The sequence below is a fragment of the Xanthomonas sp. NCPPB 1128 genome (genome assembly GCF_001043115.1).
GTDB lineage: Bacteria > Pseudomonadota > Gammaproteobacteria > Xanthomonadales > Xanthomonadaceae > Xanthomonas_A.
Map to the genome: position 1 here is coordinate 1 of NZ_LFME01000016.1, position 98802 is coordinate 98802.

Here is a 98802-nt window from a genome sequence, read left to right on the forward strand (position 1 = left end):
CCGGTGGTGGAGGCGGTGGTGGCGGGTAATCGCAGCCCGATCCTGCGGTGAATGGAATTTTCAAGAGGGACACGATGGATACGCCAAGCACGCCCGCGCTACCGGAAAGCGACACGTCCAACGAGGCGCTGCAAGAAACGATCAAGGCCATGGCGGCATTGATCGCAACGATGCAAGTAAGGGAGCAAAGCCTGCAAGACCAGATCTCCCGACAACTGCAGGTGCTCAATGGCGCGGTCGGCAACGCCGACCGGAGCGTCAATCGCGTGGTGGAGAACGCGCTGCCGCGGCTGACGCAATTGACGCAACAGGCACTCTCGGTGGCACTGGACCCGGCCGCCGAGCGATTCGATCGCACGCTGACCGCTGCGAACCAGACGCTGCAGCAAGCCACCCAGCGCTATGCGCAAGCGCAGCAATCCCTCGAAGCCACGGCCATGCGCCGCATGTGGATGGGGTCCATTGCTATGCTGGGGGCGGCCGTCATGGGATTGTGCGGCGTGGGGTACGTGCTCTACAGCGCCAAGTCGACCCTGGCCGAGGCCGAACAGCGCCGGGCCGAAATTTCGTACCTTGATCGCGTCGCACGGGCCGACTTGGTACCCTGCGGTGAAGACAGGCTCTGTGCCGACTTCGAAAAGAAGGGACTGCGCTACGGGGACCATGGCCAATATCGGGTCATCACTCTGCGCCAATCCAGTTCACGCTGACCACTGCACTGGTAATGCTGCTACACACATCGCCCGGGAAGCTTGTCAACCGCTCCCAAGCGCGGACCACGTACCGTGGTCATGCCTGAACCGCAGACGGACATTCCCCAGCAGGGGAAAAGGAACAGTGTGATGGAGATGAAAGCAAAGACCCTGGCATTAGTCGTCGCCGCAGGGGCGGCCCTGTCCCTCCAGGCCCATGCGCAATCGTGCTGCCCCTCGGGCGGGCATGGCGTACCGGCAGCCACGGGGCTGGGTGAAAGCGCTCCCCGCGCGACCAACCTTGCCACCGATTCGGCATGGCGGATCTACGAGTTCCAACGCGATGGCGTGAACTATCTGCAGATCAACGACGCCACCGGCGTGGTCCGGGCCGCGGTCGGGCGCATCAACGAGACGTTGTGGGTCCTTCCCATGGGCAAGGACGTGGCCCGCGTGTCGCTGTCGGCCACGCCTGCCGCACCGGGGCGCGTGGTCTACCAGACCGGGGATTTCGTGGTCTGGTTGCGATCGGATGCGAAGGGCGATGCCTGGGTGGTCACTTCGCGAGATTGATCCCGACGCCCACACGCTCGGAGACGAGAAAGCTCAAGGCCAACGCATGGCGGCGCCGGCAGGTGCCGCCATGCGTTTTGAGCCGGACCGACAGTTCCCGATCGGACTCGGGATGTTCGCGGCGCACCGCGTTGAGCACGGACGCATCGGCGGTGATGCGCACGACGATCCCTTGCATGCCCCGCACCCGCCATACCCGGGCCTGGATCAGGTGGGTTCGCGCAACGGGTAACGTTTCCACGGCGTTGAGCACGCAACGATAGGCCACCAGCTGCAGTCCCAGCGAAAGCTGTCGGGGATCGCCTCGCATCCGCCAGCGGAATTCCGTGTTGCACAGGTTGGCGAAGCTGACCGAACGCAGGGTGTGATACAGGCCATGCGTCTCGATGCCAAGCGGATAGAGCGCCGTGACGTACTCATCGAGCAGTTGAGCCTGGATCACCCCGGTGCGCGTCATCTGCATCGCCGCCGAGTGGTGTCCCTGGGAGCGCAGGTACTCCACAACATCCCTGCGCATCCGATTGATCTGCACCGTGAGATCGGTGTAGTCGACCACCCGCTTGCGCAGGGTGCGCTCAGCGGACAGATAGCCGGCCTGTGCGAACTCCAGCGCCTGCTCCCGCACGCGCCCGAAATCGCGCACTTGCCTGTAGGCAGCAGAGAGGCGCGAGCCGAACGCAAACAGGCCGGTGGCGGTGACCGCGAGCAGAATCTGCACCGCGAAAGCCTGTGGGTCGTGCATGCCGACTTCGACGGCCTTGGGCAGCGACAGGGCCACTGCGACGTTCGCCAGTACCACGCCCAGTGCCGCACCGCGCCATCCATGGCGCAGAGTGAGCGCGATGGCGGGCACAACCAGCAACACCCTAAGCAACTGCCGCAGCACGGTGTCGCCAATGAGGGTGATAGCGACGAACAGAAGCGCCACCACCGCGACGGAAGCCAGGCCTTCATGCAGCAGATGGGACGGCCGGCGCAAGGCTTCGTCGCGGCGCAGCCAAAGGAGCGCCGGCAGGACGAACATCAATGTGCCCAGGTAGTCGCCCAGCCAGTACCGGATCAGCGTGTCGATCGGCGCCGGCCCTGACGGGCCACCCAGCGCGGCATTGAGCGCCATGTTGCACAGCGTGCTCCATAAGGCGGTCACCAGCGCGAGTGGTAGCAGCCAGTGGTCCTTGCGCGTCAAATCGGGAATATGAAAGCGTGCCGTGACGGGAAGCAGCGAGACCGCGGGCATCAAGAGGAACGGGCTCAGGTATGCCCAGGTGGTGCTGGTACCCCAGTCATCAACCCTCGGCACGCGCAGCACCAGCAGGGCCGCGGCGTCACCCGCCAACAACCAGGGCCATCGCCGCGCGGGCAAGAACAGCAGGCTGGCAACGCGCAATCCCGCCGGCAGGTACCACTGATCCACGGAGCATCGCCAAGCCAGCAGGAACGCGGCGCAGTAGCCCACGCTCAGCAAGGCGCCTTTGGCAATGTCTTTTACAGCGGCCATTCGACCATCCGTGGCGTGTCAGAGCCACTGTACAAGCCGCGCGCGCTGCAGCAGTAGACATTTGGCAGTTACCCAAGGCGATCCGGTGGATCCTGGCTTGCAGGAGGTGGCCTCCACGGAACCAGAGCGGTTCACTAGACTCTTGGATATGTTCTTGCGGAAGCTGGCTGAGGCTTACATCGCTCCATTGGTTCTCAGCGTGTCTACAGAATAGGATTGGGGACTGGTCGCCACCTTGAGCCTCCATGGCACAATTGATTCGGAGATGGGGCAGTCAGGGAATTGGCAGGGGGCGAAGCGAGTGACTACCGTAACCAGCGAAGTCGGTTCAGCTGAAAAATTTTCTTTTCCTACAAGTGCGTGGGTGCGCTTGCTGAGGAGTTATGGGCCAACTTCGAGCAATCTTACGATGTTCGATGAGTACGTCATTGGCGCGATCGGGCGAGCGAAAGTCCAACCGATCCGTCTTTCCACTCCGATGCTCGACGACATGATTCGGCATATTGAGTCGAAGGTGGAGGGCTCGCTCTTGATCGCCGGCACAGCGGGCGATGGCAAGACCTACCACTGCCGGGCACTGTGGAACCACATCGGCGGTGACCCCAAAGTCTGGGCGGGCAAAGAGAACGTGAAGGAACATCGCCTCGCCGATGGTCGCCTAGCGGTGTTCATCAAGGATCTTTCCGAATTCAATGGCCAGGAGAGCGACCTGCCGCTGCAGCGCCTCGAAAGGTCGGTTCTGGAAGGCAACGACTCCGAAGTCGTAATCCTGGCGGCCAACCATGGCCAACTGCTCGATCGCCTGCGCGACCTAGGTAAACGGCAGGATCGCATGCATCCGCTCCGCAAGCCCTTGCAGGAGAGCTTCCTGCAAGCAGGGGCCGCGCCCGACCGCTTGGCTGTATTCGATCTCAGCCGCTCCACCAGCCGCAAGACGCTCGACGAAGTCGCCAAGGCAGTTGCCGGACATCCCGAATGGGAAAACTGCTCTCGCTGCTCCTTGAGGGCAGGTGGGAATGTCTGCCCGATCGACGAGAACCGCCGCCGCCTTCTCGGAGAAGCCGATGGCGGGCAGCTCGCGCGCCGGCTCGGCGACTTGGTCGAGATCGCCAGACTCAATGGGCTACATCTTCCGGTGCGCGATCTGCTAGCACTGTGCTCCAACATGGTCCTCGGTTACGCAGATGCAAAGTTGGCAAAAGAGAACCTGATGACTTGCGCGGACGTGCCCAAGATCCAAGAGGGCAACCACATCGGCAAGGCCAGCATCTACGCCAACGCATTCGGGGCCAACCTGCCTAAGCGACGGGCTTCTGATCGCCCCGTATTCAAGGCTATGGCGAGTTTCGGTGTGGGTGAGGAGACGACCAACGCGGCCGATGGTTTGCTGGTCTACGGTAAGGACGATTCGCGGTTGCAGGCCGACTTCGCGCGTCTAGTAGCCGTTGACCCGATCTATGGCGCGACGGCGGACTTCCGCGCGGCTCAGGACGCCTACTTGGAAGGCTATGAAGGCGCGCGCTTGGATGGCGGCTCCGCTGAGTTCATGGAGATGCTTGAGGACCAGCGTCGCCGGCTCTACTTCAGCCTGCCTGAATCCGAGCCCGGCTACCCCCGCTGGTCAATGACGGCCTTTCGCTTCGCTGGCGAGTATCTGGACATCATTGAGTCACTCAAGGCCAAGAAGGCGGTGAACGACAACACTCGCGGGCGTATTGCGCGTGGCCTTAACCGGGTCATGACGGGCCTGCTCTTGGAGAACGTTGACCGCATCTTCATTGCCAGTTCCGGCGGATTCACGCAAAGCCGCGTGAGTGTGCTTTGCGATCATGAAACGCCATCGCGCAGGCAGGGTGGCGTAGGCATGGCCATCAAGTACAACGAGGAGTCTGGCCGCCTTCAGCTCGACGTATCGCTCTCGCCAAGCCCTGGCAACTCAGTCGCCTTCGACCTCACGCCTATCCGGCATGAGTTTCTCGCGCGGGTGGCCGAGGGCGCGCTGCCAGCAAGCTTTTCCAATGAGTGCCTTGAAGACCTTCTGGCCTTCAAGACCAAGCTGCTGCGCAAGGCCGAGATCGTCTGTAGGGCTGGCTTTGCCGGCGACGACGACGAAGTCGGCGGGGAAGCATCCGCATTGACGCTGAATTTCATCGACATCGAGCCGGGAGGCCGTGGGTTCGCCCGCCCCGTGACCGTGAGGACTCCGGCATGAACGAGATCCTCAAACGGCCTGAGATCAAAAGCGTCGATTTTTGCGTCGACGAGAACATCTGGGGGCACCGTCTCTACGACGAGCAACTCCCTCATTTGACGGTGCTCGAATTTCTCGGCGCACTGGGCTCGAACCTCGACAAGCCGCTTCGCCCCCAAGAGGGCCTTGGTGGTGCCGTCAAGTTCCAGCCGCAGCGCCAAATCCGTCTCCGCGGCCTGCTTTTCAACAACCCCTACGTTGAGTCCATCTCCGAAAGCGCACAACCGGATGAGGAGAAATGGCGGCAGTGGTTCGGGCGCTTTGCCCATGGGGCAACGGGCAACGGTGACGGCGTTGACGACATGGCATACCTACGCAATTCGTTCGCGAGCTTCGACGATTTCGCTAAGGCCGTGGAACTGCTGCGCTCCTCTTCCTTCGAGTCGCGCAGCAACAAGCGCTGGAGTTCAAAATTTGTCTTTCCCTTCGGCCCGGACGCCCTCTACGAGGACTTGGAGATCGACTCAAAGGGCAAAATGAGTAACGACCGGCGCTTCTTCGCGCGTACTGGCGAGCTGCTCTACCTGATGCTCACGCGGTCGAAGCGCGGCGCCGAACTGGGTGACTTGCTGGCTAAGCGCCTGTTCGACCGCGAAGCGCCGATGAACCGGCTCGCGCGAGCAATGCAAGGTACGTCACAGCGCGCGGATGAAGCCCGGCAGTCTGGCTATCTGCCTGAAGCCGCTAACCCGCGATTTGATCAAATTTGCAATGACTGGCTGTCGATTCTGGCGAGAGATATGCCGATCTATGACGCCTTGGAGCACCTGATCGTCATCTCGGGGCTCAACATGCTGCTCTACTTCCTTGAGCGGGCGAAGCGCGTAGCTGGCGACGATGATCCGGTCGAGATCATCTGCGAGATTGTTTCCAAAGAACGCACGAAGGTTCGCACACTTTCCGGCGACAGCTACCAGCTCAACCAAGGCCTTCCCGCCAAGGCGGTGCGCGCCCATGTCGAGTCGATCCGCATGGATGCCGGCTGGACCGAGGCCGCCTCCAGTGAGTTCTCGGAAGCTGAGCGGGTGAGGCTCATGCGCGAGCGCTTCCAGTGGCCATCAGCCGATGGGGGCGACGACGAGGACTACTCGGGCGAGAGTCCCGAAACCTTAGTCGAAAAGCTCACCGAGCTTGCCCTTGCGCGGCATCAGCAGCACGTCGGCAAGATTCACGCTTCCTGGTCGCGGGCGATTGGCCTCAGCTCCCGCCGCCTCTCGCGGCGCACCCGCTACGCCCCCAACGATAGGCTTTTAAAGTCGATCGTGGTGGCCATCGTCGACGACCCTATGCAGTTCGACGAGTTCCTGACTGAGGCTAAAAAGCGCTATGGCCTCATCCTCGGCGACGCCGAAGGCGCGCGCTTGGTCGACGCGAAACTCGTAGACCAAGAGGAACTCAGTGAGAACCGGGACAACCTTGAAGCTCGGCTTGTGGGATTGGGCCTGGTCCGCAGGCTCTCCGATTCCTGCTCGTTTGTCGAAAATCCATTCGCGAAGGAAGGGGCCGCATGCTGACCGACCGCATTATTGGCCGCGTCGGCGCGGACATCTTAGCCAAGCGGGTTTCCAATCCCGGCCAGTCCGGCGATTCTGCCGCGTTGTTCCGGCTCGACAAGCTCTCGTCCAGCCAGATTGCGGCTGTGGCGCGAGCGATCCTCGCTAATCCTGACCTGCTGGCTCGCGTGGATCTCATGATCCCCGAGGCCTTGGTTGATGCCCAAAGCCTGCCGCCTGAGATCCTCATTCCGCATAACGCCGGCTACGTCCGCAACAACGCTGCGACCGTCAAGGCTGCAATCCTGACTGCTAACGGCAACGAGCACAACTTGGCCGACACGCTCGGCCACGTCATGGCCATCGGCGCCAAGGAGATGCGTGCCGACCCTGAATCCTGGGTCGAGGCTGCCTTGCACACCGGTGGGCTCGCGCCGGTGCCGGATGACCGCTCGGTGTTCCATGCGGCCTTGGGCGGATTGCTCGCCTCCTCTGAGCTCTCACTCGTCCAGCTTGGCGAGTTCTGCTCCGAAATTGTCGAGGCCATGTCTATCCGCGGGCTTGCCATCCGTGATGCCCTGGGCTTTGCAATGCCGCGTGCCGGTTTGCCCCGCGACACAGGGTTCTTCTCCAATGCAAAGAGCTTCGGACCGCTTCGCAAGCCCTGGCAGAAGGCCTTCGCCAAGCTCTTCACGCAGCGCGCGCCGCTGTTAAAGAAACTTCGCCAGAACGGCCAGCCGCTGGATTCCGACGAGCTAATTGAGCGCATTGAGGCCAATGCGGCTGAGATCACGGATGCCGCGCGCCTAGCGCTTGTTGCTTTCGTCAACGCTCCCGCGGGAGATCAGGAGGTGTCTTCCGCTCTGGCTCAGTTCGAGTGGGAGGCCGACGGCGTCTACCTCGCCTTCGACAAGCCCAAGGAGAAACAATTCGGATTGGCTGACTCGACCATCCGCTTCCTCGACCACGATTGCGACCAAGAGAATTCGCTCGACCTCGAGGGCCGCCAGTTCTTGGAAGATTTGAAGTCGCGCGAGCGGCGCTCCGACTTTACCGAAGACGATGAGGAGTTCTTCATCAAGTACCGCCGGCTACTTGAGCAAGATGCCAAGCTATGCGCGCGCTGGGAGAAGGCTCTCTATGGCAAGCCCATCGAATGCAACGACTTTTTCGATGGTTTCGCGCGCGTAGTGAACAGCCTACATGCGGGGCTGCGCGAGACCGAAGGCGAGCGCATCTTGCGCTTCACCGTGACCAAGGGTCGCAAGGAGTGGCGTGAGCGCTTCAATTACGACGCCGGCAGCTACTTCTCGGCGATGTATCGTGGCTTGAAGGAGCTCATGGGTTCCAAGGCCGATTGGAAGGTTGAGCGTCTCGGAAATGCGAGCCTCCCCGATCCGCTTTTCGATTATGAGGCCTTCTTTGCCAAGGAGAAGGAGCTCCGCAGCGACAAGAAAAACAAGATGCGGCCGAATTCATCGCTCTCGCGCATGGCCTTGCAGATCAAGTTCGATGTGGCGCTAATCCAGTTCTTCAATGGCAAAGAGAATGTGCTCGCCAGGACCCAGCTCTTGTGGAGCTACAAACCCACCTCGATTGGCCTGTCGATGGTCGCAGATATGCGCCGCCTTTTGGAGAAGGGGGCGGCCGGTTGCACAGAAGTCCCGCGCCGCCTAGTAAGCAAGAAGGGTGGGGTGCAAAATGTCTCGCTGCTCGACACCGGCACGTTGGAGGCCACCTATTCCACCGACGCGGGTTCCTTGGTCCCAGCGGCCAGCAGGCTCCGCAGCCTGCGCCACGAGATAAAGGGCCGGATCAAGGACCTCGCGGAAGGCGGCTATCTAACTCCGCCGCAGCGCGACGAGGTCAAGGCATCCTGGGACAAGTTCGAGGAGGACTACATCAAGGCGATGGAGGACTTCGTCTCTATCGGCCTTCATGGCGAGGCCGTCATGCGCCAGGCGGAATCCTTCGGCGCCCTGATGGCGACCCTTATGTCCCAAGCGCGCGGCGACGTGTGCCGCTCGCGTCTGGTCTCCGAGATTCTTTCGGTAGGCACGGCCCGCGTGGCTGGCGACAACCCCGCGCTGATCATCCCGCCATGGCACCCGGAGCGCATGAAGGCGTTGGCAGTGAAGTCCCGACGTGTCGCCGGATTTGCCACCCACTTGCTCTCCAGCAGCAACATCCTCTATGGAGACCGCGAAATCTTCATGCGCGAGTTCTCCGACGAGATCGCCCATCCGTTCTATCCGGAGATCGCTGTCCTCAACCGGGCCGGCGCGCCGACGCTGGTGTCTGAGAGCAGCACGGTCAACGGCTATAGCCTCTTGGAATCGCCCACGCGGGGCAATCAGGATGCAATGACCGATGTGGACCCAGCTGCCGCTGCCAAGCAAGTACGAGAGCTCTTGGAGCGCTACGTTGGCTTGCAGCCTCATGAGGCATCGAACCTGAGCGTCGTACTTTACAACGCCGATGCGGCCGAGCTGCCGCTGGCTACCGTGCGGGAGCTCTCGTCGATTCAGGAGGACGGGAAGCTTCAATGCAGCGTGTCGGTGCGTCACTCGGATCCGGCAAAGCTGCGCAGCGTCTACGGTGAGCTGGTCAACAAGGCCGGAGAGGATCCGGACTTGCCCGTAGTCAGTGAGACCAGCGACAACTTCATCTCCAGGTTACGCATTGCGGTAACGCCTATCTCGGCCACGCCGAGCGAGAGCGCCCAGGGGTTCAAGGCCTTCGATGTAGCTTTCCTGCATGACGTGGTCTCGCGGGCGGCGCAGTCCGAATGGCTTTCTGTCACCTGGACGAACGATCGGCCGAATTTGGAGCACGCTCCCTCGCGCTGGTCCTACCGCAGCGTCTCGGGCGAGAATGAACTGAAATCCACTACCTTCTTGGCCTGCCCTTGGCAGACGGCCTCGGGCTGGGCCTATGTGTCCGCAGTGGCTGCCGTGTGCCGCCAGCTTGATGCATTGCCTGGCGAACGCTTCCTGCCAGCCCGGCGCATCTCGCTGCAAAGCCCCGCGCTGGCCAGCATGATCAAGGACGCCCATGACTTGGCCGAGTGGGTCGCCACTTATGACGAGCTGCTCGACAAACGCCAACTTCAGCACAACGACATCACCGTCGTCCGCTATCGCCGCGGCTCCACTAACGGCCGCAATATGATCGTAAGCTCGACCTCCGAACTGCGTCTGCTAGGCGTGCTAGTGCGCCGCCGCTTGGACGAGCTGAATTTGCAACTCGATGCTTCCGAGGTCCAGGCCGCCGCTGACAAGGCCAAGCGCGATGCGCTATCGGTCTCCGGCGATATCGTTTTGCGCGCAGCCAAGCGTGGCGTATCCGCAGGCGAAATGATCGGCCTGGTGCTTAGCCGCTATTTGCTCGCAGAGGAATTCAGAGCCGCCGCTGGCGGCGGGCAGATACTGACGGCGTACTTCCTGCTCGACGACTACGCAAGCTGGCTTTCGCAGCCAGAGAGCCGTATCGCCGACATCCTTGCGCTCAATGTCGAGGAACGGGAGGAGCGCGTTCGCGTAGTGATCTCAATCGTCGAATCCAAATACGTCGCCGCCGACAGCTTGGCAAAGGCGCGCCGCGACTCCAAGGACCAGCTCCTGACCACTCTCGGCATGTTCCGCGAGGCGCTTTTCGGCGATCCCGGCCGGCTCGACCGGGACGTGTGGTTAGCCCGCCTGGCCGATATGCTCATCGACGCCGACATCCCGCCAGGCATGACGGGCCTGATGGAGCGCGCGCGCTCGAAACTTCGTGAGGGCGATGTAGATATCTCGCTGCGGGGCTACTCCCACGTCTACGTTCACACCTCGGACGCCGGCTCGGTTTCCGCCTCCGACCAGGAGCTTTTGGAAGATTCCGACGGCGTGAAATCCTGGCAAGAGGTCTTCGATCGGTCCGATCTGCGAAAGCTCGCCGAGGCCTACGCTAAGGGCACCGGGGGACTCGGCGCCCGCGCTGCGCTGGGACCCCACCAGCCCTGGGATGGGCATGGCTTCAAAAGGCCTGCCCCGCGCGTGCCATGGCTCGCCGCCATAGGCCAGCTCGCTAGCGGGGTGGGCGTGCTGTTGGAAGAAGCTCCAGGGGAAGATGAAGCCGCCGCCGCGACTCCGGGCACTAGCCTGGCGCAAGAGCCTTCGCAGGCTGCGCAAATCCCCGCCAAAGCTGACACCGTACCGCCGGCTCCGGCCCCAAGCCCTGCGCTGGCCGGCAACCTTGGTGCCGCTTTCTCAAAGCTGGTTGCCTCCAAGTTCGCGGGTGGCGCGCAGTTCGACGCTGAGCGGGAGGAGTGGGCCCAGGAAGTCACCAAGAAGCTCAAAGCCGCGCTTAACAGTTACGGGCTACAAGCGGCCATTTTGGGGACGCGTCTGACCCCCAATGGTTGCTTGGTGCGCCTAGCTGGCTCCGACCGGCTGCGCGTCGAAGACATTGAGAACAAGCGCACCCAGCTTCTGACCACGCACGCGATCAATCTCGTCACTGTCCAGCCCAAGCCCGGCGAGATTGTGGTGACGGTCGCCGGCTCCAAACGCCAGTCCGTGTCGCTCTGGGAGCTGTGGTCTCGCCGCGAGCTCAACCGCAACGTCGCCGGCATCAATACGTCATTCCTCTTGGGCCTCCAAGAGATCAACGGCGCACTGCTGTATCTGAACCTTGGCTCGGAGTTTGGCGGGCTTTCGTCTCACGAGCCGCATTCGCTGGTGGCAGGTGCAACCGGTAGCGGCAAATCGGTGCTGATTCAGGCGCTAATCTTGGACATCGCTGCGACCAACTCAAGGGATCTAGCGCAACTCATTTTGATCGATCCCAAAATGGGGGTCGATTACGCACCTTTGGCTGACTTGCCGCATATGCGCGATGAGATAGTTACAACGAAGGAGAAGGCTAGCGAGGTACTCAAAGCGCTCGTTCAGGAGATGGAAGATCGCTATCGCGCGTTCGCGAAAGTCCGATCTCGGGATCTGCCGGCCTACAACTCTAAGGTTTCGTCCGAGGAGCGCATGCCTATGGTGTTCTTGATCCATGACGAGTTCGCTGACTGGATGCTCGACGATGCCTACAAGGCGGCAGTGGGAGCCGCGGTTCAGCGGCTCGGCGTGAAGGCCCGTGCGGCCGGTATCCACTTGATCTTCGCGGCCCAGCGCCCCGACAAGGACGTGATGCCGATGCAGCTTCGGGAAAACCTGGGCAATCGCCTCATATTGAAGGTATCCAGCGAAGCGACATCCAAGATTGCGCTTGATCGACCGGGCGCCGAGCTGTTGCTCGGTCGAGGACATCTGGCCGCCAAACTCAACGGTGAACAAGGGCTCGTGTTCGCGCAAGCGCCGTTCCTTTCGGATCAGGAGATTGAGGCTGCGGTGGCAGCTATAGCCGCGGACAAAGAGGGCGCCGAATGAAGATCGAGGAAGCGACTGACACGATCGCTAAGTTCTTCAATGACCTGATAGGTGCGTGGGTGCCTGGATCCGTCTTGGCGGTTGGTCTGACGCTCATGCACCTTGGCCCAGCTCAACTCAAGTCAGTGTTCAAGCTCGGCGACTCTACCGCTGCGGCCCTAACGTTCGCTGGAGTCCTTTTCGCTGGCGGGCATGCTTTGCTTGCCCTTCATGAACAGGCTTTTAAGAGGCTGCTGGCCAGGGTCAAGATCGCAAAGGTGTTTGACGAAGCAGGAGCGAAGAAGCGCCAGTCTTACGAATGGTTCGCCGAGCTGGTCAAGACTCAGCAGACTGGCTCCAGTGCGAAAGATTGGGACTACAACGACTTGCGAAGTGTGGCCTTCTCCGTTTCCACTGAGGCCTCGTCTATGGGTCGCAGGTTTATGTTTATTTCACTGTTGTGCAATGGCGTTGGTACTGCGCTGGCGATCGTTGCCATCGACTTTGCAGCGTGTTCATTGCTCTCACCCAAGTTACTTTTCGCCTACGATCAAGCGGCGCCTTGGTGGGCGCAGACGCTCTTGCTTTTGGGCCTGGCGTTGGCGCTCTTCAAGCGCGGCGAGGTTTTCTACAGCCGCGCGATGGCGACTCCCTTTTCGATCGCGGTCGCGGAGCTGAAATTTAAGAAGGATGCCAATGCTGGCAAGACCACTCCCAACCCTTAGAAAGATCTATCTGGCAGGCGGCTTCAGATCGAATTGGCAGGCGGAGGTGACTTCTCGCCTGGCCGGATCATTTGAACTAATCGATCCGAGCTCCCACAACATCCAAGACCCTTCCGAATACACGCGATGGGACTTGGAGGCCGTTCGCAAATCCGATATCGTCTTGGCCAACATGGAGGCGTCTAACCCCGGCGGATATTCGCTCGCGCTGGAGGTCGGATTCGCGAACGCGCTAGGCAAACGAATCTTCATGGTCGACCAGATCGAGGATCCCACGGTGAGGCGCTACTTCGAGATGGTACGTCAGTGTTCGGAGCGTGTTTTTCTAAAACTAGGCGATGCTCTCGATCACCTCTTGTCGCTGGACTAAAAAGATTCACCTAGCTGCATCGCGTATTCCTTGAGGATGTCGCTCGGCAGTCCCCAGCGCCGCCACAAATAAGCGATAAGCCAGTGGTGCCCTCTTTGGGGGTGCCCACCAATGACTCCGAGACTGTTGCATGCGGCTGCAAGACGATAAAATTTAATAGGGGCAGTCTTTGCGTCTCGGGCATCACGCTCGAATTGTGCAATCGCCGCTTCGAGATTGAGCAGCGCCTTCAATGTGTGGACCGCGTCGCTGCCAAGTTCGTCCCACCAAACCTCGTCTATCGCGCATACAGACTCCTCCGCCCATGGAAGCAACTCCGTTCGCAACGATGTAGGAAAGGCCAGATTCTTCTCTTTGTTGCTGAAGCTGATCAGGATGATCATCCCGAACAGATTGCGAAGCGCGCTGGAACAGGCGCTAAGCTCGAAAGGATATCGGGCAAAACAGCCTTTGATCGCACCAGCAACATCGTCGATGCCAGCTTCGATGATCTCGTTGTTCGGCATGCTTGGCCAGTCGCTCTCAGCAGCGAACTCGAGGAGCAAGTGCCCAAATTCGCTGAGCGCATTGCCCAAGTATCCTCGCATGCCTATGGCATGGAACTGCTTCGCTGCTTCTGTGTAGTGAACGGCGGCATCTGACAAGTTTCCGAGATACGCCTCGCAGTTGCCGATTTGATGGTGGAGCTGCCCAGCATTGACTGCGATGCCTTGCCCTCGAACTAGTTCGAGTGATCTGCGATAAGCATTAGCCGCTGTGGCGAATTCGCGTCTCACAAGCAACGCCCCACCCAATAAGCCATAGGAGGACGAAAGGTCATTCTGAATGTCTTCTAGGTCTGCAATCTCGTCAGATGACTTCGAAGCGAATGAGAGTGCCTCATTGAAGTGTTCAATGGCGCTAAGGGCTTGCTCATGCACTACGTCGTTGTCGTCTCGAAGACTGCCCGTTATCGCACGACAAAGAGCCACATTGCCTAACGTCTCTGGGTCATCTGATCTGTGGCCGATTTCTTCCATCAGGGCCATCGCGGCGGTGACGTCGATGCGCTCTTGGCTTCTGTGGGCCAGGCCAACAGTCATCGTAAGCAGATTGCTGGCGCTTCGCGGCCTCTTATCGCGCAATGCAATTCGGGCTCCACGTAGCATCACCTGGCTGCCGACGTGGCCTAGGTGGATGACAAAAAAATATCGCATAAGTTCAGCGCAGATGCCCGAGGCCATTAGGCCGAGGCGCGGATCGTAGGGTTGCTTTTCTGCGAGGTCCAGCACCCTGAGCAAGTTAGGCAGTTCCTCTTCGAAGCGGCCAACCATGTTCGGAAGGCCTCCATTCTGCTCAGAGTGCGTCGAGATGACGGCCGCCATCACCGCAAAGCTTTTTGCTAGCTCCATGGTGATGCTTTTGGCCTCGTCAGGGCGTTCTTTACTCCATCGAGCGACTGCATAGCTCGCAATTGGCGACAACATGCGGACGCGCTCACGTGGTTCGCCGCGGTTCGTCCCCTCGATGAGGCCCCATCGCCAAGCGCCCGCAATTGCCGACCTTCCGTCGCCAACCCACTCTTGGCTATCTTCCAGCATCCGGCTGAATAGTCCGCCTGGTGCATTTGCTATCAGATACAGGAGCTTTCGCTCGTCCTCCGAAAGTGCGTCATATGCGAGAGAAAGGCACGCCCTAAGAGAGGTGCGCCGGTTTTGCGACGACCTCTTTTGAACTTCCAGTAGGTCGGCGCCACGCCGACGAATTTGGTCCAGCGCGATGGCGCTTGATCCAAAGTGGTTGATCAACATCGCTTCAAGGCGCAAGGTCAGAGGGTGGCCGTCTGCGAACGCGACGAGTTCCTGCCAGCTGCTCGCATCGGTTGGTGTGCCGGGGCGTAGGTAGTGGGAGAGAATCTGCTCGCCAGCTTCAACTTCAATTCCTGCTAGCCGCACGTAACTGTCCACTCGGGTTTGCGCCAAGTCCACCTGCGACGTGATGATGATCTGCGTTTCGATCAATTGTGTCTGCAGTTGCGTGATCCAATCGTCAACCGCGTCGATTTCCCGGGCTTGGATTTGTTCCAGTCCATCGATGACTAAGCATGCCTGCAGCTTGTCTAGGGCGGATTCCAGCGATCCACCACCTCCTTGCTGGGCGCTGCGAAGCGAAACCTCCAAAGCCGCCCTCATCGCCTCAATGCCGTCGTATCGTTCTGCCTCGACCCAGAGCACGGGCCGTTCCGTGTCGGTGGCTTGAAGCGCCCTTAGCACAAGTTGAGTCTTGCCTATGCCACCTGGCCCATGCACAAGAAGATATCGGTCGGTGCGCAGCGAGTCACGGATACGTTCCAGTTCCTCCGCGCGACCGACAAATACTGGATCAGGTGAGGGCGACGGAAAGTGATGTCTGAGCTTCAAGCGGCTCCGTAGGTTTCCTCTGAGTCGATCAATTCCTGATGCTTTGAGGCCTCTGAGCTCTTCCGTCGGAAGACTATGGTGCGCGTCATGCTCGTTATGGCATGCCGAGCAAATCCTAAGAAGATTGTGATGATGGTTGCATCGAGAGTCCGCCCAAGGATCGATGTGCGCCGTCTGCACTGCGACACCCGAACCACACCGCATGCAACACCCACCGCTTTCGGCGTGCAGATATGCAAGCACCTTTTGTGGCAAGTCGCGGCGCGCTTCGCCTGCCTCGGCCCACGGTTCCATTAGGTAGCGGTCGAATGCCTCGAGATCCGAAACAAGAAATCGAGTCGAGCCTTCGACTTCATGAGTCGGCAGTTGGCGACTGTCCCCTGGGCGCTTCTGAAAACTACGGCTCGTATAAAAGAACAATAGCTCAGGAGTAATTCCGAGATGCAGAGCCGCTTCCGCAGCAATCAGCCAATCTTTCGACAAAGGAAGCAAAGCTTCGGGGCCTGGCGAGGGAGTACCCATCTCGCTTCCGCTAGGAGGGGATTGGGACGCGGCTTCCTTCACTTGTGGCAGACGGCGCAGGAGCCGTTGCCGTCCTCGACCCCGTAGATGTCGTCGATATCATCCGAGCAGGCCTTTACAGGCCGCAGCGGATTGATGGGGATGGCCTTGCGCATGCGGGCGCGGCGGCTCTCATATTCCGCTTCGATCTCCGCAATGCGTTCAGGCTGCTCCATATCTACCAGCGATTCGCCCTTCGACCAAGTGAAGGGGGAGCCATGCTCCAACGCGTCCTTCTCCAACGCCTTGGCATCTTCATATGCCTGCGGATGGCGCTCTCTCAGGCGCACCCACTCGATCTTCTGCTGGAAGAAGCAGAAGGTGCAGCCGCTGCGCGATCGCCACTCGTAATACTTGGGATAGCCGACGCCGGAGTTCTCCAAGATGTCGATGACGCCTGCCTTGTCGATGCCCGCCTCGCGGAAGGGGAGCTTCACGAACAGGTTGTCGGCCTTGGTCGAGTAGCCATCGCGGTAGTCCTCATCGGCGCGGATGGCCACATAGGACGTGACCTTGTCACCGTTCGCGAGCATCGGCCTGACCCAGTTCTCGAACGGGGCCAGCTTTAGCTTGCGGGTGCACCAGCGGGTGCTGGGATTGGGCAGGAAGTGGTTGTATTGGCGAAGCCAGAAGCTGAAATCGCGGTCAGGGTTCAACCGAAGGATCGTCTTGCCAAGCTTTCCCTCAAGCTTACCCAGGAACTCGTAGACCTCGGGCAGCTCTTCGCCTGTGTCGGTATAGAAGTATTCGATGTTGAGCTCGGGATGGCGCTCGCGCATATAGACGGCCAGAGCCGCGCTGTCCTTTCCTCCAGAGATCCCCAGGACGTGCCGCTCAGCCATTGGCTGCCTCCTTGTCGATAGACGCCAGTTTCATTCCAGCCTTGGCCAGGATCGCCAACACGACGTCCGTTCCCAAACCTTGGCCTTCCAACATGGAGACGACCTCGAGGACCTTGGCCTCCACGGTCTTGCGATGGCGGTCGGAAATAGCGAACGAGTGCGAGATCGTCTTGGTGTCTGCGCCCGCGCCGATGACCACGGCGATGGCTTCGCTGTGAGCCTTGCGCCCTTGCACGGCGGCGAACGCCTCGGATTCGCGGAAGCGGCGCGCTAACTTCGCCAGTTCCAAGATTGCGACGTCGATGTGCCGATCCACCCAATCGCGGGGCGGCTTCTCCGCTGCCAGGCTCAGGATGCCTTCGAGCGATGCTCTCGACCCGTCGTAGTTGACCAAACGCGTAGCGAAGCCATCAATTTGGAAGTCCCCCGAGATGCCGGAGACGGACTTCGCACGCTCGTGCAAGCTTTCCAAATCGTCGCGGCTCGCGTCCAAAGCGGCGAGCATCTTGGCTTCGACCTCAGCAAGCATCTTTCCGTAGGCGCTGGCGAGTTCTTGCAGCGGCGCGCGCAGCGCCTTCACATAAGCCTTGCCGTCGGATGCGCCCAGGAGCGATGCCAGATCGACGAACAGTACCTTGTGTGGGTCGCTGGCCTTCAAAAGCATGTCGCGCATGTCACGGGCTGTTTGTCCAAGCCGCGAGGTGCGCCGGGCCCATTCGGGCAGGTTGAAGACCATAGCCACTAGGCCGCGGGCGGCCTCGAGCGGGTCGGCCGCGCCGGCGTTTTCGCCGATCTCGGCCAACAGCTTGGAAATGCCTTTGAGGATCCGGTTCTTGTCCTCGTCGATAGCCACCCAGCGCAGCGAAAAGCGATCGGGGTCTTGCAGGCACTCGTCGATGTCGAAGTCGGTGAGCCGGGGTACGAACATCCCATCCTTGTAGACGGCGATGTTGGCCTTGTGGGCCAGCAGGAAAGTGGTGAGGAACACAGGCTGGATGCCCAACTTCATGCCGAACGGCGGTGCGCTCCACAGTTTGTAGATCTCGTGCGCGCCCACGCGGGCGTCCGCGTCAGAGAAGAGGGCTCGCGTGGCGCTCCAGAGATTTTGGAAGCCTTCGGCGAACCCATCGTCAGGCGGCATGCAGCGCCAGGCCCCAGAGGCGTCTTGGCGATGCAGCCCCGTACGCTTGAGCAGCGTCTCATAGAGGCCGCGCTCGGCCGGGAAGCCCTCGAATCCCAATGCCTCTTGGCCTTCTGCATTGATCATCGCGTGCAACAGGTCGCGACGCGCCTTCACGCTGTTGCTCGACACGCTGTCGCGGTTAACTAGCTCGCTCCACACCGGAGGCGAATCACCGAACATGTCTTCGGCCAGGCTCGACGCAACCGGTGAGAGCTTGGAGCCTGGCTCGACGATTTGCTCGGTTCCGTCGTGCCACTTTGCCAGCGACACCGCGGCTTGCAGTTGGTCCTCCAAGTCGGCGCGGGTGGCGGCTAGGCGCGCGTAGACTTCGCGGCGTGCGACGGCGTCGCCTGAGAGCTCGTGGCGATCTTTGACTTGCTCCAAGGCGACCAGTTCCGACGAGAGCTCGGCGATGCGGGCGTGGTTTGCAGGAATGCCTACCATCACGGGCCATGGGCTCAACTTGGAGCATCCCTGTGCTCGTATCCGCGCGTCCCTGGGCTTCATGCCTTTACTAGGCAGCGCGAGGATGAAGGTCCCGAACTCGCCCTTCTTGGGTTGGTAGTTCGCGGCGATTTTCTCAGCCTGCTCGATGCTGCATAGCGAGAGCTCCATCCATCGCATGGAGCCGGTCTCGTGGTAGTGCCGCTTGGCCACGACCGGATGCAGACCCATGAGCTGCGCCAGGCGGCCGTAGTCGATGCCCGGAGAGGCGGCCAAGGTTTGGGCGATGGCCGCGTCGATGTCGAAGTCGCTGCCTTCGAAGACAGACCAGGCCCCGGTGTAATTCTTGTAGAGGGCGACTTTGAGATCGGAGAGCTTTTTGAGGGCAGCGTCCAGCTCCTCGCGCGTCTTGTCGTAGAATAGCGCGCCGATCACCGCGGCGTCGGCCGCCAGTCCCGAGCCATTGCGGAACATGTCTATGACCGCGATGTTTTTGATCAGCGAGACGAGCAACGCATCGCCCGTCTTGGCTTCGGCTCGCTCGACCGCCTCGACGGCTTGCGACCAGCGGTGGCCGTCCGGAGAGGCTAGGATCGCCGGCTCCAAGTTCGAGCGCAGGTAGTCCCAGTAGTCGCTTGGACGATACCAACTCGCGTCCTCGCGAAGTGTCGAGTTCAGATAAGAGCGGAAACCATGCGGCTCCACAGACGAGAGGAAACCGAAGGTGCTGCGCTCGTTCTGGCCGAACTGCCGCTTTGAGATCGGGCCCAGGAGCGCAGCCATCGCTGGATGCAGCGGCCAACAGGCTTCCAAGGCCTTGGCGAAGTCTTTCCCCACCGCAGGGCGGCGGGAGCGGATCGCTTCGGCTATGGCCTTGGACGCCTCGGGTATCCAGGGAGGGCTATCCTTTGCTTCGATCGCGCGACCGATGAGCTCGACGACCTCGTCGCTCGCGGCTACAAAGGGCAAGTCGATGTAGCGGCCTTGCACTTTGGCCCAATCGTCGCGGGTATCGATGCCTAAGCGGGCTGAATATTGCGCAAAGGACTGATGCAGCACGCCCACGACCACTAGGCGACCCTCGGAGCGCGCGGCGGCTTCGGCTAGCTCTTGGAAGAAGTAGACGTCGTCCCCGGAGCCCAGTGCGGAAGCCTCGAGGAACTTGCCCATCTCGTCGATAATGACCAGCGCGCCGTCATGGGGGCGACTTTTGGTCTCTTCGAGAAGCTCGGCGATCAGCGATTGCGCGTTGGGCTTGCTGCGACCATCGATATTGCGACCTTGCGCTCGCCGCAGAGACGCATGCAGCTCTGCTACCACGCTTCCGCGCCGGCCCACGGCCGGCACGAGCAGCCACCCCTTACGCACGGGGAAGGCCTTGTCAAAGGCAGGCTTGGAGTCCAGTCGCAATGCCTTGCGCGACTTGGTCCGCAGATTCTTGTCAGGGTGCAGCGCGCTCGCCAAGGCTACGGCAAGCGAACTCTTGCCACCGCCGAAGGGGCCAGTCCAGGTGAAGCAACGTTGGTTGGTGCCCGAGAGTTGCTTGCACATCCCATCGACCACAGCAGACGCGGTCGCGTGGCAGATGTAGCCGGAAAGGGCGTCGGCGCGGCCGATATCGGCATCGACGCGGATGGAGCGCTGGTACTGGCGCGATATTTGGACGATGTCCGACAGAGCCAGTTGCTTCTTGTCAGTCATAAGCGCGCCTGATCATGTTTTTTATGTCTTCCTTGGACAGATCCTTCCGGTGGACCTGCCGTAAACCGGCGGAGTCGGTCCACTCCAGCTTGCGCCTTGTGAAGTCCGAGAGAGCAATCAGTCGTTGGGCGATCGACTCCTCGTCTAGCTTAAAGACACGGCCAGGTGAACCTTCCGCGTAGGCGACGGTTTCGAAGGCCAGCGAGCTTTGGCCATCGGCCTCGCGGTTCCAGAAGTCGACGAGGGCATACGCGAAGATGCCATCATGCAGCGAAGCCTTCGGGCCACGGCGGAAGGCATATTGTCCTTTATGGACCTCTTGCAGTAGTCCCAACTCGCCAAGCAGCGGCTCGGCGAAGTCCTCGGGCGAGCCGCCGACTACACGGGGAGCATAGCTGCGCAGGCACGTCTCCAAGTCTCGGGAGATCGTCGAGACTGAGAGGCGGTGCTTCGGATCGAGTTCGCGAGCGTATCGCTCCAGAGGCTCTTCGAGCTCTTGGCGGGTGAAAGTCGGCGCCGTCACATTGTTGAACAACCAGTACCACGTCGTCGAACGGAAGCAGCGGCCAGCAAGCTGCCAATGGGCAAGCCATGCCGTGGATGGACTCTCTGCATAGGGATCAAGACCGCCATCCTGCAGGATCTCACTAGCAAGCTTCCCAATACGAAAGTTGCCCTGTTCTTCATACAGGACGCCACAGGCTAGAGCCCAATGCCGGATGGAGGCAACCATGTTCTTGCCTACCCCAAAAGTAGCAATGGCATCGTCGCCCGTAAACGTTGCCTTCGGGATACTGCCACCTGCAACAGCTTGATCGTAGGCCTTTTTTAGCCACATCTGACGCAGGGGGAAGGTCTCGTGCCCCGAGAAATGGGCAGGAATCGAGGCTGATGTTGCGCGGTGGCGAGTCATGGACACATTCTATGCCCGACTGGAGGAGTTCACCAGTCCGAAACCGACCTCGCGGGCGGTAGAGACGTGCGCCCTATCCAAGCCTGCTCATACAGGCTGCAGCGTCAGCCAATATTCGTGCCGCTTCGTAGGCCTCAGACGTGGTCGATTGGCGACCAAACCCGATGCGAACGACCTCCCGGGCCTCGTCGTCGGAGAACCCCGAGGCTTGCAGAACGTGTGAGCGATGAATGGAACCCGATGTGCAGGCAGAGCCGCTTGAAATGCTCAACTTGGGACTTGCGCGCATGACGAGGTCATCAGCATCGACCCCTATGAAGCGAATGCTTCTCAAGCCAGGAAGGTTTGGGCCGCCGCAATCGAACTTTTTGAAGTTAGCCCCGAACTCGTTGAGAAAATTACAGAACGAATCCGCAAGGACTTCGGTGTGCAGCGCATCGCGCTCCATGCTGTTTGCGACTATTTCGCACGCTTTTCCGAAGCCAGCTATCAGAAACACAGGTAGAGTTCCTGGGCGAAGGCCAGATTGTTGCCCTCCCCCAAAAAGTAGAGGTTGCATTAGTTTCCTGACTCGTGGCGAGATATAGAGAGCTCCAATTCCGGAGGGGCCATACATTTTGTGGGATGAAAGGCTTAATAAATCGACTCCCATTGCAGCAACGTCAATCCTTAGTCTTCCCGCCGTTTGCGCAGCATCGACATGCAAAATTCCATTTTTTGATGTCAATAAATTTGAAATTTCCTCAATTGGTTGTATGGTCCCTATCTCGTTGTTGGCATGCATCACGGAAGCTAAATTAAGATCAAAGCGACCAAACTCAAGTATCTTCGTTGCAGCCTCCACTTCGACGCGGCCGTGCCTGTCGACAGGAATGGTCTCCACTGAAACGCCGCGTGTGCCTAGATGCGTCCCTACCTCAATAACGGCCTTGTGTTCAATTGAGGAATGCAAAAGTCTTGAGCCATTCGGATTCTGAGAAAGTACGCCTTGCAACGCGAGGTTGTTCGACTCCGTAGCCCCTGACGTGATAACCAGCTCACTCGGGGATGCTCCAATCAGGCTCGCGATAGCCTGCAGAGCAGTGTCGACCGCCTTGGCGGCTCGCTGGCCAGCCAGGTGCCCGGCATGAGGATTGGCATGGGTAGCTCCAAGCCAGGGAAGCATGGCTTCGACAACCACGGGATCGGGTTGCGTTGAGGCATTACAGTCCAAGTAAATCGGAGGCTTCATTAGCGGACCTGGCAACTACGGGGAAGAGACGAACTTCGCACGCGATACCTTGCCACATTTGGCATAGGCCGTTGCAATGAAGGCCGTCACTACGTCGCCCGCCTGCCAGTCGTAGCGCTGCCAGTGGATCATACTGCTCCCCTATGCCGGTCTCGCGCCCCCTCAATGCGCAACCTGTCCAGATAGTCGGCCCACGCCTGCATCATCTTTTTGCGCTCTGACAGATGTGCGGTGCGATTGTAGGCACGTCCCAGCGGGTCGCGCACGGCATGCGCAAGTTGGTGCTCGATATAGTCGGGGCGGAAGCCCAGCACCTCATCCAGGACGGTGCGCGCCATCGCGCGAAAGCCGTGACCGACGATGGTCTCGCCGTCGAATCCCAGGTTGCGCAGGGCGGCGTTGATTGTGTTCTCGCTCATCGGCCTGTCTGAACTGCGAACGCCAGGGAACACGTAGTCGCTGCGCTTGGTGAGCGGCCATAGGTCCTGCAGCACGGTCACAGCCTGGCTGGACAGTGGAACGATATGCGGGGTCTTGGTCTTGCTGGTGACGTAGCGCCACTCGGCGGCATCCATGTCGATGTCGGCCCACTTGGCATGCCGCAGCTCGCCGGGGCGCACGAAGAGCATGGGAGAAAGCTTGAGGGCTGCCTGCGTCACCGCAGCGCCTTGGTAGGCCCACAGTGCGCGCAGCAGGTCGCCAATCTGCTCGGGGTCCGTGAGGCTGGCGAAGTGCCTGGTCTGAGGCTGCTCCAGGGCACCCGCCAGGTTGTCGGCCGGGTTCCTTTCGGCGCGGCCCGTGGCGATGGCGTAGCGGAACACTCGGCCGGCATGGGCACGGGCCCGATGAGCAGTCTCAATGATGCCCCGCTGCTCCAGCTTCCGCAGGGCAGCCAGCAGGATGGGTGCGCTCACATCGGTGATGGGCATGTCGGCAATGGACGCCAGATCTTTCTCGATCAGCCGGCGCTCGCGCTTGACCGAGCCGGGACTCAGGCCCTCCTTCGCGCGCTTGGTCAGCAGCTCCAGTCCAATGGCGCCGAACGTGGTGTTCATGCGCTCGGCCTGGACGGCTCGCTCGACGCGCGCGACATGGGCCGGGTTGGCTCCACCCTTCAGCAGCACGCGCAGCTTGTCGCGCTCCGCGCGTGCCTGCATCAGTGACATGGCCGGGTATTCGTCGATGGTCACGATGCTTGGCTTGCCGGCATAGCGATAGCGGTAGCGCCACACTTTTGAGCCGGTGGGACGCACCTCTATGCACAGGCCATTCGAGTCGGCCACTCGAAAGGCTGTCTCTCTAGGTTTCAGTGCGCGAAGCTTGGCATCCGTGAGCATGTGAGTCAGCTGGTTGTGAGTCGGATTGACCCATTGTCGCTCCACGACTCACAGCGTGACTCACTTTATTGCCGGATGCAACTGGACATCACTGGACTTCAGCGGACTGAAAATAGCCATTTTTAGGTAATTTCCTGCGAACTTTGGACTAATCCGGACACCCCTGGACTGCTTTTTGGTGGGCCCACCAGGATTCGAACCTGGAACCAAAGGATTATGAGTCCTCTGCTCTAACCGTTGAGCTATAGGCCCGGACGCGTCCGGAGCGGGCGGGCGATGCGTCGGCCGCCGGCTTGGCGCCTCTGGCGTGCATACAGAGGAAGGCGCCGAGGCGGGCGTGAGTTTACCGGTCGGGGTGGTGGGCTGTCTGCCTGGGGTGGTAGACGGGGCCGAGAATTGCTCTCGGCCTGGGGGCTCAGCGCGTTGGGCGCCAAGGGCTGCACCTGATCGGCGCGCATCCTTGGCATCTCGGGTGGTTGCGGCGCAGGTACTGACAGCGGGTCGAGAAAGCGTCGGGACTGAAGTCCCTCCCACAACGGCTTGCTTCTCTCCGAACAGCCGGTTCGTTCCGCCCTCTAGCCGCGGCCCCTTCGCTTTCTCGCCCTACTCCTCCACTCCGAGCACCAGCACCGCCAGCGGCGGGATGGTCAACGCCAGCGACGCCGGATGCCCATGCGTGCCGATGTTCTCGGCACGCACGCTGCCACCGTTGCCGGTGTTGCTGCCGCCGTAGATCTCGCTGTCGGAGTTCAGCAGTTCGCGCCATCGGCCGGCGCGGGGCACGCCGATGCGGTAGCCGTGGTGCACCTGCGGGGTGAGGTTGGCGACCACCAGCAGCGGGGTGTCGCCGCTGCGGGCCTTGCGCAGGTAGGCAAACAGGCTGTTGCCGGCGTCGTCGCCGATAACCCAGGCGAAGCCTTCCGGCTCGTCGTCGCGGGCGTGCAGCGCCGGGTGCTCGGCGTAGAGGCGGTTGAGGTCGCGGACCAGGCGCTGGATGCCGCGGTGATTCGGTTGGTCGAGCAGGTGCCAGGGCAGCGCGGCGTCGTGGTTCCACTCGGTGGGCTGGGCGATTTCGCAGCCCATGAACAGCAGTTTGCGCCCGGGGTGGGTGTACATGTAGCCGAGGTAGGCACGCAGGTTGGCGAAGCGCTGCCAGTCGTCGCCGGGCATGCGGCCAAGCAGGGAGCGCTTGCCGTGCACCACTTCGTCGTGGGAGATCGGCAGCATGAAGCGCTCGGAATACGCGTAGACCATGCTGAAGGTCATCTCGCCATGGTGGTAGCGGCGGTAGATCGGGTCCAGTTCGATGTAGTGCAGGCTGTCGTGCATCCAGCCCATGTTCCACTTGTAGTTGAAGCCCAATCCGCCGTGGGCGAGGTCGGCGGTGACGCCGGGCCAGGCGGTGGATTCTTCGGCGATGGTCATGGCGCCGGGCGCCTGGTCGGCCACGACCTGGTTGAGCCGGCGCAGGAAGGCGATGGTCTCGTAGTTCTCGCGGCCGCCGTGGATGTTGGGCACCCACTCGCCGGCGTTGCGGCTGTAGTCGCGGTAGAGCATGGAGGCGACGGCGTCCACGCGCAGGCCGTCGACGTGGTAGCGCTGCAGGAACTCCAGGGCGCTGGCGATCAGGAAGCCGGAGACTTCGCGACGGCCGTGGTTGTAGATGAGGGTGTTCCAGTCGCGATGGAAACCTTCGCGCGGGTCGGCGTGTTCGTACAATGCGGTGCCGTCGAAGTGGGCCAGGCCGTGCGCGTCGGTGGGGAAATGCGCCGGCACCCAGTCGACGATGACGCCGATGTCCTCGCGGTGGCAGCGGTCGACGAAGCGGGCGAAGCCTTCCGGGCTGCCGAAGCGGGCGGTGGGCGCGAACAGGCCCAGCGGCTGGTAGCCCCAGGAGCCGCCGAACGGATGCTCGGTGACCGGCAGCAGTTCGATGTGGGTGAAGCCCATGTCGGCCACGTACGGAATCAGCCGCTCGGCCAGTGCGTCCCAGTCCAGCATGCTGCCATCGGCGGCGTGCATCCACGAGCCGGCATGCACTTCGTACACGCTGATCGGCGCCTGCGGGGCGTGGCGGCGCGCGCGTGTGGCCATCCAGGCGTCGTCGCGCCACTGGAACGGCGCGGGGTCGGCGACGATGGAGGCGGTGCCGGGCGCCAGTTCGGCCTGGCGCGCGACCGGGTCGGCCTTGGCCGGCAGGTCTTCGCCTCGCGGGCCGCGCAGGGCGAACTTGTAGCGGGCGCCGGGGCCGACGCCAGGCACGAACAGTTCCCACACGCCGGCCTGGTGGCGCAGGCGCATCGGGTGGCGGCGCGCGTCCCAGCTGTTGAAGTCGCCGATCACCGCCACCCGCGAGGCATTGGGCGCCCACACCGCGAAGCGGGTACCGCGCTCGCCGTCGACCTCCACCACGTTCGCGCCGAGCGCGTCGGCCAGGTGCAGGTGATGGCCTTCGCCGATCAGGTGCAGGTCGAAGTCGCTGAGCTGCGGGCCGAAGGCGTAGGCGTCGGCGGTGTCCTGCTCGCCGCCGGGCCAGCGGATGCGCAGGCGGTAACGGCCCTCGTGCGGCAATTCGGTATGGAAGAAGCCCTCCGGCCCCTGCTGCAGCGGCACTTCGCTGCCGTCCTCCAGCACCGCCAGCACCGCATCGGCGCCCGGCTGGTAGCTGCGCAGCACCCGCGCGTTGCCGAGGCGATGCACGCCCAGCACCGCGAACGGGTCGCCATGGCGTGCGGTGGCGAAGGCACGTTGCGTCGCGTCGTCCCAGACGTGGACGGCATCACTCATCGAATCGACTCCTGGGGCGCGGGAAAGCGGTCGAGTATGCGCAACAGTCCCTGTATGGGCACCATGATCCATGCCGGGCGGTTGGCGGCCTCGTAGCGAATTTCATAGCAGGCCTTCTCGATCAGGAACAACAAGGTGGTGGCCTCGAACGCGGCCGGCGCCACCCACGGATGCGGGCTGGCATCGAGTACGGCGCGGTAGGCGGCTAGGAACGCGGCGCTGGCGCGGCTGCGGAACGCGGCCAGGAACGCTTCCTGCGCGGTGTCCAGGCCGGCGCCCACGCGTGCCGCGGTGCCTTCCTCGCCGCGTGCGGAGACTTCGCTGGCGTAGTCGAGCGAGCGCAGGAAACCGGCGACGTCGTGCAACGGACTGGCCTTGGCGCGTCGTTCATCCAGCGACTTGGCCGGCTCGCCTTCGAAGTCGATCAGCACCACGTCGTCGAACGCGACCAGGATCTGGCCGAGGTGGAAATCGCCATGCACGCGGGTCAGCAGCGCGCCGGACAACAGCGACGGCGCCTGCTGCAGCCAGGCATCCAGGCGAGCGCGCTCGGCCAGCAGGCTGTCGACTGCGGCGTGTTCGGCAGGATCATCGTTGGCCTCGCGATGCGCCAGCAGCGTGTCCCACATTGCCTGCACCTCATGCGCCACGCCGTCCACCACCTGCTGCGCGGCGGCCGCGTCCACCGGTTGCGGTGCGAACGCCGGCGCGTCGGTGGGTTGCGCCAGCAAGGCATGCAGCTCCGCCAGGCGCCGCCCCACGATCGCCGCAAAGGCGTCGTAGCTGGCTACGATGTCCAGCCGCGTGGCATCGTCCTGCGCGGCGTCGTACTCCTCGGCACTGCGCGACAGGTGATCCAGGGTCCAGCGCCAGGCATCGCCCTGGTTGCGCACGAAGCCCTGCAGCAGGGCCAGCGTGGTCTCGCTGCCATCGGCCTCGACGCGGGCGACATGGCCCAGCAGCGGTGCGGCGTTGGCGTAGCCCAGCGTGGTGAGACGCTCGCCGATCTCGATCTCCGGGTTGATGCCGGCCGACACGCGCCGCAGTAGCTTGAACACCGCCGCATCGCCGACGATCAGCGAACTGTTGCTCTGCTCGGCCGACAGCCAGCGGATCTCCGGATCGGCCGGAATGTCCACGCGCTGCAATGCGGGCGTCGGGCAGAAGCGGATGCGTTCGGTGCCGGCATCATGGCCGGCCTCGCCATCTACCCGCAGTTCCGCCTTTTCGCGCAGCGCGGCGAGCATGCTCAGGGTGAAGGGCTTCAGCGCAAAGGCATCGGTGAGGTAGCCGACCTCGCGGCCATGGCGCACGCGCGCCAGCGCCAACTGCTCGGCCAGTACGCTGGGCTGCTCGCGCTCCCAGACGATGCCCAGCGGCAGGATGTAGCGCTCGTGCGCGCCGTCGTCCAGTTCCGCCTCGATTTCCAGCAGGGTCAGGCCGTCGCCGCCGGAAAGGGGCGTGCGCCGCGCGATGCGCACGCTGCGCAGCGCGCGATCCTTGGCCGCGAACCAGCGCCGCGTGGACAGCCATGCCGGCAGGATGTCGCGCTCCAGCGTCGGCAGGTGCGACTGCAGGCCGGCACTGTCGGTGCCGCCGCGCAGCACTAGGGTCTGGTAATCGGGCAGCGGCACCGGCGCCGGCACGTGCCAGTCCGGCAGCGTGGCATTCCCCACCAGTTGGAAGGCGTAGAAACCGAACGCCGGCACGGTGAGCAGATAGGTCAGCCGCCCGATCGGAGGGAAGCTGCCGCCGCCGAGGATGTCCACCGGCACCCGGCCCTCGAACTCGGACAGGTCCAGTTCCACCGCCTGCAGCGTGTGCGAGAGGTTTGCCACGCACAGCACGGTCTCGTCCTCGTGGCAGCGCAGGTAGGCAAGCAGGCGGCGGTTGCCCGGATACAGGAAGCGCAGCGTGCCGCGGCCGAAGGCGCGGTAGCGCTTGCGCACCGACAGCACGCGGCGGGTCCAGGTCAGCAGCGAATACTGGTCGCGCTGCTGCGCTTCCACGTTGACCGCCTGGAAGCCGTACAGCGGGTCCATGATCGGCGGCAGCACCAGCGCGGCGGGATCGGCGCGCGAGAAGCCACCGTTGCGGTCGATCGACCATTGCATCGGCGTGCGTACGCCGTCGCGGTCGCCAAGATGGATGTTGTCGCCCATGCCGATCTCGTCGCCGTAGTACAGCACCGGCGTGCCGGGCATGGTCAGCAGCAGCGAGGTCATCAGTTCGATGCGGCGGCGGTCGCGCTCCAGCAGCGGCGCCAGGCGCCGGCGGATGCCCAGGTTGATGCGTGCGCGGCGGTCGGCGGCGTAGGTCTGCCACAGGTAGTCGCGCTCGGAGTCGGTGACCATCTCCAGGGTCAACTCGTCGTGGTTGCGCAGGAAGATCGCCCACTGGCAACTCTCCGGGATCTCCGGGGTCTGGCGCATGATGTCGGTGATCGGGAAGCGGTCTTCGCGCGCGATCGCCATGTACATGCGCGGCATCAGCGGGAAGTGGAACGCCATGTGGCATTCGTCGGCGTTCTCGCCGAAGTACTGCTGGGTGTCTTCCGGCCACATGTTGGCCTCGGCCAGCAGCATGCGGTCCGGGTATTCGGCATCGAGCGTGGCGCGGATGCGGCGCAGGATGGCGTGGGTCTCGGGCAGGTTCTCGTTGGAGGTGCCATCGCGCTCGATCAGGTACGGCACCGCGTCCAGGCGCAGTCCGTCCACGCCCAGGTCCAGCCAGAAGCGCATCACTTCCAGCACCGCTTCCAGCACGGCCGGGTTATCGAAGTTCAGGTCGGGCTGGTGCGAGTAGAACCGGTGCCAGAAGTATTGGCCGGCCTCCGGGTCCCAGGTCCAGTTGGACTTCTCGGTGTCGCAGAAGATGATGCGGGTGCCGGCGTAGTCCTGGTCGCTGTCCGACCACACGTAGAACGCGCGCTCCGGCGAGCCGGCCGGGGCCATGCGCGCGCGCTGGAACCAGGGGTGCTGGTCGGAGGTGTGGTTGATCACCAGTTCGGTGACGATGCGGATGCCGCGCGCGTGCGCCTGTTCGACGAAGCGCTGGAAGTCGGCGATGCTGCCGTAGTCCGGATGCACCGCCATGTACTCGGCGATGTCGTAGCCGTCGTCGCGGCGCGGGCTGGGGTAGAACGGCAGCAGCCAGATCGTGTCCACGCCCAGGTCGGCGATGTAGTCGAGCTTGGAGATCAGCCCGGGGAAGTCGCCGATGCCGTCGTCGTTGGAGTCGAAGAACGACTTGACGTGCACCTGGTAGATGATCGCGTCCTTGTACCAGCGCGCATCGCCGGCCGGTGCGCGCGGCTCGAGGTGGGGGGACGACGGCGCGGCGACATTCATGCAGGAACTCCGGCGCGGATGCGCCACAGGGAGAACGGCCGCGACGGATCGAGGCGGATGTGTTGGGTCTTGCCGTGCCAGGCGAAGTCGTGGCCGTCCCACAGGTCGCGCACGGCGACGCTGGCGTGGTCGGGCAGGCCCAGTTCCCACAGCGGCACTTCGATCTGCGCGTTCTGCGCCGCATGCGGGTCCAGGCTCACCGCCACCAGCACCAGGCTGCGGCCGCGCGCCAGGTGCGCGGCATCGAGGAACTTGCCGAAGTACAGCACCTGGTCGTTGTGGGCGGTGTAGAAACGCGTGCCCAGGTGCGACTGCAGCTCCGGATGCTGGCGACGCAACAGGTTGAGGCGAGTGATCTCATCGACGATGTCGCCCGGCGCGCGTTCTGGCCACACGCGCACCTGATACTTCTCCGAGTCGAGGTATTCCTCCTTGCCCGGCAGCGGCGTGGCCTCACACAGTTCGAAACCCTGGTACATACCCCACAGCCCGGACAACGTGGTCGCCAGTGCGGCGCGGATCAGGTGCCCGCTGCGCCCGCTGTGTTGCAGGAACAACGGATTGATGTCCGGGGTGTTGACGAAGAAGTGCGGGCGGAAACATTCGCTGGGCACACCGCTGTTGAGCTCCTCGATGTAGGCCTGCAGCTCGGCCTTGTGCTGGCGCCAGGTGAAATAGGTGTAGGACTGCGAGAAGCCGACCTTGGCTAGCCGGTACATCGGCTTGGGCCGGGTGAAGGCCTCGGACAGGAACACCACGTCCGGATGGCGCCCACGCACCTCGGCGATCAGCCATTCCCAGAACGGGAACGGCTTGGTGTGCGGATTGTCGACGCGGAACAGGGTGACGCCTTCGTTGACCCAGAACAGCACCGCATCGCGCAGCGCGTTCCACAGCGCCGGCACTGCGCCGCTGGCGTAGAAGTCGACATTGACGATGTCCTGGTACTTTTTCGGCGGGTTCTCCGCGTAGGGGATGGAACCGTCTGCGCGCCAGGTGAACCAGTCCGGGTGATCGCGCAGCCAGGGGTGGTCCGGCGCGCATTGGATGGCGAAGTCCAGCGCCAGTTCCAGACCGTGCTCGGCCGCGGCCGCGCGCAGGCGGCGAAAACCCTCCAGCCCGCCCAGCTCCGGATGCACCTCGGTATGGCCGCCTTCGGCCGAGCCGATCGCATACGGGCTGCCGGGTTCGCCCGGCTCGGCGGTCACCGCGTTGTTACGGCCCTTGCGGTTCTTCTCGCCGATCGGATGGATCGGCGGCATGTACAGCACGTCGAAGCCCATCGCCTGGATGTGCGGCAGCCGCGCGATCACGTCGTCGAAGGTGCCGTGGCGCTGCGGATCGCCGCTCTGCGAGCGCGGGAACAGTTCGTACCAGCTGGCGAAGTGCGCGGCGCGGCGCTCGGCCTCGACGCGGAAGGTCATCGGGTATTCGGTTCGGAACGGCTTGGCGTCGGCGCGCGCCATCGCCTCGGCGGTGTCGGGTTCGAGCAGCAGTTGCGCCTTCTCGGCCAGGTCGTCGGTGCGGGCGATACGGGTGGCGATGGCTTTCAAGCGCGTCGCCAATGCGCCACGGCTGCGCCCGCGCGCCGCCTCGACCTGGGCCAGCGCCTCCTGCACGTCCACCGGCAACAAGGTGCCGGCGGCGCGCTTCTTTTCCAGGTCGGCATGGGTCGTGGCGTAGATGTCGCGCCAGGCCTCGATGCGGAATTCGTAACGGCCCAGCCGCTGCAGCGGGAACTCGCCGCGCCAGCGGTCGTTGCCGAGCGCGCGCATCGGCGCGCTGGACCAGGTACGCGCATCGGCAGCGCGCCACAACAGGGCGACGGCGATGCGGTCGTGGCCATCGCAGAACGCATCGGCTTCGACGCAGATCCGGTCGCCGACCGTGCGCTTGACCGGAAAGCGGCCGTCGTCCACCGACGGCGTCACCGCCTCGATGCACACCCGTGCCTCGCCGGCGGCGACCTCGGCCGGTGTGCGGGCGCGCGCCGCGGTCAGCACCGGGCGCGACGGCAGGCTGCGATAGATGCGCACCTCGCCCGCTTCCAGGGTGCCGCCCTGCTCGCCCTGGATCGGCTCGCCATGGTCGCTGAGCAGGCCCTCGCTATCGCCGAGCAGGCGCAGCAGCGCCGGGCCGGGTACCGGCAGCAGGTGGTCGCGGTCGCTGTTGAGCAGCACCAGCCACGGCGCGCCGTGCAGCGGCTCCACCGCCACCGCGGTCAGCGCGCCATCGCGCAGCAGTGGGCGCAAGCGCAGCGAAGCGCTGGCATCGGGCAGCGACGCTGCAGGTGTGGACACGTCGCGCTCGGATGTCACCTGCTGCGCATGCTCGGGCTGCTCGTGTTCCGTCTGGGTATCCTGCGCGGCGATCGCCCAGGCACCGCCGAACGCGGCAGCCAAGCGCTGCCGCTGCGCGCGCGGCAAGGGCAATGCGGAGGTCGGAGACGCGTCCGCATCGACGGTGGCGACCACGCGGCGCGCCAGCGCCCGCAGGGCGCTATCTTCGTCGAAGAACCAGTCGCCGCGACCGTCCCACCAGGCCAGCGAGGAGAACGCGGCATCGAAGCCGGCGCCGGCCAGGCCGCGCAAGGCATCCAGGCCCAATCCGGGCGTCCACGCCAGCAGCCGCGCCTGCGGCGCCTGTGCATGCACCTCGTCGATCAGGGTGCGCCACAGCGACGCCGGTACGCGCTGCGGCTGCAGTATGCGAAAGCCAGCAACTCCGCTGCGCAGCCAATCGACCAAGCGCCCGCTCCACCAATGCGCCAGCCCCGCCCCTTCTTCCGCCGAGGCGAAACGGCCCACCGCAATGTCTGGCGCAGCGCGTTCGGCGCGCGGGTCCGGCAGCGCCGAACTGCGCGCGCGGAACCAGTGCGGATGTTCCTGCAGCAGGCGGCTGCCGCCGCCGATCTCGTCGATGCGCAGATCCAGCACGACCCGCAGGCCGTGCTGCTCGGCACGCTGGATCCACTTGCGCACCTGTGCCTGACCTGCGGCGTCGTCGACAGCCGGGTCGTGCAGGCGCCCGTCCGCGTCCTGCGCGAACGGACTGGGTAAGACGATGTGATCGCAGCCCTGCGCTTGCGCCGCCGCCATGGCCGCCTCCAGCGCGGCCGCATCATGAAGGGGAAAAGGGGACAGCAGGCAGACATGCATTCGGAAGATCCCGTTCGACGAATGAGAAGGACACGTCGCCTCTACGCGCCGTTGCCGGCAGCGCCGATCGCGCCGTCGCATGGCAATGGCATCGGAACGGGATGGGCCTGCACGCCATCGCGCGTCAAGAACGCGCGATGGCGCCGGCGCACCCGGTCCGCGCGATGCGATGCAGCCGCGCCACAAGACCACGAACGCCGCAAATGGAATGTGTGGATGACATTAAATACGCGTGCATGGGATGCGACGCGGGGTGGCAGGGTGTGGCGGCGCACGCCGCGAGACGCCAGGCGCGATGCACGACACAGCAAACATTCACGCGGTGCTGACACTCACGCGTGCGTGCAGGCATCTGATCTGCAGCGAGCGTGGCACCGGTCGTGCGCAGATCCGCAGCGGTTCAGCCTCAAAGCGTCATGGACCTGTTTCCATCACGCACGCCGCGTGCCGCTTTCCCCGTAGGAGCGGCTTCAGCCGCGACCGGGCTTGATCGGGAACGCCTCGTCTCGGCTGAAGCCGCTCCTACAGGAGACGTCCCGCAGTCGTGGAGATGCCCTTCACTCGCTCATCGAATAGGCGCGCTCGGCACCCGCCGCCGCCCAGGCGGTGTTGGGCGTGGCCTGCAGGGTGAAGCGCAGTTCGCCGCCGGCCATGAGCTCCTCGTGGCGCAGGAACGCGCGGTTCAACGGGCGCCCGTTGAGGGTGACGCTGCCGACATAGGGATGCGCATCGTCCAGGCCGTCGGCGATCACCGTGAAGCGCTTGCCGTTGGGCAGCGCCAGGGTGGCGCGCGGCAGGAACGGGCGGCCAAGGATGTACTGATTGCTGGCCGGTGCCACCGGGTAGAAGCCCAGCGCGGTGAACACATACCAGGCCGACATCTGTCCCATGTCATCGTTGCCGGCCAGGCCGTCCGGGCGCGCCGCGTACTGGCTGCGCATGATCTGCTGCAGCCGCGCCTGGGTACGCCACGGCTGCCCGGCGTAGGCATACAGATAGGCGACGTGATGGCTGGGCTCGTTGCCGTGCGCGTACCAGCCGATCAGGCCGGTGATGTCCTCCATGTGCGCGAACACCTTGGGATCGACCTTGGCGTCGAACACCTGGTCCAGCCGCGCCAGCAGTTTGTCGTCGCCGCCATGCGCGCGAGCCAGGCCGGCCACGTCCTGCGGCACGTACCAGGAGTACTGCCAGGCGTTGCCTTCGGTGTAGTCGGTGCCGTAGCCGCTGGCGTCCGGATCGAACGGGGTGCGGAAGCTGCCGTCGCGCTTGCGCGCGCGCATGAAGCCGGTGTCCGGGTCGAAGGCGTTGCGCCAGTTGCCGGCGCGCTTGGCGAAAGCGGTAGCCACCTCGGTGCGACCCATGTCCTGCGCCATCTGCGCGATGGTCCAGTCGTCGAAGGCGTACTCCAGGGTTTTGGAGGCGGCCTCGCCTTCCTCGTCGATCGGCACGTAGCCGAGTTCGCGGTACTGGGCGATGCCGTCGTAGGGGCCGTAGTCGGCGCTGGCCACCATGGCCTTGAGCGCGGCGTCGGTGTCGTAGCCGCGGATGCTCTTCATGTACGCATCGGCGATCACCGGCACCGCGTGGTAGCCGATCATGCACCAGGTCTCCAGGCCGTGGAACGCCCACACCGGCAGCACGCCGTAGGGGCTTTCGCGCTGGTGCGCGAGCAGCGAGTTGACGATGTCGTTGGTGCGTTGCGGCGGCTGCACGATGGTCAGCAGCGGATGCAGCGCGCGGTAGGTGTCCCACAGCGAGAACGTCGAATAGTGGGTGTAGCCCTGCGCTTGGTGCACGGCGTTGTCCGGCCCGCGGTAGCGGCCGTCGCTGTCCATGAACAGGGTTGGGCCGAGCAGGCTGTGGTACAGCGCGGTGTAGAACTGAGTGCGCTGCGTCGGCGGCGCGTCCACCTCCACCGCGCCCAGCGCCTGCGCCCATTGCGCACGCGCGGCACGGCGCACGCCGTCGAAATCCCAGCCCGGCACCTCGGCGTCGAGATTGGCGATGGCGCTGTCCTCGCTGACCGGCGAGATCGCCACCTTGACCAGCAGCGGTCCGTGCAGGGCGTCGCCGAAGTCAAAGCTGCCCACCAGTTGCCGGCCTTCGATCTGCGCGCGCTGGGTGGGGTCGTTGTCGCCCGGCGGCGGGAAGCCCTTGTAGGGGATGTCCTGCTCGGTGTTGTGGAAGGCATGGCCGCGCACTGGCTGCGAAAAGCGCAGGGCGAAATACAACTGCCGCCCCGGCGCCCAGCCGCGCGTCTCACGGAAACCGGTGATGGTGCCGTCGGCGCGCAGGCGCAGCCGCGACCAGCTGATCTTGCCCGGGTAGTCGTACAGGCTGGTGCGCAGATCCAGCAATACGTGCGCCGGCTGCCCGGCCGGATAGGTGTAGCGGTGCACGCCGACGCGGGCGCTGGCGGTGAGTTCGGCGCGCACCTTGTAGTCGTCCAAGGTCACCGCGTAGTAGCCCGGCTCGGCACGCTCGTCGTCGTGGCGGAAGCGCGCGCTGTAGCCGCTGCCGGGTTTGTCCGGATCGCCACGCTCCAGCCGCACCGCGCCGCTGATCGGCATCAACAGCACGTCGCCCAGGTCGGAGTGGCCGGTGCCGGAGAAATGCGTGTGCGAGAAACCGACCAGGCTGCGGTCGTCGTAGCGGTAGCCGGCCGCCCAGCCGTAGGCGTCCTTGCGCGGCTGGATGCGCGTGTCCGGGCTCAGCTGGACCATGCCGAACGGCACCGTGGCGCCGGGATAGGTGTGGCCCTCGCCGCCGGTGCCGATGAAAGGATCCACCGCCGCCACCGCGCGCTCGCCCACCTTGGCGTCAGGTGCAGCGACGGCGGGCGCGATCGGCCACAGCACGGCCAGCAGCAGCGCGGCGGCGCCGCCCAGCTTCCTTGAGCTGCGCATGGCAGGCTCCCCGTATCGAATCGATCCAAACGGATAGCACAAAGCCACTGCAATGCCTTGCTGCACTGCAAAATGCGGATCGGATCACGACGGCGCAGGATGAGCGACCTTTTGAACCGGTCTAAACCACCGTGGCGCCGTCTCCCGCCGACAAACGCGTCACCGTGTCCGACATCGCCGCCGCCTGCAGCGTGTCGCGGGCGACCGTGTCGCTGGTGCTGCGCAACAGCCCGCTGGTGCACGCGGACACGCGCGCGCGGGTGGCGGCGGAAATCGCCCGCCAGGGCTATGTCTACCACCGCGGCGCGGCCAGCCTGCGCGGTCGCGCGTCCAATGCGGTGGCGCTGGTGGTCAACGACCTGGCCAATCCGTTCTTCGCCGAGTTCGCCGGCGGCGTCGACGCGGCGCTGGCCGAGGCCGGCTACGTGATGCTGATGGGCAGCACCGGCGAATCGCCGGAGCGCCAGCAGACCGTGCTGGCCTCGCTGATCGAGCACCACCCGGCGGCGATGATCCTTTCGCCCACCGAGAACACCGACGCGGCGCGGCTGCGCCAGTTGCTGGGGCCGCGCCTGCCGGTGCTGCTGTTCAACCGCGCGCTGGACGGCGACTGGCCGCTGCTGGCGCTGGACAACCGCCGCGGCGCGCGCCTGGCCACCGACCACCTGCTGGCGCAGGGTCACCGCGCCATCGCCTTCTTCGGCGGCCACCGCCAATCCAGCTCCTGCGCCGAGCGCCGCGCCGGCTACCGCGAGGCGCTGGCCGCCGCCGGCATCGCGGTCGACCCGGCGTGGCTGATCGAATGCGCGCCGACCCGGCTGGAAGCCGCACGCCAGGCCGGCGCGCTGTGCGCGCGCGACCCGCTGCCGACCGCGCTGGTCTGCTACAACGACGTGGTCGCCCTCGGCCTGGCCAGCGGCCTGGCCGAACGCGGCCGCATCGCCGGCCGCGACTACGCGCTGATCGGCTTCGACGACATCCCCGAAGCCGCCGTCGCCACCCCGCCGCTGTCCACCGTCGCCGTCGCCCCGCGCGAGCGCGGCATGCAGGCCGCGCGCCTGGTGCTGGACGCGCTGCGCCACCGCCAGGTGCTGCCTGCGCTTACCATCGCCCCCGCCCGGCTGTGCCTGCGCGCCAGCAGCCGGGTCGCCCTCTCGCCCGTTCCCGGAGTCGCTGCATGAGCCGTCGCCCGCTGTCCAACACCGCCGCCATCGCGGTGGTCAGCATGATCTTCTTCACCTGGGGCGGCCTGACCAGCCTCAACGACGTGTTGATCCCGCATCTGAAAGCCGTGTTCCAGATGAACTACGCGCAGTCGATGCTGATCCAGTTCACCTTCTTCGGCGCCTACTTCCTGATGTCGGTGCCGGCCGGCGCGGTGGTGTCGCGGGTCGGCTACAAGGCCAGCATCGTCATCGGCCTGGTGGTGGCGGCGATCGGCGCGGCGATGTTCTACCCGGCCGCGCGCCTGCCCTCCTACCCGCTGTTCCTGACCGCGCTGTTCGTGCTGGCCAGCGGCATCACCCTGCTGCAGGTTGCGGCCAACCCGTACATCAGCCTGATCGGCGCACCGGAGAAGGCGCCGAGCCGGCTCAACTTCGCGCAGGCGCTGAACTCGCTGGGCACCACCGTGTTCCCGTGGCTGATCGGCCCGCTGATCCTGGCCGGCGCGGTGCTCGGCGCCGACCAGCTGGCGGCGATGAATCCCGCGCAGTTGTCCGCGTACCGGATCGAGCAGGCGCGCTCGGTGGAAATCCCCTACCTGATGCTGGCCGGCGGCCTGCTGTTGCTGGCGGTGTTCGTGCTGGTGATGCGGGTGCCGTCGCTGCGCGAGGACAACGACGCCAGCTCCGAATCGCACCACAGCTTCGCCGACGCGCTGCGCCACCCGCACCTGCTGTGGGGCGTGGTGGCGATCTTCATGTACGTGGGCGCGGAAGTGTCGATCGGCAGCTTCCTGATCAACTACATCTCCGGCCCCACCACCGGCGGCCTGACCGAAGCCGATGCCAGCCACTATCTGCCGTTCTACTGGGGCGGCGCGATGGTCGGTCGCTTCGCCGGCGCGGCGCTGCTGCAGTTCGTCCCGGCGCGCAAGCTGCTGGCGACCTTCGCCGGCATCGCCTCGCTGCTGCTGATCGCCACCATGCTCAGTACCGGGCATGTGGCGATGTGGAGCGTGATCGCGATCGGCCTGTTCAACTCGATCATGTTCCCGACCATCTTCACCGTGGCCATCGAGCGCCTGGGCGTGCTCACCAGCAAGGCCTCCAGCCTGCTGATCATGGGCATCGTCGGCGGCGCCCTGGTGCCGCTGGCGCAGGGCGCGCTGGCCGACGCCATCGGCATCCAGCACGCCTTCGTGATCCCGCTGCTGTGCTACGCCTACATCGTCTGGTACGGCCTGCGCGGTTCGCGCCTGTCGCCGGAGCTGGCGGCGGCCGCGCCCACCACCGCGCCGACCGCGCGCGTGATGCATTGATCCGTTGATCCACTCCCGGCGCGGCGGCCCGCACGCCGCCGCGCGCCACGATCGTTCCCTCCCTCACCCAGCTCGCCAGCCAACCGTATGAACCTGCCCGCCACGCCCCTGCCCGACTTCGCCGACGCCGCCGTCCTGCGCGCGCACATCGCCGACACCATGGCCTTCTACCACCCGCGCGCGATCGACCCGGCGGGCGGTTTCTTCCACTACTTCCGCGACGACGGCAGCGTGTACGACGCCGGCCATCGCCACCTGGTCAGCAGCACCCGCTTCGTCTTCAACTACGCGATGGCGGCGATCGAGTTCGCCGACTCGGCGCTGGCCGCCGAGTACCTGGACGCCGCGCGCCACGGCCTGCGCTACCTGCGCGAGGTGCACCGCGATACCGCCAGCGGCGGCTACGTGTGGACCCTGCGCGACGGCGTGGCCGAGGACCGCACCCAGCACGCCTACGGCGCCGCCTTCGTGCTGCTGGCCTACGCCACTGCGAAGAAGGCCGGCCTGGATACCGACGCGTGGATGGACGAGACCTGGCAACTGCTGGAAACCCGCTACTGGGACGCCGCCGCCGGCCTGTACCGAGACGAAGCCACCCCGGAGTGGACGTTCTCCAGCTACCGCGGCCAGAACGCCAACATGCACCTGTGCGAAGCGCTGATCGCCGCCTACGAGGCCAGCGCCGAGCCGCGCTACCTGCAGCGCGCGCTGCTGCTGGCCGACCACATCACCCGCCGCCAGGCGGCGCTGGCCGGCGGCCTGGTGTGGGAGCACTACGACGCCGACTGGCAGGTGGACTGGGACTACAACCGCGACAACCCCAAGCACCTGTTCCGGCCGTGGGGCTTCCAGCCCGGCCACCAGGTCGAGTGGTCCAAGCTGCTGGTGCTGCTGCATGGGCACCTGCAGGCGGGCACCGGCACCGCGCCGGGCTGGCTACTGCCGACCGCGCGGCACCTGTTCGATACCGCGCTGGCGCACGGCTGGGACGCGCAGCATGGCGGCATCGTCTACGGCTTCGCTTCCGGCACCGAAGACGCGCCGGTGGTCGGCGTTCCCGACGTGGCCGCGGCGCCGACCTACTTCTGCGACGACGACAAGTACTTCTGGGTGCAGGCCGAGGCCATCGCCGCCGCCTCGCGGCTGCTGGCCGCCACCGGCGACGCCTCGTATCGCGCCGCCTACGACAAGCTGTGGGCGTACTCCTGGGAGCACCTGGTCGACCACCGCTACGGCGCCTGGTTCCGCATCCTCAGCCGCGACAACCGCAGCTACAGCGACGAGAAGAGCCCGGCCGGCAAGACCGACTACCACACCATGGGCGCCTGCCACGACGTGCTGGCGGTGATGCGCGGCAGCAAGGCGTTCGCGTAAGCGGATGCGGCCCGCACAGAGGCGCAGGCGATCCTGCGCCTCTGTTGCCTTCTTGTAGGAGCGGCTTTAGCCGCGACGAGGCATTCCGGGTAAAGCCCTGTCGCGGCTGAAGCCGCTCCTACAATGGATGCGGCGCACCGTTCGATCCGGCATCTCCGCCCACAAAAAAGCCCCGCACATGGCGGGGCTTTTCCGTTACCGCGAACCGCGCGCGATCAATCGATATCGAGGAAGCTGCGCAGCTGCTCGGAGCGGCTCGGGTGACGCAGCTTGCGCAGCGCCTTGGCCTCTATCTGGCGGATGCGCTCGCGGGTCACGTCGAACTGCTTGCCGACTTCCTCGAGGGTGTGGTCGGTGTTCATGTCGATGCCGAAGCGCATGCGCAGCACCTTGGCTTCCCGCGGGGTCAGCCCGGCGAGCACGTCGCGCACGGTCTCGGACAGGTTGATGTTGGTGGTGTTCTCGATCGGGGACTCCACGTTGGTGTCCTCGATGAAGTCGCCCAGATGCGAATCCTCGTCGTCGCCGATCGGGGTTTCCATCGAGATCGGCTCCTTGGCGATCTTCATCACCTTGCGGATCTTGTCCTCGGGCATGTCCATTTCCTTGGCCAGCTCCTCCGGCGTGGCCTCGCGGCCGTACTGCTGGAGCATCTGCCGGGAAATGCGGTTCAACTTGTTGATCGTCTCGATCATGTGCACCGGGATGCGGATGGTGCGCGCCTGGTCGGCGATCGAGCGGGTGATCGCCTGGCGGATCCACCAGGTGGCATAGGTCGAGAACTTGTAGCCGCGGCGGTACTCGAACTTGTCCACCGCCTTCATCAGGCCGATGTTGCCTTCCTGGATCAGGTCGAGGAACTGCAGGCCACGGTTGGTGTACTTCTTGGCGATCGAGATCACCAGGCGCAGGTTGGCCTCGACCATTTCCTTCTTGGCCTTGCGCGCCTTGGCTTCGCCATAGGCCATGGCGCGGCTGATTTCCTTCAGCTCGGCCAGGCTCAGATAGGTGGCCTGCTCCACCGCCACGGTGGCTTCCTGCTCGGCGATGATCTGGTCCTTGACGTCGCGCAGCGCCGACGACCACTTCTGCTTGCGCTTGAGCGCGTCGTCGACCCAGGCCACGTTGGTCTGGTTGCCTTCCCAGGAACGGATGAAGTCCTTGCGCGGCATGCGCGCGACGTGGGTGGCCAGGTGCAGCACGCGGCGCTCATGGTCCTTGACCTGGGCCATGGTGTCGCGCAGCTTGCGCACCAGCACGTCGGTCAGCGGCAGCGGCAGCTTCAGGGTGACGAACACCTCGGCGATGTCGTTGCGCAGCTTGGTGACCAGCTTGTGCTCGGCGCCGTTCTTGGCGTGGGCCTTCTTGAACTTGGCGTACTCGGTGGCCAGCACTTCCATGCGCCGCGCGACCTCGGCCGGATCCGGACCGGTCGGGCCGGCGTCCTCTTCGGCGGTGTCGACGTCGTCGTCGTCATCCTCGTCGGCATCGGCATCGGTGGCGCTGTCGTCGTCGGACACCGCAACCGGCGGGGCCGGCTCTTCCTCGATCAGGTCGTTGAAGCCGACCACGATCTCGGCCAGGCGCTTCTTGCCTTCCTTGTGCTGTTCGTAGTCCTCGAGCAGGGTCTCCACCGCCAGCGGGAACGCGCCCAGCGCGGCCTGCACCTGGCCGAGGCCTTCCTCGATGCGCTTGGCGATGGCGATCTCGCCTTCACGGGTCAGCAGTTCTACTGTGCCCATCTCGCGCATGTACATGCGCACCGGGTCGGTGGTACGGCCACCTTCGGTGTCGAGCGCGGTCAGCGCCGCCGCGGCTTCTTCGGCCGCGGTGTCGTCGACTTCGCGGTTGCCGGTGTTGCCGTCGTTGAGCAACAGGGTTTCGGCATCGGGTGCAACTTCATGGACATCAATGCCCATGCCGTTGATCATGCCGATGATGTCTTCGATCTGTTCGGGGTCGACCAGATCGTCGGGAAGATGGTCGTTGACTTCCGCGTAGGTCAGATAGCCCTGTTCCAGGCCCTTGCTGATCAGTTGCTTGATGTCGGATTGCTGGGCAGGACGTTCGTTGGCCATGAGTGCTCGCGCCACCGGCAGGTAGGTGAATGAGTGAACCTAGCATTATAACAGCCCGGACCGCCGCTTGCCGGACGAGGAGCCTGAATGGCTCCGCCAGGAGCGCTCCTGGCGTCTAGCGTCGTGCTAGGGCCGGAGCAGGAAAGTGACCGGGCCGTCGTTGACCAGGCTGACGACCATATGGGCACCGAAGCGGCCGGTTTCCACCCCTGGCGGGTGCTGCGCGCGGCAGAGCTCCAGCAATCGGTTGAAGCCGCGTTCAGCCTCGGCCGGCGGTGCCGCGGTGGTGAAACTGGGCCGCATCCCCGAGCCGGTATCGGCGGCAAGGGTGAACTGGCTGACCAGCAGCAGGCCGCCGCCGGTGTCGCGCAACGAGCGATTCATGCGGCCACTGGCGTCGGAAAACACCCGGTAGCCGAGCAGGCGCTCGGCCATACGCCGCAGCTTGGCCTCGTCGTCGCCCGGCTCCACCGCCACCAGCGCCAGCAGGCCAGGCCCGATCTGGCCCACGACCTCGCCATCGACGCTGACCGAGGCCTGGGTGACGCGTTGGATCAGCGAGAGCATAGGGCGGGGATTGGGGATTGGGGATTGGTTGCGCGCGACGAACGGTTGCGATCGTGCGGCATCATCGCCGAATGGGCGAGATTGAGAAAGGGACAGCGCACGCAGCCGGCGCGATCCGCGATACCGGTCGGGCAGGCCAGATGCGCCGAGCGGATAAACTGGGCCAATGAAACCCGCCACGCTCGCTTCCCTGCTGTACCGCTGCGCCGCCGCCGTGGCGCGCCTGCCGTGGCCGTGGCTGCGCCACCTGGCCGACGGCCTGGCCGGGCTGTGGCTGCGCCTGGACGCGCGCGAGAGCCGGGTGGTCCGGCGCAACCTGGAGCTGGCCTATCCGGAGCTGCTGCCCAGCGAGCGCGTGGCCCTGCAGCGCGACGTGCTGCGCTCGACCGCGCGGCAGGCGTTCGAAACCTTGGCGCTGTGGACACGGCCGCCGGAACAGAACCTGGCGCGGCTGCGCCTGCGCCATGGCCAGGCGCTGTACGACGCGGCGCTGGCCGCTGGCCGTGGGGTGATCGTGGCCGCGCCGCATTTCGGCAACTGGGAACTGCTCAACCAGTGGCTGGCCTCGCGCGGCGACATCGCCATCGTCTACCGCGCGCCGGAGTCGGCGGTCGGCGACGCCTTCCTGCAGTTGGTGCGCAGCGGCGAGCGGGTGCGCCAGGTGCGCGCCGAGGGCCCGGCGGTGCGGCAGCTGTTCAAGACGCTCAAGGACGGCGGTGCGGTCGGCATCCTGCCCGACCAGCAGCCCAAGGCCGGCGACGGCGTGTTCGCGCCGTTCTTCGGCGTGCCGGCGCTGACCATGACCCTGGTCAACCGCCTGGCCGAGCGCACCGGCGCCACCGTGCTGTTCGCCTGGTGCGAGCGGGTCGGCAACGACCTGGAGTTCGCCCTGCACGTGCAGCCCGCGCCGCCGGACATCGCCGACGCCGACCCCGTGCGTGCGGCCACCGCGCTCAACGAAGGCGTGGAACGGGTGGCGCGGCGCGATCCGGCGCAGTACCAGTGGACCTACAAGCGCTACACGCTGCGTCCGGACCCGGCCGAGCCCAATCCCTACGCCACCGAGCGCCATCCGCACTAGGGCGTAAGCCCCCCGAACATCCGCGGCGTGGGCGCGTTCCGGGAGCCAGGACGCACGAGCACGTGGCTGCCCCGTGACACGGCCGGACCGCGGTCGCGCTAGTCGTCGTGCGGCTGCGCCGGGCCGGCGAGGATGCGCTGGTAGAACGCCAGGTCCAGCCAGCGCCCGAACTTGAAGCCGGCCTCGCGCACGGTGCCGGCATGCACGAAGCCCAGTTGCTCGTGCAGGGCGATGCTGCCGGCATTGCTGGCGTCGATGCCGCCGACCAGCACATGCACGCCGCGCGCCTGCGCGGTGTCGATCAGCGCCTGCAGCAGGCGCCGGCCCGCGCCGCGGCCGCGATGGTCGCGGTGCACGTAGACCGAGTGCTCGACGCTGTACTTGAACGCCGGCCAGGCGCGGAAGGTGCCGTAGCTGGCGAAGCCGAGCAGGGTGCCGTCGGCGTCCTCCAGGCCCAGCACCGGGAAGTTGCCGGCGCGCTTGGTGGCGAACCAGGCCGCCATGCTTTCCGGCGGGCGCGGCCGATAGTCGTACAGGGCGGTGGAATGGACGATGGCGTCGTTGAAGATCTCCAGGATCGCCATGGCGTGGCGCGGTTCGGTGCAATCGACGAGCTGCATGCGGGGGCCGGAGCGGACGCGGTGCCGCACAGTAGCAAGCAACCACCGACACGTGCACACCTCCCCCCGCCGGCGCGTTGCCACAGCCGCCAATTTGGTTGCATCGGTGGCGCGCGCGAGCAGGCACAGTGCGTGCCATCGCCTGCAGGCTGGCGCATCAGGCAAAGCGCGCGACAATGGCGCCTGGGCGCCACGCGCCTGCCGGCACCGCGCCGGGGCCACCGCGACCGGACGCGGCAGCCTTGAAGCGGCGCCGCCGATCCCCATCTGGAGTCGTGCATGACCAGCCCCACCGCCCCCTCCGCGCACGCCTTCGGCGATCCTGCCGCGATCCGCAGCGAACGCGCGGCATCGGAGCTGCGTGCCGGACGCCCGGTCCTGCTCGAAGACGGCAATGGCCGCACCCGCGCGGTAATGGCCCTGGACAGCAGCACCGAGCCGGCCTACCTCGGCTTTGCCCAGGCCACGGCCCAGCGGCACTACCTGTTCGTGACCCCGCCGCGCGCGCAGATGCTGGGCCTGGACGCGCCGCAGGGCGCGCGCATCGCCCTGGCCGGCCAGTCCTACGACGCGCTGGCGGCGCTGGCCTACCTGCGCGACGGCCCGGTGCCGTCGCACTGGCTGCCCGGCGACGCGCTCGATGCCGGCGCTGCCGAGGTCGCGCGGCTGGGCCTGCTGCTGCCGGCGATGGTCGCGGCGGAGCTGGGCGCCGACAGCAGCGCGTTCCAGGGCTGCCAGTCGCTGCGGCTGGACGATCTGGAACACGGCTGCGCCCTCGCCGCCTCCGACAGCTACACCCTGGTCACCCGCACCCAGGTGCCGCTGCGCGACCTGGGCACCGGCGAGTTCGTGGTGTTCCGCGGCGGCGTGGCGCAGCGCGACCAGGTCGCGATCGTGATCGGCCAGCCCGACCTCAGCGCGCCGGTGCCGGTTCGCGTGCATTCCTCCTGCCTCACCGGCGACCTGTTCGGCTCGCTCAAGTGCGACTGCGGCGACCAGCTGCGGCACGGCCTGGCCAAGCTCAAGGCGCTGGGCGGCGGCGTGCTGCTGTACCTGGACCAGGAAGGCCGCGGCACCGGCATCGCCACCAAGATGCGCGCCTACGGCTACCAGCACGACGGCCTGGACACCATCGACGCCGACGCGCAACTGGGCTTCGGTGCCGACGAGCGCCGCTACGGCAGCGCCGTGGCCATGCTGCGCGGGCTCGGCATCGGCCGCGTGCGCCTGCTCACCAATAACCCGAACAAGGCCGAGCGCCTGCGTGCGGCCGGCATCGAGGTGACCGAGCGCATCCCGGTCACCGGCACGATCACCGCCGAGAACGAAGGCTACCTGCGCACCAAGGCCGCCCGCGCCGGCCACGCGCTGGACGTGGACGCATTGCTGCGCGCGGTGCGCTGACTCCACGGCGCGATCCGGCGCGCCACATTCCTGGATCACGCAGGGACCCGCATGGCGGGCAGCGCACGCCTGCCAGCGTCGCGTTAGGATCGAGGCCACGCCGCGCGCCCGCGCCCGCTCGCCCCGAGACCCCGACGTGACTGCACCGCCGCCCATGGACGACTCCCCCACCGCGCCCGCGCCCAGCGCTCCCTCTGCCGTTGCCGCGCCAGCGTCCGCGGACTGGCCGCCGGCGGACTGGCAACCGCTGCCGTTGCGCGGCGCCTGGCTGGCTGCGCTCGGCGGCGGCTGCATGCTGGGGCTCAGCCTGATGGTCGCCGCCGCCATCGTCGGCCTCAGCCTGCACAGCCTGCATGCGCTGGCACTAGGCGCCGTGGCGGCGGCGGTGGGCAGCCTGTTCGGTGCCTGGATCGGCTTCGTCCGCCACCGGCGCATCCGCTGGCGGCTCAATGCCCAAGGCCTGGACGTGTTCCGCGGGCGCCTGTGGCAGAGCGAGACGCACGTGCCGATCTCGCGTGTGCAGCATCTGGATCTGCGCCGCGGCCCGCTGGAACGCGCCCTGCGCCTAGCGACCCTGGTCGTGCACACCGCCGGCACCCGCCATACCGCGGTCGCCGTGCCCGGGCTGGACCAGGCCGACGCGCAGCGCCTGCGCGAGCGCCTGGCGCACCAGCTCGACCACGACGACGACGCCCTGTGAGCGACCTCGCCGACGCCGAGCACACCACGCCGGTGCGGCGCCTGCATCCGTGGTCGTGGCTGTTCGTGCTGCTGCAGCACCTCAGGCAGTTCCTGGTGCCGTTGCTGGCGCTGCTGGTGTTCGGCAGCCGCGACGGCCGCCACGACCATGCCGACCAGTTGGTGATGCTGGCGGTCGGCACCACGCTGGTGGCGGTATCGCTGCTGCGCTATCTCACCTACCAGTACCGCATCGGCCGCGACAGCCTGAGCATCCGCAGCGGCTGGCTGGAACGCAGCCTGCGCGAGATCCCGTTCGCGCGCATCCACAACGTGGTGGTGCACCAGTCGCTGCTGCACCGGCTGTTCGGCGTGGCCGAAGTGCGCCTGGAGTCGGCCGGCGGCAGCAAACCCGAGGCGCAAATGCGGGTACTGCGGCTGGACCAGGCGCTGGCGCTGGAACAGCAGATCCGCCATCGCGCGCCCGCCGCCGACATCGGCGCCGCCACCGATGCCGACGCTGCGCCCGCCGCCGCGCCTGACAGCGAATTGCTGCTGGCGCTGCCCACCGCCGAGGTGCTGCGCCAGGGGCTGATCTCCAACCGCGGCATGGTGGTGCTGCTCACCGCGTTCGGCGCCACCTACCACCTGTTTCCCGAGCGCATGATCTCCAACGCGATCGAGCACTACGGGCGGCAACTGTTCGGCTACGCCACGCACCTGCAACTGGGCTGGATGGCCGGCACTGTCACCTTCGCCATGATGCTGGCGACGCTGTTGCTGCTGATGCGCGCCTTGTCGATGGGGCTGGCGCTGGTGCAGTACCACGGCTTCCGGCTGAGCGAGAGCGAGCGCCGGCTGACCGTGGAGCGCGGCCTGCTGACGCGGTTGCGCAGCAGCGTGGCGCGGCGCCGGATCCAGGCCTGGACCCTGCACGAGAGCGTGCTGCAGCGCCTGCTGCGGCGGCGCAGCCTGCACATCGACACCGCGGTGATCCAGTCGCACCACGGGCACGACCACGCCCTGACGGAACTGGCGCCGCTGGTCACCCCGGCCGCCTGCGATGCACTGCTGCAGCGGCTGCTGCCGCAGATCGCCTGGCCGCCGGCATACTGGCACGGCATCGCCACGCGCTGCTGGTGGCGCCTGTCGCTGCCGGCGCTGCTGCTGGTGCCGCTGCTGTGCGCGGGGCTGTGGCCCACGCTCGGCGCCTGGGCCGCGCTGGGCCTGCTGTGGCTGCCGTGGTCGGCGTTCAAGTCCTGGCGCCAGGCGCAGCGCATGGGCTACGCACTGGATGCGCGCTACGTGGCGGTGCGCGGCGGCTGGTGGCGGCGCTGGTGGCGACTGGCCGAACTGGACAAGCTGCAGGCGCTGCACCTGAGCCGTTCGCCGCTGGACCGCTGGTGCGGCACCGCGACCCTGTCGCTGGACACCGCCGGCGCCCGCCACGGCGAGCCGCCGCTGCGCATGCGGCTGCTGCCGGACGCCGAAGCGCGAGCACTGTATCGGCAACTGGGCGAGGCGCTGGCGCAGCGGCGGCTGCGCTGGTAAGCGCGTGCGGCGCTGCTGCGCGTCAGCGCGCGCCGCGGCCCCAGTAGCCGATGCGGCGGCGGATCTTCAGCTTGCGCCACAGGTTCAGCGGTTTGCGCCGCGGGTTGCGTGCGCCCTCGGCGACGAAGTCGTCGATCGCGCGCAGCACGCGCTCGCTGGACTGGCCGTCCCGGTAGGGATGCAGGCCATCGGCGAACTCCCGGATCGCCGCCATCAGTTCCGGCGGCCGCTGCAGCGCGCGGCGGATCGCCGGCTCGAACTGCGCAGGATCGTCGATGTCGATCAGCTGCGGCCCAGGGCGACGATTCTTGAACGTCACCACCGGCTTGTAGGTGAGCAGGAATTCGTTGAGCGCGGACGAGGTGTCCGAGCACATCATGTCCACCTGCGGGAACAGCTCCAGGATGTTGTCGTTGTCGGCGAAGTGCAGGTACTCGCTCTCCAACGCGCGGTAGCGGGCGACCACCGCCGGGTCCATCTTCGGATGGAAGGTGACGATCCAGCGCCATTCGCCACTGCGCGAGAGCCGCGCGACCTCGTCGTAGAGGATGCCGGCCGCGCTCCATGACGGCGAGAACGTGGAGTGGTACAGGATCACCGGCGGCTGCCGCACCGGCGCCAGCTCCGCGCCGATCTCGCGCATGAACGGGTCGATCTTGGGGAAGCCAGTCTCCTTGACCGCGAAATGGCCGAGCTTGCGCGCCAGTGCACCGAACGCGGCGGTGTCGCGCGGGCCGGTGGTGCAGTACAGGTCGAAGAAGCCACGCACGTAGATGTGCCGCGGCTTGCCGGCGTCGAAGCCATGGAAGGTCTCGACCTTCACGCCCGGGAAGAAATGCGGCACCGCGTTGCTGGAGGTTATCACCGCGTACGGATTCCAGGCCAGCACCTCTTCCACCGTCGCCAGGTGGCGCTCGTCGGCGCTCAGATCCTCGGCGCCGGGGCCGTCGAAGAACCATGCCGCCTGGTCGCCGCGCGCGCGGATCGCCGCCTGCAGCGGGCGCAGGATCGCCAGCGCATAGCGCTCGGACCCGTACAGCAGATAGTGCTTGCTCATCAGTGCTCCAGATCATGCCGTTGCAGTTGCGCCCGCGCCTGCTCCACCGAGGCCGGGTTGCTCTGCATCTCGTAGTAGCGCATGCGCTTGTACAGCGCGTAGCTGGCCGCGGTCTGCGCCACCACGAAGCCGCGCCAGCCGTCTAGGAAGGCCAGCCGCAGCAGATAGTCCTTGAGGAAGGCGCCGGCGAACACGAACGGGCTCTGCCACATTCTCACCGGCTTGCGCTTGTCGCGCCAGCCGAGCGCCTTGAGTTCGGCGTAGCGCAGCACCTTGAGCTGCTTGTGCACCAGGGTCGGGTTGTGCAGGTGGTTGAACGGCGGCGCGAACTCGGCGCTGGCGCCGTCGAAGCGCAGCGATTCGTGCACCCGCGCATCGCTCCAGCGCGCGCGGCCGCGGTGGTACAGCCGCGCCAGGCGCTCGCCGACCATCGGTTTGTACCAGCGCATCGGCGCGCCCATGTACCAGGTGCTGCGGCGCAGCCACACCGCGTCCACGCGGTCCTCGGCGAGCAGTTGCGGCAGCCGCGCCAGGCACTCGGCGCGCAGCGCGTCGGACAGGAACTCGTCCGCGTCCAGCACCAGGATCCAGTCGTGCGCGGCGTGGGTGGAGGCGAAGTTGCGCTGCGGGCCGAAGCCCAGCCAGGCCTGCTCGACCACGCGTGCGCCGTGCGCGCGGGCGATCGCCACGGTGTCGTCGGTGCTGCCGCAGTCCACCACCAGCTTGTCGGCGGCGAACGGCACGCTGTCCAGGCAGCGCGCGATGTTGGCGGCCTCGTTGTAGGTCATCACCACCAGGCTCAGCGGCAGGGTAGCGGCGGCGGCGTCGGCCATGGCGCGCAATTTCCGGAAGTCAGACGCGGTGCCGGCGGCCGGCGCCAGGCGCCGCGCCGCCCGGCGATGCGGGACCGGCAGTCTACCGGCTTCGCGCGACGCCTTCAGCGGCCGGCTCCGCCTCGCGCGCGGCCAGCCCGATCAGCACGCCGACCAGCGAGACATAGAAACCGGTACTCACCTGGTGCGCGAACATCGACTGGGTCATGCCGCACAGGATGTAGGCCGCCACCACCATGATCCCGGCCGCTGCCGCGCCGTGGAAGTGCGGCTGCGGCCGGCGCCGGTACAGGCGCAACAGCAGCCACAGCGGCACGCCGTACACCAGCAGGATCAGCACGGTACCGGGCAGGCCCTGGGTCGCGCTCCATTCGGCCAGGTCGTTGTGCGCGTGGCCAAGGTGGCAGCGCTCGACAAAGCCCTTGCGGCAGTCCGGCAGGCGCAGCATGGCATTATCGAAGCGGCCCACGCCGACCCCGACCACGGGGTGTTCGACGAAGGTCGCCGCCGCCACCTGCAGGCGTTCGATGCGCGCACCAGCCGAGGAATCGCTGTCGCCGCGCTCGTAGCGCTGCACGTCGTGGTGCAACTCGGCCAGGCGGGTCTGCTTGGTCAGCGCCGGCACGCTCAGCACCAGCACCGCCGCCAGCGCGGTGCACGCGCCCAGGATCATCAGCCGGGTCGCGCTGTCGCGCCAGCGCAGGCACAGGGCGCTGACCACCAGCAGCAACAGCACGCCCAGCCACACGCCGCGGCTGCCGCTGAGCAGGATGACGATGCCGCCGGCCACCACCGCGGCCACGGCCCACGGCCACTGCCCGCGTGGCCGGCAGAACACCGCCAGCACCATCAGCATCAGCACCACGTCGGCCAGCACAATGGCGTTGGTCCAGCCCTCGGCGCGCGGCTGGCCCTGCAGCACCTGCACGCTGGCCAGCACCAGCGCGGCGAGAATGCCGAGCAGCGCGCCCCACCACAGCAGGCGCTGCGACGGCCGCAGGGCGTAAGTCCACAGCGCCGCCCACGGCAGCACCAGGAAGCGGGTGCGGTTGTCGATGTCCTTCAGCGGCTGGCCGAAATACAGCACCGAGCACAACGACAGCCCGATCACCAGCAGCGCCAGGATCCACAGCCAGCGCAGCGATGGCTGCATCGGCGTCACCGCCTGGCGCAGTTGCGGCAGCGCCAGCAGGCTGGTCGCCAGCAGTAGCAGGCCGAACGGCAGCAAGCCGCTGGGCATGCTGATCACCAGCGCCGGCAGGCACAGCAGCGCGAGCGCCGCGCCGCGTTCGGCCAGCGACTGGCGCGAGAACGCGGAAACGGCATGGCGTGGCGCGATCGGCTGGGACATCGAGGAGGGAAGGCCGTAGGGGTGGGGTGGTCGGCGATGATCCGGGGCGCTTCCCTAACCCGGCCTGACCTGTTCGCGATCGGCGCCATGGCTGGCCGGCACGGCGGGCGGCGGCGTCTCCCCGAGCAGATCGGCCACCGCCGCACGCAGGCGCTCGCCGAACTCGCGACGGCGCGCCTCGAAGAAGCCACGCGCGGCGGTGCCCAGCGCGTCGCACTGCATCGGCGTCAATGCCAGCGCCTGCGCCATCGCCTGTTCGAGGCCGGCCGCCTCGATCCGGTAGCGCACGCCGAAGTTGTCCGGGCCCTCGCCGACCGGGTCGATCAGTACGCCGCGCTCGGCGCTCACCAGTTCGTTCATCGGCGCACCATTGGTGGTGATCACGACCGCGCCGACGCTCAGCGCTTCCATGATGTAGTGGCCGAAGCCCTCCACCTCGGACGGGCACAGGTGGAAGCGGTGCGCGTTCTGCAGCCGCCGCAGTTCCTGCTGGTCGAGGTAACCGGTCAGGTAGTCGATGTTCTCGGCCTCGATCGGATGGGACTTCTTGGCGCTCTGCACCACGGTCAGCCGCGGCCACTCGGGGTGCCGCGCCCAGGTCTGCAGCAGCAGCGCGGTGCCCTTGGCTGAACTGCGCCCGGCCACATGCAGGCAGGCGCGTTCGCGCGGCACCTCTGGACGGTAGCAATCGTCGCTGCAAAAGCCGATGAAGGCGGTCGGCGCCATCGTGGAGAAACGTTGTTCGGCCTGGCGGGTCTTGCACAGCACCTGGGCGAAGCGCGGCAGGCAGCGCAGCCATTTGTGCCGGAACCATTCCGGGTTGGGGATCAGCGCGTTGCGCAGGCCGCTGCCCAGGCAGCGCGGGTACACCCGCTCCAGGAAGATCTGCAGGTCGGCGCGCCCGAACAGCAGGCTGCGCAGGAACAGGCGCAGTTCGCGCAGGCGGTTGGCCATGCGCACGGTGCCGAAGCCCAGCACCTCGACGCGGTAGCGGCCGGTCTCGCGCAGCAGGTCGGCGACCACCTGCAGGTCGCGGCTGAGGCCGCCGCCGTTGTCGCGGCTGATGACCCGGATCAGGCGTGGCGGCACGCGCGCTCCCCAGCCGGCGCGGCACGCTGGCCGCCAGCGGCACCTGCGCCACGCCGCCGCAACGCGCGGGCGCGGTTCATTCGAGGCGATCCTTGTCCTGCTCGCGCAGGCGATCGAAATCTTCCTGGGTGGCCACGCAGCGGCCATGCACCGCAGTGGCCGGGACCAGCCACCAGTTGCGTCGGTTGGCGACGCCGGCCAGGACACTGGCGCTGCGGTCCACACAGCCCAGCATCGCCGCCTCCTGCACCAGCAACCAGCGCCGCTGCGGCGCCTGCGCCTGCCAGGCGATGCCGCGGCGCAATTGCTGTTCCCACGGCACCACGAAACCGAAGGTCGTCGCGGGGCGGTCGGCCATCAGCAGGTTCTGTTCCTTCCAGGCGACCAGGCCGAGTTCGGCATCCGGGCCGATGCGGCGCCCGACCGACTCCATCACCCCGCGCGCGGAGCTGGACAGGTTGATCAGCGGGTACACCAGCAAGCCGGCCATCGCCCAGACCATGGTCAGGGTCGAGACCGTCGCCAGTTCCGGGCGGCGCCGCGCGAACGCGGCCAAGCTGGCCACGCCCCACAGGCCGATCGCCAGCAGGATCCAGGCCAGCACCTGCACCGTGGCCAGGTCGATGCCGCGGTCTTCCATCATCCGCGCGCGGAAGCCGTGTCCCAGCAGGATCGCCGCGCCGACGCCGCCCAGCGCCAGCGTCAGCAGGGCGGTGAACGCCAGCAGCAGGCGCTTGACCCCGGTCTTGCGCAACAGCCCGGGGATCAGCGGCCCCATCGCCAGGCACAGCATCGGCAGCGCCGGCAGGACGTAGACGTCGCGCTTGCCGGTCGGGATCGAGAAGAACAGCACCACCAGCGCCCACCAGGCCAGCGGCAGCAGGTAGCGCGCATCGCGCCGGCGCAGGCGCCGCGCCCAGGCGGAGATCGCCCAAGGCAACGCCAGCAGCACCGGCAACCACATGCTCGGCATCACCCCGAAGAAGTACAGCGGCCCGTGCGCGTGGTCCCAGGACTTGGCGTAGCGCCCGGCGGTCTGCCGGAACAGGATGTCGTTGAGATAGGCGCGGTACTCGGGCGCGTTGCTCGACAGCGCGGTGACCACCATCGGCAGCAGCCAGATCGACACCGCCGCCAGGAACGCCAGTGGCCCCAGCCAAAAGCGCGGATCGCGCAGGCCGACCCGCACCCCGCGCCAGTGCGCCAGCGACGCCGCCGCGGCCGGCAGCAGCATCAGCAGCGCCAGCACGCCCACGCCCTTGGTGATGGTGCCCAGGCCGGCGGCGAACCAGCCCAGCGCCCACAGCCGCCAGTCCGGCCCGCGCAACAGATGGCGCAGCAGCGCGTAGTTGGCCAGGGTGATGAAGAACACCACCAGCGGATCGATCTGCGCCTTCTTCGCCTGGTAGGTGAAGTGGAAGGCGAACAACAACGCATAGGCAGCGTACATGCCGACGCGGCGCGTCCACAGGCGCCGGCCGAGGTCGTAGACGCAGGCCAGCGTGCCCAGCCCGGCCAGCAGCGACGGCAGCAGGAACGCCACCCGCCAGTTGCCGAACAGCGTATAGAAGCTGGCCTGCAGCCACATCAGCATCGGCGGCTTGTCCGAGTACAGCTCGGTGCCGCGGTGCGGGAACAGCCAGTTGCCGCTCTCCACCATCTGCTTGGCGACCAGCGCGAAGCGCGGTTCGTCGGCCGGGTGCGGATCGCGCAGGCCCAGGCCGGCGCCGAGCACCAGCACGGCCAGGATGGCCAACAACCAGAACTCTCGGGACGCGCGGGTCTTCAGCATGGGAGGCGATGATACCGGGGCCGGTTCATGCCGTCTTGCGGAACCTTGCGTAGTAGAACCCGTCGCAGTCCTGCTCGCCCGGGAAGCGCTGGCGGCCGCCGCCGGAGGCATGCCCGCAGGCCACGCCCGGATCCTCCAGGGCCGCACCGGGCTGCCGCGCCAGCAAGGCCTGCACCTGCCGTGCGTTCTCGTCCTGCAGCAGCGAGCAGGTGGCGTAGACCAGCACCCCGCCCGGCCGCAGCACCTGCCAGGCGGCGTCGAGCAGGCGCACCTGCAGTGCCTGCAGGGCGGTCACGTCCTCGCGCCGGCGATGCAGCAGCACATCCGGCTGGCGGCGCACGATGCCGGTGGCCGAACACGGCGCGTCGAGCAGCACCGCGTCGAACGGCTCGCCATCCCACCAGTCCTGCGGCTGCGCCGCGTCGGCGACCTGCAGCTGCGCCTGGGCGCCAGTACCAGTGCGCGCGAAGGTCTCGCCGACCCGCGCCAGGCGCCGCGCATCCACGTCCAGCGCGGTCAGGCGCAGGCTCGGGTCGCGTTCGAGCAGGTGTGCGGACTTGCCGCCGGGCGCCGCGCAGGCGTCGAGCACGCGCGCACCCGGCGCCGGCGCCAGCACGTCGGCGACCTGCTGCGCCGCGCCGTCCTGCACCGAGACGCGGCCGTCGGCGAAGCCCGGCAAGGCGCCCACCGCCAGCGGTGTCTCCAGGCGAATGGCATCGGCCAGCAGCGGCGACGCCTGCGCGGCGATGCCGGCCGCAGCCAGTTCCTGTAGATAGGCATCACGGCTGCCGTGTTGGCGGTTGACCCGCAGCCACAGCGGCGCCGGCGGCTGGCTGGCGGCGAAGATCGCCTCGGCCTGCTGCGGCCAGTCGGTGTGCAGCGCATCGCGCAACCACAGCGGCCAGCCCGCATCGGCGGCGACCGCCGGCAGCCCGTCGCGCAGCGCGCGCCGCAGCAGCGCATTAACCAGCCCGGCCTGGCGCGGCCGATCCAGCGCGCGCGTCGCCTCCACCGTCGCCGACAGCGCCGCGTGCGGCGCCAGGCCCAGCGCATCGAGCTGGGCGAAGCCGGCCAGCAGCAGGCCGCGCAATTCGGCATCGCGCTGCGGCAATTGCTTCTGCAGCCACATCCGCAGCGCCGCCTCGTAGGCCGGGCGGCGGCGCAGCACGGCGAAGCAGATCGCCTCCACCAGCGCACGGTCGCGCGAGTCCGGCAGCGTCGGCAAGGCGATGGCCAGTTCGGCCTTGAGCGAGCGGCCGCGATCGATCACCGCGGTCAGCACGCGGGCGGCGACCACCCGCGGGGCCACGCCTGGTGGCCACGCAGCGGCGGGCGTCGTGGTCATCGGCGCGTGCTCCGGGACATGGCGTGCCCGCGCGCGTATGCCGTGCCGTGGTTGCGCATGCGGATGGCGGGGATGCGCGAAGCGGTGGACGTCCGCCTGCGCATCAGCGAGCACGCGGCCACGGCCGCGCCTGCGAGGCTCAACGCGGCGTACGCAGGCATGCTCGACGCCTCAGGCCAGGACCGGCAGGTCGCGCCGTGCATTGAGGTAGTCGGCGGCGGTGATCGCCTTGCCACCCTCGCGCTGCAGCACGCGCAGGCGCAGCGCGCCCTGGCCGCAGGCGATGTCGATGCCCTGCTTGGACGCGGTCAGCACCGTGCCCGGCGGCTGCCCGTGGGCCAGGTCCAGCGGGATCGCGCCGCGCACCCGCACCCGCTCGCCGGCCAGCATCGCCTCGGCGACCGGCCACGGATCGAAGGCGCGCACCTGCCGCGCCAGCTGCGCCGCCGGCTGCTGCCAGTCCAGCCGCGCCTGCGCCTTGTCCAGCTTCTGCGCGTACGTCACGCCGGCCTCCGGCTGCGGCTGCGCCACCGGACGCAGGCCGGCACGCAGCAGGCCCAAGCCATCGGCCAGCACCTGCGCACCGAGCGCGGCCAAGCGATCGTGCAACTGCCCGCCGGTCTCGTCGGCGCCGATCGGCGTGCGCTGCGACAGCAACACCGGGCCGGTATCCAGCCCGGCCTCCATCTGCATCAGGCACACCCCGGTCTCGCTGTCGCCGGCCTCGATCGCGCGCTGGATCGGCGCGGCGCCGCGCCAGCGCGGCAGCAGCGAGGCGTGGACGTTCCAGCAGCCATGGGTCGGGATCGCCAGCACCGCCTTGGGCAGGATCAGCCCGTAGGCCACCACCACGATCAGGTCCGGCTGCAGCGCGCGCAGCGCCTGCAGCGTCTCCGGCGTGCGCAGCGTCTGCGGCTGCAGCACCGGGATGCCGCGCGCCACCGCCTCCAGCTTGACCGGCGACGGGGTCAGCCCACGCCCGCGCCCGGCAGGGCGGTCAGGCTGGGTGTAGACCGCGATCACTTCATGGCGCTGCGCAGCCGCGCGCAACGACGGCACGGCGAAGTCCGGCGTACCGGCGAAGACGAGTTTCATTTGGCGGAGATTCGGGATTGGGGATTGGGGATTCGCAACGGCAGGATCGGCGACCGGCAGGGGACGATTCGCTCTGGCGAATCCCCAATCCCGGCTCCCGAATCCCGGCCGTCAGGCCACGTGCTTGCGCGCCTTGGCCAGTTTCTTGCGCACCATTTCGCGCTTGAGCGGGGACAGGTAGTCGACGAACAGCTTGCCGTCGAGGTGGTCCATCTCGTGCTGCACGCACACCGCCAGCAGGCCGTCGGTGCTCAGTTCCTGCGGCTGGCCCTGGCGGTCCAGGTAGCGCACGGTGATGGCGTCGGCGCGGGTCACGTCGGCGTAGATGCCGGGGACCGACAGACAGCCCTCCTGGTACACCTGTTCGCCGTCGCGCTGCACGATCTGCGGGTTGATGAACACCTGCGGGGCGTTCTTCTCCTCGCTGACGTCGATGACCATGAAGCGCTTGTGCACGTCCACCTGGCTGGCCGCCAGGCCGATGCCCGGCGCGTCGTACATGGTCTCGAACATGTCGTCGAGCAGGCGTTGGAAGGCCGCGGAGGTGACCTCGGCGGCATCGACCGGCACCGCCTTGGTGCGCAGGCGCGGGTCGGGGAATTCGAGAATGGGGAGCAGGGCCATAGCGGTACCCAAGATGGGGGCGCCGGACGATTCGGCAAGACCTGCGGATTCTACCCGTTTCTGCGCCCGACGCTTGCGCCCGCACCAGGGTTCTGCACTATAGTGCGCGAACCTGTTGGGGAATCAGGCTCCGCGCTCATGTTCAATCGACTCCGCACGGTCGTCGCCGTGGCGATGCTCACCGTGGCGACCTATGCTGCTTCCGCCAGCATGGCCGCCGAACACCCCGACACCTACGTGGTGCGCAAGGGCGATACGCTGTGGGACATCGCCGGGCGCTTCCTCGGCAAGCCCTGGCTGTGGCCGGAGATCTGGCAGGCCAATCCGCAGGTGCACAACCCGCACCTGATCTATCCCGGCGACGTGCTCAGCCTGGCCTACCTGGACCGGGTGGCGCGTGCCGAGGTCAAGCCGGGTCCGCGCCAGGACGCGCCGATCGACGCGATCCCGCTGGCGCAGGTGGAGCCGTTCCTGAAGAACCTGCGCGTGGTCGACCGCATCGACGACCTGCCCTACGTGGTCGGCACCGAAGACAACCGCCTGCGCGCCACCGACGGGCAACTGGTCTACGCGGTCGGCCTCGGCCAGGCCCAGGCCGGGCAGCGCTACGCCGTGGTCCGCCCGACCGTGCGCTACCTGCTGCCCAAGCTCAGCGACGACCTCAATGCCGAAGGCCGCAGCATCCCCGGCAGCGGCAACCTGTGGCAGACCTTCGTGCCGCCGGACAAGCGCCGCGAGACGCTCGGCTACGAATTGGCCCAGGTCAACATCGGCACCGTCGCCCGCGTATCCGCCGATGGCCGCCAGGCCACTGCCCTGCTGCTGCAGGACAATGCCCGCGAAGTGCGCGCCGGCGACCGCCTGATCCCGGTCGAGGCGCAGCCCTACGACCTGCAGTTCGTGCCGCACCCGCCGTCCGAGCAGGCGCTGGCCGCCGGCCTGCGGGTGCTGGCGGTGGCCGACGCGTTCAGCGCGGCCGGTCCGCGCGACGTGATCGCCATTTCCGGCGGCCGCCGCGAAGGCATCGACAACGGCACGGTGGTGTCGCTGTGGCGCCACGGTACCCGGGTCAACGACCGCGTGCGCCACCCCAACACCTCCCGCGCCGACGACGGCTTCACCGGCGGCAGCGGCACGACCGTGGCGCTGCCGGACGAATACGCCGCGCACGCGATGGTGTTCCGCACCTTCGACAAGGTCAGCTACGCGCTGGTGATGGACGGCATCAAACCGACCCGCATCGGTTACGACGTCAAGCACCCGGACGCGCGCTGACCCGCCGCCGGGGCATCCCCCTACAGCGATTGCAGACGGCGCCCGAGGGCGCCGTCTGCGTCTGCGGCCTAGGCTGGACGCATGTCCAGTCCGGCCCCCGCTCCCGTCCACGCACCCACCGATCCGGCCCTGCTGCGCCTGTCGCTGGCCGGCGGCGCCAGCGCCCCGCGCCGGCTGCTGTTGGAACAGCACGGCAGCCCGGCCGCGGCATTGGCCGCAGGTCCCGCCGGCTGGCATGCCGCCGGCCTGGATGCGGCGCAGATCGCCGCGCTGCAGCGGCCCGACCGCGCAGCGCTGGAAACCGCCGAGCGCTGGCTGGCGCAGCCAGGCCGGCACCTGCTGGGCTGCCACGATCCCGACTACCCGGCCCTGCTGCGGCGTACGCCCAACCCGCCACTGGCGCTGTACGTGGACGGCGACCCCGCGGCGCTGTGGCACCCGGGCGTCGCCGTGGTCGGCAGCCGCGCGCCCAGCGCCGGCGGTCGCGACAACGCCTACGGCTTCGCCCTGGCCCTGGCCGCGGCCGGCTTCGCGGTGACCAGCGGCATGGCCAGTGGCGTGGATGCCGCCGCGCACCGGGCGGCGCTGTCGCGCGCGGACGGGCTGACCGTGGCGGTGGTCGGCACCGGCCCGGACCTGGCCTACCCGCGCCAGCATGCCGCCCTGCGCAGCCAGATCGCCGAACGCGGCGCGGTGGTCAGCGAGCATCCGCCCGGCACGCCAGCGCGGGCGGGCCACTTTCCGGCGCGCAACCGGATCATCGCCGGGCTGAGCCTGGCGACCCTGGTGATCGAGGCGGCCACCCGCTCCGGCGCGCTGATCACCGCGCGGCTGGCCGCCGAGGCCGGGCGCGAGGTGTTCGCCCTGCCCGGCTCCATCCATAACCCACTGGCGCGCGGCTGCCACCGGCTGATCCGCGACGGCGCCGGGCTGGTGGAAAGCGCCGAGGAGGTGTTGGCCGGCGTCGCCCCCCTGGCGGCCGAACTCGCCGACGCCTTGCGCGGGCGCCTGAACGCCCCCACACAGGGAGCCAGCATCGCGCGCGACGCCACACCGGCCTTCCCTCACTCCGACTACCAGCGCTTGTGGCAGGCGCTGGGCCATGACCCCATCTGTATGGATTCAGTGATCGCACGCAGCGGATTGACGGCCGCAGCGGCGTCCTCCATGCTGCTGGCCATGGAACTGGATGGCTACGTGGCGGTCGAACGCGGTCGTTACACCCGCAAACCCTAGTTTCTTCACCTCCACAGCGTCTCGCGACGCAGGCCGAGGGGCAATGAAAGAGAGCATTCTGGATGTCCTGCTGTACCTGTTCGAACACTATTTCAGCGAAGACGCGGATCCGGTCCGCGATCGCGACTCCCTCCAGAATGGCCTGATCCAGGCCGGTTTCAGCCCCACCGAGATCAGCAAGGCGTTCGACTGGCTCGACGCCCTGGCCGACCAGCGCCCAGCCGTGGCGCAGCCGCGCATCGATGGTCCGATCCGCATCTACCACGGCCCGGAACTGGACAAGCTCGACGTGGAATGCCGCGGCTTCCTGCTGTTCCTGGAACAGCACGGCATCCTCGACAGCGACCAGCGCGAGCTGGTGCTGGACCGGGCCATGGCCCTGGACCAGGATGAGCTGGACCTGGACGACCTGAAGTGGGTGGTGCTGATGGTGCTGTTCAACCAGCCCGGTGCCGAGGCGGCGTACGCGTGGATGGAAACGCAGATGTTCGTCGACGAGCCGGAGCCGGTTCACTGAGCCGCTGACGGTCGCGCACGGATGCACGAAGACACCCTTTCCCCGACGCTCTGGTACTACGTCGATGCCGCACGCGAGCGGCACGGCCCGTTGCCGGCGCCCGCCCTGCTGGAACGCCTGCACGACGGTCGCCTGCAGCGCGAGACCCTGGTCTGGCGCGAAGGCCTGCCGGAGTGGCGGCCGCTGCACGCGGTCGCCGCCGAGCTGGGCCTGCCCGATACCCCCATTCCACCGCCGTTGCCGCCACCGCTGCAGGCAGCCGCTCCCGCGAGCCCCGCTGCCGTCGCCGCGCCACGCAGCGGCCTGTCCGGCTGCGCCATCATGGCCATCGTCGGCGCGATCGGCGGGGTGCTGCTGGTGGCGTTCCTGGGCATCGCCGCGGCAATCGCCCTGCCTGCCTATCAGGACTACCTGGCCCGCGCGAAGGTCACGCAGGCCCTCGGCGACCTGGCGCCGCTGAAGGACCAGATCGCCGCCTTCGCCGCGCAGGAGCACCGCTGCGCGGTGAACGGCGACACCGGCTTCGGCACCCCCGAGAGTTATGCCGGCACGTCCATCGCGCAGGTGCGGATCGGCCGCTTCGACAACGGCCACTGCGGCCTGGAAGCCACGCTGCGCCTGCCCGAGCACAAGCGCCTGGATGGCAAAGCGCTGTGGCTGGACTACGATGAGCGCACGTCCGCCTGGAACTGCAGTTCCGACCTGGACGACCGCGACCTGCCGGTCCACTGCCGCGGCGGCTGACCGGCACACCGTTTTCGACTGCACCCCGGGGAAAAGAATGACTGAGTGGTACTACGCCGACGCGGCGCAGCAGCGCCATGGGCCGCTCGCGGCCGCCGACCTGCAACAGCGCTTCCAGCGCGGCGAGATCGGGTTGTCCACCCTGGTCTGGCGCGAAGGCCTCAGCGAGTGGCGCACCCTGGCCGAGTTCGTCGACGAACTCGGCCTGACCCAGGCGCCGGTCCCGGCACCTGCGTTGCCCCCCTTGGAGGCCGGCGCAGAGGTGCCGCCGCCTGCCCCGATCCCGGCCGTGCCCGACGCCTGGACCGCACCCGCCCCGGCCGCGGCGACCTCGCCCTACGCAGCGCCCAGCGCCGTGCTCGACGGCGGCGTGCGGGTGGTCGGCGGCGGCGAGGTGGTGCAGGCCGGGTTCTGGAAGCGCGTGGCCGCCTACCTGATCGACGCGTTCCTGGTCGGCATCGTCGCCAACGTGATCCAGTTCGTGGTGATGCTGGGCTTCTTCGGGATCAGCGGCTTCGGCAAGCAACCCGACTTCGCCACGGCCGCAGGCATCGTCATGCTGCTCCTGCTGTACCTGCTGCCGATGGCGATCTCGGCGCTGTACTACGGCCTGTTCCACGCCTCCACCAAGCAGGCCACGCTGGGCAAGATGGCGGTCGGCATCAAGGTCGTGCGCACCGACGGCAGCCGCATCACCGTGGCCCGCGGCGTGGGCCGCTATTTCGGCTTCATGCTGAGCAGCCTGACCCTGGGCATCGGCCTGCTGATGGCAGCCTTCACCGAGCGCAAGCAGGCCCTGCACGACATGCTCTGCGACACCCTGGTGGTGGACAAGTGGGCCTACACCGACCACCCGGAATGGCAGCAGCGCAAGCTGGGCACCGTCACCGTGGTGATCCTGTCGCTGTTCGGCCTGCTGATGGCGGGCGTGATGCTGCTGGTCGCCCTGGCGATCGGCATGGCCGCCAAGGGCGGCTGGCACTGAGTCCAGTGGGTTCCGGGCGCCACGCTGCCGCCCATACGGCGGCCCGGTCATCCGGCGCGGGCTTGACAGCGGGCGCCGGGCATGTCCACTAATAAATAAGCGCCGTAGCTGAACGCCCGGGGGTTCCACCCCGGGCGTCGGCTTCTCTGCCAGACCGCAACGCTTCACTAACCGGAGCAATTGCGCCACCCTACCGCCCCCAGGGCGTCCGCCCACGCCCATCGAAGCCCGACCCGCCATGTCCAAGCACCTGCTCATCGTCGAATCGCCCGCCAAGGCCAAGACGATCAACAAATACCTCGGCAAGGATTTCCACGTCCTGGCCTCGTATGGGCACGTGCGCGACCTGATCCCGAAGGAAGGCGCGGTGGATCCGGACGACGGCTTCGCGATGCGCTACGCGCTGATCGACAAGAACGAGAAGCACGTGGAGGCCATCGCCAAGGCGGCCAAGGCGGCCGAAGACATCTACCTGGCGACCGACCCGGACCGCGAGGGCGAGGCGATCAGCTGGCACATCGCCGAGATTCTGCAGGAGCGCGGGCTGCTCAAGGGCAAGCCGCTGCACCGGGTGGTGTTCACCGAGATCACCCCGCGCGCGATCAAGGAAGCGATGGCGCAGCCGCGGCAGATCGCCGGCGACCTGGTCGATGCGCAGCAGGCGCGCCGCGCGCTGGACTACCTGGTCGGCTTCAACCTGTCGCCGGTGCTGTGGCGCAAGGTGCAGCGTGGCCTGTCCGCCGGCCGCGTGCAGTCGCCGGCGCTGCGCATGATCGTCGAGCGCGAGGAGGAGATCGAAGCCTTCATCGCCCGCGAGTACTGGTCCATCGCCGCCGACTGCGCGCATCCCTCGCAGCACTTCAACGCCAAGCTGATCAAGCTCGACGGGCAGAAGTTCGAGCAGTTCACCATCACCGACGGCGACACCGCCGAGTCTGCGCGCCTGCGCATCCAGCAGGCCGCGCAGGGTGCGCTGCACGTCACCGACGTCGCCAGCAAGGAGCGCAAGCGCCGCCCGGCGCCACCGTTCACCACCTCCACCCTGCAGCAGGAAGCCTCGCGCAAGCTCGGCTTCACCACCCGCAAGACCATGCAGGTGGCGCAGAAGCTGTACGAAGGCGTGGCGATCGGCGACGAAGGCACGGTCGGCCTGATCTCGTACATGCGTACCGACTCGGTCAACCTGTCGCAGGACGCGCTGGCCGAGATCCGCGACGTGATCGCCCGCGACTACGGCATCGCCTCGCTGCCGGACCAGCCCAACACCTACCAGACCAAGTCCAAGAACGCCCAGGAAGCGCACGAAGCGGTGCGCCCGACCTCGGCGCTGCGCACCCCGTCGCAAGTGGCGCGCTTCCTGACCGACGACGAGCGCAAGCTGTACGAGCTGATCTGGAAGCGTGCGGTGGCCTGCCAGATGATCCCGGCCACGCTCAACACCGTCAGCGTCGACCTGTCGGCCGGCAGCGAACACGTGTTCCGCGCCAGCGGCACCACCGTGGTGGTGCCCGGCTTCCTGGCCGTGTACGAGGAAGGCAAGGACAACAAGAGCGCCGAGGACGAGGACGAAGGCCGCAAGCTGCCGGCGATGAAGCCTGGCGACCGCGTGCCGCTGGAACGCATCCTGGCCGAGCAGCATTTCACCCAGCCGCCGCCGCGCTTCACCGAAGCGGCGCTGGTGAAGGCGCTGGAAGAGTACGGCATCGGTCGTCCCTCGACCTACGCCTCGATCATCCAGACCCTGCTGTTCCGCAAGTACGTGGAGATGGAAGGCCGCAGCTTCCGCCCGTCCGACGTCGGCCGCGCGGTGTCCAAGTTCCTGTCCAGCCACTTCACCCAGTACGTGGACTACGACTTCACCGCCAAGCTCGAGGACGAGCTGGACGCGGTCTCGCGCGGCGAGGAGGAGTGGGTTCCGCTGATGTCGCGCTTCTGGGAACCGTTCAAGGAACTGGTCGAGGACAAGAAGGAATCGGTCGACCGTGCCGAAGCCAGCGGTGCGCGCGAGCTCGGCACCGACCCCAAGACCGGCAAGCCGGTGAGCGTGCGCCTGGGCCGCTTCGGGCCGTATGCGGCGATCGGCAGCACCGCCGAGGATGCCGAGGACAAGCCCAAGTTCGCCTCGCTGCGTCCCGGCCAGAGCATGCACACCATCACCCTGGAGGAGGCGCTGGAGCTGTTCCTGATGCCGCGCAGCCTCGGCCAGGACAAGGGCGAGGAAGTCAGCGTCGGCATCGGCCGCTTCGGGCCGTTCGCCAAACGCGGCAGCGTCTACGCCTCGCTGAAGAAGGAAGACGATCCCTACACCATCGATCTGGCCCGTGCGGTGTTCCTGATCGAGGAGAAGGAAGAGATCGCGCGCAACCGCATCATCAAGGAATTCCCGGGCAGCGACATCCAGGTGCTCAACGGCCGCTTCGGCCCGTACATCAGCGACGGCAAGCTCAACGGCAAGATCCCCAAGGATCGCGAGCCGGCCACGCTGAGCCTGGAGGAAGTGCAGAGGCTGCTGGAGGAAACCGGCAAGCCGGTGCGCAAGGGCTTCGGTGCCAAGAAGGCCGCCGCCAAGAAGGAAGCCGCGCCGAAGAAGAGCGCAGCGAAGAAGGCTGCCGCCGACGCCCCGGCCAAGCCGGCGGCGAAGAAGGCGGTCAAGAAGGCCGCGAAGAAGACCGCCAAGAAAGCGGTGAAGAAGGCGGCGAAGAAAACCGTGGCCAAGGGCGGCTGAGGCCGCCCTTGCTGCCGGGGCTGCCGTGGGCGCAGCGGCCCTCGGTATCACAGGCATTGGCGAAGGCGATGGAGCTGGGCTGCGCGGCCGAGTGCCAACACGCCGCTCTTGGTAGCAGGAGGCGCCTCCAGAAACGCAGCTCGCCTCTGCGAGCTACCGCCAGCCCTCGATTGCGTGGCGCACATCGGCGAGGCAGCACGCGCCGTGCGCGCCCCTCCACTGTAGGAGCGGCTCTCCCCCTTTTTGTGGGATCAGCCGCGACGCGCAGCCCTGCCTGACACGCCGCAACGCTCCCGTCCCGTCCTGCGCCCCCACCCGTCATTGTCCTTAGACGAGGACGTGCCGCATGATGCGCGCATGACCGACCTGTCGCTGAGCCATGCCGTCGCCGTCCTGCGCAAGGGCGGCGTGATCGCCTATCCCACCGAGGCCGTGTGGGGCCTGGGCTGCGATCCGCACGACGAGACTGCCGTGACCCGCCTGCTGCGGATCAAGCAGCGGCCCGTGGACAAGGGCCTGATCGTGGTCGCTGCCGAACTGGATCCGCTGCGCCCGCTGCTCGACCTGTCGGCGTTGCCGCCGGACCGGCTGGCCGCGGTGCTGGCCAGCTGGCCGGGACCCCACACCTGGATCCTGCCCGCCGCCGCACACGCGCCGCCCTGGATCACCGGCGCGCACCAGGGCATCGCCGTGCGGATCAGCGCGCATCCGCTAGTGGCGGCCCTGTGCCGGGCCTGGGGCGGCGCCCTGGTGTCGACCAGCGCCAACCGCGGCGGCGAGCCGCCGGCGCGGCAGCGCAGCGAACTCGACCCATTGATGCTGCGTGACCTCGATGGCCTGCTCGACGGCGAAACCGGCGGCCTGGCCCAGCCCACCCCGATCCGCGACGCTGCCAGCGGCGAGATCCTGCGCGCCTGAGGCGCGGGCCTCCAGCACCGCACGCCGACCTTTCGCTGCGCCGACGCCCGGCGGCAACGGCGCGATGGAGCCGCGTGGGCGCTTCGCGCACCGGACCCTCACCCCAACCCCTCTCCCGAGGGGAGAGGGGCTAAGCATTTCCCTTCTCCCCTCGGGACCATGGCCCCCTTTTCGGGGGAAGGTGCCCCGAAGGGGCGGATGAGGGTACGGGCGCAGCCTCGCACCGCCGGATCAACGCCTGCGCTTCGCGCTCCGTACCCTCACCCCAACCCTCTCCCGGCGGGAGAGGGGCTAAGCATTTCCCTTCTCCCCTCGGGACCATGGCCCCCTTTTCGGGGGAAGGTGCCCCGCAGGGGCGGATGAGGGTACGGGCGCAGCCTCGCACTGCCGGATCAACGCCTGCGCTTCGCGCTCCTTACCCTCACCCCAACCCCTAGGGGCTTCGGCATTTCCCTTCTCCCCTCGGGAGAAGGTGCCCCGAAGGGGCGGATGAGGGTACGGGCGAAGTCTCGCGGCGACAGAACAATGCGGCAACGTTGCCGCGACGCCATGGGGGCCTGAATCCCCGCACGCACCGCCCTTTCCCTGGTCGCCCAAGGCGCGCAAGATGCGCGCATGCGCTTCCTTCTCCGCCCCTTGCTGCTGCTGAGCCTGTCGCCCTGGATCGGCGCCGGCTGGGCGCAACAGACGCAGACGGTGCGCAGTGACGGCAGCAATGCCTCGGTGCGCATATACCGCTGCATCGCCGCCTCCGGCGCGGTCAGCCTGCAGAACGCCCCCTGCGAGAACGCGCGCCAGCAGCAGGTGCTGGACATGCAGCGTCCGCGCGATCCGCCGCCGCGGCCGACCACCACCCTCAGCACCGATCCGGCACGTGCGGAGGCCTCCCCGGCACCGCTGCCGCAGCGCGAACTCCGCATCGTCACCGTGCAGCCGCCGCAGCCGATGTACGAGTGCGTCACCCCGGAAGGTGCGCGCTACACCAGCGACGACAACGCCGGCAATCCGCGCTGGGTGCCGCTGTGGGCTTACGGCTATGCCGAGGGTCCGTACGCGCGGCCGTCCGGACGCGGCCCCGATGGCCGCTCGCCCGTCCCGCCGGGACCGCCTCCGCCCGGCGGCCCACACCCACCCGGGCCACCGCCGCCAGGGGTCGCCGCTGGCGCTGGCGTGATCGTGCCGGCCGGCAGCACGATGATCCGCGACACCTGCACGGCACTGCCCGAGCAAGAGGTCTGCGCACGCCTGAGCGACCGCCGCTGGGAACTGATCCGTCGCTACAACAGCGCGCTGCAGAGCGAGCGCCGCGCGATGGAGACCGAACAGCGCGGCATCGATGCGCGCCTGGCACGCGATTGCGGCGGCAGCTGATGCGCCGCGCGTTCTGCTTCGCCATGGCGCTGACCTGCGCCAGCGCCGCGCACGCCGAACCGGTGGTGTTCTACCGCTGCACCGACGCGCAGGACAACCTGACCATCCAGAACATGCCCTGCCCCAAGGGCATGCGCCAGCAGAAGAAAGTCATGCAGGGCGTGAGCAGTGCCGGACTGCCGAGCACGCTCGCCGCCCAGCCCACGCCATCGTCGCCCCCTGCAAGCGCCACGAGCACCGCCACGCCTGCGGACGTGCCGACCCCGGCCGACACCACGGCTGCTGCACCACCGCCACCGCCACCGCCACTGCCGCCCCCGCCGCTGTATACCTGCACCACCCGCGAGCAGGCGTCCTACATCGGCGAAGTCGCCGAACCGCCACCGCGGTGCGTGCCGTTGAACACGATGGACCTGGACGGCGGGCCCAACCAGGCCGGCGGCAGCGCCTGCGAAGTGCTGCGCGACCAATGCAAGCCACTGCCCGCCGAGCAGCTGTGCGAGGCCTGGAAGAGCTATGTGGCCGAAGCCGAAACGCACTGGCGCTTCGCCGTGCCCGACCATGCCGAAGCGCTGCACGCGGAGTTCGAACGCCGCCAGCACCTGCTTGAGGCCAGCAACTGTGGCGCAGTGCAGCCAGCGCCGTGAGCCATCTTGCTCGCGCGCGGGTGTGCGCCTGGTGTCGTAGGAGCGGCTTCAGCCGCGACCGGGCGTGACCGGGAAAGCCTGGTCGCGGCTGAAGCCGCTCCTACGGATTACCCCCGCAGCCGATCCACCGCGGTAAGCGCGCGCATCTTTGTGGGAGGGACTTCAGTCCCGACGACATACGCCCGGGGCCTCCTGCACTGTGCCTTTCGGCCGGCGCCCGGCGCGCACGCAGCCGCCGCACAGCCGCTAGAACCCGTAACGCAAAAACCCGCCGTCCACCGCAATGCATTCGCCGGTGATGTAGCTGGCCGCCGGCAGGCACAGGAACCCGACCGCCGCCGCCACTTCCTCCGGTTCGCCGATGCGGCGCATCGGCGTGCGCTCGATCACCTGCTCGTAGTAGTCCGGGTCCGACAGCGGACCGGAGGTGCGGCGGGTGCGGATGTACCACGGCGCCACCGCATTGACCCGGATGCCGTCCTCGGCCCATTCGGCGGCGAGGTTGCGGGTGAGCTGGTGCAGCGCCGCCTTGGTCATGCCGTAGGGCGCGCCGCTGCGCACGTGGGTCAGCCCGGACACGCTGCCGACGTTGACGATCGCCGAAGCCGCGTGCTGCGCCAGCAGCGGATGCGCGTAGCGCGACAGCTCGAACGCGGAGAACAGGTTGGTCTCGAAGATGCCGCGCCATTCGTCCTCGGTGTAGTCCACCGCGGCCTTGCTGACGTTGCCGCCGGCGTTGTTGATCAGCAGGTGCAGGCCGTCGGCATGGTCCTCGACCCAGTCGAGGATCTCGCGGCGGTCCTCGTCGTCGGCGACGTCGGCGGCCAGCGCCAGGATCTCGCGCTCGGGAAAGGCCTCGCGCAGCGCGTCGCGCGCCGCTTCCAGCGCGTCCATGTCGCGCGCCACCAGCAGCAGGTTGGCACCGAACCCGAGCAGTTCGCGCGCGATCGCCAGGCCGATGCCGGCGCTGGCGCCGGTGATCAGCGCGGTCTGTCCGTCCAGCCGCCAACGGTGCTGCATGCGCGTGCCTGTCTGCTCACGTGAGAGGCGTAGGATGATACCTCCACCCTCGAGGAGGTCGCCGCCATGTCCGCACCACTGCGCAGGATGACGTTGGCATTGCCGCTGCTGGCACTGCTGGCCGCATGCAAGCCGGAGCCGCCGCAACCGCCCGATGCGCCGCCACCACCGAAGGCCAGCGCGTTGCGCACCGCCATCGCCCAGCCGCTGGACCGCGCCAAGCAGACCCAGGCCACGCTCGACCACGCCGCGGCGACGCAGAACGCCGCGCTCGACGCCGCCACCGCCCAATGAAAAACGCCGGCCACGGCGCCGGCGTTGCAGGGATCAGGCGACGCGTCCGCGAGGGCGCGCCGCCACCGGCTCAGGGCCGGCTCACAGACCGCAGAAGCAGTAGGCCAACGCCTTCACCGGTGCGCCCGGACGGGTGTCGGCCGCGTCCTTGACGAAGCGCAGCTGGGTGTCCAGCTCCGGCAGGCTACGCGCCAGCAGGGCATGGCCCAGCGCCGAGTCGCTCAGCATCCACACGCCCAGGCGGCTGCCGGCGAACCCGCCGACGAACTGCGCGAACGGCGTGGCCGGCTTTTCGACGTAGCGCACCCGGTACTTGTCCGGGCCGCCCAGCTTGGCGCGCGCGGCGGCGTCGGCCACCGCGTCCTTGAAGCCGCCGAACGCGTCCACCAGCCCGCGCTCCTTGGCCTGCGCACCGCTCCACACGCGGCCGCGCGCGACCTGGTCGATGGCCTCGACCGACTTGCCGCGCGCCTGCGCGACCTTGCCGGTGAAGTCGGCATAGCCCTTGTTGATCACCGACTGGATCAGCTGGCCCACCGCCGGATCCATCGGCCGGGTCACGTCGAACGCACCGGCGAAGCGGGTGGTGCCCACGCCGTCGGTGTGCACGCCGATCTTGTCCAGGGTGCGGGTGATGTTGGGGATCATGCCGAAGATGCCGATCGAGCCGGTGATCGTCGACGGGTCGGCATAGATGCGATCGGCGTTCATGCTGATCCAGTAGCCACCGGACGCGGCCAGGTCGCCCATCGACACCACCACCGGCTTGCCGGCGGCCTTCAGCGCCACCACTTCGCGGCGGATCTGCTCGGAGGCGAACACTTCGCCGCCCGGCGAATCCACCCGCAGCACCACCGCCTTCACCGCGTCGTCGTCGCGCGCCTGGCGCAGCAGCGCCGCGGTCGACTCGCCGCCAATGCGGCCGGCCGGCTGTTCGCCGCCGCTGATCTCGCCCGCGGCGACCACCACCGCCACCTGCGGCCGCGAATCCACCGGCGAGCGGCGCAGATCCAACTGCTGCAGGTAGCCGTCCAGGTCGACGTTGCGGTAGCCGGTGTCGGCATCGTCGTCGGCCACGCCGCGCTTGGTCAGCAGCTGCTCGACGTCCTCGCGGGTCTTCAGACCGTCCACCAGCTTCTGCTGCAGGGCGAACTTGGCCAGGTCGCCGCCGGCGGCGGCCACGCCCTCGGGCATGGTGTCGATGCCGGCGGTGATCTGCTCCGGCGCCAGCTTGCGCGCCTTGGCGATGTCGGCCACGTAGCGCTGCCACACGTCGTTCATCCAGAACAGGTCGGCTTCCTTGGACGCCGGCGAGGCCGCGTCGAGCACGTACGGCTCGGCGGCGGACTTGTACTCGCCGACCTTGAACAGGTGCACGTCCACGCCGAGCTTGTCCTGCAGGCCCTCGCGGAAGTACTGGCGGTAGCGGCCGAGGCCTTCCAGGGTCATCGAGCCCATCGGGTCCAGATAGACCTCGTTGGCCTGCGCGGCCAGCAGGTACTGCCACTGGTTCAGATTGTCGCTGTAGGCGACGATCTGCTTGCCGGAGCTGCGCAGGTCCTGCAGCGCCTTCTCCACCTCGCGCATCGAGGCGAAGCCGCTGGGCTGCAGCTTGTCCAGGCGCAGCGCCACGCGCTCGATCTTCGGATCGGTCTTGGCCGCCTCGATCGCGCGCACCAGGTCGCGCAACTGGATCTCCTGCGCGCCCTTGTCGTTCATCGCCTTGGCCAGCGCGCGGCTGACCGGGTCGGCGCTGAACTGCTCGACCAGCTTGCCTTCCGGCGCGATCAGCAGCGTGGTGCGGTCGCGCAAGGCCTTGCCGCCGTCGCCGCGCGCCATGGCGAACACCATCGCCAGCAGGATCAGCAACAGGAAACCGAAGAACAGCAGGTTGAAGATCAACCGGCGGGTGAAGTTCATCACATCCCACAGGCCGACGAAGAAGTTGGCGACGGGGCTGCGACGCACAGGTTGGTTCATGGAAAACTCCGAAGGGAAGGCGTCTTGCGCCTGCGCAGCATACCGGCTGCGTCAGGCGCCGCACATGCGTCTGAAGTCAGGGGGCCGCCGGTGCGGCCAGCAACCGCGCACTGCTCCAGCGGAAGCGCGCGCCCATCATCACCGCGGCCGCGGTCAGGCCCAGGATCAGGCCGATCCACATGCCCTGCGGCCCCCAGCCCAGCCACAGGCCGAGGCCGGCGCCGAGCGGCATGCCCAGGCCCCAGTAGGAGCACAGGGCCAGCAGCATCGGCACGCGGGTGTCCTTGAGCCCGCGCAGCGCGCCGGCCGACAGCACCTGCAGGCCATCGGGGAACTGGAACGTGGCCGCGTACAGCAGCAACGTGGACGCCAGCGCCGCCACCGCCAGGTCGCTGGTGTAGACGCCGACGATGGCGTCGTGGCCGAACAGCAGCACCAGCGCCGACAGCGCCTGGGTGCCGAGCACGATCGCATAGCCGGCCCAGGCCGCGCCGCGCACGCCCACCGCGTCGCCGGCACCGGCGGCGCGGCCGACCCGCACCGTGGTCGCCTCGGCCACGCCCATCGGCACCATGAAGCACAGCTGCGCCACGTTGATCGCGATCTGGTGCGCGGCCGCCGGCACTTCGCCCAGGCGCGCGATCAGCAGCGCAGTGACGATGAACAGGCCGCCCTCCATCAGGATGGTCACGCCGATCGGCAAGCCGGTCTTCAGCAGCGCCACGATCGCACGCAGGTCCGGCGCCTCGAACTGCGCGAACAGGCGCAGCGGCGCGAAGCGCCTGGAACGCGCCAGGTAGATCGCGAAGCACAGCGCCTGCGCCCACATCATGATCGCCGAGGCCATGCCCAGGCCGCCGGCACCATGCTCGCGCAGGCCCCACAGGCCGAAGGTCAGCGCATAGCCGAGCGGCGCCAGCAGCAGCAGGCCGCCGAAGCCGAGCAGCATGGTCGGCAGGGTCCAGTGCATGCCTTCGCTGAGGTAGCGCATGCAGAAGTACAGCACCAGCGCCGGCACGCCCCAGCGGATCGCAAGCAGGAAGTCACGCGCGCCGGGCACGATCTCCGGGGCGATGCCCAGTTGCGGCAGCGCCATCGGCATCACGCTCAGGAACGCGAACATCAGCAGGCCCAGGCCCAGCGATAGCCACAGCGCCTGGCGGAACAGCGGCCCGATCTGCGCATGGCGCTTGGCGCCGTCGAGTTGCGAGACCGAGGCGGTCAGTGCGATCAGGGTGCCGATCGGAATCATCATCGGCAGCCACAGCAGCGCGGTGCCGACCGTCACCGAGGCCAGCGTGCGGGTGCCGTGGTGGCCGGCGATCACGTTGTCGACGAAGCTGATCAGGCCGGTGGAGACGTGCCCCAGGACCAGCGGCAGGGCGAGCTGCGCGGTGGTGCGCAGTTCGCGGCCCCGGACCGAGGCCGGGGTGGAAGACGAAAACATTGCAAGACTCTGGCGATCTCGCCGACTGCGGCCGCGCGGACAGCGCCTGACACCGGGTGGCGGAGGCCGCGCATTCTACCCGCTGCGGCGGATCACTGCAGGAGAGCCGGGACCCGGAGCCCGGGACCGGGGACCCGGAAAGTCAAAGTGCCCAACGCGCCGCTCAGCGTGCGGCGCGCTGTTTCAACCAGGCGCCGCGGCTGTCGGCGCCCTGCGCCAGCAGGTCGCGGCGCAAGGCGGCACGGTCCTGCGGCGGGGTGCGTTGCGACAGCAGCGCCAGATGCTCGCGCTGGTCCGCCGGCAAACTGCGCAGCAGGCCCAGCAGCGCCTGCCGCTGCGCCTCGGGCACGTAGCCCAGCAGCGGCTGCAGCGCCCAGAACTCGGCGCCCAGTTCCGGTCCGAGCAACCAGCCGTGACGCTCCAGCGCGTCCATCTCGGCGAATTGCGCGTGCAGGGTGTGCTGCTGCTCGATCGGCAGGCCGGCGAAGGCCGTGGCGACCTGGCGCAACCGCGCCTGCGCCGCCGCCGGCAACGCCTCCCAGGCCGTTTGGCGCGCGCGCAACTGTGCCGGGGTCAACGCCGGTGGCGTGGTCGTCGCCGCGGCAGGGGCGATGGCCGGGGCCACTGCCGCGGCGGGCGTCTCGGCCGCCTCGGCCAGATCGGCGGCGCTGGGGGTACCGCGCTCGATCCGCGGCGGCGGCGCGCCGGCCGCGTACCACGCATAGAAGTCCAGGTCGTAGATCGCCGGCTCCGGCAGCGGCGCCGGCGGGTCGGCCGGCAGCGGCGGCGCGCTGGCGGTGTCCGACTCCGGCGGCAGCACTTCCACCTGCACCGGGCCGGTGTCGCCCAGCGCCAGGCTCGCGTCGCTGCCAACGGCCGCGGCGGCGGCACGGGAACGATGCCAAGGCAGGCGGTCCCAGAACACGGTGCCGACCAGGGCCAGGACCACGACCGCGATCACCGCCCCGGCCAGGCGCGTGCGCAAGGCCGGGCGCGCCCCGCCGCGGCGCGGGCGCGCAGGCGCCTTGTCGGGGGCGGGGAGCGTGGCCGCTGCCGGCGAGGCCGTGCTGCCGGCGATCGCCGCATCGCGCAGTTGCGCCAGGGCCTACAGCCGCGCCGGCGGCAGGTCGCGCAGGCACTGTTGCGCCGCATCGGCCAGCGCGCGCCAGCCCGCCGCATCCGGCCGCCCGGCGGCGTCGCGCGGACAGGCCCGCGCCAGCGCCTGCTGGTAGTCCTCGGTGGACAGTTGCAGCACTTGCGCGGCCAGCGGCTCGTCCAGCCCGGCGACGATGCGCAGCAGCAGCGCCAGGCGATCGGCGGGCTGCAGGGTGCGCAGATGCGCCAGCGGCGCCGGCCAGGCGCCTTCGGCGGCATCGGCCTGGCGCAGGGTCGGCACCGCGCCGAGCAGCTTCCAGAAGCGCAGCGGCCAGTCGGCCATCGGCAGGGCCGCGGCGTGGCTGCGGAACGCCCGCATCGCCGCCGCCAGGGCCGGCATGCCGCGTTCGGCCCGGCCGCTCTGCAGGTCGGCCAGGACCGCGGCGCGGCGTTCGATCCCGCGCAGGAACGCGGCCAGGGCGGGCGGTGCGGCCACGCCGTCGGTGGGGGACGTGGCGGTCATCGGAACTCCATCATCGGCGCGATGATAGCGAGGCCGCCGCCGCGCCGCGCGCTTGACAGCGGCGCCCCGATCGGCTCATCCGCGGCCACCGTGACGACGGGTTGTGCACAGCGCCGGAAATTGGCCTGCGACTGGTCTTGTCAAGCCCCCGGGAAACCATGTTGCATCTGTGTTTCACGGCCAAGTTATTGTTATTGAAAGAATAAATGCAATTGGCGCTTTTTTGTCCAACTCGTTGCAGAGGCTTGTGAGTCCGTCTTCACGGCGTGGAGCATGCCGGTCATACACAGCTTTATCCACAGCACATGTGGATAAATTCGATTCTCCAAGCACGGCAGCTATTTACGACCGGTTTATCAGTTTGCGGGCAGCAATCGCGCGCAACTCCTGGCGCTCGGGACCCGCTTGCCACGGCCGCTAGGGCGTGTCACCAATCCCCGAGCGGCATACTTGGGAATTGGTGACACGCCCTAGACTAGGTGGATGCCCTCCCCCGTCGCCACGCTTCGTGTCGCCCTGCCCGTGCCGCTGCCGCAGCTGTTCGACTACCTGCCGCCGCCCGGCGGCATGGTCGCCGACGGCGACGTGGGCCGCCGCGTGCAGGTGCCGTTCGGCAACCGCGAACTGAGCGGGGTGGTCGCGGCGATCGGCCAGGTCGAGGACGCAGACGGCCTGCGCGCGGCGCAGGCGTGGCTGGACCCGGCACCGCTGCTGCACGGCGAGCTGGCCGAATCGCTGCGCTGGCTGGCGCGCTACAGCCATGCGCCGCTGGGCGAGGTGCTGGCCACCGCGCTGCCGGTGCCGCTGCGCCGCGGCGAGCCGCTGCCCGACACCCACGCCTGGGCCTGGCGCCTGACCGAGGCCGGCGCCAGCCACCGCACCCGGCCCGGCACCCGCCCGCACCGCTTCGCCGCGCTGCTGGCGGACGGACCCATGGACGAGGACCGGCTGGACCAGGCGATGGACGACTGGCGCAGCGCCGCGCGCGCACTGGCCAAGCGCGGCCACGCCGAGCGTATCGCGGTGCCGGCCAGCCCCGCGGCGCCGCAGCCACAGCCAGGGCCGGTGCCCAATGCCGAACAACAGGATGCGATCGACGCGGTGGTCGCCGCCGCCGGGTTCGCCCCGTTCCTGCTCGACGGCGTCACCGGCAGCGGCAAGACCGAGGTCTACCTGCAGGCGATCGCCGCCTGTCTGGCGCGGGGGCGCCAGGCGCTGGTGCTGGTGCCGGAGATCGGCCTGACTCCGCAGACCCTGGCCCGCTTCCGCGCCCGCCTGGGGGTGCCGGTGCATGCGCTGCATTCCGGACTCAACGACAACGAACGCGCCCGCGTCTGGGCCGCCGCCTGGCGCGGCGAGGCGCAGGTGGTGGTCGGCACCCGCTCGGCGGTGTTCGTGCCACTGCCGCGGGCCGGGCTGATCGTGGTCGACGAGGAACACGACGGCAGCTACAAGCAACAGGACGGCATCCGCTACCACGCCCGCGATTTCGCCCTGGTCCGCGGCAAGGCGCTGGACGTGCCGGTGCTGCTGGGCAGCGCCACGCCGTCGCTGGAGAGCCTGCACAACGCCGCCGGCGGCCGCTACGCGCACCTGCGCCTGACCCGCCGCGCCGGCGATGCCAAACCGCCGACGGTGCGCGTGCTCGACGTGCGCAAGCGCCCGCTGCAGGACGGGCTGTCGCCGGAAGTGCTGGCTGGGATCGGCACGGCGCTGGCCGAGGGCGGCCAGGTGCTGGTGTTCAAGAACCGCCGCGGCTACGCGCCGGTGCTGCTGTGCCACGACTGCGGCTGGACCGCGCCGTGCCAGCGCTGCAGCACCCCGCTGCACGCCACGCCGATGACCGTGCATGCCGGCGGCCGGCGCCTGCAATGCCACCACTGCGGTGCGCGCCAACCGGCGCCGTTGGCCTGCCCGGACTGCGGCAGCCTGGCGCTGCAGCCACAGGGCATCGGCACCGAGCGCCTCGAAGAACGCCTGGTGCAGGCATTCCCCGACGTGCCGGTGCTGCGCATCGACCGCAGCACCACCCAGCGCCGCGATGCGCTGGAGACCCAACTGGCCACGCTCGGCACTGCGCCCGGCATCCTGGTCGGCACGCAGATCCTGGCCAAGGGCCACGACCTGCCGCAGCTGAGCCGGGTGGTGGTGGTGGGCATCGACGAAGGCCTGTTTTCGGCCGATTTCCGCGCCAGCGAGAAACTCGCGCAGCAGTTGATCCAGGTCGCCGGGCGCGCCGGCCGCGCCGCGCGTCCGGGCGAGGTCTGGCTGCAGACCCACCACCCCGCGCATCCGCTGCTGCAGACCCTGGTGCACGGCGGCTACCACGCCTTCGCCGCCGCGGAACTGGAGCAACGCGAGGCCGCCGGCTTCCCGCCGTTCGCGCACCTGGCGCTGCTGCGCGCCGAGGCCAAGCAGGTCGAACACGCCAACGCCTTCCTCGCCGCGGTGCGCGCACTGCTGCCGGCGCAGGACGAAGTGCAGCGCTTCGGCCCGATGCCGGCGCCGATGCCGCGCCGTGCCGGTTTTCAGCGCACCCAGTTGCTGCTGTCGGCCAACACGCGGCGCGCGTTGCATGCCTTGCTGGACGCGACGGTGCCGGCGATCCACGCGCTGCCGCAGGCGCGGCGCGTGCGCTGGTCGCTGGATGTGGATCCGCAGGATCTGTACTGAGGCGGCGGCGCATCCCTGCAAGACAGCTGCTAGAGCGCGTTGAAGAACAGCGAGCCGCATCCGATGGACAGCGCCAGCAACGGCAGGCTGACGCGCATCGCCGAGCCGCTGATTCACCGTCGTACATGGATGAAGCTGCAGATCGCCCCAATCCAATGCGCGATCCGATGCCGCGCGATCCGATTCCGTAGGAGCGGCTTCAGCCGCGACGGGCTTTCCCGATAACGCCTCGTCGCGGCTGAAGCCGCTCCTACGGGGCAATGGCGTGTGTTGCCAGTCCGCCGTAAAGTGTTGCTTCAAGGTTGCCTGAGCCGCTTTAGAAGAACAGCGCGGCGACGTGGCGAAACAGACGGTGGCCTGCAGGCAACCAGAACGCCCTCAAGTTTCGCTCAATCCGCCAGGCCCAATGCATCGACCACCTGCGCGCGCAGCGCGGCACTGTCGCCAGCCTCCACGCAGCGCCACGCGCCCGCGTCCACAGCGAGGCCGCAGGCGGCGGTAGCGATCACCGGCTTGCCCAGCGCCATGGCCAGCAACACGCCACGCGGCTGCTGTTCGATCCACGCCGGCAGCAGCACCAGGGAAGCAGCGCGCACGCCTTCGGCCATCGAAGCGACCCGCTGCACCGCGATGCCGTTCCAGAAGTCCGGCGTCTCCTGCGCACCGGGCGGCAGCAGCAACATCAGCGGCAGGCCGCGCATCGCCTCGCGCAGTTCGTAGGCGCCTTTGCGTGCCAGCGCCGAGGCCGCCAACAGCACCCGCGGCGCGGCGTCCGCGGTGATGACCGCCTGCTCCGCCGCGCCCGCGGGCGGCACCGGCCGTTGCCATTCCAGCGCAAGGCCGCGATTGCCGGCCAGCGCAAGCAGTTCACGGTGCGGGGTGATCCAGTGCCGCGCCTGCGCCAGCGCCGCGCGCTCGGCCTCCACAATCGCCGGATTCGCGCGGAAATCGCACAAGGTGGGACTATGCGGATGCCGCTGCGCGGCCACGTCCAGGCGTGCCTGCAGCAGGTGCATCGGCAAGGCCGTCATGCACACGTCCCAACGCCGGCCCTGCAACTCGCCGGCCAGCCACAGTTCCGGCAACAGGCTCTGCGGCACTACCAGGTCGACATCGTGCGCGCCCAGCCGCCGCAACAGCGCTCGCAGACGGATGCGCTGCGCACGCTGGCGCGCCTGCGGCAGCGGCATGCCGCGCCATAGCCACCAACGCCGCAACAACGCCGCACGCAGTGCCGCGGCACTGCTGCGCGGCAATGCCAGCACCCGGTCGCCGGGCTGCTGCCGACGCCGGCGGTCCTCGGCGAACTCCGGCCAATCCTCGTCGACCAGCCAGGTGCGGTGCAGGCCCTCGGGCACCATCGCCACGTGGCGATGGCAGGTACTGCGGCCGCAGCGGGTGCAGTCGTTGGCGGCATCGACGCCGGCGGGCGCGGTGCGTCGCTGCAGCGGCGGCAATGGCAACGCTGCCGGCGCCGCGGCACCGCCGCGGATGCGCACGTGCAGCGCCTCGCCGTCCAGCCACACCTCCAGCCGCCACGGCGCGGCGGCGCGCAGGCGCAGGTCCACGTAGTTCCAGAACACCACCGCGTCGCGGTCGCGCTCGGCCAAGGAGCCAGCAATCACCTGGGTGTGGCGATGCCGCTCGACGATCTCCAGGCCTTGCCGCAGCGCGGCGTCGTAGATCGCGTTGGACAACTGGCACAGGCCGCCACCGATCGACGGCACCAGGCAGCCCTCGCGCAGTTCGCGGCCGGCGACGAAGCCGCGGCGGCGCGTGGCGCGGCCGAGCTGGCGCCAGAAGCTGAAGGTCGCCCCGGCGGGCACCTCCACGCCATGCAGCGCACGCGCGGCCAGGCGCAGGTTGTGGATCTTGCCGGCCACCAGTTGCGGCGCGGTCTCCTCGCTGGCGGGCCACAGCGCGGTGACCGATTCGGCACAGCTGCCGTCGGCGATCGCCAGGCCGGCGTCGCGATGATGCTTGCGTGGTCCGTCGCGCAGATCGTGCAGCGCGCGGCGCAGTTGCAACGCGCGGGTCTTGGCCCAGAACAGCAGGCTGCGCCAGCGCGACGGCAACGGCGCCTGCGGCGGCGCCGACGCGCGCGGCTTCACTGTCGCTGGCATGACCGTGCGTCCTCCCTGTCGCTGACCGCGCTTGGCATCGCGCTACTATACGGACATGCAGGTCCGGCCCTCGACGATCGCGCAGCGCCCCACCGGCCGCGCGCGTTTCCGCGGATCGGTGCGCCACACGCGCCCACGACCGTCGCGCCGACACCGGACGCCTCCTTTCCCTTCCCCCTCCTGGAGTCCTGCATGGACGACACACGCGTGCCGCACCTGATCGTGGTCGGCGGCGGCTTCGCCGGCTTGTGGGCCACCCGCGCCCTGGCCAAGACGCCACTGCGCATCACCCTGATCGACCGCCGCAACCATCACCTGTTCCAGCCGTTGCTGTACCAGGTCGCCACCGCCGGCCTGTCGGCGCCGGACATCGCCGCACCGCTGCGGCAGATCCTGCGCCACCAGGACAACGTCGCAGTGCGGCTGGGCGAGGTCGTCGACATCGACAAGCAGGCGCGGCAGGTGCGCCTGGCCGATGGGCAGACGCTGGACTACGACTACCTGCTGGTCGCCACCGGTGCCACCCACGCCTATTTCGGCCACGACGACTGGGCGGCGCACGCGCCGGGCCTGAAGACCCTGGATGACGCATTGCAACTGCGCCGGCACCTGCTGCTGGCGTTCGAGCGTGCCGAGGCGGAGACCGACCCCGCCGCGCGCGCGGCCTGGCTCAGCTTCGCCATCGTCGGCGGCGGCCCGACCGGCGTCGAGCTGGCCGGCACCCTGGCCGAGATCGCGCGGCACACGCTCAAGCACGAGTTCCGCCGCATCGACCCGGCGGAGGCGCGGGTGCGGCTGATCGAAGCCGGGCCGCGGGTGCTGTCCTCGTTCCCCGAGCACCTCTCGGCCAAGGCGCAGAAGCAGTTGGAAAAGCTCGGCGTGGAAGTGCTGACCGGGGTGCCGGTCGCCGAGATCGACGCCCATGGCTACCGCCTCGGCAGCACTTTCGTGCCGGCGCGTACCGTGGTCTGGGCCGCCGGCGTGGCCGCCTCGCCGTTGGCGAAGACGCTGCAGACGCCGCTGGACCGCAGCGGCCGCGTACAGGTGCAGCCGGACCTGAGCGTGCCCGGCCATCCGGAACTGTTCGTGGCCGGCGACCTGGCCGCGGTGCAGCAGGCCGACGGCCGTCCGGTGCCCGGGGTGGCGCCGGCGGCCAAGCAGATGGGCCGGCATGTCGCCGACACCCTGCGCCGACGACTGCGCGGCGACACCGCCAGCGTGCCGTTCCGCTATGCCGACTACGGCAACCTGGCCACCATCGGGCGCATGGCCGCGATCGTGCACCTGGGCCGCCTGCAGCTCTCCGGCGTGCTGGCCTGGTGGTTCTGGCTGGCCGCGCACGTGTTCTTCCTGATCGGCTTCCGCAACCGCGTGGTGGTGCTGCTCAACTGGGCCTGGGCCTACTGGAGCTACCAGCGCGCCGCGCGGATCATCCTCGGCGACCCGCCCGCGGCGGAGGAAGCTCAGGCGCAGGCCGCACCGCCCGTAGACAGGTGACACTGCAAGGCCGGGCTGCGATCCTAGCCGGCCTTTTTGCTGCAGCGCAGTGCCCGTCTTGGCGACCTTCCTGTTCCTGCTCGACCTGCTGGGCACCTTCGTGTTCGCGATCAGCGGCGCCACCGTCGGCGTGCGCCATCGCCTGGACCTGTTCGGCGTGCTGGTGCTGTCGTGCGCGGCCGCGGTCTCCGGCGGCATCGCCCGCGACGTGCTGATCAGCGCCACGCCGCCGGCGGCGCTGGCCGACGTGCGCTATCTCGGCGTCGCCTGCCTGGCGGGGCTGCTGGCGTTCTACAGCCACCACACGGTCGAGCGCCTGCGCAATCCGGTGCAGATCTTCGACGCGATGGGCCTGGCGCTGTTCGCGGTGTACGGCACCAGCAAGGCGCTGGCGTTCGGCCTGGGCCCGCTCAGCGCGCCGCTGCTGGGCATGCTCAGCGGCATCGGCGGCGGCATCGTCCGCGACCTGCTGGTGGCGCGCACGCCGGTGGTGCTGCAGGCCGAGCTGTACGCGGTGGCGGCCCTGCTCGGCGGCGGCGTGGTCGCCGCGGCGCAGGTGCTGCACCTGCCGCAGCCCTGGGGCCTTGCGGTGGGCGCGGTGCTGTGCTTCGGCCTGCGCTTCATGGCGATCCGCTACGGCTGGCACCTGCCGGTGGCGCGCCCGCCGGAGTCGTAGCGCACCCTCACTCACGCGGGCGCGCTCCGCACCCGGCAGTCGTCGTTCCGCGATGTCGCCAAGAGGACAAAAGAAAGGCCCGGCAGTGCCGGGCCTTCGTGCGTTGCAAGCGATCGCCGCAGGCGACTCAGGCGACGAACAGCGCCTTCATCTTCTTCAGCGCGTTCGCCTCGATCTGGCGGATGCGCTCGGCCGACACGCCATACTCGTCGGCCAGCTCCTGCAGGGTGATCTTGCTGTCGGCATCCAGCCAGCGGCGCTTGATGATGTCGCGCGAACGCGCATCCAGTTCCGCCAGGCCTTCGCGCAGCAGCTGCAGCTGGTTGTCCTCGCTGTCGGCGCGCTCGTAGGCCTGCGAGGGATCTTCCTCGTTGGCCATCAGATACGCGGCCGGCGACGGCGGCGCGTGGTCGTCGTCCTCGTCGGACGGCGCATCGAAGCCGATGTCGCGACCGGACAGGCGCGACTCCATCTCCATCACCTCGCGCTCGGACACGTTAAGGTCCTTGGCCACGGCGGTGACCTCGGCCGCGTTCATCCAGCCCAGGCGGGTCTTGGACTTGCGCAGGTTGAAGAACAGCTTGCGCTGGGCCTTGGTCGTGGCGACCTTGACAATGCGCCAGTTCTTCAGGATGTACTCGTGCATCTCGGCACGGATCCAGTGCACCGCGAAGCTGACCAGGCGCACGCCCATGTCCGGGTCGAAACGCTTGACCGCCTTCATCAGGCCGATGTTGCCTTCCTGGACCAGGTCGCCCAGCGGCAGGCCGTAGCCGTTGTAGCCGCGGGCCACGTGGACCACGAAGCGCAGGTGGGAATGGACCAGTTCGCGGGCCGCGTCCAGGTCTTCCTGGTCGCGATACCGCACCGCCAGTGCGCGTTCCTCGTCGGACGTCAGCACCGGGATCTGGTGCACGGCGCCGATGTAGGCATCCAGCGAACCGAGCGGACTGGGGATCGGGAGGTTGTTGGGAACCAATGCGTTGGAAGTAAGAGTCTGGCTCATAGGGCTCATCTTAGCAGTCTACTAATTGGACTGCTGGGTACAGTAAAAAGTTCCTGTGTTCTGTTTATGCAACATATGAATCAGGAATGACACTGCATCACAAGCCGTTGCAACAATCGCGGGACGCATCGCCATCCCGTTCTCTGACCCCCAAAGTAGCAGCGGGTTCGCGAAAATCGCGTCCACGCCAGGCGACAGCGGCACCCCATCCAACCGCGGTTCAGGCGCCGCGCAGCGCCGCTTCCAGTTCCGCGCGCGGCGGCAGACTCCAGTCGATGGGGGCGGCGCCCCGGCGATTCAAGTACGCGTTGGCCGCGGAGAAATGCTTGCAGCCGAGGAAGCCACGGTGCGCCGACAGCGGCGAGGGGTGCGGCGCCTTGAGCACGCGGTGACGGCGGGTGTCGATCACCTTGCCCTTGGCCTGGGCGTAGCTGCCCCAGAGCAGGAACACCAGACCCTCGCGCTCGCGATTGAGGGTTTCCACGACGTGGTCGGTGAAGCCCTCCCAGCCCTTGCCCTGGTGCGCACCGGCGCGGCCTTCCTCCACCGTCAGCACCGCGTTGAGCAGCAGCACGCCGCGCTGCGCCCACGGCAGCAGGCAGCCGTGGTCGGGGCGGCGGATGCCCAGGTCGTCCTCGATCTCCTTGTAGATGTTCAGCAGCGACGGCGGCACCGGCACCCCGGGCAGCACCGAGAAGCACAGCCCGTGCGCCTGGCCGTAGCCGTGGTACGGGTCCTGGCCGAGGATCACCACCTCCACCCGCTCGAACGGGGTCGCATCGAAGGCGGCGAAGATCTGCCGCCCCGGCGGGAACACGCGTGCGCCGGCGGCCTTGCGCTGGCGCAGGAACGTGGCCAGCTCGCGCATCTCCGGACGCAGCAGCCAGTCGCCGACCTGCGCCTTCCACGACGGCTCCAGCTGGATCCGGCTTTCGTCTTCGTTGTTGCTCATTGCTTCCTGGCTCGGGACATCACATCAGTCAGAAGGTCACGGCGATCTCGTCGAGCCGGGCCAGGCGCAACTGGAACAGCACCTTGGTGACCAGCAGCCGCTCTTCGATCGGTTTCTGCACCAGGTCGTTGGCGCCGGCGCGCAGCAGCTCGGACTGGGTGTGCGGGTTGCTGTCGCCGGTCATCACCAGCACCGGCATGCGCCGCTTGCCGTAGGCGAAGTCGACGCGGATGCGCTGGACCACGTCGCGGCCGTTGAGCTCGCCCTTGAGGGTGACGTCGGTCAGCACCAGGTCGATGCGGCGGGTGGTGCGGCCCAGCGACTCGGCGGTGAGCAGCGCGAACGCGTCCTCGGCGCTGAGCACGTGCACCACGTGCAGTTGCTGGCGTTCCAGCATGCGCTTGGTGGCCTCGGCCACCACCCGGCTGTCCTCGACGTAGAGGACGGTGGCGCCGGCCACCGGCTGCGGCTGCACATAGCCACGGATGAAGGTGGCCAGCGCCTCGTGGCCGAGCGCCTTGTCGAAATAGTCGGTGACGTACTCGGTGAAGCGGCGCTCGACCAGGTGCTGCTGGGCGTCGCCGGAGACCACGATCACTGGCACGTAGGCCTGGCCGGCGGCCTCGCGCACGCTGCGGGCCAGGGTCAGGCCGTCGCCGCCGGGTAGCCCCAGCGAGGTGGTGACCAGATCGACCGGGCCGGCCTCCAGCGCGGCGCGCGCCTCGGCGATGCTGGCGCAGCCGACCACGGTGACGTCGGGCAGTTCGCGGTGCAGCACGTCGGCGATCAGCTTGCGCACCAGCTTCGAGCCATCGACCACCATCACCCGGGGGGCGGCGCTGATCAGATGCTTGAGCTCGTGCCCGGCCATGTGCGCCTCAGGTGTCGGTGGGCCGCGTCTGGCGCAGGAAGTGGCCGGTCACCAGCCAGGCCCCGAGCCAGCCCAGCAGCAGGGTGCCGAGCAGGACGAAGCCGGCGTGCAGCGCGTCCAGCCCATGCAGCACGAAATGGCTGCCGTAGCTGTCGGCCAGCGCCGCCAGCGGCTGGCCCAGGGCCATGCCGGAGGCGGCGAGCAGGCCCAGCGCCAGCACCCCGGCGCCGAAACCGTACCAGGCGCCCAGGTACAGGAACGGGCGGCGGATGAAGCCGTCGCTGGCGCCGAGCAGCTGCAGCACGCCGATCTCCTCGCGCCGCGACTGGATGTCCAGGCGCACGGTGTTGCCGACCACCAGCACCGCACCGGCGCCGAGCAGCAGCGACAGCACCTGCACCAGGCGTTCGCCGAAATGCAGCCAGCCGTCCAGGCGCTTGCGCCACAGTGCGTCGTGCTGGACCAGGTCGGCCTGCGGCAGCGCGGTCAGCGCGGTCGCCAGCGGGGTGTCGTCGGCGGCGGCCGGGGTGACGATCAGCAGCGTCGGCAGCGGGTTGTCCTGCAGCGCGTCCAGGGCTTCGCCGAGGCCGGCACTGTCGCGCAGCTCGGCCATGCCCTCGGCGGGCGTGCGCAGCGTCACCGCGGCCACGTCCCCGCGGCCGCGCAGGGTCTGCGCCAGCGCCTGCGCCGCGGCGGCGTCGATGTCGGTCTTCAGGAACACGTTGATGTCGCGCGACTGCTGCACGCTGCCGGCGAACTGCTTGAGGTTGTCCAGGGCGATCGACAGGCCCAGTGGCAGGGTCAGCGCCAGCGCCATCACCGCCATGGTCAGCAGCGTGGCCCACGGCTTGCGCATGGCGCGGCCAAGGCTGTAGACGATGCTGTGCAGGTGGTGGTCCCACCACACGCCCAGCCGCGAGGGCGCCGCGGCGCCGGCGTTGCGCGCGCTCATTCGGCCAGGTCCTGCGGTGAGATGTCGTCGATCAGGCGGCCGTGGTCCAGGATCAGCACGCGCTTGCGCATCTGCTTGAGCAGCGCCAGGTCGTGGCTGACCACCAGCACGCTGGTGCCGCGCGCCGGCAGTTCAGCGAACAGTTGCATGATTTCCGCGGCCAGGGTCGGGTCGAGGTTGCCGGTGGGCTCGTCGGCGACCAGCAGCCGCGGTTCGCCGACCATCGCCCGGGCGATGCCGACGCGTTGCTGCTCGCCGGCCGACAGCTGCGACGGCAGCGCCTTCTCGCGGTGGCCCAGGCCCATGCGCTCGAGCACCGAGCGCACGCGCTTGCCGATCTCGGCGCGGCGGGTGCCGCGCAGGATCAGCGGCAGCGCCACGTTCTCGGCGATGCTGCGGTCGGTGAGCAGGCGGTGGTCCTGGTAGACCGCGCCGACCTCGCGCCGGTGCAGGGGCACGCGGCGGCCGCGCACCTTCAGCAGGTTGCGCTCGCCGAACAGCACGGCGCCGCGCGAGGGCCGCTCGCTCAGGTGGATCAGCTTGAGCAGGGTGCTCTTGCCCGCACCGGAATGGCCGGTGACGAACAGCATCTCGCCCTCCTCGACCTCGAAGCTGACGTCCACCAGCGCCGCGTGGCCGCCGGCGTACTGTTTGCTGACATTGTCGAACCGCAGAACGCTCATCCGGCGATTATGCCGGAGCGGCCCGGGTGTTCGTCCACCGCGCGCCTCGCACGCGGCGGACGGCCGGTCCGGATCAGGAGCTGGAGACCAGCGAACGCAGCTTGCGGCCCAGGCGGGTCAGGAACGAATCGTTCTTCGCCGCCGCACCGCGATCGGCCTGGCGCGCGGCCTTGACCGGGGTGGCCACGACCTGCACCGGCTTGGCCGGGGCGGCGGTCGCCGGCGCGGCGCTGCCGTTGCCGGCCTGTGCACCCTCGGCACCTTCCAGCGGACGCCCGCCGCGACGGCGACGGCGCTTGCGCGGCGCACGCTCGCCCTCGACCGCCGGCACGGCGCCCTCGGCCGGCGCACGCGGCGGCTTGGGAGCGGGCGCCGGCGCGGCGGCGGCCGGCGCGCTGCCGTCCGCGGCCGCGGTGCCGGCATCGGCCGGCCGCGGCGTGCGCGGACGCCGCGGCTTGCCGTCGGCGCTGCGCGACTCACTACGGCCGCCCGGGCCGCTGCGGCCGCCGCCGGGCTTGCCACGTCCGCCGCCACGCCGCTGTTCGTCGGCCTCGCGCTGGGCGCGGGCCTCGCGGAAGATCTCGCCGATGCTCTCCTCGCCATCGGCCTCGGCGGCCTCGCCCTCCACCGGCGCGCGCGGGGTGCGCGCCAGCGCCACCAGCAGCTCGGCGGTGACCGGCTCGACCGGGATCTTCTGCTCGATGTAGGCCTCGATGTCCGGCAGGCTCATCGCGTAGCGCTCGCAGGCGAAGCTGATCGCGTCGCCCTCCTCGCCCAGCCGCGCGGTGCGGCCGATGCGGTGCACGTAATCCTCGGCGTCGAACGGCAGGTCGTAGTTGTAGACGTACTTGACCCCGTCGATGTGCAGGCCGCGCGCGGCCACGTCGGTGGCCACCAGGATCTCCAGCTGGCCCTTCTGGAAGCGGTTGAGCAGGGTCTCGCGCTTCTTCTGCGGCACGTCGCCGGACAGCACGCCGACCCGGTAGCCGTTGCGCTCCAGCGCCCGCGCCACGCGCTCGACGAACGCCTTGGTGTTGACGAACACCATGGTGCGCGCGCCCTCGCTGCGCGACAGCAGGCCCAGCAGCAGGGTCAGCTTCTCCTCGTCGGAGGGGAAGTAGATGCGCTGGCGCACCCGTGCGGCGGTGATGCTCTCGGTCTCGACCACGAGCTTTTCCGGCTCGTTCATGTGCTCGTAGGCCAGTTCCAGCACGCGGTGGCTGAGAGTGGCCGAGAACAGCAGGGTCTGCCGGGTGCCGCGCTCGGGCATGCGCCGCAGCAGGAAGCGGATGTCCTTGATGAAGCCCAGGTCGAACATGCGGTCGGCTTCGTCGAGCACGCAGATCTCGCAGGCGTGCAGCGACACCACCTTGTGCTGCTTGACGTAGTCGATCAGGCGGCCGGGGGTGGCGATGATCACGTCCACGCCCTGCTGCAGCAGTTCGCGCTGCTTGTCGTAGTCCACGCCGCCGTAGACCAGGGCGAAGCGCAGGCCCAGCTCGGAGCCGAACTTCACCGCGTCCTTGTGGATCTGGATCGCCAATTCGCGGGTCGGGGCCAGGATCAGCGCGCGCGGATCCTCGGGCTTGCGATCGGCCAGCGCCGGGCGGCTGAGCAGGCGGTTCATCACCGCCACCAGGAACGCCAGGGTCTTGCCGGTACCGGTCTGGGCCTGGCCGGCCACGTCGCGGCCCGGAAGGGCCACCGGCAGGGTCAGCGCCTGGATCGGGGTGCAGCGGGTGAAGCCGGCGCTTTCGAGGCCTGCGAGCAGCGCGGGCTGCAGTTCGAACGCGGAAAAAGTCACATCGGTCAGCGGTTTGTCGCTCATCATTCCATCTTCGTGAGGCCACCCCGCCCGAAGCGTAAGGTCGCGGCTTGCATCGGTCCCGGCAGCGTCGCACACTGGCGTCTTCCATGCCGGGTCGCGCGACAGGGGGAATCCCTTGAGTTCGCCGCGCAATGCCCCAGTTTACCGCAATGCGGCGGCCACCCGGTCCGGCCAGTCGCATTGGCCCAGGAGAACCCCCAAAGTGAGCGACAAGGTCCTTTACGTCGGCGACGCCGATTTCGATGCCACGGTGCTGCAGTCCGACGAGCCGGTCCTGGTGGACTTCTGGGCCGAGTGGTGCGGCCCGTGCAAGATGATCGCGCCGGTGCTGGACGACCTCGCCGACGCCTACGACGGCCGCCTGAAGGTGGCCAAGGTCAACGTGGACGAGAACCGCGCCACCGCGATCAAGTACCACGTGCGCTCGATCCCGATGCTGCTGCTGTTCAAGAACGGCCAGATCCAGGCCACCCAGATCGGCGCGGTCGGCAAGGGCCAGCTGACCCAGATGATCGACAAGACCCTGGGCGGCAGCGCCGCCTGACGCCCGCTGCCGGCGTCCGCTCCGCAACCGGGGCGGCGCCGCGGCACCCCAGGCCGGTGCTGCATCGCCGGCGGCTGAATCGCCCACGAACGCCTGCTTGCCGTGCTTGCGTGGCGGTGATAGTGTCGATGCATCCGGTGGCATTCGCACACCGCACCCCCTCTGGAAGATTCTCTCCCAGACCTCCTCCCAACCCCGTATGCCCCCACGCTGGGCGCTCGCACTCTTAGCGAGGAACACCACTTGTCCGATCACACCATGTCCGAACCCGGGAGCGCCGACGCCCCCGCCGAGAAGCGCGTGCGCAAGCCGCGCGTCAGCAAGGCCGCGAGCGGCGCGGAAGGCGCCGCCGAGCACGGCGCGCCGGCGCAGCCGAACTTGCCGCTGAATCCCGCGCCCGCCCAGGCCGAAGCGCCGCGCGCCGCAGCGCCGGAGTCGGCCCCGGCCCCCGCCGCGAGCGGCGGCCAGCCCCAAGGCGGCGGCGACGCGCCGGCCCATCAGGGCGGCGGCCAGGCGTCCGAAGGCGGCGAGCCGCGCGAAGGCCGTGAGCCGCGCGACGGCGGCAACAACAACCGCTTCAACAATCAGAACCAGAACAACCAGAACAACCAGCAGGGCAACCGCCGCGATCGCTTCCGCAATCGCCGCGACCGCGACCGCAACCAGCGCGGCGGCGACCGCTTCCAGGACAACGGCCTGCCCAGCGACAACGGCGGCAACGAGCCGTTCGTGCCGCGCCCGCACGCCAGCGTGCCGGAAGGCTTCCCGATCTACTCGCTGAGCGACCTGAAGAAGATGCCGGCGCAGAAGCTGCTGGACATCGCCGAGCAGCTCAACATCCAGGACGGCGTGGCCCGCGCGCGCAAGCAGGACGTGATCTTCGCCCTGCTGAAGGTGCTGACCCGCCACGGCGAAGGCGTCGCCGCCGACGGCGTGCTGGAAATCCTGCCGGACGGCTTCGGCTTCCTGCGCGCGGCCGAGGCCAGCTACCTGGCCGGCCCGGACGACACCTACATCTCGCCCAGCCAGATCCGCCGCTTCAACCTGCGCACCGGCGACCACCTGTCCGGCCGCATCCGCTTCCCGAAGGACGGCGAGCGCTACTTCGCGCTGTCGATCGTCGACACCATCAACGGCGAGCCGCTGGAAGCGAGCAAGAACAAGGTCCTGTTCGAGAACCTGACCGCGCTGTTCCCGCGCAAGCGCTTCACCCTGGAGCGCGGCAACGGCTCCTCGGAAGACATCTCCGGCCGCATCCTCGACCTGATGGCGCCGCAGGGCAAGGGTCAGCGTGCGCTGATCGTGTCCCCGCCCAAGGCCGGCAAGACCATGCTGATGCAGCAGGTGGCCACGGCGATCACCACCAACCACCCGGACGTGCACCTGATCGTGCTGCTGATCGACGAGCGCCCGGAAGAAGTGACCGAAATGCAGCGCACCGTGCGCGGCGAGGTCATCTCCTCGACCTTCGACGAGCCGGCCGCGCGCCACGTGCAGGTCGCCGAGATGGTGATCGAGCGCGCCAAGCGCCTGGTCGAACACAAGAAGGACGTGGTGATCCTGCTCGACTCGATCACCCGCCTGGCCCGCGCCTACAACAACGTGGTGCCGTCCTCCGGCAAGGTGCTCAGCGGCGGCGTCGACGCCAACGCCCTGCACCGCCCGAAGCGCTTCTTCGGCGCGGCGCGCAACGTCGAGGAAGGCGGCTCGCTGACCATCATCGCCACCGCGCTGGTGGAGACCGGCAGCAAGATGGACGAGGTGATCTACGAGGAGTTCAAGGGCACCGGCAACAGCGAAGTGCACCTGAACCGCCGTATCGCCGAGAAGCGCGTGTACCCGGCGATCGACATCAACCGCTCCGGCACCCGCCGCGAAGACCTGCTGATCGAGCCGGAACTGCTGCAGAAGATCTGGATCCTGCGCAAGCTGCTGCATCCGATGGACGAGATCGCGGCGATGGAGTTCCTGCTGGACAAGATGAAGAACACCAAGTCCAACGACGAGTTCTTCGGTTCGATGAAGCGCTGAGTTTCGGCACCGATTCGACCGCAACGCCCCGCCTCGGTGGGGCGTTTGCGTTTGTGGCGGCGGCGCTGCGCAGCCCGGCGCCCTGCTGGCGCGGACGCGGATCCGACGGTCTTTCGACGTGGGCGCGGGTGAGATGGGCGCCATTCGCTCCGCTGCGTCCGTCGCCATGCCAGCCAATGCCACTCCCGCCATCAGCAAGGTCGCCCCGGTCACCCTCGGCTTCTGGGTGATGAAGATCTGCGCCACCACGCTGGGCGAAACCGGCGGCGATCTGCTGTCGATGACCCTAGACGTCGGCTATGCACTGAGCAGCGTGCTGCTGCTCGCGGTGTTCCTGGTTTCGCTGTGGGCGCAGCTGCGTGCGCGGCAGTTCCAGCCGTGGCGGTACTGGTGGGTGATCCTGACCACCAGCACCGCCGGCACCACGCTGTCGGACTACATGGACCGCAGCCTGGGCCTGGGCTACGCGCAGGGCGCGCTGCTGCTGGTCAGCCTGCTGGCCGCGGTGCTGGCGAGCTGGTGGCTGTGCGAACGCAGCCTGTCGGTCGAACGGATCGGCAGCGGCCGCGCCGAGGTCTTCTACTGGCTGGCGATCCTGGTCTCCAACACGCTGGGCACCGCGCTGGGCGATTACCTGGCCGACAGTTCGGGGCTGGGCTTCGCCGGCGGCGCACTGCTGATCACGGCGCTGCTGGCGGCAATCGCCCTGGCCTACGCATTCACGGGGATCTCGCGCACGGCGCTGTTCTGGGCGGCGTTCGTGCTGACCCGTCCGTTCGGCGCCACGCTCGGCGATCTGCTGAGCAAGCCGGCCGGCAAAGGCGGCCTGGATCTGGGCACCGTCGGCGCGTCGCTGCTGTTGGCCGGGCTGTTGTTGACGGTGCTGGTCGCCTCGACCCGTCGCCGCGACGGCGATCGCCGCGCGGCGCGCTAGCGTCGGCCAGCCGCCAACGCGGGCACCCTGGCCGTCGCTGCGGTCAGGCGTACGCCTTCGAAGCTCAGCCGCCCTGCAGCGGCGTCAGCAGGCGCGGGCCGCCGTTGCCGGCCATGTACACGCCGCCGGCCGGCAGCAGATCCGGCGAGAAACCGGCAGCATCCTCGTCGGTGCTCCACGGCGCGCGCTGGCGCGGGCCGGGCACGTAGCTCATCCAGCGGCCATAAGCCGTCGGCGCACCCTGGCGGGGCTGGTCGAGCAACGCGTAATCGACCGGCACGCGCACGTTCCAGTACGGCGCATCCACGTGCTTGCCTTCGCTCGGCGGGCGGAAGGTCCACTTGCGCGCCGCGCCAAGCGCACTCTTGCCCAGCAGGTCACGCAGTTGCTGCATCTGCTGCTCTGACGCCACCACGCGCAGATTGACCTGCTCGACCACGGCATCGGCGACACGGCCATCGCGGCCCACCTTTAGCACCAAGTACACCGAACCCGCGGCACCGACGCTGTAGGCGGCTTGCGGATAGGCCGGCGGCTTCATCTGAATCGCGGTCACCACGCTGCGATCGCTCGGATCGTAGCGGGTGAAGTCAGCGCTGCGGATCTCGATCTGATAGTCGTCGCCCTGCAGGCGCTTGGCGACAAGTCGCAGGGTCATCGGCGTACGCGCCGGCACCGGCTTGCCATCGCACATGCCCGGCTCGAACGTCCACTGCATCACGCTGTTGCGGACGAAGTCGACCACGCCCTTGGGCAGGCGCTCCTGCTGGTCCAGCGCCAGCGCCGACACCTTGCCGCTGGGCTCGATGTCGATGGTGCCGCTCACCAGCATGCTGCTTTCGATCTGCTTGCGTACCGCGCCAGGTCCGACTGCGTCGGCGGCGACGGCGGCGAACCCCAGCAACAGCGACAGCACGGCGCTCCAGCGCCACCACGAACGGAGGGATCGACGGTGCATCGCGCATTCCTTTGCCTGAGATGGGGCACCGATTACAACGCACTGGCCGACCGCCGGCAACTCAGGCCAGGCGCAGCGCGTCCGGGTAGGATGGCGCGTCCGGATAGTCGTCCTCGCGCAGCCGCGTCTGCAGGTCGCGCCACCACTGCGGATCGAACAATTCGCCGTGGGCGTGGCGCACCGCCTCCAGCGAGGCGGCCGGCAGGCCCATGAACAGCGCGAAGCGCTCCGGGAACACGTCGCGCGGGGCGACGTGGAACCAGGGCTCGGCGGCCATCGCCTCTTCCTCGTTGCGCGGCTGCGGCCAGTCGCGGAAGGTGCAGTCGGTGACCAGGCACAGTTCGTCGTAGTCGTAGAACACCGCCCGACCCTGCCGCGACACGCCGAAGTTCTTCAGCAGCATGTCGCCGGGGAAGATGTTGTTGCGGGCCATGTCCTTGATCGCCTGCGCGTAGTCCAGCGCGGCCTCGCGCGCGGCCTCGGTGCCCTGCTCGCGCAGGTACAGGTTCAGCGGGCGCAGACGCCGCTGCACGTAGCACAGCTCGACGATCAGGTCGTCGCCGTCCTCGCGCAGGCTGCGCGCGCAGCCCTCCATCAGTTCCTGCAGCAGCGCCGGCGCGAAGCGCGCGCGCGGGAAGCGCAGCGAGCGGTACGGCTGCGCGTCGAGCAGGCGACCGACGCGATCGAGGTTGAACACCAGCGCGTACTTCTCTTCGACCTCCTCGCGGCTCATCGTCTTGGGATAGGCGAAGCGATCGCGGATCAGCTTGAACACCAGCGGATAGCTGGGCAGGGTGAACACCGCCATGACCATGCCCGGCGTGCCCTCGGCATGCACCAGCTGTTCGTTGGGATACGCCTGGAAGTGCCGAAAGAAGGTGCGGAAGCGCTCGGTCTTGCCCTGCTTGGCGCGGCCGAGCATGGTGTACAGCTCGTCGATCGGCTTGTGCGGCAGCAGGCTGCGCAGGAACACCACCGCATCGCCGACGGTGGCCAGGTCGGCCTGGAAATAGCTGCGCGAGATGCCGAACAGTTGCGCCACGTCGTTGCGCTTGGTCAGCACCGCTTCGGCGCGCAGGCCCTGTTCGTCGTTGACCAGGGCGATCACGCACGGCGAGAAGCGATGCTCGCCGAACACACGACCGATCAGGTAGGCGCGGCGCTCGCGGTAGAACACCGTCTCCAGCAGTTCGATGCCGCGCACCGGGTTCTCGCCCCAGTGGGCCAGATCGTCCTGCAGCCGCACCGCGATGGCCGCCGCGCAACGCGTGCGGTGCGCGTACGGCACGTCGAACCGATAGTCGCCAAGCACGCGTACGAACGCATCCACCGGCCGCGCCTCGGATACCACGTAGTTGTGCCGCGCCACCGGATGGGTGATGGCATCGGTGGGCTCGATGTCCAGCGCCACGAACTCGATCTGCGCATCCACGCCCTGGGTGCGGAAGAAGCGCCGGGTCAGGGTGTTGTAGAAGGTCTTGTACAGCTCCTGGTCGATCAGCGCGGCGATCAGCTCGGCGTAGTGGTCGCGCGCACGGATCCACAGGGCGCGGTCGTGCGCCTGGCCGAGCAGCACCGCGCGCAGGCGCAGCATGCACTCGGCGATGCACTGGTCGTACAGGGCGATGCGTTCGATCGCATCTTCGCGCGCCGCGCTCCAGTCGCGCGCCTCGAAACGCTGGCGAGCACGCGCGGAAATCTGCGCGAAGCGCGCATGGTAGTCCTCGAACGCCTCGAAGACGATGCGGCCGATGACCTGGGCACGGCGTTCGGACGGCAGCGGCAGCGGCGTGGACGGCATGCGCGCAGTGTACCCAGGTAGTGGCGTCGCGCGGGCGTCGCGCGGAGCCGGCGACGCATCCAGGAAAACCACCAGCAGGCCGTGACCCTGACACGATCCGCCACATGCATATCTCCAGCGACCTGCTTCGCCAAGGTCAAGCCAGCCGCAGGTTTCCCGTAGGAGCGGCTTCAGCCGCGACCGGGCGTTCCCGGTAAAGCCCGTCGCGGCTGAAGCCGCTCGTACCGGACGTTTTCTGCGCCGGAAACGCAAAGGGCCGCCCCGAGGGGGCGGCCCTTTGCGTCACGATCAGCTCAAGCGATCAGGCGCTCAGCGTCGCCAGCGCGTCGTTGAGCGTCTTGCTCGGCCGCATCGCCTTGCCGATCAGCTCCAGGTTCGGGCGGTAATAGCCCTGGATGTCGACCGGCTGGCCCTGCACGCCGTTGAGCTCGGCGACGATGGTCGCTTCCTGCTCGGTCAGTTGCTTGGCCAGCGGGGCGAAGCGCGCCTTCAGCGTGGCGTCCTCGTCCTGCGCGGCCAGTGCCTGCGCCCAGTACAGGGCCAGATAGAAGTGGCTGCCGCGGTTGTCCAGACCGCCGACCTTGCGCGAGGGCGACTTGTCGTTGTCCAGGAACTGGCCGTTGGCCTGGTCCAGGGTGCGCGCCAGCACGCCGATGGCGGCATCGTGATGGCGCTGGCCCAGGTGCTCCAGCGACGCGGCCAGGGCCAGGAACTCGCCCAGCGAATCCCAGCGCAGGTAGTTCTCTTCAACGAACTGCTGCACGTGCTTGGGCGCCGAACCGCCGGCACCGGTCTCGAACAGGCCGCCGCCGGCCATCAGCGGCACGATCGACAGCATCTTGGCGCTGGTGCCCAGCTCCATGATCGGGAACAGGTCGGTGAGGTAGTCGCGCAGCACGTTGCCGGTGACCGAGATGGTGTCCTCGCCCTTGCGGATGCGCTGCAGCGAGAACGCGGTGGCTTCCACCGGCGGCAGGATGCGGATATCCAGGCCGTTGAGGTCGTGATCCTGCAGGTAGCGCTCCACCTTCTGGATCATCAGCGCATCGTGGGCGCGCTGCGGATCCAGCCAGAACACCGCCGGGGTGGCGCTCAGGCGCGCGCGCTCGACCGCCAGCTTGACCCAGTCCTGGATCGGCGCGTCCTTGGTCTGGCACATGCGCCAGATGTCGCCGGCTTCCACCGCATGCTCCAGCAGCACCGTGCCACCGGCATCGGTGACGCGCACGGTGCCGTCAACGGCGACCTGAAAGGTCTTGTCGTGGGAACCGTATTCCTCGGCCTTCTGCGCCATCAGCCCGACATTGGGCACGCTGCCCATGGTCGCCGGGTCGAACGCGCCGTGCAGCTTGCAGTCCTCGATCACTGCCTGGTACACGCCGGCGTAGCAGCGGTCGGGGATCACCGCCTTGGTGTCCTGCAGCTTGCCCTCGGCGTTCCACATCTTGCCGGAGTCGCGGATCATCGCCGGCATCGACGCATCGACAATCACGTCGCTGGGCACGTGCAGGTTGGTGATGCCCTTGTCGGAATTGACCATCGCCAGCGCGGGACGCTGCGCGTACAGCGCCTGCAGGTCGGCCTCGATCGGCGCACGCTGCGCCTCCGGCAGGCTGGCAATGCGCGCGTACAGATCGCCGATGCCATTGTTGGCATCGAAGCCCACCTGCTTGAGCGTGGCGGCATGCTTGTCCAGCACGTCGCGGTAGAACGCCTCGACCACCACGCCGAACATGATGGGGTCGGAGACCTTCATCATCGTCGCCTTCAGGTGCAGGGAGAACAGCACGCCCTGCTGCTTGGCATCGGCGATCTGCGCCTGCACGAAGGCGGCCAGCGCGCGCTTGCTCATCACCGCCGCGTCGATGATCTCGCCGGCCTGCACCGCGGTCTTCTCCTTCAGCACCGAGACCGTGCCGTCCTTGCCGACCAGCTCGATCTTGACGTTGCCGACCTGCGCGATCAGCGCCGAGCGCTCGCTGCCGTAGACATCGCCGGCGTCCATGTGCGCCACGTGCGACTTGGAGTCGGCGCTCCACGCGCCCATGCGGTGCGGATGCTTGCGCGCGTAGTTCTTCACCGAGGCCGGGGCGCGGCGATCGGAATTGCCCTCGCGCAGCACCGGATTGACCGCGCTGCCCTTGACCTTGTCGTAGCGCGCCTTGGCGTCCTTTTCTTTCTCGTCCTTCGGCTCGTCCACGTAGTCCGGCAGCGCATAGCCCTGCTGCTGCAGTTCCTTGATCGCGGCCTTGAGCTGCGGCACCGAGGCGCTGATGTTGGGCAGCTTGATGATGTTGGCTTCGGGCGTGGTCGCCAGCTGGCCCAGCTCGGCCAGGTCGTCGGCGATGCGCTGGTCCTCGCGCAGGTACTCGGGGAACTGCGAGATCAGGCGGCCGGCCAGCGAAATGTCGCGGGTCTCCACGGCGATGCCGGCGGTGCCGGCGAATGCGGCGACGATCGGCAGCAGCGACTGCGTCGCCAGGTACGGGGCTTCATCGGTGAGCGTGTACAGGATCTTGGGCGTATTCGACATGACGCGACGGATGACCTCTGGCAGGGGGAATAGGCAGCACCGACAGTACGGCGGCGTATTGTTTCTTGTAGGTTTCGCGATGCCGCCAAACGGCGGGACATCGGCCGTCCATTGTCGCGTGTCTGCCGGCTGCGGGCAAAGCGCGGGGTCGTGCAGTCCGTACGCGGGTTCATGCCCTTCCCATCGCAGTGGCGGCCTGTCGGCCCACCAGTGCGTGGATTGAAATTTCGTCGCTATCCACGTCGCCCGCCGGTTGCCTGTCCCACCCTCACGGATGTGTGGATTGAAACCACCCGCCCGAAAAATCGGCCACTGCGGACCGCGAGGTCGCGTCCTGATGGGTGCGTGGATCGAGTGGATCGAAACGACCAAGGGATCTGTGTGGAAGCCAAAGCGTCGCCATCAACCGTCACGCGTCGGGACTGAAGTCCCTCCCACAAGCAGCACAATGACGGCAACGGACGTCACGCTTCATCAAGCCACATAAAAAAGGCGCAGCCTCGCGGCTGCGCCAGCGTGTCGCACGTGCCGGGAGAGAGACGGTACGTGCGACCCGTGATCGGGGGCTCAGCCCTGGATCACTTCACCTCGAACGTCTGCGGCGTGCCCGCCGCCTGGCCGTTCACGGTGACCTCGGCCTTGTACTGGCCGGCCGGCCAGCCCTTGGGATTGGTGAACTCGAAATTGGTGGTGTCGGCGCCGCTGGTGTTGAGCGTTTCGGTGCGCTCGCCGGCGGTCTGACCGTCCTGGAACACCAGCTTGGCGCCAACGTTGGCATTGGTGGCCGAGCCCTCGGTCTTCACCGAGACGATGATCTTGTCCTTGCTGGCGAGCGTGGTCAGCGGTGCGACCGATTTGTCCGCCGCCGCGGTGTTGCCGACGGCCACGGCAGCGACGTTCACGGCATTGGCGCCGGCCGCGGCTGACGCCTGCTGTTGCGCCGGTGCGGCAGCCGGACCCGGCATCTGCTCGGTCGGCGCGGACGACGTAGGATCGGGCGACACGGTCTGCTGCTGCTCCTGCTTCTTGCAGCCGGCCAGCGCGAGGGTGCCGACCAAGGCGATCAGCAATGGCGAGAACGAGGACATCGAGCGGGTTTTCATCGGGACGGGACTCCTGTCGAAATGGCGAGAGGGCACTGGGCGCGTCAGGCGCCGGCGGGCAGCTTGAGCGTCTGACCGGGGTAGATCTTGTCGGGGTCGACGAGCACATCGCGGTTGGCCTCGAAGATGCGCGTCCAGGCGTTGCCGTCGCCGTAGTGCAACTTGGCGATCTTGGACAGCGAATCGCCGGGCTTGACCACATACACCTGCTGGACCTGCTCGGCCGTGCTGTCGACCTTGCTCTGTACGGCGGAGAAATCCGCCTTTTGTACGACGTCGGCAGTGGTGTCCACCTTGGCGGTGACCGCCGAGAAATCGGCGCGCTTGTCGCTGTTCATCGCGTGGCTCCGTGCGTGATGGGACGCGACCACGGTGTCACAGGATTTGTTAAAAAAGGATCGCCCGGCCGTGAACTGCGCAACTGCGGTTCAGGCGCATCGCATGCAGTCCAACTCGGCGAGATGTGTCGCTCGAACGGTCGGGACCGTGCATGCCATCGGGATCGCGAGCACGCTGCACTGTCGATCGCAGGCAACCGCGCGCGGTACCTTCGCGGTGTGGGCGCATCATCCAAGCGACGCGAATCCTGGTCTGCCGCAGAGTGTTGACGGCAGCGCTACGCTCAGGGCGCTCCTTGTGGGAGGGACTTCAGTCCCGACTGCGGCACGGCCGGACGCGTCGATGCTTCGGCGCGTCGCCGCTGATGATGCAATCCCGGTTTCGGAGCAGCCCTACTGACGCACGTCGCGCAGGAAGCTCAGCGGCTCGGCCACGTCCGCGGTGGCGCGCCAGGGATTGATGTCCAGGCCGCCGCGGCGGGTGTAGCGCGCCTCCACCTGCAGCGACTGCGGGCGGCAGCGCGTCATCAGGTCGTGGAAGATGCGCTCGACGCACTGCTCGTGGAAACCGGCATGCTCCCGGAAACTGATCAGGTAGCGCAGCAAGCCTTCGCGGTCGATGCGGCCACCGCGGTAGCGCAGGTGCAGCGAGGCCCAGTCCGGCTGGCCGGTGACCGGGCAGTTGGACTTGAGCAAGGCGCTGGTGAGGGTCTCCTCGACTACGTCGCCATCGGCGGCGGACAGGAATTCCGGACGCGGCGGGCCGTAGCAGTCGATGGCGATGTCCAGCGCATCCAGCGATTCGCCCTCGCCCACCGTATCCATCGGCGGCAGCCCGAATTCCATCGCCACGTCGGCACCGGCGCGGGCCGACAGGTCGGTGACGATGCAGCTGCGCAGCGCCTCGGCGCTGTTGAAGCGCATCGCGTTGAGCGAGTTGAGATAGAGCTTGAGCGACTTGGATTCGATCAGGTTGGGCGAGGCGCACGGCACCTGCAGGGTCGCGGTGGCGACACAGGGTTTGCCCTGCGCATCGAGCCAGCTCAGTTCGTAGGCGTGCCAACGGTCCAGGCCGAAGAACGGCAGCGCCGCGGGGTCGAGGCCGATCTCGGTACGCGCCGCAGCGCGCGGGATGGGAAACAGCAGCGCGGGATCGTACTGCGACGGGTAGGCGACCTCGCGGCCGAGGCTGGAATCCTGGGGGGTGTTCATGCGGTGCAGTGTAGCGGGCGTGTTCTGGCTGGCAGGTGTATGGGCAGGGAGTGGGGATTCGGGATTCGCAGAAGCAAAACGGGCTTGCTTGTGTCGAGGTGCTTGCGTCGGTTCGGTGCTTCGCGCGTCGCGGCTGAAGCCGCTCCCACAGTGCGGTGCCCAGGCTGGCGCTTGTGGCTGCGGTTCTTGCTCTTCTTTCGGTCCGCCGAGGCTTCAATGGGAAAGGCCCGTCGCGGCTGAAGCCGCTCCTACAGCGGCAGGGCGCGCAGCAGGCGCGATGGGTGTGGGGAGGGACTTCGGCCCCAACCGCTGCCCAGGCAGCGCCTCAGGATTTCATGCGTCGCGACTGAAGGGCACCTCGAACAACCTGCCATGACCTGGAGCTAGGGGGGCAGCCTCTGTCGCAACGGCACCAGAGAGGCGTCGGATCATGGTGGTTGGGAGGCTGAGGTGGCCGTTGGGCCTGCTCATCC

The 98802-nt window shown here is 67.8% G+C and carries 70 protein-coding genes and 1 tRNA gene; 30 read left to right on the top strand and 41 right to left on the bottom strand.

From position 1 onward, the window contains the following. Positions 1 to 74: 74 nt before the first annotated feature. On the top strand, positions 75 to 710 hold the full coding sequence (locus tag ACP93_RS11385; RefSeq protein ID WP_048490809.1) for a hypothetical protein: 636 nt from the start codon (positions 75 to 77) through the stop codon (positions 708 to 710). Positions 711 to 842: 132 nt separating this feature from the next. Further along, the gene (locus ACP93_RS11390; protein WP_048490810.1) at positions 843 to 1265 is read left to right on the top strand and encodes a hypothetical protein; all 423 of its coding nucleotides are present in this window, start codon (positions 843 to 845) and stop codon (positions 1263 to 1265) included. Here ACP93_RS11390 and ACP93_RS11395 read toward each other — a convergent pair. Further along, a complete protein-coding gene (locus ACP93_RS11395) occupies positions 1249 to 2763 on the bottom strand; it encodes an MASE1 domain-containing protein (RefSeq protein WP_082143438.1) in 1515 nt (504 codons plus the stop codon). The genes ACP93_RS11390 and ACP93_RS11395 overlap by 17 nt on opposite strands. 409 nt (positions 2764 to 3172) lie before the next feature. Here ACP93_RS11395 and ACP93_RS11400 point away from each other — a divergent pair, with 409 nt between their 5' ends. From ACP93_RS11400 to ACP93_RS21155, 5 genes are read left to right on the top strand one after another with little or no spacing between them, the layout of a single operon-like run. Continuing rightward, on the top strand, positions 3173 to 4975 hold the full coding sequence (locus tag ACP93_RS11400) for a hypothetical protein (RefSeq protein WP_048490811.1): 1803 nt from the start codon (positions 3173 to 3175) through the stop codon (positions 4973 to 4975). Then, the gene (locus tag ACP93_RS11405) at positions 4972 to 6528 is read left to right on the top strand and encodes a hypothetical protein (RefSeq protein ID WP_048490812.1); all 1557 of its coding nucleotides are present in this window, start codon (positions 4972 to 4974) and stop codon (positions 6526 to 6528) included. The genes ACP93_RS11400 and ACP93_RS11405 overlap by 4 nt, the downstream gene beginning before the upstream one ends. After that, the gene (locus ACP93_RS11410; RefSeq protein WP_048490813.1) at positions 6522 to 11927 is read left to right on the top strand and encodes an FtsK/SpoIIIE domain-containing protein; all 5406 of its coding nucleotides are present in this window, start codon (positions 6522 to 6524) and stop codon (positions 11925 to 11927) included. Before ACP93_RS11405 ends, ACP93_RS11410 begins: the two co-directional genes overlap by 7 nt. Continuing rightward, positions 11924 to 12631 (top strand): hypothetical protein, encoded by a 708-nt coding sequence (locus ACP93_RS11415; RefSeq protein ID WP_048490814.1) that lies wholly within the window; start codon positions 11924 to 11926, stop codon positions 12629 to 12631. Before ACP93_RS11410 ends, ACP93_RS11415 begins: the two co-directional genes overlap by 4 nt. Then, entirely contained in the window at positions 12603 to 13001 is a 399-nt protein-coding gene (locus tag ACP93_RS21155; protein WP_157862433.1) for a nucleoside 2-deoxyribosyltransferase domain-containing protein, read from the top strand. Before ACP93_RS11415 ends, ACP93_RS21155 begins: the two co-directional genes overlap by 29 nt. Here the strand turns inward: ACP93_RS21155 and ACP93_RS11425 are convergent. The 11 genes from ACP93_RS11425 to ACP93_RS11470 form a co-directional block, all read right to left on the bottom strand. Next, complete coding sequence (locus ACP93_RS11425; RefSeq protein WP_131721619.1) at positions 12998 to 15922, bottom strand: hypothetical protein; 2925 nt, start codon at positions 15920 to 15922, stop codon at positions 12998 to 13000. The genes ACP93_RS21155 and ACP93_RS11425 overlap by 4 nt on opposite strands. Positions 15923 to 15960: 38 nt before the next feature. Then, on the bottom strand, positions 15961 to 16803 hold the full coding sequence (locus ACP93_RS11430; protein WP_048490817.1) for a phosphoadenosine phosphosulfate reductase domain-containing protein: 843 nt from the start codon (positions 16801 to 16803) through the stop codon (positions 15961 to 15963). After that, entirely contained in the window at positions 16796 to 20131 is a 3336-nt protein-coding gene (locus ACP93_RS11435) for an ATP-binding protein (protein ID WP_048490818.1), read from the bottom strand. The genes ACP93_RS11430 and ACP93_RS11435 overlap by 8 nt, the downstream gene beginning before the upstream one ends. Further along, the gene (locus ACP93_RS11440) at positions 20124 to 21044 is read right to left on the bottom strand and encodes a DUF4007 family protein (protein ID WP_082143443.1); all 921 of its coding nucleotides are present in this window, start codon (positions 21042 to 21044) and stop codon (positions 20124 to 20126) included. The genes ACP93_RS11435 and ACP93_RS11440 overlap by 8 nt, the downstream gene beginning before the upstream one ends. A gap of 73 nt (positions 21045 to 21117) precedes the next feature. Next, a complete protein-coding gene (locus ACP93_RS21160) occupies positions 21118 to 22275 on the bottom strand; it encodes a cysteine desulfurase family protein (RefSeq protein WP_082143440.1) in 1158 nt (385 codons plus the stop codon). A gap of 128 nt (positions 22276 to 22403) precedes the next feature. Continuing rightward, complete coding sequence (locus tag ACP93_RS11445) at positions 22404 to 23612, bottom strand: tyrosine-type recombinase/integrase (protein ID WP_048490820.1); 1209 nt, start codon at positions 23610 to 23612, stop codon at positions 22404 to 22406. Positions 23613 to 23788: 176 nt separating this feature from the next. Next, positions 23789 to 23864, bottom strand: a tRNA-Ile gene (locus ACP93_RS11450). A 351-nt stretch (positions 23865 to 24215) separates the two neighbouring features. Beyond that, a complete protein-coding gene (gene glgB, locus ACP93_RS11455; RefSeq protein WP_048490821.1) occupies positions 24216 to 26399 on the bottom strand; it encodes a 1,4-alpha-glucan branching protein GlgB in 2184 nt (727 codons plus the stop codon). Beyond that, entirely contained in the window at positions 26396 to 29749 is a 3354-nt protein-coding gene (gene treS, locus ACP93_RS11460; RefSeq protein ID WP_048490822.1) for a maltose alpha-D-glucosyltransferase, read from the bottom strand. Before treS ends, glgB begins: the two co-directional genes overlap by 4 nt. Continuing rightward, positions 29746 to 32907 carry an alpha-1,4-glucan--maltose-1-phosphate maltosyltransferase gene (locus ACP93_RS11465; protein ID WP_048490823.1) on the bottom strand — a complete coding sequence of 1054 codons (3162 nt, stop codon included), beginning with the start codon at positions 32905 to 32907 and terminating at the stop codon, positions 29746 to 29748. Before ACP93_RS11465 ends, treS begins: the two co-directional genes overlap by 4 nt. A gap of 557 nt (positions 32908 to 33464) precedes the next feature. After that, positions 33465 to 35816: a GH92 family glycosyl hydrolase gene (locus ACP93_RS11470; protein WP_048490824.1), complete on the bottom strand. Its 2352-nt coding sequence runs from the start codon at positions 35814 to 35816 to the stop codon at positions 33465 to 33467. 131 nt (positions 35817 to 35947) lie between these two features. Between ACP93_RS11470 and ACP93_RS11475 the strand changes: the two genes are divergently transcribed. The 3 genes from ACP93_RS11475 (at position 35948) to ACP93_RS11485 (ending at position 39672) form a co-directional block, all read left to right on the top strand. Continuing rightward, positions 35948 to 36997 (top strand): LacI family DNA-binding transcriptional regulator, encoded by a 1050-nt coding sequence (locus ACP93_RS11475; protein ID WP_048490825.1) that lies wholly within the window; start codon positions 35948 to 35950, stop codon positions 36995 to 36997. After that, entirely contained in the window at positions 36994 to 38298 is a 1305-nt protein-coding gene (locus ACP93_RS11480; protein ID WP_048490826.1) for a sugar MFS transporter, read from the top strand. Before ACP93_RS11475 ends, ACP93_RS11480 begins: the two co-directional genes overlap by 4 nt. A gap of 87 nt (positions 38299 to 38385) precedes the next feature. Next, complete coding sequence (locus ACP93_RS11485; protein WP_048490827.1) at positions 38386 to 39672, top strand: AGE family epimerase/isomerase; 1287 nt, start codon at positions 38386 to 38388, stop codon at positions 39670 to 39672. Positions 39673 to 39887: 215 nt separating this feature from the next. On the opposite strand, the gene rpoD is transcribed toward ACP93_RS11485, so the two are convergent. Further along, entirely contained in the window at positions 39888 to 41750 is a 1863-nt protein-coding gene (gene rpoD / locus ACP93_RS11490; RefSeq protein WP_048490828.1) for an RNA polymerase sigma factor RpoD, read from the bottom strand. 126 nt (positions 41751 to 41876) lie between these two features. Next, positions 41877 to 42317 carry a D-aminoacyl-tRNA deacylase gene (dtd, locus tag ACP93_RS11495; protein ID WP_048490829.1) on the bottom strand — a complete coding sequence of 147 codons (441 nt, stop codon included), beginning with the start codon at positions 42315 to 42317 and terminating at the stop codon, positions 41877 to 41879. Positions 42318 to 42483: 166 nt separating this feature from the next. On the opposite strand from dtd, the gene ACP93_RS11500 reads away from it, so the two are divergent. Continuing rightward, the gene (locus ACP93_RS11500; RefSeq protein WP_048490830.1) at positions 42484 to 43398 is read left to right on the top strand and encodes a lauroyl acyltransferase; all 915 of its coding nucleotides are present in this window, start codon (positions 42484 to 42486) and stop codon (positions 43396 to 43398) included. Positions 43399 to 43496: 98 nt separating this feature from the next. Here ACP93_RS11500 and ACP93_RS11505 read toward each other — a convergent pair whose 3' ends face one another. Continuing rightward, positions 43497 to 44018: a GNAT family N-acetyltransferase gene (locus ACP93_RS11505; RefSeq protein ID WP_017911888.1), complete on the bottom strand. Its 522-nt coding sequence runs from the start codon at positions 44016 to 44018 to the stop codon at positions 43497 to 43499. 279 nt (positions 44019 to 44297) lie between these two features. Here ACP93_RS11505 and ribA point away from each other — a divergent pair, with 279 nt between their 5' ends. The 3 genes from ribA to ACP93_RS11520 all read left to right on the top strand — a co-directional run bounded on the left by ribA (position 44298) and on the right by ACP93_RS11520 (position 47651). Beyond that, positions 44298 to 45422 (top strand): GTP cyclohydrolase II RibA, encoded by a 1125-nt coding sequence (gene ribA, locus ACP93_RS11510; protein WP_048490831.1) that lies wholly within the window; start codon positions 44298 to 44300, stop codon positions 45420 to 45422. A gap of 154 nt (positions 45423 to 45576) precedes the next feature. After that, entirely contained in the window at positions 45577 to 46122 is a 546-nt protein-coding gene (locus tag ACP93_RS11515; protein ID WP_204243676.1) for a PH domain-containing protein, read from the top strand. Next, positions 46119 to 47651, top strand: a complete 1533-nt coding sequence (locus ACP93_RS11520; RefSeq protein WP_048490832.1) for a PH domain-containing protein — start codon at positions 46119 to 46121, stop codon at positions 47649 to 47651. The genes ACP93_RS11515 and ACP93_RS11520 overlap by 4 nt, the downstream gene beginning before the upstream one ends. A gap of 22 nt (positions 47652 to 47673) precedes the next feature. On the opposite strand, the gene ACP93_RS11525 is transcribed toward ACP93_RS11520, so the two are convergent. From ACP93_RS11525 to def, 8 genes are all read right to left on the bottom strand, one after another. After that, a complete protein-coding gene (locus tag ACP93_RS11525; RefSeq protein WP_048490833.1) occupies positions 47674 to 48708 on the bottom strand; it encodes a CDP-glycerol glycerophosphotransferase family protein in 1035 nt (344 codons plus the stop codon). Further along, positions 48708 to 49541: a glycosyltransferase family 2 protein gene (locus ACP93_RS11530; RefSeq protein WP_048490834.1), complete on the bottom strand. Its 834-nt coding sequence runs from the start codon at positions 49539 to 49541 to the stop codon at positions 48708 to 48710. The genes ACP93_RS11525 and ACP93_RS11530 overlap by 1 nt, the downstream gene beginning before the upstream one ends. A gap of 82 nt (positions 49542 to 49623) precedes the next feature. Beyond that, positions 49624 to 50892, bottom strand: coding sequence for an O-antigen ligase family protein (locus tag ACP93_RS11535; protein ID WP_048490835.1), 1269 nt, complete (start codon positions 50890 to 50892; stop codon positions 49624 to 49626). A gap of 54 nt (positions 50893 to 50946) precedes the next feature. Beyond that, entirely contained in the window at positions 50947 to 51981 is a 1035-nt protein-coding gene (locus ACP93_RS11540) for a glycosyltransferase (protein WP_048490836.1), read from the bottom strand. A gap of 76 nt (positions 51982 to 52057) precedes the next feature. Further along, on the bottom strand, positions 52058 to 53773 hold the full coding sequence (locus ACP93_RS11545; RefSeq protein ID WP_048490837.1) for an ArnT family glycosyltransferase: 1716 nt from the start codon (positions 53771 to 53773) through the stop codon (positions 52058 to 52060). A gap of 25 nt (positions 53774 to 53798) precedes the next feature. Next, positions 53799 to 55118, bottom strand: coding sequence for a 16S rRNA (cytosine(967)-C(5))-methyltransferase RsmB (gene rsmB / locus ACP93_RS11550; protein ID WP_048490838.1), 1320 nt, complete (start codon positions 55116 to 55118; stop codon positions 53799 to 53801). 171 nt (positions 55119 to 55289) lie between these two features. Further along, complete coding sequence (fmt, locus tag ACP93_RS11560; RefSeq protein ID WP_048490840.1) at positions 55290 to 56213, bottom strand: methionyl-tRNA formyltransferase; 924 nt, start codon at positions 56211 to 56213, stop codon at positions 55290 to 55292. Positions 56214 to 56324: 111 nt separating this feature from the next. Further along, on the bottom strand, positions 56325 to 56837 hold the full coding sequence (gene def / locus ACP93_RS11565; RefSeq protein ID WP_010340689.1) for a peptide deformylase: 513 nt from the start codon (positions 56835 to 56837) through the stop codon (positions 56325 to 56327). A 138-nt stretch (positions 56838 to 56975) separates the two neighbouring features. Between def and ACP93_RS11570 the strand changes: the two genes are divergently transcribed. From ACP93_RS11570 to ACP93_RS11610, 9 genes are all read left to right on the top strand, one after another. After that, a complete protein-coding gene (locus tag ACP93_RS11570; protein WP_048490841.1) occupies positions 56976 to 58112 on the top strand; it encodes a LysM peptidoglycan-binding domain-containing protein in 1137 nt (378 codons plus the stop codon). Positions 58113 to 58193: 81 nt separating this feature from the next. After that, positions 58194 to 59348: a DNA-processing protein DprA gene (dprA, locus tag ACP93_RS11575; RefSeq protein ID WP_048490842.1), complete on the top strand. Its 1155-nt coding sequence runs from the start codon at positions 58194 to 58196 to the stop codon at positions 59346 to 59348. 43 nt (positions 59349 to 59391) lie between these two features. After that, positions 59392 to 59865 carry a DUF494 family protein gene (locus tag ACP93_RS11580; RefSeq protein ID WP_010340686.1) on the top strand — a complete coding sequence of 158 codons (474 nt, stop codon included), beginning with the start codon at positions 59392 to 59394 and terminating at the stop codon, positions 59863 to 59865. Between the two features lie 21 nt (positions 59866 to 59886). Further along, entirely contained in the window at positions 59887 to 60609 is a 723-nt protein-coding gene (locus ACP93_RS11585; protein WP_048490843.1) for a pilin, read from the top strand. Positions 60610 to 60646: 37 nt separating this feature from the next. Then, positions 60647 to 61594 (top strand): RDD family protein, encoded by a 948-nt coding sequence (locus tag ACP93_RS11590; RefSeq protein WP_048490844.1) that lies wholly within the window; start codon positions 60647 to 60649, stop codon positions 61592 to 61594. Between the two features lie 238 nt (positions 61595 to 61832). Beyond that, positions 61833 to 64319: a DNA topoisomerase I gene (locus tag ACP93_RS11595; protein WP_048490845.1), complete on the top strand. Its 2487-nt coding sequence runs from the start codon at positions 61833 to 61835 to the stop codon at positions 64317 to 64319. Between the two features lie 357 nt (positions 64320 to 64676). Then, a complete protein-coding gene (locus tag ACP93_RS11600) occupies positions 64677 to 65237 on the top strand; it encodes an L-threonylcarbamoyladenylate synthase type 1 TsaC (protein ID WP_048490846.1) in 561 nt (186 codons plus the stop codon). Positions 65238 to 65852: 615 nt separating this feature from the next. Further along, positions 65853 to 66608: a hypothetical protein gene (locus ACP93_RS11605; RefSeq protein ID WP_048490847.1), complete on the top strand. Its 756-nt coding sequence runs from the start codon at positions 65853 to 65855 to the stop codon at positions 66606 to 66608. Then, positions 66608 to 67255, top strand: a complete 648-nt coding sequence (locus ACP93_RS11610) for a hypothetical protein (RefSeq protein WP_048490870.1) — start codon at positions 66608 to 66610, stop codon at positions 67253 to 67255. The genes ACP93_RS11605 and ACP93_RS11610 overlap by 1 nt, the downstream gene beginning before the upstream one ends. A 246-nt stretch (positions 67256 to 67501) precedes the next feature. Here the strand turns inward: ACP93_RS11610 and ACP93_RS11615 are convergent, their stop codons facing one another. Then, on the bottom strand, positions 67502 to 68275 hold the full coding sequence (locus ACP93_RS11615; protein ID WP_048490848.1) for an SDR family oxidoreductase: 774 nt from the start codon (positions 68273 to 68275) through the stop codon (positions 67502 to 67504). Between the two features lie 66 nt (positions 68276 to 68341). Between ACP93_RS11615 and ACP93_RS11620 the strand changes: the two genes are divergently transcribed. Beyond that, the gene (locus ACP93_RS11620; protein WP_228136017.1) at positions 68342 to 68569 is read left to right on the top strand and encodes a hypothetical protein; all 228 of its coding nucleotides are present in this window, start codon (positions 68342 to 68344) and stop codon (positions 68567 to 68569) included. An 81-nt stretch (positions 68570 to 68650) separates the two neighbouring features. On the opposite strand, the gene sppA is transcribed toward ACP93_RS11620, so the two are convergent. The 4 genes from sppA to ACP93_RS21495 all read right to left on the bottom strand — a co-directional run bounded on the left by sppA (position 68651) and on the right by ACP93_RS21495 (position 73614). Continuing rightward, positions 68651 to 70549: a signal peptide peptidase SppA gene (gene sppA, locus ACP93_RS11625; protein ID WP_048490850.1), complete on the bottom strand. Its 1899-nt coding sequence runs from the start codon at positions 70547 to 70549 to the stop codon at positions 68651 to 68653. Positions 70550 to 70625: 76 nt separating this feature from the next. Beyond that, on the bottom strand, positions 70626 to 71996 hold the full coding sequence (locus tag ACP93_RS11630) for an MATE family efflux transporter (RefSeq protein WP_048490851.1): 1371 nt from the start codon (positions 71994 to 71996) through the stop codon (positions 70626 to 70628). Between the two features lie 163 nt (positions 71997 to 72159). Next, entirely contained in the window at positions 72160 to 72981 is an 822-nt protein-coding gene (locus ACP93_RS22315) for a hypothetical protein (RefSeq protein WP_228136018.1), read from the bottom strand. 120 nt (positions 72982 to 73101) lie between these two features. Next, positions 73102 to 73614, bottom strand: coding sequence for a hypothetical protein (locus ACP93_RS21495; protein ID WP_053069739.1), 513 nt, complete (start codon positions 73612 to 73614; stop codon positions 73102 to 73104). 483 nt (positions 73615 to 74097) lie between these two features. On the opposite strand from ACP93_RS21495, the gene ACP93_RS11645 reads away from it, so the two are divergent. Next, complete coding sequence (locus ACP93_RS11645; protein ID WP_048490852.1) at positions 74098 to 76287, top strand: primosomal protein N'; 2190 nt, start codon at positions 74098 to 74100, stop codon at positions 76285 to 76287. Between the two features lie 389 nt (positions 76288 to 76676). Here the strand turns inward: ACP93_RS11645 and ACP93_RS11650 are convergent, their stop codons facing one another. After that, positions 76677 to 78410: a VanW family protein gene (locus tag ACP93_RS11650; RefSeq protein ID WP_228136019.1), complete on the bottom strand. Its 1734-nt coding sequence runs from the start codon at positions 78408 to 78410 to the stop codon at positions 76677 to 76679. Between the two features lie 192 nt (positions 78411 to 78602). Here ACP93_RS11650 and ACP93_RS11655 point away from each other — a divergent pair, with 192 nt between their 5' ends. Together ACP93_RS11655 and ACP93_RS11660 are read left to right on the top strand one after the other, a co-directional pair. Further along, on the top strand, positions 78603 to 79907 hold the full coding sequence (locus ACP93_RS11655) for an NAD(P)/FAD-dependent oxidoreductase (RefSeq protein ID WP_048490854.1): 1305 nt from the start codon (positions 78603 to 78605) through the stop codon (positions 79905 to 79907). A 58-nt stretch (positions 79908 to 79965) separates the two neighbouring features. Continuing rightward, on the top strand, positions 79966 to 80583 hold the full coding sequence (locus tag ACP93_RS11660) for a trimeric intracellular cation channel family protein (RefSeq protein ID WP_048490855.1): 618 nt from the start codon (positions 79966 to 79968) through the stop codon (positions 80581 to 80583). 127 nt (positions 80584 to 80710) lie between these two features. Here ACP93_RS11660 and rpoH read toward each other — a convergent pair whose 3' ends face one another. From rpoH to rhlB, 6 genes are all read right to left on the bottom strand, one after another. Further along, positions 80711 to 81589 (bottom strand): RNA polymerase sigma factor RpoH, encoded by an 879-nt coding sequence (gene rpoH, locus ACP93_RS11665; protein ID WP_048490856.1) that lies wholly within the window; start codon positions 81587 to 81589, stop codon positions 80711 to 80713. A 220-nt stretch (positions 81590 to 81809) separates the two neighbouring features. After that, positions 81810 to 82541 (bottom strand): uracil-DNA glycosylase, encoded by a 732-nt coding sequence (gene ung / locus ACP93_RS11670; RefSeq protein WP_048490857.1) that lies wholly within the window; start codon positions 82539 to 82541, stop codon positions 81810 to 81812. A 28-nt stretch (positions 82542 to 82569) separates the two neighbouring features. Beyond that, positions 82570 to 83412, bottom strand: coding sequence for a response regulator (locus ACP93_RS11675; protein WP_048490858.1), 843 nt, complete (start codon positions 83410 to 83412; stop codon positions 82570 to 82572). Positions 83413 to 83419: 7 nt separating this feature from the next. Continuing rightward, a complete protein-coding gene (gene ftsX / locus ACP93_RS11680; RefSeq protein WP_048490859.1) occupies positions 83420 to 84364 on the bottom strand; it encodes a permease-like cell division protein FtsX in 945 nt (314 codons plus the stop codon). Then, positions 84361 to 85047, bottom strand: a complete 687-nt coding sequence (gene ftsE, locus ACP93_RS11685; protein ID WP_017909423.1) for a cell division ATP-binding protein FtsE — start codon at positions 85045 to 85047, stop codon at positions 84361 to 84363. Before ftsE ends, ftsX begins: the two co-directional genes overlap by 4 nt. Before the next feature lie 73 nt (positions 85048 to 85120). Next, a complete protein-coding gene (gene rhlB / locus ACP93_RS11690; RefSeq protein ID WP_048490860.1) occupies positions 85121 to 86875 on the bottom strand; it encodes an ATP-dependent RNA helicase RhlB in 1755 nt (584 codons plus the stop codon). Between the two features lie 202 nt (positions 86876 to 87077). On the opposite strand from rhlB, the gene trxA reads away from it, so the two are divergent. The 3 genes from trxA (at position 87078) to ACP93_RS11705 (ending at position 90384) form a co-directional block, all read left to right on the top strand. After that, complete coding sequence (trxA, locus tag ACP93_RS11695; RefSeq protein WP_017908556.1) at positions 87078 to 87419, top strand: thioredoxin TrxA; 342 nt, start codon at positions 87078 to 87080, stop codon at positions 87417 to 87419. Positions 87420 to 87662: 243 nt separating this feature from the next. Continuing rightward, the gene (gene rho, locus ACP93_RS11700) at positions 87663 to 89450 is read left to right on the top strand and encodes a transcription termination factor Rho (protein ID WP_048490861.1); all 1788 of its coding nucleotides are present in this window, start codon (positions 87663 to 87665) and stop codon (positions 89448 to 89450) included. A gap of 133 nt (positions 89451 to 89583) precedes the next feature. Further along, positions 89584 to 90384, top strand: coding sequence for a COG4705 family protein (locus ACP93_RS11705; RefSeq protein ID WP_048490862.1), 801 nt, complete (start codon positions 89584 to 89586; stop codon positions 90382 to 90384). A 64-nt stretch (positions 90385 to 90448) separates the two neighbouring features. On the opposite strand, the gene ACP93_RS11710 is transcribed toward ACP93_RS11705, so the two are convergent. The 6 genes from ACP93_RS11710 to queF form a co-directional block, all read right to left on the bottom strand. Next, entirely contained in the window at positions 90449 to 91342 is an 894-nt protein-coding gene (locus tag ACP93_RS11710) for an energy transducer TonB (protein ID WP_048490863.1), read from the bottom strand. Positions 91343 to 91403: 61 nt separating this feature from the next. Beyond that, the gene (aceK, locus tag ACP93_RS11715; RefSeq protein WP_048490864.1) at positions 91404 to 93143 is read right to left on the bottom strand and encodes a bifunctional isocitrate dehydrogenase kinase/phosphatase; all 1740 of its coding nucleotides are present in this window, start codon (positions 93141 to 93143) and stop codon (positions 91404 to 91406) included. 301 nt (positions 93144 to 93444) lie between these two features. Next, a complete protein-coding gene (locus tag ACP93_RS11720) occupies positions 93445 to 95676 on the bottom strand; it encodes an NADP-dependent isocitrate dehydrogenase (protein ID WP_048490865.1) in 2232 nt (743 codons plus the stop codon). A gap of 578 nt (positions 95677 to 96254) precedes the next feature. Continuing rightward, on the bottom strand, positions 96255 to 96779 hold the full coding sequence (locus tag ACP93_RS11725) for a hypothetical protein (protein WP_048490866.1): 525 nt from the start codon (positions 96777 to 96779) through the stop codon (positions 96255 to 96257). Between the two features lie 44 nt (positions 96780 to 96823). Continuing rightward, on the bottom strand, positions 96824 to 97117 hold the full coding sequence (locus ACP93_RS11730; protein ID WP_019801235.1) for a LysM peptidoglycan-binding domain-containing protein: 294 nt from the start codon (positions 97115 to 97117) through the stop codon (positions 96824 to 96826). 393 nt (positions 97118 to 97510) lie between these two features. Further along, a complete protein-coding gene (gene queF / locus ACP93_RS11735; RefSeq protein WP_048490867.1) occupies positions 97511 to 98329 on the bottom strand; it encodes an NADPH-dependent 7-cyano-7-deazaguanine reductase QueF in 819 nt (272 codons plus the stop codon). Between the last annotated feature and the right edge of the window lie 473 nt (positions 98330 to 98802).

Coding starts and splice junctions, on each gene's coding strand:
- ACP93_RS11725 (WP_048490866.1), bottom strand. CDS start 96,779: ATGAAAACCCGCTCGATGTCCTCGTTCTCGCCATTGCTGATCGCCTTG.
- ACP93_RS11395 (WP_082143438.1), bottom strand. CDS start 2,763: ATGGCCGCTGTAAAAGACATTGCCAAAGGCGCCTTGCTGAGCGTGGGC.
- ACP93_RS11645 (WP_048490852.1), top strand. CDS start 74,098: ATGCCCTCCCCCGTCGCCACGCTTCGTGTCGCCCTGCCCGTGCCGCTG.
- rsmB (WP_048490838.1), bottom strand. CDS start 55,118: ATGACCACGACGCCCGCCGCTGCGTGGCCACCAGGCGTGGCCCCGCGG.
- ACP93_RS11430 (WP_048490817.1), bottom strand. CDS start 16,803: ATGGCTGAGCGGCACGTCCTGGGGATCTCTGGAGGAAAGGACAGCGCG.
- ACP93_RS11465 (WP_048490823.1), bottom strand. CDS start 32,907: ATGCATGTCTGCCTGCTGTCCCCTTTTCCCCTTCATGATGCGGCCGCG.
- treS (WP_048490822.1), bottom strand. CDS start 29,749: ATGAATGTCGCCGCGCCGTCGTCCCCCCACCTCGAGCCGCGCGCACCG.
- queF (WP_048490867.1), bottom strand. CDS start 98,329: ATGAACACCCCCCAGGATTCCAGCCTCGGCCGCGAGGTCGCCTACCCG.
- ACP93_RS11515 (WP_204243676.1), top strand. CDS start 45,577: ATGGACGACTCCCCCACCGCGCCCGCGCCCAGCGCTCCCTCTGCCGTT.
- ACP93_RS11480 (WP_048490826.1), top strand. CDS start 36,994: ATGAGCCGTCGCCCGCTGTCCAACACCGCCGCCATCGCGGTGGTCAGC.
- ACP93_RS11730 (WP_019801235.1), bottom strand. CDS start 97,117: ATGAACAGCGACAAGCGCGCCGATTTCTCGGCGGTCACCGCCAAGGTG.
- ACP93_RS21495 (WP_053069739.1), bottom strand. CDS start 73,614: ATGACCGCCACGTCCCCCACCGACGGCGTGGCCGCACCGCCCGCCCTG.
- dtd (WP_048490829.1), bottom strand. CDS start 42,317: ATGCTCTCGCTGATCCAACGCGTCACCCAGGCCTCGGTCAGCGTCGAT.
- ACP93_RS11410 (WP_048490813.1), top strand. CDS start 6,522: ATGCTGACCGACCGCATTATTGGCCGCGTCGGCGCGGACATCTTAGCC.
- ACP93_RS21160 (WP_082143440.1), bottom strand. CDS start 22,275: ATGAAGCCTCCGATTTACTTGGACTGTAATGCCTCAACGCAACCCGAT.
- ACP93_RS11400 (WP_048490811.1), top strand. CDS start 3,173: ATGTTCGATGAGTACGTCATTGGCGCGATCGGGCGAGCGAAAGTCCAA.
- ACP93_RS21155 (WP_157862433.1), top strand. CDS start 12,603: ATGCTGGCAAGACCACTCCCAACCCTTAGAAAGATCTATCTGGCAGGC.
- ACP93_RS11425 (WP_131721619.1), bottom strand. CDS start 15,922: ATGGGTACTCCCTCGCCAGGCCCCGAAGCTTTGCTTCCTTTGTCGAAA.
- ACP93_RS11705 (WP_048490862.1), top strand. CDS start 89,584: ATGGGCGCCATTCGCTCCGCTGCGTCCGTCGCCATGCCAGCCAATGCC.
- ACP93_RS11385 (WP_048490809.1), top strand. CDS start 75: ATGGATACGCCAAGCACGCCCGCGCTACCGGAAAGCGACACGTCCAAC.
- ACP93_RS11580 (WP_010340686.1), top strand. CDS start 59,392: ATGAAAGAGAGCATTCTGGATGTCCTGCTGTACCTGTTCGAACACTAT.
- ribA (WP_048490831.1), top strand. CDS start 44,298: ATGACCAGCCCCACCGCCCCCTCCGCGCACGCCTTCGGCGATCCTGCC.
- ACP93_RS11650 (WP_228136019.1), bottom strand. CDS start 78,410: ATGCCAGCGACAGTGAAGCCGCGCGCGTCGGCGCCGCCGCAGGCGCCG.
- dprA (WP_048490842.1), top strand. CDS start 58,194: ATGTCCAGTCCGGCCCCCGCTCCCGTCCACGCACCCACCGATCCGGCC.
- ACP93_RS11500 (WP_048490830.1), top strand. CDS start 42,484: ATGAAACCCGCCACGCTCGCTTCCCTGCTGTACCGCTGCGCCGCCGCC.
- ACP93_RS11435 (WP_048490818.1), bottom strand. CDS start 20,131: ATGACTGACAAGAAGCAACTGGCTCTGTCGGACATCGTCCAAATATCG.
- ACP93_RS11525 (WP_048490833.1), bottom strand. CDS start 48,708: ATGAGCAAGCACTATCTGCTGTACGGGTCCGAGCGCTATGCGCTGGCG.
- sppA (WP_048490850.1), bottom strand. CDS start 70,549: ATGAACCAACCTGTGCGTCGCAGCCCCGTCGCCAACTTCTTCGTCGGC.
- ACP93_RS11615 (WP_048490848.1), bottom strand. CDS start 68,275: ATGCAGCACCGTTGGCGGCTGGACGGACAGACCGCGCTGATCACCGGC.
- def (WP_010340689.1), bottom strand. CDS start 56,837: ATGGCCCTGCTCCCCATTCTCGAATTCCCCGACCCGCGCCTGCGCACC.
- ACP93_RS11405 (WP_048490812.1), top strand. CDS start 4,972: ATGAACGAGATCCTCAAACGGCCTGAGATCAAAAGCGTCGATTTTTGC.
- ACP93_RS11545 (WP_048490837.1), bottom strand. CDS start 53,773: ATGCTGAAGACCCGCGCGTCCCGAGAGTTCTGGTTGTTGGCCATCCTG.
- ACP93_RS11530 (WP_048490834.1), bottom strand. CDS start 49,541: ATGGCCGACGCCGCCGCCGCTACCCTGCCGCTGAGCCTGGTGGTGATG.
- fmt (WP_048490840.1), bottom strand. CDS start 56,213: ATGAAACTCGTCTTCGCCGGTACGCCGGACTTCGCCGTGCCGTCGTTG.
- ACP93_RS11485 (WP_048490827.1), top strand. CDS start 38,386: ATGAACCTGCCCGCCACGCCCCTGCCCGACTTCGCCGACGCCGCCGTC.
- ACP93_RS11570 (WP_048490841.1), top strand. CDS start 56,976: ATGTTCAATCGACTCCGCACGGTCGTCGCCGTGGCGATGCTCACCGTG.
- ACP93_RS11605 (WP_048490847.1), top strand. CDS start 65,853: ATGCGCTTCCTTCTCCGCCCCTTGCTGCTGCTGAGCCTGTCGCCCTGG.
- ACP93_RS11445 (WP_048490820.1), bottom strand. CDS start 23,612: ATGCTCACGGATGCCAAGCTTCGCGCACTGAAACCTAGAGAGACAGCC.
- ACP93_RS11655 (WP_048490854.1), top strand. CDS start 78,603: ATGGACGACACACGCGTGCCGCACCTGATCGTGGTCGGCGGCGGCTTC.
- rpoD (WP_048490828.1), bottom strand. CDS start 41,750: ATGGCCAACGAACGTCCTGCCCAGCAATCCGACATCAAGCAACTGATC.
- ACP93_RS11440 (WP_082143443.1), bottom strand. CDS start 21,044: ATGACTCGCCACCGCGCAACATCAGCCTCGATTCCTGCCCATTTCTCG.
- ACP93_RS11470 (WP_048490824.1), bottom strand. CDS start 35,816: ATGCGCAGCTCAAGGAAGCTGGGCGGCGCCGCCGCGCTGCTGCTGGCC.
- ACP93_RS11720 (WP_048490865.1), bottom strand. CDS start 95,676: ATGTCGAATACGCCCAAGATCCTGTACACGCTCACCGATGAAGCCCCG.
- rhlB (WP_048490860.1), bottom strand. CDS start 86,875: ATGAGCGACAAACCGCTGACCGATGTGACTTTTTCCGCGTTCGAACTG.
- ACP93_RS11535 (WP_048490835.1), bottom strand. CDS start 50,892: ATGTCCCAGCCGATCGCGCCACGCCATGCCGTTTCCGCGTTCTCGCGC.
- ftsE (WP_017909423.1), bottom strand. CDS start 85,047: ATGAGCGTTCTGCGGTTCGACAATGTCAGCAAACAGTACGCCGGCGGC.
- ACP93_RS11620 (WP_228136017.1), top strand. CDS start 68,342: ATGTCCGCACCACTGCGCAGGATGACGTTGGCATTGCCGCTGCTGGCA.
- ftsX (WP_048490859.1), bottom strand. CDS start 84,364: ATGAGCGCGCGCAACGCCGGCGCCGCGGCGCCCTCGCGGCTGGGCGTG.
- ACP93_RS11630 (WP_048490851.1), bottom strand. CDS start 71,996: ATGTTTTCGTCTTCCACCCCGGCCTCGGTCCGGGGCCGCGAACTGCGC.
- ACP93_RS11415 (WP_048490814.1), top strand. CDS start 11,924: ATGAAGATCGAGGAAGCGACTGACACGATCGCTAAGTTCTTCAATGAC.
- ACP93_RS11585 (WP_048490843.1), top strand. CDS start 59,887: ATGCACGAAGACACCCTTTCCCCGACGCTCTGGTACTACGTCGATGCC.
- ACP93_RS11505 (WP_017911888.1), bottom strand. CDS start 44,018: ATGCAGCTCGTCGATTGCACCGAACCGCGCCACGCCATGGCGATCCTG.
- rpoH (WP_048490856.1), bottom strand. CDS start 81,589: ATGAGCCAGACTCTTACTTCCAACGCATTGGTTCCCAACAACCTCCCG.
- aceK (WP_048490864.1), bottom strand. CDS start 93,143: ATGCCGTCCACGCCGCTGCCGCTGCCGTCCGAACGCCGTGCCCAGGTC.
- ACP93_RS11610 (WP_048490870.1), top strand. CDS start 66,608: ATGCGCCGCGCGTTCTGCTTCGCCATGGCGCTGACCTGCGCCAGCGCC.
- ACP93_RS11675 (WP_048490858.1), bottom strand. CDS start 83,412: ATGGCCGGGCACGAGCTCAAGCATCTGATCAGCGCCGCCCCCCGGGTG.
- glgB (WP_048490821.1), bottom strand. CDS start 26,399: ATGAGTGATGCCGTCCACGTCTGGGACGACGCGACGCAACGTGCCTTC.
- ACP93_RS11590 (WP_048490844.1), top strand. CDS start 60,647: ATGACTGAGTGGTACTACGCCGACGCGGCGCAGCAGCGCCATGGGCCG.
- ACP93_RS11600 (WP_048490846.1), top strand. CDS start 64,677: ATGACCGACCTGTCGCTGAGCCATGCCGTCGCCGTCCTGCGCAAGGGC.
- ACP93_RS11710 (WP_048490863.1), bottom strand. CDS start 91,342: ATGCACCGTCGATCCCTCCGTTCGTGGTGGCGCTGGAGCGCCGTGCTG.
- ACP93_RS11595 (WP_048490845.1), top strand. CDS start 61,833: ATGTCCAAGCACCTGCTCATCGTCGAATCGCCCGCCAAGGCCAAGACG.
- ACP93_RS11390 (WP_048490810.1), top strand. CDS start 843: ATGGAGATGAAAGCAAAGACCCTGGCATTAGTCGTCGCCGCAGGGGCG.
- ung (WP_048490857.1), bottom strand. CDS start 82,541: ATGAGCAACAACGAAGACGAAAGCCGGATCCAGCTGGAGCCGTCGTGG.